Origin of the sequence: Ruminococcus sp. AM43-6, assembly GCF_003461785.1 — a bacterium.
GTDB classification, from domain to species: Bacteria; Bacillota; Clostridia; order Oscillospirales; family Ruminococcaceae; genus Hominimerdicola; species Hominimerdicola aceti.
This window is the reverse complement of the sequence record NZ_QTXU01000002.1, coordinates 1-115,343: the sequence shown is the minus strand read 5'-3', so window position 1 is coordinate 115,343 and position 115,343 is coordinate 1. Positions and strand designations below refer to the sequence as shown.

Genomic DNA, 115,343 nt, shown 5'->3' with positions numbered 1-115,343 from the left:
CATACAAGCTATACACTTTGTACCGTCAGCAGTAAAGAGTGCATATGGGCTTTCAAGGAAGCTTTCGGCTTTGATCTTGATAATAATAGCGTGCAGGCAATAGGCGTATCTCGTACCGACTTTTTCTTTAAAGAGGAAAATCGTGTGAAAGCCTTTGAAAATCTCTATAAAAATTGCCCGAACGCACAGTATAAAAAAGTCCTGCTCTATGCCCCGACCTATCGTGGGGACGCTGATAAGGCTTATATCCCCGAAAAGCTGGATATAAAAGCCCTTAAAGAGAATTTCGGCAGCGAGTGGGTGCTTCTTGTAAAAAGACACGGATTTGTTAAAAAGGAGTGGGATATCCCCGAGGATTGTCAGGACTTCGCCTTTGACATAACAGAACATATGCCTATCGAGGATCTTCTTTTTACTGCCGATATGTGCATAACCGATTATTCTTCGCTTATTTTTGAATATTCGCTCTTTGAAAGACCTATGATATTCTACGCTTTTGACCTTGACCAGTTCTATGACTATAGAGGCTTTTATTATCCCTATGACTATAGCTTTCTCCCGGGACCAATAGTTAAGACCAATGAGGAGCTTATAAACGCCATAAAGCAGGGAAAAGCCGACCCTACTGTCATTTCTGATTTCAGAGAAAGATTTATGGGCGCTTGCGATGGCCGTTCTACCGAAAGGATAGTCGATTATATTATGTCACAAAACAGCGAAAACTAATTTATGTAGGGGTGAACAGCGTTCGCCCGTTGACTGCCGAACTTTATCGGCGTATCACAATGATTTATTTGTCAGATACATTATTATAATATAAATATCAGTAAGGAGTTTGTTTATGATTTACGGTGCAATGCTCGCAGGGGGATCAGGTACAAGAGTTAAAAGCTCGAAAATACCAAAGCAGTTTATCGAGATCGGAGGTAAGCCGATCATAATCTATACCCTTGAAAATATGCTCAAGGTAAAGAGATTTGATTATATCTATATCGCCGTCCATAAGGACTATGAGGACTATATGAACGAGCAGGTGAAAAAGAATATTCCTGAAAGCGAAAAGGTAAGGATAATTCTCGGCGGCAAGGAAAGAATGGATACTATAAATAATGTCACCACCGCTATCACAAAAGATAATGGACTTCATGATGACGATGTTATCGTTATCCACGATGCCGTAAGACCTTTCGTTACAGAGAAGATACTCAACGATTCCATAGATTGTGCCGCAGAATACGGTGCTTGCGTCTGCGGACTTCCATGTGCAGATACTATCCTCCATTCAAAGGGAGGAGAGTATGTTGAAGACATCCCTGTCAGAAGCGAGCTTTACAGCGGACAAGCTCCCGACAGCTTCCGCCTTGCCCACTTTATCCAAATGCAGGATAACCTCACTGAGGAGCAGAAAAAAGTCATCACAGGCACTTCGCAGATATGCACAATGAATAACCAGCCTATCCACCTTATAGAGGGCGACGCTATTAATTTCAAGATAACAACAGACAGCGACCTGCTTATTGTCAGAACGCTGCTTGGCGGTAAATAGAAAGGACTTTTTTTATGAAAAGCTTAATAAACATACCCGAAAAGATGAAAGCACTTGTGCTTTATGGCGTGGGCGACCTGAGAGTAACTGAGGTAGACGTGCCAAAGCTTGAAAAAGGCACCGTATTGCTGAAAATAAAGGCGTGCGGAATTTGTTCAAGCGATATGCCAAGATGCTTTGTAACAGGAACCTACCACTTCCCGACCATACCTGGTCATGAGTTTTCAGGTCAGATAGTTGCAGTTGGCGATGACGTTGACGAAAGCCTTCTCGGCAAACGTTCCTGCGTGTTCCCAATGCTCCCTTGCAAGCATTGTAAAGCCTGCAAAATGGAGGAATATGCACAATGCTCAGGCTATAGCTATTTCGGTTCAAGACAGGACGGCGCATGGGCTGAGTACCTCGTTGTTCCGGTATGGAACTTAGTTCCGTTCGACGATACCCTCGATTATAAAACTGCAGCGCTCTGCGAGCCTGCCGCAGTTTCAATGCACGCTGTAAATATCGGCGACATCAAAGAGGGTCAGAACGTTGTTATCATAGGCACAGGTACAATAGGCTTTATGATAGCCCTCTTTGCAAAAGAGAGAACAAAGACCGGTAAGGTGGTTATCGCAGGCCGTTCAAAGAATAAGCTTGAGTATGCAAAGAAGCTGGGCTTTGACGTTGTTGATACAGGCGTTGACGATCTCCCTGCACAGGTAAAGAAAATAATAGGTATCGACGGAGCAGACGTAACATTTGAAGCTGTCGGCTCAAACGAAGCTATCGCTTCCGCTATCGAGTCAACAGGCGCTCTTGGCAGTATCGTTCTCGTTGGCAACCCATCAACAGACCTTATCCTGCCTAAGAATATCTATTGGTCAATACTGAGAAAGCAGATAACAGTCAAAGGCTCATGGAATTCCAGCTATAACAGCAGAGTGAACGATTGGAAGAAAGCCCTTGAAGTTTTCGAGCATAGCGACGTAAACTTTGCCGATCTTATCACACATACATTCACAATAGAGGAGAACGAAAAGGCATTCTCCGCTATAAGAAACACAGGCGAGTTCACATTAAAGGTAATGTTCACATTTGATGATTAAACAGTCTGCTGTTTGTATATTTGAGTAAAAATTTTGTAGTCGCTTTTCAAGACCTGAAATGAAAGTTGAGGGTGATAGATAAAAGCGGCGGAAAGTAAGGAATAGTTTTAAATGGATAATATGACTCCCGAATTTGAAGAGATATACGGGAACAGAAGAAAGACTATTGAGAGATTAAAAGAGAGAAACAAAAAATTCGCAGAGCTTACAAGAGTAGAGTTCAAGAGAGTTATCCTCCATATCGAGGGCGAGCTTGTGGGCTTTGAAAAAGACGAGCTTGAAAACTTGTCAGCAAGATTTGTCACACATGATAGAACTTGTATGTTCCCTGCCCAGCATTTTGAAGTAAGCGGAACTCATTTTCATCTGACAGTGAATATAATGTCTGCCAATAACGAGGCTCCTATCGCCACAGGCGAATATGCCCTTAAAATATTCACAAAGTATAAGGGCATGAATAAACCACAGATATCAACAGATACAGTGGATTATGTCCTCAGTGGCAGTACGCTTCTCAAGCTCACCTATGATAACGATGGCAGATGCCTGTCAAAACAGGTGCTTACGAACGAGTATCCTTGTATCATATCTGATAAAGTGGAAACTATAGAGGACGATACAAAGGCGAACCCTATGAACTTCAAGCTCAGACGAGGCGCAGAAAACCTTTTCTATGCCGAGTCTGCAAGCGATATGGATACACTCGAATATAAGCTTGCCGTCACCTATAAAGAGCCTAAGCCTTCACAGACCTTGCCAAAGCGTATTGCGAAAAAGCTTCAAAACCGTAAGAAGCTTATCATAAGAGATGTTTACGGCTTAAAGATATGGTGCTTTAAAAAGGCGTTCTCGTTCTTTAAGCATTTTGCTAAGAAAAACGGGGATATTATTCTCTTTGCCAGCGGTTCGAGAGCCGAGATAGGCGGAAACGAAAAGGTCATTTATGACCGCATGATAGAAAGAGGACTTGACAGCAAGTATAAGTTCAGATTTGACTTCAAAGCAAGTATCACTGTCAATAGGTCGATACCTGCCATGATAAGGTTCGTCTACTATCTTGCAACCTCCGATATCATTCTTATAGATGATTATTACCCTGACATCTACCTTGTGGATTATCCTAAGAACGTCAAGGTGCTTCAGGTTTGGCACGCCTGCGGAGCGTTCAAGTCATTGGGCTTTGAAAGACTGGGCAAGCCGGGCGCACCTCCGTTCAATACAAGGGTGCATAAGTGCTATACCCATGTTCCTGTAAGCTCCTATCATTCTGCGCTCCACCATGCAGAGGGCTTCGCTATCGACGAAAAGAAGTTCTATCCTGTGGGTATCCCAAGAACGGATATCTTCTTTGACGATGAATATAAAGCCAAAACAAGAGAGCAGATGCTGGAAGTTTTCCCTGAGTGCAAAACTGCAGAAACGGTGTATATGTATGCACCGACCTTCAGAGGAGATAATGCAAATAATGCTCATTTCCCATTTGATAAGCTTGACCTTACAGCATGGGGCAAATTCCTTGATGAAACGGATTCCGTTCTTATCGTAAAGCTCCACCCGTTTGTAAAAAGGCGTATCGAAATACCTGACGAGTATGCTCACAGAATACTTGATGCCTCCGACTACAGAGAGGTAAATGATATCCTCTTTATAGTTGACGTGCTTATCACAGACTACAGCTCTATCATATATGAGATGTCACTGCTTAAAAAGCCGATGCTTTTCTTTGCTTTCGACCAAAAGTATTATGAAGCAACAAGAGATTTCTATGAGCCGTATGAGGAGCTTGTTCCTGGTAAAATCGTCCACGATTTTGATGAGCTTATGACCGCTCTCAGAGATAAGGATTACGAGTTTGAAAAAATGGATGGCTTCATAAAGAAGAACTTCAAATATACAGACGGCAAGTCCACCGACAGAGTAATAGACCAGCTTATCATGGGCATAGAGCCTGAAGATAACAGCAGAAGATAAAAAAGATGAATAGAAACAGGAGGATCAGTATGGACAATGGTATGATATCAGTCTCAATGATGTGCGTCCATCTGGGACAGATAAAGGAATATCTTGACGCTTTTAAGCGCAACAATATCGAATATCTCCATATAGACGTAATGGACGGCTCATTTGTGCCGAATTTCACACTTTATCCTGATTATGTAAAACAGCTCCGTGATCTGACGGATATCCCATTTGATTTTCATTTCATGATAGAAAAGCCTGAGGAAAGGCTCCAGTGGTTTGATATCAGAGAGGGCGATTATGCGGCAGTGCATTATGAAAGCACGAAGCATATCGCAAAGTGCCTGCAATATCTCCGTTCTATCGGTGCAAAGCCTATCTTGGCTATCAATCCCGGCACACCTATCTGCGTGGTAGAGGAAGCCGTAGACTTCATAGACGGTGTGCTTGTCATGACAGTAAACCCTGGTTTTGCAGGACAGAAGCTCGTGCCTAACACGGTGGATAAGGCAAGACGTCTTAGAAAGTGGCTTGACGAAAACGGCCACGAGGACATCATCATAGAAACTGACGGCAATATGTCAAACGAGAACTGCCGCAAGCTTTACGAAGCAGGTGCAAGAATGTTTGTTGCAGGAACATCGAGCCTTGTTAAGCCGCAGGTAGAGGGTATAGACGAAAGGATAGCCGAAAACCGCAAAAATATTTGTCCTATGGGATAAAAAATTGAAAAATGCAGCCGCTCTGTATACATTGTGCAGGGCGGTTTTTATTTCACACCTGCGGTATCCGCACTTTGTTTATTTACTTCACAAACCATGTAGGGGAGCAGCGCAATTTCTGCTTTGCAGAAATCCGACGTCCCGCTTGCGTTTGCTCGACAAATTCCACGTTATCCGCACAACGTTTGGCAAGAAATTGTCCGCTTTTTTCATTCGTGACAAATTCAAGCCTAACCGCTTCGATATCGGGCTGTCGAGGGCGCCAGCCCCTACACCAAAGTTCTACCGCCACAAAATCGCTGTCGCTCTTTGCGGACTTTACCTTGTATAAGAGGACACAAAAAGCGGTGCAGAGTTTCCACTCCGACACCGCTTTGCTTATATCTTTGTTTTATTTTTCTCTATAAAGTCCACATTCCCTATCATGGGAATATATAACTCCCACCGCCTGCAAAAACGAATATATTATCACGCTTCCCACGAACTTCATTCCACGCTTTTTCAAGTCTGCAGAGATCCTATCGGACCATTCGTTGGTAGTTTTATCGCACTCATACAATATTTCTCCGTCAGTAAACTTGCAAAGATAATCATAAAAGCTCCCATGCTCCTTCACAATATCCCGAAATATTCTTGCATTAGAAATACTCGCCCTAATTTTCAGCTTATTTCGCACAATAGAACTGTCAGAGCAAAGCTCTGCTATCTTCTCTTCGTCATATCCACAGACCTTATCAATGTCAAAATCATCATAAGCCCTGCGGAAATTCTCACGCTTGTTCAGTATGCACTCCCACGAAAGCCCAGCCTGAAAAGACTCCAGCACAAGCATCTCAAACAAATAGCTGTCATCAGTCCTGAGAACGCCCCATTCCTTGTCATGATATTCCACATACTTTGGATTTTTCAGGTCGCACCATTTGCACCTGTTCATATAAGCTTCGTACCCTCGTTGTCAATGTGAAATTCCTTTACCTGCCAGCCCTTAAGCCCTGCATTGTCAAGAGAAAATTTCATCTTGCCTGCGAAATATTGATTGCTCTCATCTACAATAGCCATGATAGTTGGACCTGCACCGCTAATGTATGCCGCATATGCACCATGAGTGTACGCAATGTCAAAAACGTCCTTGCAGTGGGGTATAAGCGCCATTCTGTAAGGCTGGTGAAGCCTGTCGTCAACTGCCGTTTTCAGATTTTCAAACTTGCCCGTAAGAAGCGAAGCCGAGAAAAGCGCCGCACGGGAAAGGTTGTAAACTGCGTCCTTGTGTGAAACTTCCTTAGGCAGACAAGCCCTCGCTTCTTCAGTTTTCAGCTCAAAATCAGGTATTATCGCCACGAATTTCAGCTTTGTGAAAACCTCCTGCTTTACCCAGTGTACCTTTCTTCCGTCAAATACCGCCGTCACGATTCCGCCAAGAAGTGCAGGCGCAGTGTTGTCAGGGTGACCCTCTATCTGTGCCGCAAGGTCAACAAGATCGTCCTTTGTAAGTGGATCTCCAAGCATTTTGTTTGCCCCCACAAGCCCTGCGATTATGCAGGCAGAAGACGAGCCAAGTCCCCTCGCCATAGGAATGTTGCTTGTCTGTATAAGCCTAAGTCCCTCCAGCTTTTTTCCGCATACCGCAAAAAGGTCTTTGGCAGAAATGTAAATGAGGTTTCTCTCGTCCGTAGGAATGTCAAGCCCGTCCGCTGCTGTAATGTCTATCTTGTCGCACTCCTCCATTTCAATGTAGTTGTAGTAAGTGAGCGCAAGCCCCAGTGCGTCAAAACCGGCGCCAAGGTTAGCCGACGTGGCAGGTATCTGTATTTTTATCATGGTGAAAACTCCTTTATAAAAAAGGCGGACATCAAGTCCGCCCCATATTGCTTTTGTGTAATGGCAAACAGTGTCCGCCTGCCTTTTATCAGTATATCCTTATCTTGCTTGCGATCTCAGCGGAGTGTGAAAGGATAGTCAGGTTAGCGTCAATGTCAGCCTCTTTCATGTTCGGCGTGATAAACGCAAGCTCGTTCTCTGTCCTGCCCGAACGCTCTATATACATAAGCTTTCCGAACATCTCAGAAATAGAAGATTTGAGAGCCTCAGCATTTTCAGCCTTTATGCGAACATACATTGAAACGTCCATGTCCTTGTATGGCGCAACAAAGTTCTTGTCATCACAATCTTCCCATGTAAGAGCAAGCACTCTGTGATGATGCTTCAGACAATCGATAATGTCGCCTACTACCGCAGAAGCTGTAGGAAGCTTGCCTGCACCCTGTCCGTAGAACATAACGTCGCCAACGCCGTCGCCTGTTACGCTGATAGCATTGTATACATCGTCAACAGACGCAAGAAGATTTGACTTTGGCACAAGTCTAGGACAAACGATAGCGCTGACTCTGCCGTCATCAAGCTTCTTTACAGAACCTATAAGCTTTATAACATATCCTGCGTTTGCAGCATATTCAACATCATCGAGCGTTATCTTTGTTATGCCTGAGCAGTGTACCATTTCAGGATAAATGTGCTTGCCATATGCAAGTGAGCCAAGTATGCAGATCTTTCTGCAAGCGTCCTCGCCCTCAACGTCAGCCGTAGGGTCAGCCTCAGCATAACCAAGCTTCTGAGCCATTTTCAGCGCATCGTCAAATGACATCTGCTCTTTTATCATCTTTGTAAGAATGAAGTTTGTTGTGCCGTTGAGAATACCTGATATCTGAAGTATCTCGTTTCCTGCCAGACACTTGTTAAGCGGTCTGATGATAGGTATACCGCCGCCAACGCTTGCCTCGAACAGATAGTTGCAGTTGTGTTCCCTTGCTATTTTAAGAAGCTCTGCACCCTTTTCCGCAACTAGCGCCTTGTTTGATGTTACAACGCTCTTGCCGTGTTCAAGAAGCTTCTTTGTATAGTCATAAGCGAAAGTCGTTCCGCCTACTACCTCGGCTACTACTTCTACCTCGGCATCATTGAGAATGATGTTGAAGTCCTTTATCATTTTGTCTGCAAATGGAGAATCAGGGAAATCCCTCAGATCAAGAATGTACTTGATGTCACATTCCTTGCCGACCTTTTTTGAGATAGATTCGCGGTTTTTCATAAAAAGCTCCACCGTACCAGAGCCTACAACGCCATAACCGATAACTGCTACTTTACACATAAAAAATCCTCATTCCTAATAAATTATATATTGTTAAAATCTTATTTTACCCTTACTCTCCCGATATTATCTTGACTTCCACAACGCCGTGAACTTTAGAAAGCTCCTCCGTAAGCACGTTGGTGCTAAGTGCGTCATGCTCAAATCTTACCGAGAATGTCACCGTCGCCACCGAGTCGATAGGGATATTCTGGTTTATGGTCAGAATATTCGTGTTCAGCTCGTAAAGCCGTGATATAATGGAGGAAAGCACTCCCTTTTCATCTCTCAGTATGCAGTATACCGAAACGATGTTGTTTGTGAGCTGTTCTTCATAATTGAATACGGAGTCCTTGTATTTGTAGTATGCGCTCCTCGATATCCCCACCTTACGGCAGGCTTCCGATGAAGTGGAAACTTCGCCCCTTGCCCTCATGCGCTTTGCGGCAAGCACCTTTAGCACAATGTCAGGAAGCACCTCAGAACTTACGATAACAAGTTTGTTTTGCCCGTTCTCCAATTTTAGTCCACCTCCAAAGTACAGATGTGTGCGTGATAAATACAAGTTTACCACTTTTGTCCCCTTTTGTCAAGTGACTTGACCGCAGATATTCAACTAATTTTTCAAATTTAGGGTAAAATAAAATGTGTATTCTGACTAAAATCATTACACATAGAGCAATTTGTCCAAAGAAAAGTCATATAGATAGTGCAAAGTATATAAATAGTATGGCTTTGTACCCCTTCAAACTTGCTATTTAAGACAAAAAGGTGTACAATTAATGTTATGAAACTATCCTGCCTGAAAGGGGAGAATAATATGGATATGATAGCAGAAATACTGCAAACAGATAAAGCCGCTGCAGGCAAGCTTGAAAAAGCAGATATGGAAAGCGGCGAACTGCTGGAGCGAACAGTGAAAGAAGCGCAGGAGCTGAAGGAAAACGCCCTGAAAGAAGCCGAAGCCTATAAAACGCAGAAAGCCAAAGAGGTCACAGAGCGTATAAATACCGAAAGCGAAAAGATAACTTCCGCACAGAACGAGAAAACAACGGTTCTCGATAAGATATTTGAAGAAAAACATACTCAGTGGGAGAAGGAGATATTTGATAATATTATCTCTCCGAAGTAGAGCAAAAATTCTCCGTGAAAGGGGCTGAAAAAATATGCTTGACAGTTGGTCTGCCAACGGAACAGTGGCGAAAATAAAATATATCCACGGCAGAATGTTTACTAAAGAGAACTATCATGAAATGCTCATGCGAAGAACAGTCCCCGAAGCCGCAGACTATCTTGCACATTCAGCCAGATATAAAGACGCTTTCCGTGACGTTGACCCTAATACCGTCCATAGAGGTTTTGTGGAGGCGCTTCTCCAAAGAGAGAATTTCAATACCTATATGCGCCTGTGCAGATTTCAGGAGCTTGATAAACTGCCTTTTTATGACTTCCTTATAAAAAGCAAGGAGATAGAATGTATTCTGTCCATGATAAACAATATAAATTCAGGGCTTGATAATTCTTACCTTAACGACCTTCCCGGCTATGTCATAAAACATTCAAAGGTGAGCCTTCTTGAAATGAGCCGAGCCGAGAACTATGAACAGCTTCTTAAAATACTAAGAAATACACCGTATTATAAGATACTGGTGAAAATACCGCCTTTGGAGGACGGCTCAGCGGATTATACCGAGTGTGAGCTAAGGCTGAGAACAGCCTATTATACTGAGCTTTTAAATACCGCAAAGCATGATTTTTCCGAAATGCAAAGCAAACAGCTCTCAGAAATGATAAGCCGAGAGATAGATTGCCTTAACATAATAAACGCCTACCGTATGAAAGCCTTTTTTGGCTACTCCTCCGAGGAGATAAAAAAACGGCAGATAAGAATAAAAACAGGCACAGGCTCAGTTAAAAGACTTGATAAGTATTATGAGCTTGAAAGCCCCGAAGATATGCTCGAATGGGTGAAAAGATCAAAGTATTCAAAGGGTTGCAAACAGACCTCTGAATATATCGAAAGCATAGTCCGAAGTTCACAGTTTGCCTATCTTTCTCATATTCTCGCCCAAAGCACCGCCGCACCGGTTTCACTCTATGCCTTTATGAAACTGTGCAGTACGGAAGCCTTGAACATCGTGCATATAATCGAAGCGATAAGATATAATGCCGACCCTTCGGCAGTTGAAAAGGATCTTATCATCACCGCCTGAGCGGTAAATTCTCAGGAAAGGAGATAATGTGATTGGCTATAGAAAAAATGTCCCTTGTGAATATAGCAGGTCTTATGGACGAGCTTGACGCCACCTTGAAAAGGTGCTGTGAAAGCGGCTGTTTTCATATCGAGCCTGCGGGCAATTCTCCCGACAGCGCAATGAAGCCCCTCAGCGAGAAAAACGAGTATGACCGACCTCTGAAAGAGCTTGCCCAGCTTTCCGCACAGCTTGGTATAACTCTAAAGGAAACTGATTTTACCGACTGTGACCTGTCAGCTCCGCAGGATTTTAATTCCCTGTTTGAAAAGTATAATACCCCTTTCAGCGAGCTTAATACAAAGCGGCTGGAGCTTACTCAGCGTATCTCAGAGCTTGGAGGGGCGGTCAGACAAATAGACCACCTGAAAGGTATGCACAGCGACTTTCAGCAGCTTTTCTCAATGAAGTATGTTTCCGTCCGTATCGGAAAGCTGCCTGTGGATAACCTGCCGAAGCTTGACTATTATAACGAGAATTTCTTCTTTGTCCCCTTTGAAACAGGAAAAAGCTTCTGCTGGGGAATGTATTTCGTCCCTGAACGTGATAAACAGCGTGTTGATGATATCTTCCACTCAATGTATTTTGAAAGGATACGGATACCGTCCTATGTATCAGGCGACGCAGACGAAGCCTTGGAAAAGCTAAAACAAACTATAGACGCAGATACAGTTGAGAACGCAAAGATAAACGAGCAGATAAACGAGCTTGCCGCAAAAGCTGAGCCTGAACTGCAAAAAGCTTTCTCAAAACTGCGGTTTATCCACGATACCTTTGACCTGCGGCGAAATGCCGCTGCACTAAACGATAAGTTTTATCTTAAAGGCTTTATCCCCGAAAAGGAAAAAGACCGCTTTGATAAGCTTTTCGAGGATATGCGGTCAGTGTCAGTGGTCTATCTGCCTCCTGACGCAGACGCCTCATGTGAGCCGCCTACAGTGCTTAAAAACAACTTTTTGACCCGACCTTTCACAATGCTTGTGGAAATGTATGGTCTGCCTGAGTATAAAGGCTATAACCCCACAGTTTTTGTGGCAATAACCTATACTCTGCTTTTCGGCATAATGTTTGGCGACTTGGGACAAGGACTTCTTATCGTCCTAGGCGGACTTGCCTTAAAGAAAAAGCTGGGTGCTAAAATAAGCGGCTTGGTCACACGTCTTGGCATATCAAGTATGATATTCGGCACTCTCTATGGCTCGTTCTTCGGTTATGAAGAGCTTTTAGACCCCGTGTTTGAGAATATAGGACTTGACTTCCTGCCCCTAAAGGTTTTCAAGCAAACGAATTTTATCCTCATAACTGCCGTTGCCATAGGTGTGGCACTTATTGTTATCTCAATGATACTCAATATCTATATCGGCTTTAAAAATAAGGATTACGAAAAAGCCATTTTCGGCTGTAACGGCATTGCAGGACTTGTGTTCTACAGCTCCGTTGCGGCAGGACTTGTGGGAACGCTCATGTTCGATGTAAAAGTTATGTCCACTCCGTTCGTCATCTTCCTTATCGTCATACCGCTTGTGTGCATATTCTGCCGAACACCTTTCTCTATCGCCGTGAAGTATAAACAGTGGCGCTTGTACGAGGACGAGGAAAAAATGACCGTGGGCAACTTTATAGTTGAAAATTTCTTTGAGATGTTTGAGTTCCTGCTCAGCTATGTTTCAAATACTATGTCATTTCTCCGTGTGGGCGGATTTGTCCTCTCCCACGCAGGCATGATGCTAGTGGTAATGACCCTTATGGAAATGTGTTCCGCCGCCGCACAGCCATTCGTGCTTGTGCTTGGCAACCTGTTTGTAATGGTAATGGAGGGCATGATAGTTGCCATTCAGATAATCAGACTTGAGTTTTATGAGATATTCTCCCGCTTCTATGAGGGCGGTGGAAAACCATTCGAGCCTGTTGGTGTAAAATTTACTGCACAAACAGAATGATATCAAATTTGTGGTATTATTTTGTAGGGGCGAACATCGTTCGGTCACTCGCCGTGACGGGCATTTTACCCCGACCATTATCCATACCCGTACAATGTAATTCGTAAAATCTAAAGTAAAAATAATTTTTTTTGGAGGAATCAACTATGCTTATCTATTTCCTGCTCCCACTTATAGCAGTCGCACTTCTTTGTGTACCATTCATTTTCACCGCAAAGAAAATAAAGAACGGAAGATCGCCAAAGGGTGCTTTTATCGGTAATCTCTGTACATTTGCAGGCATAATGCTCTGCGCTCTTATCGTCCCTGTAGGTAATTTTGTTTCAGCCGCAAGCGAGGAGGGCGTTAAAGCCGCCCTTTCAACAGGCGCAGGCCTTGGCTACCTTGCAGCAGCCCTTGCCGTTGGACTTTCCTGCGTAGGTTCAGGCATAGCCGTTGCCGCAGGCGCTCCAGCCGCTATCGGTGCAACCTCAGAAGACCCTAAGAACTTTGTAAAGGCTCTTATCTTCGTTGTTCTTGGCGAAGGTATCGCCCTCTATGGACTTCTTATCGCTATCCTTATAATCTCAAACGTAGGCACTGCATTGGGCATTTAACATGAGATTTTATCTTATCAGCGATAATATAGATACCCAAATGGGCATGAGACTTTCAGGTATCGAGGGCGTTGTGGTGCATACCTCCGAGGAGGTGTCAAACGCACTTGATAAGGCTATGGAAATGAAAGACGTGGGCGTTGTGCTTATGACAGAGCTTGCAGTCAAGCAGTGCAGAGAAAAGGTCTATGACTATAAGCTCACAAGAGAAACGCCCCTCATAGTTGAAATACCAGACCGCCATGCCACGTCAAAGATATCTGATACCATTTCCCACTATCTCGCAGAAGCAGTGGGAATAAAGCTGTGATTTTGATAGGAGTTTAGTAATGGAAAATCAGACGATAAAACTTGAACGCTTCAAGCAGGCTGTCTTTGAGGACGCTGAAAAACAGGCAAAGCTCATAACCGAATCCGCTGATAAACAGCGTGAAAACGAGCTTGCTCAGGCGAAAATAGAAGCACAAAGCCTTGTAGATTCAAAAAAAGCCGCCGCAGATAAGACCGAGGAGGCAAGAGCCATAAGGGAAATATCTTCAAAACAGCTTGAAGCTAAAAGAAACGTGCTTTGCCATAGAGAAAAGCTTATAGACAGCGTTTTTGACAACGTAAAAAGCAGACTTGCGACTTTCAAAGCAAGCAGAGATTATAAGTCTTGGCTAAAAGAAAAAGCCGAAAAATGCAAACAGACCTATCCCGAGCATAAGGGCGTTATCTACCTCTCACCTGAGGATATGAAATACGCCTCTGACCTTGCAGACTTTGAAGTAAAAAGCCGAGATTCCATAGAGCTTGGCGGTATGCTCATGGTCTATGAGGATATGGGTATAGCCCTTGATTATACCTTTGATTCAGCATTTGAGGGGCAGCGTTCAGCCTTTACTGAAAAAGCCGAGCTTGTGCTTGGATAATAAGGAGTTTTTTATGGATAAAATATATTCGGTAAACGGACCTGTAGTAAAGGTTGCAGATACGAAAAGCTTTGCCATGCAGGAAATGGTCTATGTGGGCAAAAAGCGTCTTATCGGCGAGGTCATAAGAGTGCAGTCCGATTTTACCACCATTCAGGTCTATGAGGGAACAACAGGACTTATGCCTGGCGAGCCTGTTACCTCAACAGGCGCACCGATGTCTGCAACCCTCGGCCCCGGTATAATAAATAACATCTTCGACGGCATAGAAAGACCGCTTAAAAAGCTTGAAGAAGTCTCAGGTGCTTTTATCGCCGACGGTGCAGACGTAAGCTCGCTTGATACAGAGAAAAAGTATCCCGTTACAATGACAGTGAAAACAGGGGATAAGCTTTCCGCAGGGGATATTTATTGCACCTGCCCCGAAACACCACTTATCACACATAAGTGTATGCTTTCCCCTCTGTCAAAAGGCGGAGAGATCATATGGGCTGCCGAAAACGGCGACTATACAATAAATGACGTTGTGGCAAAAATAAAAGCCCCTAACGGAGCAGTAGAGGAGCTTACCCTCTGTCAGAAATGGCCTATCAGAACATCAAGACCATGCAAAAACCGCCTGCCTATTACAAAGCCGTTGGTAACAGGTCAGCGTATCGTTGATACTATTCTGCCGGTTGCAAAGGGCGGAACAGCCGCTATCCCCGGGGGTTTCGGCACAGGCAAGACCATGACCCAGCACCAGCTTGCAAAGTGGTGTGACGCAGATATAATCGTCTATATAGGCTGCGGCGAACGTGGAAACGAAATGACGCAGGTGCTTGAGGAGTTCTCAGAGCTTATCGACCCGAAAACACAAAGACCGCTTACCGACAGAACAGTGCTTATCGCAAATACCTCAAATATGCCTGTCGCCGCCCGTGAAGCCTCTATCTATACGGGCATAACCCTCGCTGAGTATTACCGTGATATGGGTTATCATATCGCAATTATGGCAGACTCTACTTCACGTTGGGCAGAAGCTCTCCGTGAGATATCAGGCAGACTTGAAGAAATGCCTGCCGAGGAAGGTTTCCCTGCCTATCTGCCGTCACGAATTTCTGAGTTCTATGAGCGTGCAGGCTATGTTGAAACTCTGGGCGGCAAGGAAGGCTCTGTTACTATAATCGGAGCAGTTTCGCCCCAAGGCTCTGACTTTTCCGAGCCTGTCACACAGAATACAAAGCGTTTTGTACGCTGCTTCTGGGCGCTGGATAAATCCCTCGCCTATGCAAGACATTATCCTGCAATAAACTGGAACACAAGCTATTCCGAGTATGCAGAAGACCTTGCAGATTATTATAATAAAAACGTCAATGAGAACTTCATGAAAGTCAGACAGGAGATATCAAATATCCTCGTTGAGGAAAATACTCTCATGGAGATAGTTAAGCTCATGGGTACTGACGTCCTCCCTGACGATCAGAAGCTTCTTATCGAAACCGCAAGAGCCGTAAGAGTAGGCTTTTTACAGCAAAACGCCTATCATAAGGATGATACCTACGTCCCCCTTGATAAGCAGTACCGCATGATGAAACTTATCACAGATTTCTATGCCCTTGCAAAGAAAGCACTTTCACAGGGCGTGAACGTTGATAAAATAATAGGCTGCGGCTGGATAGAAAAGCTTATCAAAGTCAAGTATGATATACCGAACGATAAAATAGAGCTTTTTGACGAATACGAAAAGAATATGAAAGCCGATATGGAGGCTTTGACAGGAGGTGCAGGAGCGTGAACGTAAAATATATCGGTCTTAGCGAAATAAACGGACCGCTCGTTGCACTTGACCATGTTAGCGGTATTTCCTATGACGAAATGGCAGAAATAAAGCTTGACGACGGCACACGACGCCTTGCAAGAGTTGTAGAGGTGGAAAAAGACAGAGCCGTTTTGCAGGTCTTCGAGGGAACAAAAGGACTTTCCCTTGTTAATACCACCACAAGCTTTCAGGGCAAGCCTATGGAGCTTGCTTTGTCTACCGAAATGCTGGGCAGGATATTCAGCGGTGCAGGCAAGCCTATCGACGGTCTGGGAGAGATCTTCCCCGAAAAGTATCGTGATATAAACGGTTCGCCCCTTAACCCTGTTTCAAGAACATATCCTCGAAACTATATAAACACAGGCATATCTTCCATAGACGCCCTTACTACCCTTATAAGAGGTCAGAAACTCCCTATCTTCTCAGGTTCGGGACTTTCTCATAACAAGCTTGCCGTGCAGATAGTAAGGCAAGCGAAAATCGCCGACGAAAACGGACAGGATTTCGCAATAGTTTTCGGAGCAATGGGCGTAAAAAACGACGTTGCAGATTATTTCAAACGCTGTTTCGAGGAAACAGGTGTTTTGCAGAGAGTTGCAATGTTTTTAAACCTCTCCAACGACCCTATCATAGAGCGTATCCTCACTCCAAGATGCGCCCTCACTTGTGCCGAATATCTTGCCTTTGAACATGATATGCACATTCTCGTTATCCTCACAGATATGACTTCCTATGCCGAAGCCTTGCGAGAGTTCTCCTCATCAAAGGGGGAGATACCGGGAAGAAAAGGCTATCCGGGCTATCTCTATTCCGACCTTGCCTCTATCTATGAAAGAGCAGGCATTGTAAAGGGAGCAAAAGGCTCTGTTACGCAGATACCGATACTCACCATGCCAAATGACGATATCACTCACCCTGTCCCTGACCTTACAGGCTATATAACCGAGGGGCAGATTGTTCTTGACAGAAACCTCGACCAAACAGGTGTTTATCCTGCTGTTTCTATCCTGCCGAGCCTTTCAAGACTTATGAAAGACGGCATAGGCGAGGGCTATACAAGGGAAGACCACCAAATGGTGTCGAACCAGCTTTTTGCAGCCTATGCAAAGGTGCAGGACGCAAGAAGCCTTGCTTCCGTTATCGGTGAGGAGGAGCTTTCCGATACCGATAAAGCCTATCTTAAATTCGGTACGCTCTTTGAGAAGCATTTTATCGACCAAGGCTTTGACGTGAACCGTTCCATAGATGAAACTCTCGACCTGGGCTGGAGCTTGCTCTCCACACTACCGAAATCAGAGCTTGACCGTGTTGACGAAGAACATCTGGAGCATTATTACAGTGCCGAAAAAGCTAAGGCACTTTTTGCAGAGGACTAAAATTATAATGGGACACATCTGTGCCACACAAATAATTATGTAGGGGCGGTCACTCGCCGTGACGGGCATTTTACGCTACAATTTTTGTTAATGCGACATATTTGCACCGCACAAAACAATTATGATAAAAAATCGGGTGAACGATGTTCGCCCCTGCTTGATTTTCAGACCATACTAGATTTTTTAATGATACAGTGATATAATAGAAAGAGGGTGTGACCAATGGCTGAACAGCAGGTCTTTGCCACAAAGGGAAATCTTATACTTTATAAAAAGGCTCTGAAGCTTGCCGCATTGGGCTATGAGCTTCTGGACAGAAAAAGAAATATCCTTATAAGAGAGCTTATGAGCCTTGTTGACAAAGCAGGGGAGCTTAGAGGAAGCATTGAGGACACCTACAAGGAAGCCTACAGCGCACTCCAGCTTGCAAATATCTCCATGGGTCTTGTTACACCTTATGCAAATTGTATCCCTGTTGAAACAGGCGTTGAGATAAGCACAAGAAGCGTCATGGGCGTTGAGCTGCCAAAGGTCACGCTTAAAGAACGCCCTCTGAAAGTCACATACGGCTTTTCTCAGACCGATTCTCAGCTTGACAGAGCCTATCTTGCCTTTGAAAAGGTAAAACAGACCACAGCAGTCCTCGCAGAAGTGGAAAACAGTATCTACAGACTGTCCGTAGCCATAAAAAAGACACAGCGCAGAGCAAACGCCCTGCAAAACATAATCATTCCAAGAAATGAACACATAGTGAAATTCATTACTGACTCTCTTGAAGAAAAGGACAGAGAGGAGTTCTCACGAATGAAAGTAATAAAGGCGGCAAAGCTAAAGTCGGCAAAATAATATTTGTAATGGCTGGCACCCTCGACAGCCCGCTTTTCAACGTTGTTTTGTTTATTGCAGGGGCGGTCACTCGCCGTGACGGGCATTTCACGCTGTGCATTTATTAATGCAACACCTTTGTACTGCACAAATAAATTGTAGGGGCGACCTGAGGTCGCACGTCCAGTCGCTAGCTTGCAGCATTATAAAAACATGAAAGGAAAGATAAAAATGGAATATATCAAAAAAGTATTCAGAAGCTATTGGGTATTGTCCATATTCTGCGTAGTGCTGGGCATCGCACTCATAATCGACCCTAATTTCTTTACCGACGCCATAGGCTATGTTATTGGTGGACTTTTCACCGCATTCGGTGCAGTGGAGCTTATAAGATACTTCGCCATGGGCAAAGACGACCAGAGCTATTCTTCAAGCCTTGTGAGAGGGATCATCCTCGCCGCCATAGGTATTTTCATTATCATAAGACCTGATTTTATCCCGAAAGTCATTGCCGTTGTCTGCGGACTTTATATGCTCATAAGCGGCATCGTGAACATTCAGGACTCCCTTAACCTTAGACGTGCAGGTGTAGAAAGCTGGAACGTAAGCTGTATCTCAGCTGCTGTTACCACTCTCGTTGGTATACTCCTCCTCTTTGACCCTCTTATTTTAGGCGAAACCGCAATGATAGTCCTTGGTATCGCTCTGCTCGTTTCAGGTGTGACGAATATCTTCGGCTGTTTTACCGCAGGCTCAAAGCTCAAAAAGGTAAAGAAGCTTATGAAAAAAGAGCTCAAAGACAGACCTGATAAGGATCATTATATAGATATTTAGGATATTATCGTAGGGGCGACCTAGGGTCGCCCACTTTTTTTCACTGTTTTAGCAGTTTGAAGTATTTCTTTACAAAAATATGTGCATTTTATTGAAATGAGATGTGATTTCACAAGTTTCAACAAATATTTTTGCGTCGATTTGTAAAAGTCTATAAAAATTAAAAAAAGCCTTGACAAATGAGGTCAAAAGGTATATACTCATAACTGTAAACAGCAAAGGCGCTGTGAACCACTTAGGTTCGCAGTGTCTTTTTTTATTTCTTTAGACTATAATTTATAATAGGAGGAATTCAATATGGCAAACGTTCCTGAATATTTCGGCTCAGACGTATTCAATGAATCAGTGATGAAAGAAAGACTTCCAAAGGCTACATACAAGGCTTTGAAGAAGACTATCGACAACGGCGATCCACTTGATATCGAGGTTGCAAACATCGTTGCTAATGCAATGAAGGACTGGGCAGTTGAAAAGGGCTGCACACATTACACTCACTGGTTTCAGCCAATGACAGGTCTTACAGCAGAAAAGCTCGACAGCTTTATCTCACCAACTGAGGACGGTCACGTTATCATGGAGTTCTCAGGCAAGGAGCTTGTTAAGGGCGAACCTGACGCTTCTTCTTTCCCTTCAGGCGGATTGAGAGCAACATTCGAGGCAAGAGGCTATACAGCTTGGGACCCAACTTCATACGCATTCATTAAGGAAAAAGCACTCTGTATTCCTACTGCTTTCTGTTCATACAATGGCGAAGCGCTTGATAAGAAAACTCCGCTTCTCCGTTCAATGGAAGCTATCAATAAGTCAGCTCTCAGAATTCTGAAGTTGTTCGGCTCAGACGCAACAAGAGTTACATCAAACGTTGGTCCTGAGCAGGAATACTTCCTTGTAGACAGAGAGATGTATGCAAAGAGAGAGGACCTTATCCTTGCAGGCAGATCACTTTACGGCGCACCTGCTCCAAAGGGTCAGGAACTTGAAGATCACTATTTCGGTACTATCAAGACAAGAGTTCAGGCTTACATGAAAGATCTTGACGAGCAGCTCTGGAGACTTGGTATCTACGCTAAAACAAAGCATAACGAGGTAGCGCCTGCTCAGCACGAGCTTGCTCCTATCTATGGCACAACAAATATCGCCACCGACCACAACCAGCTCACAATGGAGATCATGAAGAGAACAGCCAGAAAGCACGGCTTCAAGTGCCTGCTTCATGAGAAGCCATTCGCTGGCATCAACGGTTCCGGTAAGCATAACAACTGGTCTATCTCAACAAACACAGGTGTAAACCTCCTCGATCCTGGTAAAACACCTGCTGAGAACGCTCAGTTCCTCCTGTTCCTTACAGCAGTTATCAAGGCTGTAAATGATTATCAGGATATCCTGAGAGCTTCAGTTGCTTCTGCCGGTAACGACCACAGACTTGGCGCTAACGAAGCTCCTCCGGCTATTATTTCTATCTTCCTTGGCGACGAGCTTACAGGCGTTCTCGATGCTATCGTAAACGGCGTTAAGTATGAGGACAAGAGAGTTGAGATGGAGATCGGTGTTGACGTTCTGCCACACTTCCCTAAGGATACAACAGATCGTAACAGAACTTCACCATTTGCATTCACAGGCAATAAGTTTGAGTTCAGAATGCCTGGTTCAAAGCTTTCAGTAGCAGGTCCTAACACAGTTCTTAACACTATCGTTGCTGACGTTCTCGATCAGTTTGCTGACGAGCTTGAAAAGGCTGACAACTTCCAGGACGCTCTTGACGATCTTATCAAGAGAACTATCAAGGAAAATCAGAACATCATCTTCAACGGCAATGGTTATTCAGACGAGTGGCCTGTTGAAGCAGAAAAGAGAGGACTTCTTAACCTTAAGTCAACTCCTGAGGCTGTTCCTACATTCCTTGCACAAAAGAATGTTGACGTGTTCTCTAAGTACGGTGTTTATACAGAAGCTGAGCTTCAGTCAAGAGTTGAGATTCTCCTCGACGAGTATTGCAAGACGCTCAATATTGAGGCTCTTACAATGATCGACATGGCTAAGAAGGAGATCCTTCCTGCTGCCGCTAAGTATATCAAGGATATCGCAAAGACTGCTGAGCTTGCAAAGAGCTGCGGTGCTGAAACTGTATTCGAGGAAGAAACAGTTAAGGAAATTTCAGCTCTCGTAACTGAGATGTACAAGGCACTTGGCACACTGGAAGCTGATGTACAGAAAGTACACGCTATCGAGGACACACAGGAAATGGCAAACTTCTTCCACGATACTATCTTTGCAGATATGGGCGCTCTCAGAGTTCCGGCTGATAAGATCGAAACACTGGTAGGCAAGGAGTACTGGCCTTATCCAACATACAGCGACCTGCTGTTCTACGTTAAGTAAGGGACAATTCAAATTTTCAATATAACATAGACTTTATAACAAACTAACCACAGATCTACTACTTTGTTCCCCTACAGACACAATAATATACGGAATGCACAATGAAGTGTATGACAGACCGAGCCGAATGGCTTTGGTCGTCATACACTTTTTTGTATTTTAGGAGGAAAAAGATATGACAAACACTGTAACAGTATTGGCTGAAAGCACAGGATTCAGTGCCGTCAATACTATATGGGTACTGTTGGGAGCTGCACTTGTATTCTTTATGCAGGCAGGCTTCGCAATGGTTGAAACGGGCTTCACCCGTGCGAAAAACGCAGGTAACATAATCATGAAAAACCTGATGGACTTCTGTATCGGAACTCCGCTGTTCTGGCTCTTTGGTTTCGGTATAATGTTTGGCGACGGAAAGTTCATCGGAGCTTACAAGGGAATCGCAGATTCAACATATGCCTCAGCTGCTCCAGACGGAGTGCCTTTCTTTGCATTCCTTATCTTTCAGACAGTTTTCTGTGCAACAGCAGCAACTATCGTCTCCGGAGCTATGGCAGAAAGAACAAAGTTCATTTCTTATTGTATCTATTCAGCAATTATAAGCCTTCTGGTCTATCCTATTGAGGCTCACTGGATCTGGGGCGGCGGCTGGCTCGCAGACCTCGGCTTCCATGATTTCGCAGGTTCAACTTGCGTTCATATGGCAGGCGGCGTTGCAGCATTCGTTGGCGCAGCTATCCTTGGTCCTCGTATCGGTAAGTATGACAAGAACGGCAAGGCAAAGGCTATCCCAGGTCACTCGCTTACACTTGGCGCACTTGGCTGCTTTATCCTTTGGTTCTGCTGGTTTGGTTTCAACGGTGCGTCAACAACTTCAATGGAGGGCGACGCTATCCCGCTTGCAGGTAAAGTTTTCGTAACAACAAACCTTGCAGCAGCAGTTGCAACTATCACAACAATGATTTTTACTTGGATCAAGTATAAGAAGCCTGATGTTTCAATGACACTTAACGCTTCACTTGCAGGTCTTGTAGCTATCACAGCTCCATGCGACACAGTTTCACCGGTATCAGCAGCTATAATCGGTATCGTTGCAGGTATCCTCGTAGTTGTAGGTGTAGAGTTTATAGATCAGGTACTCAAGATAGATGACCCGGTTGGTGCTTGCGGAGTTCATATGCTCAACGGTATGTGGGGTACTATCGCAGTGGGTCTTTTCTCAGACGGTACTTGCGGTGAAAAGGGACTCTTCACAGGCGGTGGAGCACATCTTCTTGGTATCCAGCTTCTCGGTATGGTATCAGTTATCGCTTGGGTAGCTATCACAATGACTATCGTATTCCAGATCATCAAGCACACGATCGGTCTTAGAGCTTCCGAGCAGGAAGAGATCCTTGGTCTTGACGTTACAGAGCATGGTCTTGTATCTTCTTACGCTGACTTCGCACCGGCAATGTCACAGGCAATGCTCAGCTATACAAAGGACGACGCAAAGAGCGTTGTAAAGGTAGACAAGTCAACAGAGCCTGTAGTTCCTGTTGAGAAGGCCATCAAGGTAGAATCTTATGCAACAGACGCACCGTCTGCTGACGGCACACCTAAGATGACAAAGGTCGCTATCATCTGCAAGCAGCAGAAGCTCAACGATCTTATCACAGCTTTGGAGGACATCGACGTAACAGGTGTTACAGTAACGAACGTTCTTGGCTGCGGAATGCAGAAAGGGCAGCCTGAGTATTACCGTGGTGCAGTTGTTGAAACAAATCTGCTGCCAAAGGTAAAGGTCGAGGTCGTTATTTGCAAGGTACCAACAAGAGCAGTTATCGACGCTGCAAAGGCAGCCCTTTATACAGGTCATATCGGAGACGGAAAGATCTTTGTATACAACATTGAGAACGTAGTAAAGATCAGAACGAATGAAGAGGGTTATGACGCACTTCAGGACGATTAAGCCTTAAAGATGACGGGTGACTACCCAATAAAATTGCCCCCATCCCACTTATAAATTATAGCTTGGAACCCGTGGTCGAGTAATTCGGCTGCGGGTTTCAAGTTTTTATGAGGGGGAGTATAAGTGAGGAATGAGGAGTGAGGAATGGGCAAAGCCGACCAGAGTAAAGAACAAGCACAAAGTAAAAGTCAGCACCGAGCGGAGCGATTTTGCGGCGGAAGAACTTACACGAATAAGATGTAGGGGAGAGTTTTTGCGGTTATCGGACAATGTTGTCATCGTGGTGTTCGCCCCTACATATACATTGTGCGGTCATTAGAATTTGTGCAATAAAACAAAAACAGGACAGCCCTCATGAGCTATCCTGTTTGCGTTAATGCGAATTATTCTTCTATTTCTGTGGTCTTGATGTGAAGCTCTTCAAGCTGCTTCTCGTCTACTGTGGACGGACAAGCACTCATAAGCTCGCTGGCGTTCTGTACCTTTGGGAACGCTATTACATCTCTGAGGCTGTCGGCATTGCAGATTATCATGGAAAGTCTGTCAAGTCCTATGCCCATGCCGCCATGCGGTGGTGCGGCATAACGATAGGCGTCTACGAGGAAGCCGAACTTTGCTTCTATCTCTTCGTCTGTCATGCCCAGTGCTTCAAACATTTTCTGCTGAAGCTCAAAGTCTGTTATTCTCATTGAGCCTGATGAAAGCTCTGTGCCGTTGAGGACAAGATCCCACGCCTTTGCACGGACGTTTGCAGGGTCGGTGTCAAGATAGTCAAGACACTCTTCCATTGGCATTGTGAATGGGTGGTGTGCTGCTACCCATGCGTCGTTCTCGTCATCATACTCAAAGAATGGCATTTCTGTTATCCATACAAAATTGAACTTGCCCTCCGGGATAACGCCAAGACGCTTTCCGCAGATAAGTCTGAGTGCGCCCAAAGTTGGAAGAACTACCTTGTTCTTGTCTGCACAGATTAGGATAAGGTCGCCCTTTTCTGCTCCAACGGCTGCGTTTATCTTCTCAAGGTCGCCCTCGCCAAGAAACTTCTTGAATGAGCAATTCGGCTCGTCTGCCCAGCGGATATATGCAAGACCCTTTGCACCTATGCCCTTTGCGTGCTCAACAAGCTTGTCGATCTCTTTTCTTGTGTATGTTGCCGCACCGCCCTTGACGTTTATTGCACGAACTGAGCCGCCAGCTTCGATAGCTGACTTGAATACCACAAAGTCAATATCCTTAACAGTATCTGTGATATCCTGTATCTCCATGCCGAAACGTGTGTCAGGCTTGTCAGAGCCATAACGGCTCATAGCGTCTGCAAATGTAAGTCTTGGCAGTGGGAGCGTTACCTCTACGCCGAGTATCTCTTTGAAAAGCTTTTCGAGATAGCCCTCAATACAAGCCTGGATATCCTCCTGATCGACAAAGGACATCTCAAGGTCTATCTGTGTGAACTCAGGCTGTCTGTCGGCTCTGAGATCCTCGTCACGGAAACATCTTGCAAGCTGGATATATCTGTCATAACCTGATATCATAAGGAGCTGCTTGTATATCTGCGGTGACTGCGGCAGTGCATAGAACTTGCCTGCGTGAACTCTTGACGGAACGAGGTAATCTCTTGCACCCTCTGGGGTGGACTTCATCATCATAGGAGTTTCTATTTCAAGGAAGCCATTGTCATAGAAATACTCTCTTGTTATCTGAGCTATCTTATGACGGGTGATGATATTCTTCTGCAGCTTTGGATTTCTAAGGTCAAGGTAGCGGTATTTGAGCTTCAGCTCATCGTTTACCTTATCTGAGTTTGTTACCTCAAACGGTGTTGTTTCAGCCTTTGAGAGTATTCTCAGGTCTGTTACGGCAACTTCTATCTTGCCTGTTTTTAGCTTTTCGTTCACGCTCTCACGAGGACGTACCATACCCTTTGCCATGAGGACATACTCGCCTTTTACAAGCTGAGCCTTTTCAAAAACTGCTCTGTCTGTTTCGTCATTGAATGCAAGCTGTACAAGTCCAGTTCTGTCACGGAGATTGATGAAGATAAGGTTGCCCATATCTCTTACTCTGTCGGCAAAGCCGCATACAACTACTTCCTGCTCTGTTTCAGGCACTTCGCCGCAGTAATGGGTCCTGCGTAAGCCCTTCATTGTATCAAGTTTCATTTTACATTACTTCCTTTTCTTTGGGTTTATATTGATAAAAATTATTCGTCGCTTTCGTCTGTTTTGCTGACGGCAGGCGGGAAGCTGTCAAGATAGGCTCTGACGAACTTCTTCTTGTTGTCCCAGAACATGAGGAACAATCCCACAAGCCATATTGCGGCAAAGCATACTGCGCCTGTTTTCTCTTCCAGTGCCACAAGCATAAGGGTGAGGAAAAGCACAAGCACCGTCCATATGACGCCCACAACATAGGCATAGACAGGCTTTCTGAACTTGCCGTATATCCTAGAGCCGTTGGGGGTCTTTTCTACCTTGCCATAAAAGCCAGTTGAGCCTCCGTCACGCTTTTTAGCGGTATGGTGGAAGATCTGAAAGCTTTCGGCGTCTGTGCGGTAGCCATAAAAAATGGTATCGTCACGGTGGTTTTTCATGAACTTGCTTTGGGAGAGAATGTTTATGGTGGGTCTATGCTCGATAAGGTCACCGTCAAGCTTTCTCAGAACTCTTTTGGGCGAAAGTGAGGTCTCTACCTCATAGGTCATGGGTCTTATTGCAAGCATTATTTATCTTCCTTTTTATCGGGATAATCAGCAGGGTCAAAGACCTTGTCATTTATCTTTATCTGTCCGCCTGTGTGGGTGTTGCAGAGCATACCATAGATAGTGCCGCATTTTGTACACCTGAACTGGTGGAAAAGCTTTTCAGCATACCACTTGTTGTCGTTATCCATTATCTTATCAAGTGGGCAGGTCTGATAGGTCATTTCAACTTCCCCAGCCAGCAGCATTCTTGCAAGAGAACCTATGCAGAGCATATATTCCTGCGGAGTGTGTATTTCTACCAAAGGTATTTTCTCGCACTGTTCACATCTCATTGCTTAGTTCTCCTTTCCGATAAATTTCTCTATATCAGCGTCGATATCCTTGAACATATCCGCCATGAGGGCGTTTGAAAAGTTCTCGGCAATGGTGTTGTCAAGCCTGATATCTGTCTGTTCGCCTGTTGCCATGTTTTTGAGCTTTGCAACGCCTGATTCTATCTCGTTGTCGCCAAGCACCATAACGAACTTTGCACCTATTTTGTTTGCATACTTCATCTGAGCGTTAAGTCCTTTGCCTATAAGGTCATATTCTACGAAACAGCCCTCTTCTCTAAGCTCGGAGGCTATGCCCATTGCCTTTTTAAGGGCGTCCTCGCCCATTGGTACGATATAAAGGTCGCAGGTCTTTGGTTCCATATAGTCGCAGCCCTGAGCGTCCATTACCATGAGAAGTCTTTCAAGTCCCAGACCAAAGCCGAGGGCAGGGGTCGGCTTGCCGCCAAGCTGCTGGATAAGTCCGTCATAACGTCCGCCGCCGCAGACTGTACCCTGTGCGCCTATTTCATCGGTGATGAACTCGAAAACTGTTCTTGTATAGTAGTCAAGACCTCTTACTATCTTAGGGTTGATGTCAAAGTCGATGCCCATTACGGAGAGGTACTCCTGAAGCTTCTCGAAGTGTTCTTTGCAATCATCACAGAGATAATCGAGGATAACAGGGGCGTCCTTGCCAAGCTCCTGACAGTGTTTGACTTTACAATCAAGTATTCTCATTGGATTTTTGTCAAGTCTGTCCCGACAAGTCTCGCAAAGCTGGTCTTTTCTTGCGGCAAAATACTCTTTCAGAGCCTTGCGATACTCTGCACGGCAGGTTGGACAGCCTATAGAGTTGATGTTGAGCTTGATGTTTCTGAGTCCTGCTCTGTCAAGAACGCTTTTTGCAAGAGAAATGACTTCTGCGTCTGCTCTTGGGCTTTCTGAGCCGACCATTTCACAGCCGAACTGGTGGAACTCTCTGAGTCTGCCCTTTTGTGTGTTTTCGTGTCTGAAACATGAGAGGATATAATAGACCTTCTGTGGCAGACCCTCGTTCATAATGCCGTTTTCAAGGACAGCTCTCATTGTGCCGGATGTTCCCTCCGGACGGAGTGCAAACTTTGAGTCGCCTGCTGCGGAAACGGAATACATCTCTTTCTGAACAACGTCTGTTGTTTCGCCAACAGAACGCACGAACAGACCTGTTTCCTCAAAAGTTGGTACTCTTATTTCTTTGAAGCCGTATATTTCGGCAGCTTCGGAAACTATCTTCTCTACAGTGTGCCACTTATAGACCTTTGAGGGAACGATGTCCTCTGTGCCTTTTGGCTTTTTAACTATCAATGCCATATAATAACGATCCTTTCTGTATTTTGTCTTGAACTTTTGAATACCGATATCGTTTAAATAGCTGTGATATCGGGACGTTGTTAATAAACGGGCGAACACTGTTCACCGCTACATTAAAGAGCCTTGGTGCTGTAATTACAACGTTTCAAATTTCAAAATCGTCAATAAAACCTTTTTTTATATAATAACCGAATTTAAGACATTCGTCAAGTGCTGTTTTGCTGCCTTTTTCGGTCATTGACCAATTATTTCGCTGTGTACTGCCACGGCTGGCGGGGCAGGGAATAATTTTCTGTGTGAAAAAGTGCTGTGCAAGCATGGCGGCACGCCGCATATGATATGCGGTAGTGACTATAATAATGCTTTTGCAGTTTGGAAAATGCTTTTTTACAAGCTCGGCTGCGTTTTGCAGATTTTCAACGGTATCAAGAGAGTGTGTTTCCACAGTTATGGCGGAGGTCGGTATGCCGCATTTTTCGGCGGCGATGAGCATGGCTTTATATTCTGCCATGTCACCAAGGGAAGTCTTTTGCACCTTTCCTCCGCAGAATATGAGATGCGGGGCTTTTCTTTCCTGAAAAAGCTTTGCCGCAAGGGGAACACGATAGTCGCAGGCTTTGCGGCTTCCCAGAACTATTATAACGTCGGCAGTTTCGCCTTTATAGTCAAGACCCTCGAAAAGAAGCTTGTCTACTATTTCGGGGGTGATGTTTTCTTTTGTTAGCTGGCTGGCTTTCATTGTTATACCGCCTTTGCTTTTTTTGGTGTGCTGAGATAAGGTATTCGAGAGTAAGTGAGGAGCGAAAAAGCGGGACGTCGCATTTCTGTGAAGCAGAAATTGAGCCGCTCCCCTACGGGGGTGGATAAAAAATAAAGCCGTCCCCTAGTAAGGGACGACTTTTACCGTGATACCACCCTAATTATCCGAACATCTTCGTGCCGGATCACTCTAACGCTTTAACGCAGCTATACGTCCGTTCTTGAACAAACGGAAGCTCCAAGGTGTCCTTCTTCCTGCCCTTTGTGTGAGCCCTCTCACCAACGGCTCTCGCTGAAACATAAGAACGGAATACTCTCCCTTTCATCGCTTTTGTATATGAAATTTCAATTATATCTTTGTAGGATTAACAATATCTCTCCAGTCAAGATCGCCTCGCTCAAGTGCATGGATAAGCGCTTCGGCAGTGGCAATGTTTGTGGCTACCGGAATGTTGTGTACATCGCAAAGTCTGAGGAGATTCATATCATTAGGTTCGTGTGGCTTCACTGAGATAGGATCTCTGAAAAACAGAAGCAGGTCTATCTCGTTGCAGGATATTCTCGCTGCGATCTGCTGGTCGCCGCCCTGTGAGCCGCTGAGATAACGCTGAACGTTAAGGCCTGTTGCTTCGGCTACCATTTTTCCCGTAGTACCTGTGGCACAAAGATTGTGCTTGCTGAGTACACCGCAATAGGCGATACAGAACTGTACCATGAGTTCCTTTTTTGTGTCATGAGCAATAAGTGCAATATTCAATGGAAATCCCCCGTTTATATATTGGTATATTAATGAACAAATAAGTTTCGTTATATAAAACAGCCGCACTATGCGCAGATATCCTCACGCATACAGCTGATAATATACTCAGACCTTGATGGAGAGGGGTATATGCTCGCCCTTTATTCTTCTTGAAATAGCAGAGAATGCAAGGAAGCCCATAGAGCTTGATGAAAGCGGCGCTCCCTTTCCTGTTGCAAGAGGGATAGCACTGTCCTCAGGGATAACACCCAGAAGCTGAACGCCGACTGTGTCGATGATAGCGTCAAGGTCGTCCATTTCGTCAAACTCGAATATTCTCTTGTTTGCCTTGTTGATAACAAGTCTTTGCTTCTGATTTCCTCTCTTATAGAACTCATCTGACATCATTCTCGCATCTCTTACGCATACAGGGTCAGGAGTTGTAACTATAAGAATAAGGTCGGAATTAGTAACTATATCAAATACAGAACCGTTGATACCTGCAGAGGTGTCAATGATTATGTATTCAAAATACTTTCTCATTTCCTGTGTGATCTTTTCGATATCCTCAGCCTTGAGCTGAACGAACGGGTCAGACGGAGCACAGAGAACGCTCAGGTTTGAAGCAAGCTTAACAGTTGTTGTTGCCTTGTATACGTCGCAAGTACCCTCAAGAACGTCACCTAGATCGTATGTAATATTACCCTGCATACCAAGCATGATATCCATACATCTCAGACCAAAGTCAAGCTCAATTATAAGTGTACGGTTTCCCTGCTTGGCAAGGGCATAACCCAGACAGGCGCTTATAGAAGATTTGCCTGTTCCGCCTTTACCGGAAGTAACTGCAATAATTTTTGACATAAAACTCATTGCTCCTTTCATATATCAATCCTGCGGCTGACCGCAGAACGCATCAGCAATAATAGCTTGCCCCTTCACAGCCGTGAAAAGGCAGATTTAAGAAAACGTTTCAGTACCCTCCGCAGGCAATGCGGAGAAGCATAGCGTTACCTAATAATATTGTACCACATATTTTGAAATTGTCAAAGACATTTGTACAAAAAAATACAAAATCGTTAATTCACATTAATTTTCACTTTTATTTTTGTCAATTTTGCACAATGCCATATAAGTGCTGCAGAGTTTGTAATAATAAATCATAGCAAATCGATAAGTTTATTATACGATAATATTATTAATGCTATAAAAATTATTTTTGAAAATTATATAACAAAATAAAAAAATCGGACAGGTAGTTATAATTTTTGGGACAACACATATAAATGTACAAACTTTGAAAACAGAAAGCGAGGAAAAGGGTATGTTTATCAAGACAATAAAAGTAAAAAAGCCAACATTTGCGGTGATCGGGGCGGTTCTGGCGGCGTTGGCACTGTTGGCTGTGATAATAGTGACAGTGGTGAGGATATCGTCGCCTGCGGTGTACGAGATGAAAAGCGAAGCGCAAAGACAGGCGTTTTTGAAAGAAATGGGCTGGGAGGTGTCTGACGAATACGATGAATGCAAGGCGGTGACCATACCGAAAGAATTCAATGAGGTGTATGAAAAGTATAATAAGCTTCAGAAGCAGCAGGGCTTTGACTTGGAGGACTATAAAGGGAAAACCGCTGAGGTGTATACATATGCTGTGAAGAATTATGGGAATAAGAAGCAGGAGGTCAGGGCTAATCTTATCGTCTGTGAGGAACAGCTTGTGGGAGGAGATGTATGCTCAGCGGAGCTGGACGGATTTATGCAGGGGCTGAGGAAAAAGTAGGCGTCTGAGCGTGGAACGTCGGCATTATGAATAAGGGTAAACCAATGCTTCATAGGTCGAAAAAACCGATACAAATAGTAATAAAACGCCTGTGGAGCATATCTGCAGGCGTTTGCTTTTGGTCAAGTTTTTTCGCATATTTGACTTTTGGCGGTATCGTATGCTATAATCTTTATAAGAAAATTGTCAGAAAGGCTTTTGCTATGAGACTTGATAAATTTGTTTCTTCACAGCGTAATGATATTTCCCGAAGCATGGTGAGAGAGCTTTGCAGAAAAGGTCAGGTGACTGTAAACGGAAAGGTCGCCAAGGCGGCTGATGCTAAGGTCAGCGAAAACGATATTGTTGCTGTAAAGGGCGTGGAGATATGCTATAAAAAGTTTGTCTACGTAATGATGAACAAGCCGCAGGGTGTGGTTTGCTCCACTCGTGACGGAGAGTCGAAAACTGTCCTTGAGCTAGTACCTCCTGAGATGTTCAGGGAGGGGCTTTTTCCTGCGGGCAGGCTCGATAAGGATACTGAGGGCTTTGTGCTTCTCACTGATGACGGAGCTCTCGCCCACAGAATGTTGTCCCCTAAGACCCATGTTCCGAAAACCTATTTCGTCAGACTTCGTGACCCTTGGCAGGAAAATTATGCTCAGGCATTCGCTGAGGGCATGACTATCGACGGCGGAGAGAAATGTTTGCCTGCAGAATTTTCCGCAAGTGTGAACTGTCCCGATGAATGTACTGTTGTGCTTCATGAGGGTAAGTATCATCAGGTCAAGAGAATGTTTGAAAAGCTGGGAAATAAAGTTGTTTTTCTTAAGCGGATAAAGATCGGAGAACTGCCTTTAGATCCGGAGCTGCCCCTTGGAAGCTGTTTAGAAATAATGCACAAAGATGTTGAAAGATTATTGACAGCGAAATCGTTTAAATGTAAGTAATTACCTATTCTATGTGAATTTTCGTCAATATTCATAATGAGATATAATAAAGTTTAGTAAAAAAAACTCTTGCGGGTATGTTAAAAATTTGTTATGATAAAAGCATAGCTAATTAGGATATTAGTAAAATTCAAATAGGGAGGTCCTTTTTTAATGGCAAGTGTATCATTAAGGGAAATTTATAAGAAGTATGCAGGCGGCGTTATCGCTGTTTCAGACTTCAACATTGAGATCAAGGATAAGGAGTTTATCATCCTCGTAGGTCCTTCTGGTTGTGGTAAGTCTACAACACTTAGAATGATCGCAGGTCTTGAAGAGATCAGTGAAGGTGAGCTTTACATCGGCGACAGACTTGTAAACGACATCGCTCCTAAGGATAGAGATATCGCAATGGTATTCCAGAACTACGCTCTGTATCCTCACATGACAGTATTTGAGAACATGGCATTCGGTCTGAAGCTCAGAAAGGTACCAAAGGATGAGATCGCAAGAAAGGTAGAGGAAGCAGCAAGAATACTTGACATCGCTCACCTTCTTGACAGAAAGCCAAAGGCTCTCTCCGGTGGTCAGAGACAGCGTGTAGCCCTCGGTAGAGCTATCGTTCGTGAGCCACAGGTATTCCTTCTTGACGAGCCTCTTTCAAACCTCGATGCTAAACTGAGAGCACAGATGAGAACTGAGATCTCTAAGCTCCATAAGAAGCTCGGTACTACATTCATCTATGTAACTCATGACCAGACAGAGGCTATGACAATGGGTGATCGTATCGTAGTTATGAAGGATGGTTACATCCAGCAGATCGACACACCAACAAATCTTTACAACGATCCAGTAAACCAGTTCGTTGCAGGATTCATTGGTTCACCACAGATGAACTTCATCGACGCTAAGCTTCTCAAGGTAGACGGCAAGTATGTTGTTGAGTTCGGTTCTGAGGATACAAAGACAACAAGAGGCGTTAAGTATCAGGTAGCAGTTCCGGAGTCTAAGGTAGACCCTGAAGTTCTCGAGCCACTGGTTGATCAGGAAGTTGTTCTTGGTGTTCGTCCGGAGTGTATCCACGATGAGCCTGCATTCCTCGCTCAGGCTACAACAGGCGTTATCAACACAACTGTTGAAGTAACTGAAATGATGGGTGCTGAAACATATCTGTATCTCAACTGCGAGGGTATCCAGCTCACAGCTAGAGTTTCACCTCGTTCTGACGTTCGTCCACAGGATGAGCTTAAGGTCGCTATCGATCCTAACAGAATCCATATCTTCGATAAGGAAACTGAGAAGGCAGTTCTTAACTAATAAGAATTTTTATCATATTGATATAACCAAAAAGTACGGCTTTGTCCGTACTTTTTGTGTTATATGCGGTATGAAACCGATTTCGTTATCATAGATTAGAAAGGTACAAATAATGAATACAAAAAAATTGTTGGCAGTGCTTGTGAGTGTTGCTATGTGCGGAGCGGCTTTTGCAGGCTGCGGAAATAATGCGGACAGCTCAAAGGCTGAAAGCAAAGCGGAGTCTTCAAGCTCACAGGTCGAAAAAATGCCTGAAACTGACGAGGAGTGGACGCAGGCTATGTATGACAAGGCTATGGTGTCATATGGCAACACTTCTATGATGCAGAATGTTATAAAGAAAGCACAGTCAGGGGAAAAGGTCACTGTGGCGTATCTTGGCGGCTCTATCACTGAGGGTATTTCTGCCGGTGCAGACGGCTGTTATGCCAAGCTCACTTATGATTATTTTGCACAGAAATTCGGTACGGGGGATAACGTCCAGTATGTAAATGCAGGCCTTAGCGGTACGCCGTCTAAGCTTGGAATACTCAGGCTCGACAGAGATGTGCTGGCTTATGAGCCTGACATATGCTTTATCGAATTTGCAGTAAATGACGGCATGGAGGCTGACTATCAGAACGCTTACGAGTCAATAGTCAGAACGCTTTTGCAGAAGAATATCACTCCTGTTCTGCTGTTCTCGGTGACAGAAAACGACCATTCTGCTCAGGATTATATGAAGCAGATAGGCGAGTTTTATCACCTGCCGATGATATCATACTGTGACGCACTAAGATATCTTTTCGCAAACAATAGAATGACGTGGCAGGACTTTTCCGATGACCAGTCGCACCCTAACACTGAGGGTCACAAGCTTGTGGCTTCAATGGTAGACTACTATTTTGACACTGTTATGGACGTTGCGCCAGAGGGTGATTATGTCATGCCGACAGACACTGTTTTCTCTCCGCGAGAGGTGGACGCTCATATGTATGAGGGCGACAGCCTTACGCCAACAAGCCTTGGAAGTTGGAAGGAAGGCTCTACTATCGCAAGCTTCACAAATGGCTGGACTTACGACAACACCGGAGATAACAGCCCTATCGTATTCGAGTTCAAGGACAAAAAATTCTTGTACATGATATACAAAGAGGTGAAGCAGGGCGAGTTCGGCAAGCTTCATGTTAAGGTAACAGCAGACGGAGAGGTGTATGACGAAAGCGATTACGATACCATAAGTCCGTCAGGCTGGGGAAATGCTCAGATACAGAATATCGCCATGATGCCTGAAGCAACTAACTATACCGTTGAGATATCAATGGCGGCAGGTGATGAGGACAAGCATGGAGAAGTGCTTGCCTTTGGCTATACTGAATAGCTGTTTGAAATTTTAGCAAAAATAATAAGGCAGATGGTTTTTTAGCGGCTGTGGGAACGGCTTGCTCTGGAAAGCCGTCTGCCTGTTTTTTGTGTATTTATGTGGCGTTATGTACAAATAAGAAGTCTTTGATTTGTGAGTGTATACAAGAATTTGAATTAATACACAAATAAAGAAATTATCCCCTGTTCATTTTTAATTTATTTATATTTTGGTGCTATAATGACTTGTGTAAAGATACATAAGTGGAAGATGTCTTTGTATACTTGATATTATATGAAAATATAAACTTGTATGGCAGATAGCGGAAAGGTGATATCTATGATAAAAATGAAAAGAATATTTGCGGCGGCTTCTGCCGTTGTAATGGCGGCGGGAGTGTTTGCTTCCTGCGGAAATACAGACAGCTCTTCAAAGGCTGAAAATGTCGGAAGCTCCCTCGTTACGGAAAAAGGCGAGATGCGTGATATTTCTTCTATGGACCTTGTGAAAGAAATGAATTTGTGCTGGAATTTGGGAAACTCCCTTGACGTGTGTAATGCCGACCGTGACGGTGACGGTCAGGTGGACGAAAATTCAGAGAAAGTTGACGAAACCCTGTGGGGAAATGTGAAAACTACTCCCGAAATTTTCGACCAGCTCAAAAAGGACGGCTTCAACGCAGTGAGAATACCTATCACATGGCGTGACCACCTGTCTGACGATTGCACCATAGGCGAGGACTGGATGAACAGAGTTGAAGAAGTCGTTGATTATGCTTATGACAGAGATTTCTATGTTATCATAAACGTTCATCATGACGGTGGCGGTGACCCTGACTTCGGTGCATGGATAAGAACGGAAGCCGAGTCTGATTACGAAAACTTTTCAAAAAAGTATAACAAGATCTGGACGCAGATAGCAAAGAGGTTTGAGAACTATTCTGATAAGCTTATTTTCGAGTCCATGAATGAGGTGGGCTTTGACGATATGGGAACAAATCAGGCTTACGAACTGCTCAACAAGATAAATCAGGACTTTGTTGACCTTATAAGGAAACAGGGAGGAAACAATCCGAAAAGACATCTTTTGATAGCAGGCTATTGGACGGACGTGGAAAAGACTTGCTCAAAGCTTTTCAAAATGCCTGACGACCCTGAAAATAGGTGCATAGTTTCGGTGCATTATTATACGCCTTGGGAGTTCTGTGTTTGCACAAATCAGTATAACTGGGGAACTGAGCCTGAGATAAAAACAATGGTCAATAACGTGAATAAGCTTAAAACCACGTTTGTGGATAATGGCATACCGGTTATTGTGGGAGAGTATGGAAATTGTAAGGGCAATGACGAGGTGGACAGAGTGTTCTTTGACGAGTACTTTACGAAGCTCACACATGACATTGGGATACCGGCGTTCTTGTGGGACGACGGCGGAGTGTTTGATAGGGCTGATCTCACCTGGCAGGAAGAAGGGCTTCCTGACGCTTTGCATAGAGCAGTGAGCGGAGAGGAGTATATTGTAGAACGCATTAAGTGAGGAGTGAGGAATGAGGAATGGGCATAGCTGACCAGAGTAAAGACCAAGCATGAAGTAAAATTCAGAACTGAGCGTAGCGAGCAAAAGGTCCAGGGGCACGCCCCTGGTCAGGGTCAAGGGGTGAAACCCCTTGTGGGTACAGGGCAAAGCCCTGTCAGAGCTTGAGGCAGAGCCTCAATAGGCGTAAGCCTACAAGCGGTGCAGAAAAAAGTTAAAAAGCATATAAAAGTAAAGAACAAAACAAAGCGGTGTCGGAGCAAAAACTCTGCACCGCTTTGTTTCTATCCCATAGCGCAATTGTAGGGGACGGCGCCCTCGACGTCCCGCTTCGGGGAGTTGCGAGGTTTGAGTTTCCATAAACCATGTGGGTGAACTAAACGGGCGAACGCTGTTCGCCCCTACATTGTTCGTGCGTTGTTTTGCAAATTGTTGTCAACAATAAGATAACAAAAGTTGTGTCATTGTCACAGAAATTCGTGAAATCAGGGCGGATTAACTGCATTTTTGCGTATTGCAAAAATCAAAAATAAATGTTATAATTAATTATGTATCACTATTTTCAGAAAGGCAGGCGGATAATGTGGCAGAAAAGATAAGCGAAAAAATACAAAAGAAAAAACCGAAAAAACTTATAAATATGATATTCTCACAGAAAACCACTATTATCCTGCTTCTTGCATTGCAGCTTATTTTCATTTTTATCATCTTCCAAAGCTTCGCTGTGCATTATGCCTATCTGCATATCGTTTTTTCTACTGTGGCTATCGTGCTTGCTATCTATATCCTTAACAGCAGCGAGAACCCTGCCTATAAATTGGCGTGGATAGTACCCCTTGTTATCGTGCCTATCTTTACGGTGGTGCTTTATATATTACTCAAAAATCAGTTTTCAACAAGAAAGGTCAGAAACCTTTATGCTAAGAAATCCGCCAATACAAGACCTTTTCTTAAAACAAATAAACAGATAATGAGCTATCTCCATGAAAGTGAGCCTGATTTTTATAAGCTTGCAAACTATGTGGATAAGTCGGGGGGCTACCCTGTCTGCGGTAATACGGAGGTCACTTATTTTCCCCTTGGCGAAGATAAGTATAAGGCTATGCTTGAGGAGCTTCAGAAAGCTCAGGAGTTTATCTTTATGGAGTATTTTATTATCGACGACGGAGAAATGTGGCGTGAGATAGTTAAGATACTTCTTGAAAAAGCTAAGGCTGGCGTGGAGGTAAGACTTCTTTATGACGGCATGGGCTCTCAGTTCACTTTGCCTTTCAGATATAAGAAAAAGCTTACCGACCAAGGGGTAAAATGCCTTGTTTTCAATCCTTTCCGTCCTATGCTTTCTACTATACAGAATAATCGTGACCATAGAAAAATTCTTGTTGTAGACGGCAACGTGGCTTTCAACGGCGGTGTTAATATCGCCGACGAGTATATAAACCTCAAGGAGCGTTTCGGTCATTGGAAAGATACCGCCGTTATGCTAAAGGGCGACGGCGTTTGGAACTTCACTATGATGTTTCTGCAAATGTGGGAGGTGATTTCAGGGGATAAAACTGAGTATAATATGTACCGCCCAACTGTAAAAAACGTTGTGAACAACGGCTATGTTATCCCCTACGGCGACTCCCCTCTCGATGACGAGAATGTGGGCGAGCTTGTCTATATGGATATGATAAATAATGCCAAGGATTATATCTATATCTCTACCCCGTATCTTATTCCTGACAACGAAATGCTCACCGTCCTGGGCTATGCGGCAAAAAGCGGTGTTGATGTTAGGATAATCACTCCTGAGATACCTGATAAATGGTATGTGAGCGTTATAACAAGGTCTTTCTACAGAGATCTTGAAACGCTTGGCGTAAAAGTGTATGAGTATAAAGGCGGTTTCAACCACGCCAAAATGTTCCTGTCAGACGATAAGTCGGCCGTGGTGGGCACGATAAATCTCGATTACAGAAGCTTGTATCTCCATTTTGAGTGTGCAACTTATATGTACAAAACAAGTTGTATAAAGGATATAAAAGCGGACTTTGACGATATGTTTGAAAACCGCTGTCATAGGATAACACATGACGATATAAATAACCGCAGCTTCTGGTCAAGGTTCATGTCGGTCATTCTCAGAACTATTGCACCATTGCTCTGATGTATTTTACGAGGTATCAGGGGAAAAATAAGCCTATCTTTGCTTTTGCATAGCTTGGAGGGCTTTTATGATACTTCTGAATAAATTGTTTTCGACAAAAAAGTCCGCAAAGGGCAGAGTTGACTATCCTCTCTTGCTTCTCGGTGCGGTCATATATGGCGTGAGCGTGGGACTGGTTTTAAGCCCTAATGAGATAGCACCCGGAGGTGCTTCGGGGCTTGCTGTCATGTTGTCAAGATTTCTGCCTCTTGGTGTCGGCTCGCTTACAATGGCGATAAATCTTCCTTTGTTGGCGGTTAGCCTTTATGTGTTCGGCTGGCGTTTCCTTTTGGGAACTGTTGTAGCTATTGCAGTTTCGGGTCTGACTGCGGATATGTGTACGCTTTTTACACCACTCACAAATGATATTTTTCTCAGCGCAATAGCAGGCGGTATTCTGTTGGGCGCAGGCTGTGGGATAGTTTTTCGTTCAGGGGGAACAACAGGCGGAACTGATATCGCCGCAAAGCTTATCAAAAGGAAAAAGCCCTACATGGCGGCAGGGCAGATCTTTATGCTTGCAGACGGTGTGATATGTGTGCTCAGCGGTTTTGTTTTCGGCAGTATCGACAACGCACTGTATTCGTTCTTTACACTGTGGGTGTTCTCAAAAACACTGGATATGATACTCTACGGCGGCGACAGAGGAAAGCTTGCGCTGATAATAAGCCCAGCCGCAGATAAAATACTCCATAGGCTTCTTAATGAGGGCAACTTGGGGTGTACGGTCATAAAAGCCCGAACGGGATACACGGGCGAGGACAGAGATCTTATACTTTGCGCAGTGAGAAAACGCAGGATAACGGACGTCCGCAGGATAGCAGCGGAAACTGACGAAAAGGCTTTCGTGCTTGTGGGTGACGTGAGCGAGATAATAGGCGAGGGCTTCAGGCTCTCTGATGAATACTTCTGAAAGGACATTACAATGGACATAAAAGATTTTAAGGGACACATTTTCGACTTGGACGGCACTCTGACAAGATCAAATCACGTTTGGTCAAAGATAGATGAGGAATTTCTCGGCAAGCGTGGGATAAAAGTGCCTGAGGACTATTTCAAGCAGGTGTCTGCAATGAATTTCGAGCAGGCGGCTGTTTATACAAACGATAGATTTTCTCTGGGTGAGAACATTCAGGATATAATGAAAGAATGGTTCGATATGGCGGTGTATGAGTATACGAACGTTATCGAGCTTTGCGGAAACGCAGGGGAGTATGTGCGAAAGCTTAAGGAACAGGGCAGGAAGATAGCATTGGCGACCGCTTCAACTGAGGAGCTTTATAAGCCGGTGCTAAAGAGAAACGGCATTTTGGATCAATTTGATTGCTTCGTGTCTACAGAGCAGGTGGAGAGGGGAAAGGGCTTTCCTGACGTTTATGAACTGGCGGCTGAAAAACTGGGGCTTGAATCGAAGGCTTGCGTGGTTTATGAGGATATAGTCGAGGGCATAAAGGGAGCGAAAGCAGGAGGGTTCTTTGCTGTGGCTTGCTTGAATGACCATTACTCGCATGACTGGGACGAGATGAGAGAGATCGCTGATGCGACCGTTGAAAATGGGGAGTTTCCTGTTAAGTGAGGAGTGAGGAGTGAGGAATTGGCATAGCTGACCATAGTTGTGCACAAGTATTTTAATGAGGAATGAGGAATTAGGAATGAGGAATGGGCATCGCTGACCATAGTTGTGCCCCAGCACCGAGCAGAGCGATTTTGCCCGAAGAAGCTGTAGGGGCTGGCGCCCTCGACAGCCCGTTTCTGGGAGCGGCAAGGTTTGAATTTATACAAACCATGTGGGCGACCAAAGGTCGCTCCTACAAAAAAAATCATCGCCGACAGGCGATACCATAATTCCTCACTCCTCACTCCTCATTCCTCATTTCTCATTCCTCACTCGACAAACGAAAAAGTTTACAAAAAATTAATAAAATTCTTTGACAAATGATTGACAAAGAAGAACACAGATGTTATAATTGTAGTACCTCTTTATGAGGTCTATTTTTTTGCGCTCTTTTTTTTGAGCGTGAAAAAGCATAAGTTACCTCAGGGCTGATTTGACAGCTTGCGTGAAAACGTATGAGGGAGGCAGACGTACCCTGAATGTTCTTGCGGGGTATAAATTTCGTCAGGAGGTGCCGAAATGAGAGTAAAAATTACACTTGCTTGTACTGAGTGTAAGCAGAGAAACTACAACACTAAGAAGAACAAGAAGAATGACCCTGACAGACTTGAAATGAACAAGTATTGCAAGTTCTGTAAGAAACACACTCTTCACAAAGAGACTAAGTAATATTGAAAGGAGCTATTTCTAATGGCTAAAAAAACAGATGTTACTAAGTCTTCAAAAAAGGATACCGGCAAGGATCAGAAGAAGAAGGGCGGAATAAGAAAATATTTCAGAGAGCTTAAAGCTGAAATGAAAAAGGTCGTTTGGCCAACAAGACAGCAGGTGACTAAGAATACGGGAGTTGTTCTCACGGTAATGGTCGTTATGGCTCTGTTCCTTTTCGGCGTTGATTCAGGTCTGGGTGCAGCTATCAAGGCTATCCTTAAAATCGGCGGCTAAGCCGTCACAACGGTTTTGACAACATCAATATGGAGGTAAGAAACATGTCAGAAGAAGCAAAGTGGTATGTTGTTCACACTTATTCAGGTTATGAGAATAAGGTAAAAAGCAATATTGAAAAGGTTGTTGAAAACCGAAACCTTCAGGATCTCATCCCTGAGGTAATGATCCCAATGGAGGAAGTTACCGAAGTAAAGGGCAATAAGATCGACAAGGGCGACAGAAAGCTTTTTCCAAGCTATGTGCTTGTAAAAATGGTGCTTACAGACGATTCATGGTATATCGTTAGAAATACCAGAGGCGTTACGGGCTTCGTTGGTCCTGCGTCAAAGCCTGTTCCGCTGACCGATAAAGAGGTCGCAGCACTGGGTGTTGACACACAGAGAAGCGCTAACGTTCAGGTCGGCTTCAAGGAAGGCGACAACGTCGTTGTAACAGCAGGTTCATTCGAGGGCTTCACAGGAGTTGTGGAGAAATTCGATATGGAAGCACAGACGGCAGACGTCAGAGTATCTATGCTGGGCAGAGAAACAACTGTTACTATGCCGCTGACACAGATAAAGTCTGAGGAATAAGGAAAAAGGCGGTAAAACTCCGCAAACATTCGTGAAAATGGAAGCAAAGCCGTCAATGACGGTTCGGATATACGGCTTCCGGAAACGTGGGAGAGCGTATGACGCTCGCCTTACCACTTAATTATGGAGGTGCGAACAAATGGCACAGAAGGTAGTAGGCTATATTAAGCTTCAGATTCCAGCAGGAAAGGCAACTCCTGCACCACCGGTTGGTCCAGCTCTTGGTCAGCACGGTGTAAACATCATGGCGTTCACAAAGGATTTTAACGAGAGAACTAAGAACGATATCGGTCTTATCATCCCTGTTGTTATCACAGTTTACGCAGACAGATCATTCACATTCATCACCAAGACTCCTCCGGCAGCAGTTCTCATCAAGAAGGCTTGCAAGATCGAGTCAGGTTCCGGTGTTCCTAACAAGACTAAGGTCGCAACTATCACAAAAGAGCAGCTTCAGAAGATCGCTGAGCAGAAGATGCCTGACCTGAACGCAGCAAACCTCGAGAGTGCTATGAGCATGATCGCTGGTACATGCCGTTCAATGGGCGTTGTAGTTGAGGACTAATCAATCGTACTGTGCATTCATGCACGGCAATGGTGGGAGGAATTTTCCGCTAACCGACTAGATATCCACTGTCGGTATTACCACTTAATGAGGAGGAAATATTAATGAAACATGGCAAGAAGTATGTTGACAGCTTCAAGGCTATCGACAAGGCTAAGCAATATGACGCTCCTGAGGCTCTGGAACTTGCAGCTAAGGGTGCTAAGGCAAAGTTCGATGAAACTATCGAGCTTCACATTCGTCTGGGCGTTGACTCAAGACACGCTGATCAGCAGGTAAGAGGTGCTGTTGTACTTCCAAACGGAACTGGTAAGACTGTAAGAGTTTGCGTATTCTGTAAGGAAGACAAGTACGAGGCTGCTAAGGCAGCAGGCGCTGACTATGTTGGCGGCATGGATCTCGTTGAGAAGATCACAAAGGAAAACTGGATGGATTTCGACGTTGTAGTTGCTTCACCTGACATGATGGGTGTTGTAGGACGTCTTGGTAAGATCCTCGGACCTAGAGGACTTATGCCAAACCCAAAGGCAGGAACTGTTACTCCTGACGTAGCTAAGGCTGTTACAGAGGCTAAGGCTGGTAAGATCGAGTATCGTCTTGATAAGACAAACATCATTCACTGCCCTATCGGTAAGGCTTCATTCGGTGTTGAGAAGCTCGAGCAGAACTTCAACACACTTATCAACGCTGTTGTAAAGGCTAAGCCAGCCGCTGCTAAGGGTCAGTACCTTAAGAGCGTAGTTGTAGCTTCTACAATGGGCCCTGGTATCAAGATCAGCACTGCTAAATACGGCAACTAATCTGATAACAGATAAATATTGAATTTTTGAGGGACTTGTGCTAAATGCATAAGTCCCTTTTTTATATATTCCCACAATTTGAACCACCTGTGTTCAAATATTTGCATTATCAAGAAAAATTAACAAAATAATTTTCAAAGTAATCGTTTTACCCTGTTGCATTATTTTTTTTATGTGTTATAATATCAATTGAGCCGTAAGGTTCAGATTTTTGCAAGGAGTGATAATTATCAATATCTTTTATAACGAAAAAGATAAGGCTTTCAAGCTGAGAGCCAATAATACAGACTATATGATGAAGGTCTGCGAGGAGGGCTACCTCGCTCACGTTTACTATGGAAATAAAGTCCCTGACGAGGATCTGACTTATCTTCTACGTCTTGACGAAAGCCCTTTTACCCCTGCTACTAATGACCGTGACAGAGCAAGCTTTATGGATACACTGCCTTTTGAATATCCATGCTTCGGTCTTGGCGACTACAGAGAGTCTGCATTCAAGATAATGGACGCAAACGGTATGTCGACCTGTGACCTGAGATATGTTTCTCATAAAATGTATGAGGGCAAACCAAAGCTTGAGGGTCTGCCTGCTACTTTCGCTACTGAGGAAAGCGGTTGTTCAACTCTCGAGATAACAATGTATGATAAGTATGCCGATATCGAAGTCGTTCTTATATACACAGCTTTCGATAAGCTTGACGTTATCACACGTTCTGCGGTCATCACAAACAAGGGCGAGAAGCCTTTTAAGATAACAAGAGCCCTTTCAGCTTGCGTTGATTTTGATACAGACAAAATGGATATGATTACACTCAACGGCTCTTGGGCTAGAGAAAGAGCGGTTGAAAGATGCAGACTTCACCACGCTAAACAGCTTGTTGATTCCTGCAAGGGCGAATCATCACATCAGAACAATCCGTTCGTTGCCCTCTGCGACAATAACGCTGACGAGGATAAGGGCGAGGTGTTCGGCTTCAACTTTGTTTACTCTGGAAACTTCTATGCTCAGGCTGAAGTTACTCAGCATAAGAAAACTCGTTTCATTATGGGTATAAATCCTTTGGATTTCGAGTGGCTTTTGGAAAAGGGCGAAAGCTTTACCTGCCCTGAGGTAGTAATGGTGCACTCTGACGAGGGTATAGGCAAAATGTCAAGAACTTTCCATGACCTCTATAGAAACAACCTTATCAGAGGCGAGTATAAGGATAAAAGACGTCCGATACTCATCAACAACTGGGAAGCTACTTACTTTAATTTCGATACTGACAAGCTTATAGATATCGCTAAGGAAGCTTCAAAGCTTGGCATAGAAATGCTTGTTATGGACGACGGCTGGTTCGGTCATAGAGATTCTGATAACTCATCACTGGGCGATTGGTTCGTTTATGAGAAGAAGCTCAAGGGCGGTCTTAAATATCTCGTTGACGAGGTAAATAAGCTTGGCATGAAGTTCGGCATTTGGTTCGAGCCTGAAATGATATCCCCTGACTCTGAACTTTATAAGGCTCACCCAGACTGGGCTATCCAGATAAAGGGCAGACCTCTGACACTTTGCAGAGAGCAGTATGTTCTTGACTATTCAAGAAAAGAAGTCAGAGATCATGTTTACGGCATGATGAAGAAGATTCTCGACAGTGCGAATATCGAGTACATCAAGTGGGATATGAACAGACAGCTTACAGAGGTCGGCTCGGCTACCCTGCCTGCTGAAAGACAGAGAGAGCTTTGGCACAGATATGTTCTCGGTGTTTATGACCTTATGGACAGACTTACAACAGATTATCCTCATATCCTGCTGGAGAACTGCTCAGGCGGTGGAGCAAGATTTGACCCCGGTATGCTTTACTACAGCCCACAGATATGGTGTTCTGACGATACAGACGCTATCGAAAGACTGAAGATACAGCATGGCACTTCAATGTGCTATCCATGTTCGGCAATGGGTGCGCACGTTTCCGATTGCCCTAACCATACTGTTGGCAGAAACACTCCTTTTAAGACAAGAGGTCACGTTGCTATGGTGGGTACGTTCGGCTATGAGCTTGACGTAACAAGGATACCTCAGGAGGACAGGGACGCTATCCCTGCACAGATAGAGGAGTTCAACAAGTTCAACAAGCTTGTAAGAACAGGCGACCACTACAGAATAGGCAATATGTTTGAGGACAACACCTGGGACGCTTGGGAGTTCGTTGCAAAGGACAAGAGCGAAGCTCTCTTTGAATTCGTTCAGGTGCTTGGCAGACCAAACGAAAGATCAAGACGTATCAAGCTCAAAGGTCTTGAAGCTGACGCTTACTATTATGAGGAGAACGAGCCTGACAAGAAGATTTCAGGTGCGGCACTTATGAATGCAGGCATCAATATCGCAAAGATGTGGAACGGCGACGGACTTTACGGCGACTTCTGCTCAAAGATACTTCATTTTATAAAGGTGTAAGAGCAAAGCGTTTATCAAAGTTGTGGTAAGGTTAGATAAATACACAAAAGACTATTGACAATTTGAAGATATTGTAGTACAATAATTGTGAAATAAGTTCAAATTTTAAAGGCGGAGATCTTCCGCCTTTAAATAACACAGAGATGTAAACGAATACAACTTATAAGGAGAATTTTTATGAGGTTAAAAAAGCTAATGGCAGTGGCTTGCGCCGCCGCCCTTACAGTGACAGCTTTCGCAGGCTGCTCAAAAAAGAACGATTCCTCCAGCGGCTCTGACAGCAAGGGCGACGCTAAGAAGGAGTATTACAACGCTCAGCCTGTTGACACTGGCTGGGAGTGGGGAAATGTCGAGATAGTTGACGGTGGTTTTATCCCTGACGTCATCTATAACCCTACTGAGGAGGGGCTTATCTACGCCAGAACAGATATGGGCGGCGCTTATAAGTATAATAAGGATACTCAGCGCTGGGAGTGTATAACAGATTGCTTTGGCGGCGACGATTGGAACTATAACGGAACAGAGAGCCTTGCAACTGACCCTGTTGAGCCAAACAGAGTTTATCTGGCAGCTGGTACATACTCCACAAGTAATGGTGCAATATTTGCTTCTGACGATTACGGCAAGAACTGGACTATCTGCGAAATGCCTTTCGGCATGGGCGGTAACGAGGTCGGAAGAGGCTGCGGTGAAAGACTTCAGGTAGACCCTAACGATAACTCTATACTTTACTTCGGCTCAAGAGCTGACGGACTTTGGAAGTCTACAGACTACGGTGCAACATGGAACGAGGTCACTTCATTCCCTACAAAGGGCGGATATACTGAGGACGGATATTCTATCGGACTTACATTCGTGGCGTTCGATAAGTCAAGCTCTGAAAAGGGTCAGGCAACAAAGACAATAATCGTTGGCTCAGCAGGAACACAAGGGGATTACCTCTATCGTTCCGATGACGCAGGCGAAACCTGGACAGCTATCCCTAATCCAAAGTCTGAAGCTACAGGCGACAAGACCGAGAAGCTCAAGCCTTGTCAGGGAGAGATATCTTCTGACGGATATCTCTATTCAACATGGTCTTATAAGGTAGGACCAAACGGTGCTTCTGACGGAGCAGTTCAGAAGTATAACCTTAAAACAGGCGAGTGGACAGAGATAACTCCTGAGAGATCTTATACTTGCGGTTACAATGGTATCTCAGTAAACCCTAACGACCCTAACATGATAGTATGCACAACTCTTGACCTTTGGGCATATTTCGACAACCTTTTCGTTTCCTATGACGGAGGCGAAACTTGGAACGGCATTTGGAGCTGTGACGAGAATGGCAAGACGGTAAACAACTTTGATCTTGATATAAGCAATGCTCCTTGGCTGGATTGGCAGGGACAGCTCAAGCCGGGCTGGTGGATGACAGGCGTTGCTATCAACCCGTTCAACCCAGATGAGGTTCTTTACACAACAGGTGCAACTATCTTCGGCACATCAAATCTTTCAAAGATAAAGGACGAGCCTGTTGACATAAGCGTAAAGGCAATGGGCGTTGAAATGACGGCTATCTTTGACTTCGTTTCACCTCTCGATAATGGCGAGGGTACTCCTGAGCTTTATTCCACAATGGGCGACCTTTACGGCTTCCGCCATGATGATGTAACAAAAGCTCCGCAGGAGCATTATGGCGACTTCAAGGCGACATCTATCGACTGTGCGGCGCAGGATTATAAGATAGTGGTAAGAGCAACTAACGACGGCGACGGCTCAGTTTACTATTCAACAGACGCAGCCGAAACCTGGCAGGCAGTGGAAACTCTTCCTGAGGGTGTTGAGAAGAAAGCAGGCGGCACAGCTAAGCTTTCCGCTGACGGCAAGACCATTTTCTATCAGAGCGGCACAACAGGCGTTGCTGCGGCAGTAACAAGCGACTTTGGCAAAACATGGACAACCTGCGAGGGACTTCCTGCCGGTGCAGTTATTGAAACAGATAAGGTAAATCCTGATAAGTTCTACGGCTCATATGACGGAACGTTCTATATGAGTACAGACGGCGGCAAGACTTTCAGTCCTATCGCAAATATGCTGGTTTCAGCAACATCAATAAAAGCTTGTCCTGATACAGAGGGCGACCTTTGGATATCAGTTGGCGCAGGTGGCGTTTATTATCTGGATACTGCAACAGGCACGCTTGCATCTACATCTCAGGACGTTACACAGTGTGACGCTATCGGTCTTGGTAAGGCTGTAAAGGACGGCGACTACATGGCACTCTACATGATGGGCGAGGCAAACGGCGACGGCTACGGCATTTATATGTCAGCCGACAAGGGAGTAACATGGAAGCGTATCAATGATGACACACAGAAGTGGGGCAACGTTAGAAAGATAATCAGCGGCGACCCTAAGGTATACGGCAGAGTTTATGTAGGCACTGACGGACGTGGTATCATTATGGGAAACGTTAAGCAGTAATACATTATAATATAGCGAACAGAGCGGTGCAGATAGTACCGCTCTGTTTTTGTCTTTGCCCGAATGTCAGGCGTTTCCACATCTTGCATAAGTGAATAAAATCGGAAGTGCAAATTTGTGCATTGTTATGATAAATCTTAAAATCATCTTAGCAAAATTACAAATGCTTGCATTTGGTGCAGATTTTTGTTATTATATTACTGTAAGAAGAGATCAGAAGATACAGACAACAGAAAGGGGTGCTTAATATGAACGATGCAAATAAAGAAACAAACGCAGCTTATGAAGAACCGAAAAAGAAGGTGTATGTAAAGCTTATAATATTTCTTGCGTTGATAACGGCGCTGTTCATAGTTTTAGGGGCAAAGTTCGTGCTGTTTTATTACAGAACCCATGGAATTGGAGGACACTATATTTATAAGGGCTGTGATGCCAAGGTCGTTCACGCCCTACCCGAAGGGCTAACAGATGAGGCAATATCAGATGCTGTGATAAATGTTGAGTATGGTAAAGAGAAAAATGACTTCGATAAATATGACTGCTTAGCGGAAAGCCACTATCTCCTAGGCGTGCAGAATGTGGACGATACCCATTGCAAGGTGTATGTAATGAGTCTGTGCGAACGATACAGATATTCATACACCGAGAATGTCAGCGGCTCGTCAATGTGCAGAATGATAGATTTCCAAAAAGAGAATGGCGAGTGGGCAATGACAGACAGTTGGCAGCCGAGGGACGGTGCAGGTTATACGGCATCAATAAAGCAAACTGTTCCCAAGGAGATCTCAGACGAGGCGGTCGATACACAGATCCACATAAAAGAGCTAATGGCGGAAAATACTAATAAGGCTAAAGATTATTTTGAAAAGCTGAATGACAGCGGGTCAGTTCATAATGCTGCTCTTTAGGTGCATTTGGCTGAATAAAACTGCGTTTGCAGAGGATATGAATAAAATGTAGCGGCAAATGATACGTCAAATGAAAATTGTGCAATGTGTATAAAATGATAAATGAAAATAGATAAAAATTCTATATTGTAATTTGTCTGTAACCGCTTGCAAATGGCTTGAAAGTAGTGTATAATAATACTTGCGTGACTGCACAGTGTATTTAATGTACACGATGATGATATGCGATGAAGCGGAAGGTTGCTGACAGTTGGTCAGGTAATTTCCGTGGAGTATGTCCGATTTTAAACCGGGCGACTGTTAATACCGAACACAGTATGTGCTTATGCTTCTTGCGATGGCGGACAAGGTCTGCTTTAGCGTGAGTATGTGTGATGCTGTGTGCGCTGTTTTCTGAGTCCGAAAGCCTTGTGGGTTTCGGAATTTTTTATGAGAACGGCAGGGAACACACGGCAGAGTGTAAACGGGTATCAACAGAAAGCTTTTAAAGCTCGAACCTGTCAATTGCGTAAGCGATCGGCACGCCTCGATCATTTACGCAATTGACTGAGGCTTGAGTGAAAGAAAGCTGCCCCCTAAACTTTTTTAATTTGCACAAGGAGGCGATTTAAGTGGCAGTCAATGAAAAGATCAGAATCAAGATCAAGGGTTACGAGCATGCGGTTGTAGACGCAGCTGCAGCAAAGATCGTTGAGGCTGTTAAGCGTTCAGGCGCACAGGTTTCAGGTCCTATCCCACTTCCTACAGACAAAGAGGTAATCACGATCCTCAGAGCTGTACACAAGTACAAGGATAGCCGTGAGCAGTTCGAGATGAGAACTCACAAGAGACTTATCGACGTTCTGAGACCTACAAAGGAAACAACAGCAGCTCTTGAAAATCTTGAACTTCCTGCAGGCGTTAACATTGTTATGGAGATCAAGTAATCTCCAAATGAGATCGCGTGCGATCTCAAAAAACATTTAACACGCAGGTCACGTCGGACAAGTCCGACCAATAACCACATAGGAGGAAAACATAATGCAAAAGGGAATCATCGGTAAGAAAATCGGTATGACACAGATTTTCGATGAAGCAGGAAAAGTAATTCCTGTAACAGTTGTTGAAGCTGGTCCTTGCGTTGTCGTTCAGAAGAAGACAGTTGAGAATGACGGCTATGAGGCTGTTCAGCTTGGCTATGGCGACATCAGAGCGAAGAGAGTAAACAAGCCTCTTCAGGGTCACTTCAAGAAGGCTGACGTTGCAATGAAGAGAACTCTTAAGGAGTTCAGACTTGCTGACACATCAGCTCTTAATGTTGGAGATATCGTAAAGGCTGACACATTTGCTGCAGGCGACATCGTTGATGTCAGCGGTACAAGCAAGGGTCACGGATTCTCCGGTACGATCAAGCGTCACAACAACTCAAGACTTAAGGAAACTCACGGTACAGGTCCTGTACACAGACACGCAGGTTCTATGGGTGCTTGTTCATCACCTTCAAGAATCTTCAAGGGCAAGGGTATGCCTGGTCAGTACGGTAACGTAAAGGTAACTGTACAGAATCTTGAGATCGTCAAGGTAGACGCAGAAAACAATCTTATCGCAATCAAGGGCGCAATTCCTGGACCAAAGAACGGTACAGTTACAATTTGCGACTGCGTTAAGAAGGCTTAGTGGAAGGAGGAATCATAATGTCACAGATTTCAGTATTTGATATGACAGGCAAAAAGGTTGCCGACACTGAGCTTAACGATGCTATTTTCGGTATCGAGCCAAACAAGGCTATCATGCACGCTATGGTTGTAAATTATCTTGCAAACCAGAGACAGGGCACACAGTCAACTCTTACAAGAACAGAAGTAAGAGGCGGTGGTAGAAAGCCATGGAGACAGAAGGGAACAGGTCACGCAAGACAGGGTTCTATCAGAGCTCCACAGTGGGTACACGGTGGTGTTGCTCTCGGTCCTAAGCCAAGAGATTACAGCTATTCACTTAATAAAAAGGAAAGAAGACTCGGTATGAAGTCTGCACTTTCAACAAAGGTCGTTGACGAGAATCTCGTAGTTGTTGATTCAATCAAGCTCGAGAGCTACAAGACAAAGGCAGTTGTTGAGATGCTCAAGGCACTTGGTGCTGAGGGTAAGGCTCTCATCGTTACAGCAGAGTCTGACAAGACTGTTGTCAAGAGTGCAGCCAACATTCCTGGCGTTAAGACAGCTACTGTAAATACTCTCAGTGTTTACGACATTCTGAACTATGATAAGTTTATCGTTTCTTCAGAGGCTGTAAAGAAGATTGAGGAGGTTTACGCATAATGAGAACTGCTCAAGATATTATTTTAAAGCCAGTTATCACTGAAGACTCTATGGACAGACTTCAGGCTAACAGATACACTTTCAAGGTCGCTAAGGACGCTAACAAGATCGAGATCGCTAAGGCAGTTGAAGAGCTTTTCAACGTAAAGGTAGCTAAGGTAAACACGATCAGCGTTAAGGGTAAGCAGAAGAGAATGGGAAGAAGCGTAGGCTACAGACCAGACTGGAAAAAAGCGATCGTTACTCTTGAGGGTGACAAGACAATCGAATTCTTCGAGGGCTTGTTCTAAATCCTCTAAAAGAGGTGCAGCGTAAGGCTGCATTGCTCCGAAGAACTTCATGAATACCGAGAAGCCTTCGGAAAGGTCTTGCGAGGCGGCGAGGACCGCTCATCATTTCACCGCAGGACGTAAGTATGGAAGGGCGCTTGGCGTGAAAACGCTTTGACCTTTTCGCAAAACTCAGATAAGGAGTGAATTTCAAATGGCAATAAAGAGCTACAAGCCTACAACAGCCGGCAGAAGAGGTATGACAGTTACCGATTATTCCGAGCTTTCAAAGGTTGCTCCATGTAAGTCTCTGCTTGAGCCACTCAAGAAGAACTCAGGTAGAAACAGCTACGGTAGAATCACTGTTCGTCACAGAGGCGGCGGAGTAAGAAGAAAATACCGTGTAATTGATTTTAAGAGAAACAAACTCGATATGAACGCAACAGTTCTTACTATCGAGTACGATCCAAACCGTTCAGCATTCATTGCTCTTGTAGAGTATGAGGACGGCGAGAAGAGATACATCATCGCACCTTATGGTCTTAAGGTCGGTGACGTTATCAGAGCAGGCGCAGACGCAGACATCAAGCCTGGTAATGCACTTGCAATGATAAACATTCCTGTTGGTACTTTCATTCACAACATCGAGCTTTATCCTGGTAAGGGCGCACAGCTCGTTCGTTCAGCAGGAAACATGGCTCAGCTCATGGGTAAGGAAGACAACTACGCACTTGTAAGACTTCCTTCAGGCGAGATGAGAAAGGTCCCTGTAAACTGCATGGCTACAATCGGTCAGGTAGGAAACATCGACCATGAGAACGTAAATATCGGTAAGGCAGGTAGAAAGCGTCATATGGGCTGGAGACCTACCGTTAGAGGTTCTGTAATGAACCCATGCGATCACCCACACGGTGGTGGTGAGGGTCGTGCTCCAGTTGGTAGACCAACTCCAGTTACACCTTGGGGTAAGCCTACAATGGGATACAAGACCCGTGCTAAGCATCATCGCTCCGATAAGTTTATCGTAAAACGCAGAAACGGTAAGTAATGCTGAAAGGAGGCAGATGATCAATGGGTAGAAGTGTCAAGAAGGGACCATACGTACAGGAGGTCCTTTACAAGAGAGTTAAGGCAATGAACGATGCAGGCGAGAAGAAGGTGCTCAAGACATGGAGCAGAGCTTCTACAATATTCCCTGAATTCGTTGGTCACACATTCGCAGTTCACGACGGACGTAAGCACGTTCCTGTATATGTAACAGAGGACATGGTTGGTCACAAGCTGGGAGAGTTCGCTCCAACAAGAACATTCAAGGGTCATGCAGGTTCAAAGACCTCAAACAACGGTAAGTAGTGCGGAAGGAGGAATACAAATGGAAGCAAAAGCAATTCTGAGAAATGCTCGTATTGCTCCTCGTAAGGTACAGATCGTTCTCGATCTGATCAGAGGAAAAGACTATGATGTTGCAATGGCAACAGTAAAGCATACACCAAAGGCTGCAAGTGAATATCTTGAGAAGCTTCTGAAGTCCGCCGCTCACAACGCTGAGAACAACCATAACATGGATAAGAACAACCTTTACGTTGCAGAGTGCTATGTTTGTCCAGGACCGATAATGAAGAGAATCATGCCAAGAGCACAAGGCAGAGCATATAGAATCCTTAAGAGAACATCACACGTTACGATCGTTCTTAAGGAAAAGGAATAAGCTGAAAGAGGAGGTAAACTATGGGACAGAAAGTAAATCCACACGGACTTCGTGTCGGTGTGATTAAGAATTGGGACTCCCGCTGGTTTGCAGAAAAGGGTACTTTTGGCGATACACTGGTTGAGGATTACAACGTTCGTAACTTCATTCTTAAAGAGCTGAATACAAGATCAAAGAATCCAGCAGATAAGTGCGTATACGCCGGCGTTCCAAAAGTAGAGATCGAAAGATTTGCCGATAAGGACGGCGGTCAGAAGGTAAGAATCCACATCCACTGTGCAAAGCCTGGTATCGTAATAGGCAGAGGCGGCGCAGAGATCGAAAAGCTCCGTGCAAACGTTGAAAAGATGATCGGCAAGAGCGTTGCTATCAACATCGTTGAGGTAAAGCAGCCTGACATCAATGCACAGCTCGTTGCAGAAAAGATCGCACATGATCTTGAAGATAGAATCTCATTCAGAAGAGCAATGAAGCAGTCTATCGGCAGAGCAATGAAGCTCGGCGCTAAGGGTATCAAGGTTAGATGCGGCGGCCGTCTTGGCGGTGCAGAGATCGCTAGAGCAGAAACATACCACGAGGGTACAATTCCACTTCAGACGATCAGAGCTGACATCGACTATGGTACAGCTGAGGCACACACAACTTACGGTAGGATCGGCGTTAAGGTATGGATATACAGAGGCGAGGTTCTTAAGGGCGAAGTTGCTGCTTCAGACAAGAGAGAGTCAAACGACAGAAGACGCCAGAACAGAAATGGTAAGCGTGACTTCAATAAGGCTAAAAAAGAGGGAGGTAACAAGTAATGCTGCTTCCAAAGAGAGTTAAGTTCAGAAAACAGCACCGTGGCCGTATGACAGGAAAGGCTATGAGAGGTAACACAGTTTCTCACGGTGAGTATGGTCTTCAGGCTCTTCAGCCTGCTTGGATCACATCAAATCAGATCGAAGCTGCCCGTATCGCAATGACAAGATACATCAAGCGTGGCGGTCAGGTTTGGATCAAGATCTTCCCAGATAAGCCTGCAACAAGAAAGCCTCTTGGAACTCGAATGGGTAAAGGTAAGGGCGCACCTGAGTATTGGGTAGCCGTTGTTAAGCCAGGCAGAGTAATGTTCGAGATCGCAGGAGTACCTGAAGAGACAGCTAGAGAAGCAATGCGTCTTGCAATGCACAAGCTGCCTATCAAGTGTAAGTTCGTTAAAAGAGATACTCAAGAAACGGGTGGTGAGCAATAATGAAGGCTAATGAAATCAAGGATATGACAGTCGACGAGCTCAACAGCAAACTCGCTGAGCTCAAGCAGGAGCTTTTTAACCTTCGTTTCCAGCACGCTGTAAATCAGTTGGAGAATCCTAAGAGACTTCAGGCTGTGAAGAAGGATATTGCTTGTGTAAAGACATTCATTCGTAAGCAAGAGTCCAATGTTCAGTAATTTTCGAAGGGAGGATTAACTGTGAGCGAAGAGAGAAATTTGAGAAAAACCAGAGTTGGCGTTGTAGTTTCCAACAAGATGGATAAGACTATCGTAGTTGCTATCAAGGATAACGTACAGCACCCACTTTACAAGAAGATCATCAAGAGAACAGTTAAGCTTAAGGCACATGACGAAAACAATGTCTGCAATATAGGCGACAAGGTTGAAGTTATGGAAACAAGACCTCTGTCAAAGGACAAGAGATGGCGTCTTGTTAACGTTCTTGAGAAGGCTAAGTAATTAAAACGCAATAGTGCAGGTGGCAGATAACTTCTGCCGACCGCACGTTAAATTCTGAAAGGAGGAACGCACTGTGATACAAATGCAGACTTACCTGAAGGTAGCAGATAACTCCGGAGCAAAGGAGCTTATGTGCATCAGGGTACTCGGCGGAACACGCAGAAAGTATGCAAACATCGGTGACGTTGTAGTTTGTTCTGTTAAAAAGGCAACACCAGGCGGAGTTGTTAAAAAGGGCGACGTTGTTAAAGCAGTAATCGTTCGTTCAGCTAAGGGTCTTCGTCGTGCAGACGGCACATATATCCGTTTTGACGAAAACGCAGCTGTTATTATCAAAGAAGACAAGAACCCAAGAGGTACTCGTATATTTGGACCAGTAGCTAAGGAGCTCAGAGAGAAGGATTATATGAAGATCCTTTCACTTGCTCCAGAAGTTCTTTAATTGGAGGTGTCGTAACAATGAATAAGGTACACGTAAAAACAGGCGACACCGTCGTTATCCTCTCCGGTAAGGACAAGGGTAAGAAGGGCAAGGTCCTGGAAGTTTCCCCTAAGGAGGGAAAGGTAATCGTTGAGGGTCTTAACATTGCTACAAAGCACGTTAAGCCAAGACGTCAGGGCGAGCAGGGCGGCATAGTTGAGGCTGAGGCTGCAATGTACGCTTCAAAGGTACAGGCAGTTTGCCCTAAGTGCGGCAAGCCAACAAGAGTCGCTCATAAGTTCCTTGAGGACGGTACTAAAGTTAGAGTCTGCAAGAACGCAGACTGCGGCGAAGAATTTTAATTAGGAGGATATTACGATGGCTAGACTTAAAGAATATTATGTTAGCGACGTAGCTCCTGCTATGATGAAGAAATTCGAATACGCTAACGTTATGCAGATCCCAAAGCTTGATAAGGTAGTTATCAACGTGGGCTGCGGCGCAGATAAGGATAACAAGAAGGTTATCGATGCTATCATGACTGATCTGGCTGCTATCACAGGACAGAAGCCGATCGTTTGTAAGGCAAAGAAGTCCGTTGCTAACTTCAAGCTCAGAGACGGACAGATCATCGGTGTTAAGGTAACACTGAGAGCTGAGAAAATGTATGAATTCGTTGACAGACTTTTCAACGTAGCATTTCCTCGTGTAAGAGATTTCAGAGGTATCAACCCTAACTCTTTCGACGGCAGAGGCAACTACTCTACTGGTCTTAAGGAGCAGCTGATCTTCCCTGAGATCGAATACGACAAGATAGATAAGGTTCGTGGTATGGATATCAACTTTATCACAACTGCAAAAACTGATGAAGAGGCAAAGGAGCTGCTTTCACTTATGGGTGCTCCATTTGCTGATAAGTAAGAGGAGGATAAAAAATGGCTAAGAAGGCTATGATCAACAAACAGCAGGCTACGCCTAAATATTCCACTCGTGCTTACAACAGATGTAAGATCTGCGGAAGACCTCACGCTTATCTGAGAAAGTTCGGCGTTTGCCGTATCTGTTTCAGAGAGTTGGCTCACGAGGGTAAGATTCCGGGAGTTAAGAAGGCTAGTTGGTAAAAGGAGGTTAACACGCATGCAAATTACTGATACAATAGCGGATCTTCTTACAAGAATCCGTAACGCTAGTACTGCGAAGCACGCAACAGTTGACGTTCCTGCATCTAATATGAAGAAGTCTATTACACAGATCCTCGTAGACGAAGGATACGTTAAGGACTTCAAGATCATTGAAGACGGTAAGCAGGGTATCATTAGAATTACTCTTAAATATGACGAGAACAGAAATCCAGTCATCACAGGACTCAGAAGAGTATCAAAGCCTGGTCTGAGAATTTACGCAAGCTGCGAGGATATGCCAAAGGTTATAAAGGGTCTTGGCATTGCTATCGTATCTACTTCAAAGGGCGTTATCACAGACAAGAAGGCTAGAGAGCTGAATGTCGGCGGAGAAGTTCTCGCATTCATCTGGTAAGGAGGACTAAGTTATGTCAAGAATAGGTATTAAGCCAATTAGTGTTCCTGCAGGTGTAGAGGTTACTGTTGCAGACGGAAACGTAGTTACAGTAAAGGGTCCTAAGGGTTCACTCACAAAAGAGTTCCACAAGGATATGATAATAAAGTGTGCAGACGGCGTGATCACAGTAGAGCGTCCTTCAGAGGATAAGCTCCACAAGTCACTGCACGGTCTGACAAGAACACTCGTACACAACATGGTAGAGGGTGTTACAGAGGGTTTCGCAAAGAAGCTTGAGATCGTTGGTGTAGGTTACAGAGCACAGAAGCAGGGCAAAGACCTTGTTCTCAACCTTGGTTTTTCTCATCAGGTAATCGTACCTGAAACAGATACTATCAAGATCGACGTACCTGACGCAAACCACATCGTAATTTCAGGTTGCGACAAGCAGGAAGTAGGTCAGTTTGCTTGTGAGATCCGTGAGAAGCGTCCACCAGAGCCTTATAAGGGTAAGGGTATTCGTTACGAAGGCGAGTATGTTATCCGTAAGGAAGGTAAGGCTGGTAAGGGCAGCAAGAAGTAATAAAAGGAGAGAATTACTATGGTTAAAAAGCTTGACAAGGCTAAGGCAAGAGCAAAAAGACATCAGAGAGTCCGCAACAAGATCAACGGAACAGCTGATTGTCCTCGCCTCAACGTATTCCGCTCCTCTAAGCATATTTATGCACAGGTTATCGACGACGTAAACGGCGTAACACTTTGCAGCGCTTCCTCAATGTCCAAGGACTTTGAAGGCAACGGCGGCAACAAGGAAGGCGCTCGTAAGGTCGGCGAAATGATCGCTCAGGCGGCTAAGGCAAAGGGCATCGAGAATGTCGTATTCGACAGAGGCGGCTACCTTTACCACGGACGTGTTCAGGAGTTGGCAGACGGAGCCCGTGAAGGCGGACTTAAGTTCTAAAGAGGAGGGTAAACATTGGCTTTAATAGATGCTTCAAACATGGAACTTACTGAAAAGGTCGTTGCAATTAACAGAGTATCAAAGACTGTTAAGGGCGGCCGTATAATGAAGTTCTCAGTCCTCGTAGTAGTAGGCGACGGAAACGGAGTAGTAGGTTTCGGAATCGGTAAATCAGGAGAAGTTCCTGACGCAATCAGAAAGGCAATCCAGGACGCCAAGAAGAACCTTATCAGAATTTCACTTAAGGGAACAACGATCCCACACGAAATTATCGGTAAGTTCGGTGCAGGCGAGGTTCTTCTCAAGCCTGCAGCACCAGGTACTGGAGTTATCGCAGGCGGCACAGTAAGAGCCGTTGTAGAAGCTGCTGGAATTAAGGATATCAGAGCTAAGCAGCTCCGTTCAAACAATCCTTACAACGCAGTAAGAGCTACAATAAGCGGTCTTGCTAACATCAGAAGCGCTGAAACAGTAGCAGCTCTCAGAGGCAAGACAGTTAAAGAAATTACAGGCTAAGGAGGATAACAGTTATGGCAATTAACATCGAACTGATAAAGAGCCTTAACGGAAGAAGCGATAAGCAGGTCGCTACCGCTAATTCACTGGGTCTCAGAAAAATCGGGGATAAGACTTGTCAGCCTGACAATCCTCAGACAAAGGGAAAGGTAAAGGTTATCTCCCATCTTATTAAAGTAACTGAAGCATAAGGAGGTGCAATCTGAATGAAACTGCACGAATTATCACCTGTTGCAGGCTCCGTAAAGGAGAGCAAGCGCAAGGGCAGAGGTCACGGTTCTGGTAACGGAAAGACCGCAGGCAAGGGACATAAGGGTCAGAAGGCTCGTTCCGGCGGCGGAATAAGACCGGGCTTTGAAGGCGGACAGACAATGCTCGCAAGAAGAATCCCTAAGCGTGGATTCAACAATATTTTCGCAACAAAGTATGCTATCGTAAATGTATCTGATCTTGATAGATTTGTTGACGGCACAGTTGTTGATACTGAGCTTCTTAAAGCTTCAGGCATCATCAAGAAGGAACTTGACGGCGTCAAGATCCTCGGAAACGGCGAATTAACTAAAAACCTTACCGTTAAGGCTGCTAAGTTCTCAGCAGCTGCTAAGGAAAAGATTGAAAAGGCAGGCGGGAAGGTTGAGGTGATGTAATTGTGATAGAGACATTTCGTAATGCCTGGAGAGTTCCGGAATTAAGAAAAAAACTTCTATTTACTTTTTTCATCATCATCATCTACAGAGTCGGCGGTACAGTTCCTGTGCCTTACCTTGACTCAGTCGCATTGTCAGCATGGTTTGAACAGAGTGCTTCGTCAGGTGACTTTTTCAGCTATCTGAACGTTCTGTCAGGAGGTAACTTTTCAAAAGCTACTCTCTTGGCGCTCTCCGTTTCACCTTATATCAATGCACAAATTATCATTCAGCTTCTGACCTACGCTCTCCCACCGCTGGAAAGACTCCAGAAGGAAGGTCCTGAGGGTAGAAAGAAACTTAACAAGATAACAAAATATGCGTCACTTGCTATTGCTATCTTCCAGGCGTGGGCATATTACCTCACCATGAAGAAAGCGGGTGCTTGTGTTTACACAGATGGATTTAGCAAGATATTCGCAGAGATAGTTATTATCGCTTGCTTTACAGCAGGTGCGTCACTGACAATCTGGCTTGGTGATGAGATCAACGAGAAGGGTATCGGAAACGGTATCTCAATGCTCCTGTTCGCAGGTATCATTGCAAGAGGTCCTTCAGCAGTTATCGGTCTGTTCGATTACATGAAGACAGGCGAGGCTAAGAACATCATTCTCGTAATTGCTATCCTTGTTGTATTCATTCTGATGATAGGCTTTATCATCTTTATGAACGAGGCTGAAAGAAGAATACCGATACAGTACGCTAAGAGAGTAGTCGGCAGAAAACAGTACGGCGGTCAGAATACTTTTATTCCGATCAAGATCGCAATGAGCGGCGTTATGCCTATCATCTTTGCAATGGCTTTCATGTCACTGCCTTCAACACTCAAAATGTTCATTGAACCAAAGAGCGGAAGCTTCTACGATCACTTCCTTCACTGGTTCGAGTACACTCATCCGTTCTACGCTTGTCTGTACTTTGTGCTGATAATCGGCTTCAACTATTTCTATGTTTCGATGCAGTATAACCCACTTGAGATCGCAAACAACCTCAGACAGAACAACGGCGGTATCCCTGGTATCAGACCAGGTAGACCAACTTCCGATTATCTGAAGAAGGTTTTGTCAAAGATAACATTGGTAGGAGCTGTGTTCCTCGGAATAATCGCTATCTTCCCTATTATCTTCACTTCGATCACAAAGATGAATATTGCAATGGGCGGTACTTCGATACTCATCGTTGTATCAGTTGCTCTTGAAACTGCAAGAACTATGGAATCTCAAATGATGATGCGTCATCATAAGGGCTTCCTTGAATAAACCATAGGCTTTACGTTTGAGATAAAAAGGAGTTAAAAATGAATATTATTCTTTTAGGCGCTCCCGGTGCGGGAAAAGGAACTCAGGCTGAGGTTATCTGCAAGGCTCTGAACATTCCTACTATTTCTACAGGCAATATGCTCAGAGCTGCTGTTAAGGCTGGCACTGAGTACGGTCTCAAGGCTAAGGCTGCTATGGACGCAGGCGACCTTGTATCAGACGATATCGTAATTGGTATCCTTAAGGACAGGATCGCTGAGCCTGACGCTCAGAACGGTTTCATTCTGGACGGTTTCCCAAGAACAGTTCCTCAGGCTGAGGCTCTTGACGCTATGGGCGTTAAGATAGACAAGGTCATAGAGATATATGTTCCTGACGAGACTATTCAGCAGAGACTTTCAGGCAGAAGAGTTTGCCTCGACTGTGGCGCTACTTACCACACAGCTTTCAAGCCTTCAAAGGTAGAGGGCGTGTGCGATGTTTGCGGAAAGCCGATCGTTATCCGTAAGGACGACGAGCCTGCAACAGTTATCAGCAGACTTCAGACATATCACAAATCAACCGCTCCTCTTAAAGATTACTACGGCAAGCAGGGTAAGCTCGTTACTGTTGAGGGACAGGATAAGGTAGAGGACACTTCAAAGCTTGTTCTCGAAGCTGTTAAGGCATAGATCCGAGGCGTTTTTAATGATATGCGTTAAATCCAATAAAGAGATCGAGAAAATGCAGAAGGCGGGCGCAATAACCGCCGGAGCATTGATCGCTGCGGGCGAGGCTATCAGACCGGGTATGACTACCTACGAGCTTGATAAAGTCGTTCACAGATATATCACTTCTCATGGTGCAAAGCCAAGCTTCCTTGGCTACGGCGGATTTCCAGGCTCAGCCTGCATTTCCGTCAACGATGAGATAATCCATGGTATCCCCGGTCCACGCAAGCTTTGCGAGGGCGACATAGTTTCAGTAGACGTTGGTGCTTACATTGACGGCTATCACGGAGATTCCTGCAAGACCTTTGCTGTAGGCAAGATTTCCCCTGAAGCAGAGGCTCTGATGAAGTCCACCGAAGAAAGTCTGTATCTTGCAATAGATATGGTAAAGCCGGGCGTTAGACTTGGCGACTTGGGTGCGGCCATTCAGAAATACAATGAGGACAACGGCTACTCCGTTGTAAGACAGTTCGTAGGTCACGGTGTGGGCAAAAACCTGCACGAAGATCCGGAAGTTCCAAACTATGGCAAGGCTGGTCACGGCATCAGACTTGTGGCAGGTATGGTAATAGCCATAGAGCCTATGATAAACATGGGTACGGCTGATATCAAGACAATGCCTGACGGTTGGACTGTCAAGACAAAAGACGGAAAGTGGGCGGCTCATTTTGAGCATACAATCGCAGTTACTCCTGACGGGGCAGTTATCCTGACCAAAGTATGACGGAGAAAAGCGTTGTAGATATACCGATCGGTTCAGTGGTGCTTGCGAACGCAGGCCGTGATAAGGGCAGATATTTTGTTGCGGTAGCTGCCAGCGGCGGTTTTGTGTATATCGCAGACGGCAAGGAGCGTAAGCTTGAAAAGCCAAAGCGTAAAAACATAAAACACATTTCACCTGCGGGCGTCAACATCAGCACTGATGAGCTGACAAACAGGAAATTAAGACGGCTGATACAAGGTTTTGACCCAAACCGTGTTACAGCAGACCAAAACCTTTTAGATGGGGAGGTTTTTTAATGTCAAAGGAAGACGTTATCGAACTTGAGGGAACGGTAATTGAGGCTAAGCCAAATGCAACGTTTCTGGTAGAACTTTCAAACGGTCATAAAATCCTTGCTCATATTTCGGGTAAGCTGCGTATGAATTATATTCGTATCGTGCCCGGAGATAAGGTAACGGTCGAAATGTCACCGTATGACTTGACAAAGGGAAGAATCACATGGAGAGCTAAGTAAGCTTTCCCGTAAGTTTAAGAATTTTTAATTCTTGTCGCTAAATTCAAAGGAGGTATTTCAATGAAAGTAAGACCTTCAGTTAAGCCTATCTGCGAGAAGTGCAAGGTAATCAAGAGAAAAGGCAAGGTTATGGTAATCTGCCAGAATCCTAAGCACAAACAACGTCAGGGCTAACAAACCAATAATGGAGGTGCAGCTAAATAATGGCTCGTATTGCTGGTATCGACCTGCCAAAGGATAAGAGAATTGAAATTGCTCTTACTTATATCTATGGTATAGGTCAGAAAACTGCTACTAAGATTCTTAATGAAACAGGCGTAAATCCTGACACAAGAGTTAAGGATATGTCTGAGGACGATGTAGCTAAATTGCGTGAATATATTGACCATAACATCACTGTTGAGGGTGACCTCAGAAGAAATGTTGCGCTCAATATCAAGAGATTGACAGAAATCGGTTGTTATCGTGGTCTTCGTCACAGAAGAGGTCTCCCAGTTAGAGGTCAGAGAACAAAGACCAACGCAAGAACTCGTAAGGGTCCTGTAAAGACAATCGCTAATAAGAAGAAGTAAGGAGGGTGTGAACAATGGCTCAGGCTAAGAAGAAGACTACTATTCGTCGTCGTCGTGAAAGAAAGAACATTGAACAGGGACAGGTTCATATCCAGTCTACTTTTAACAACACTATCGTAACTATTACAGATATGCAGGGCAATGCTATTTCTTGGGCATCTGCCGGCGGACTCGGCTTCAGAGGTTCTAAGAAGTCTACTCCATTCGCTGCTCAGACAGCTGCTGAAACTGCTGCAAGAGCTGCTAAGGAGCATGGCCTTAAGACAGTTGAAGTTTTTGTAAAGGGACCTGGTGCTGGCCGTGAGGCTGCAATCAGAGCTTTGCAGTCTGAGGATCTTGAAGTTAGACTTATCAAGGATGTAACTCCGATCCCTCACAATGGATGCCGTCCTCCAAAGAGAAGACGTGTATAGTTTATAAGACAATTTGAGTTTGTAGTTTACTCAAAGTCGGGTAAGCAATTCGGCTAAGACCCGATAACATTTAGAAAACGGAGGTATTTACCATGGCAGTAAATAGAGAACCAATACTCAAGAGATGTAAATCTCTCGGAATCAGCCCAGCAGTTATGGGTATCGCTAAGGAAACAAAGCGTGATCCTAACGCTAACAAGAGAAAGAAAGTTTCAGAATACGGTATGCAGCTTAAGGAAAAGCAGAAGCTCAAGTTCATCTACGGCGTTCTTGAGAAGCAGTTCCGTCATCTGTTCGAGCTTGCTGAGAAAATGGAGGGTCAGGCCGGTGCTAACCTCATTACTCTTCTCGAGTCAAGACTTGACAATGTTGTATACAGAATGGGTCTTTCAATGACAAGAAGAGAGGCTCGTCAGCTCGTTGTTCACGGTCATTATCTTGTTAACGGCAAGAGAGTTGACATTCCTTCTTACAGAATCAAGGAAGGCGATGTTATCTCACTTAAGGAAAACAGCAAGAAGAGCGAGAAGTTCAAGCAGATCATTGAGGCTAACGCTTCAAAGGCAGCTCCTACATGGCTTGATGTAAACAAGGACAACCAGACAGCTAAGGTTCTTCGTATGCCTGTTAAGGAAGACCTTGACTATGACATCGAGGAGCACCTCATCGTCGAGTTGTATTCTAAATAATGTATTGATAGTGGTTCTTACGGTATGCACTCTTCAAGAGTGCGTATCGGAGAAATACTTGATATGTTTTTGGAAGTGTATGTGTTATTGATCATATAAAACAATCGAGTTTGAAAACAGGAGGGTCTTAAATGCTTGAAAAAATAGAAAAGCCTGAAATCGAAACAGCCGAGCTAAAGAGCAACGGAACATACGGCAAGTTTATTCTCGAGCCTCTGGAGCGTGGCTATGGTATTACGCTCGGAAATAGTCTGAGACGTGTACTGCTCTCCTCTTTGCCAGGCGTCGCCGTTACATCGGTAAAGATCGACGGTGTACACCACGAACTATCAACAATTCCCGGAGTTAAGGAAGATGTTACTGAGATCATTCTTAACCTCAAGGGTTTAACTGCAAAGCTTTACGGCGAGGGTCCTAAGACTATCTACATTGAGGCCGAGGGCGAGTGCGTTGTCACTGCCGGCGACATCAAGACAGATTCTGAGGTGGACATTCTTGTTCCTGATATGCACATTGCAACTTTGGGACCGGGCGCAAAGCTTTATATGGAAATTGTCATCGACAGAGGTCGTGGATATGTTTCTGCGGAAAAGAACAAGGCGCTTATGCCTAACGCCCCTATTGGTGTTATTGCAGTAGACAGTATTTATACGCCTGTATTAAAGGTGAACTTCACGGTTGACAACACCCGTGTTGGACAGATCACCGATTTTGATAAGCTGACATTGGAGGTTTGGACCGACGGTACTATCTCCGCTAAGGAAGCTGTATCAATGGCAGCCAAACTCCTCAACGAGCATCTGAATCTCTTTGTTGATCTCTCAGAAGAGACTAACGTTGTAGAGATGATGGTTGAAAAGGATGAAAAGGGCAAGGAAAAGATCCTTGAGATGACCATTGAGGAACTTGACTTATCTGTGCGTTCATTTAACTGTCTGAAGCGTGCAGGAATTAACACGGTTAACGATTTGATTGAAAAGTCTGCTGAAGAAATGATGAAGGTAAGAAACCTTGGTAAGAAGTCATTTGACGAGGTCAAGGAAAAGCTTCATTCATTGGGTTACGACCTTAATTCAGAGGACGATAATTAAAGTAAGGAGTGAAAATCTATGCCAGGCACAAGAAAGCTGGGAAGAACTAGCGACCAGAGAAAAGCAATGCTCAGAGCTATGGTTACTTATCTTCTCGAAAACGGTAAGATTGAAACCACTGTAACAAGAGCTAAGGAAGTTGCTGCTATGACTGAGAAAATGATTACTCTCGGCAAGGCAGGCGACCTTCACTCAAAGCGTCAGGTACTTTCTTATGTAACTAAGGAAGACGTAGCTAAGAAGCTGTTTGACAACATTGCACCTTCATATGAGGGCAGAAACGGCGGTTATACAAAGATCATCAAGATCGGACCACGTCGTGGCGACGCTGCTGAAATGGCTATCATTCAGTTGGTTTAATAAATTTTGCATAGCATTCAAGGCTGTATCCGTAAGGGTACAGCCTTTTTTATGTGCTAATATGGGGCTTTGTATTTGGGTATAGACGGGCAAACGCTGTTCGCCCCTATGTTTGTTGCGGTTGCTTGTGCTTATTTTAGAAGCTCGTTACCTAAAAGGTCAATGAATTTCTTGCCTGCTGTGCCGTTTTGTGAATAGCCGTGGTTTTTGAGTATATTGTTCACGGCTTTCTGAGTACCTGCACCGAAAATATCGTTTTTATCAAGGTTGATATTGTGCATACCCTTTTTCTTTGCAAGCATAAGAAGATATTTCAGTGCAAGGACACCATTGCCTTTATCGCCTTTTTTGTAGCCTGTGGTATCGAGATTTTTTGCGTTGGAAGGGTAAAGGTTAAGGCACTTTTTCTTCATTATGGCAGGGTAGTCTTTGTAGGCGTAGTTGCAATCACAGCGGTCGGAAACACCGTTTACAGTTCCTTTGCTTGTATACTGCCACATTCCATAGTTTGATATGGCAGGCTTTGCAACGTCAAAGTGTGCCACCCAAATGTCGTAGCGGTTTTTTACGGAGTCTGATACTTTGCGCTTGAAAAAGTTTGCGTAGCTGTAGACAGCCGCATAGTAGCCGTTGCTTTCGAGATAGTCGCAGAAGGCTTCTATAATTTTGTTTATGGCAGCGTTTGGAAGTTCACTTTGGGAAGCGTCCTCGATATCAAAGGCGAGGGGATATTCAAACTTCTTGCCTTTGACCGCTTCAAGAAAAGTTTTCGCTTCCGCAAGTGCATCGGCTTCTGTGAGGGCGTAGGAATACCAGTATGTGCCGATATTAAGACCAGCTTTTCTGGCGGCGGCATAGTTCTTCTCGAAATTTTCGTCTTTTTGACCGATGTACTTGCCGTAGCCTGCGTTTATCATCACAAAGCTGTAACCCTGTGACTTCACCTTGTCAAAATCTATTCTCCCCTGCCAATGGGAAACGTCTATGCCCTTAGCTTTTTCCATTGCCGTCACCTCCAGATTTTTTTGCTGTCTGTACTCCAAAGTAAAATGATATCACCACGGTGAAAACTGTGATGAACTGCTCTCCGCTGACTATCCCTTTCAGCGTGAGGAAACAGAACACGCTTGTCATAAGCAGTGTGACAAGCGATTTTACGTCAATGAGCTTTGCGAATTTTTCTTTCATGAATATCTCTCCCTTTCCATGTCTGTTATCTTTTGTTCCGCTGCCGCCATTCTGGATATGAGTGCGTTATGCTCGGAAACTGTTTGTTCCAGCCTATCTATTCTATATATAATAAGCCGTTCGGTGGCTTCCTGTGACTTTTTGTTTTCTTTAGCTCCCGAACGAGCTATTATAAGCTGGCAGGCTATGCTGGCGGCCGCCGCTATGAACGCCGCTATTACTGCTTCCATGTTTATCACCTCCTACTTATCCCGAAAAAGAGGTGTTTTGTTGCATAAAAAATGCAACAATTGCAGAATTGTTGCCAAATTAAAATATAAATCATTTGTTTGCACAGTTTTGGTGCGGCACTTTTGTGCATTGGTCACATACTTTCATGAACAGAAAAGATATTTGTTAAGACGTAAAAAAACCACGGCTGAGTTTACATTCAGCCGTGGTTTTTGTTTTTAGTATGGTCTTATCTCTCAGGCAGAAGCATTGCAGCCGCAATATATGCGATAACTCCTGCACCGCCTGCACAGCCTATAAGCACTGCACAGATACGGACTATGTTCACGTCGATGTTGAAATACTCCGCTAGTCCTGCGCAAACGCCTGAAATTATCCTGCCTTCTCTTAATTTGTAAAGTGGCTTTGCCATTTCTATCACTCCTTATCTGAAATTAAGCGAAATTTCGCCGATACCGTTGTCAATGTCAAGTTTTATTTTGTAGAGAAGCTCGTTCTCTTCTGTTGTGCTATTTATATTCACTTTGCTGTCTGATTTTATCTTGTAGTCGTTTTTGCAGCCGTCAATATCAAAATTTATACTTCCTATGCCGCCGTCTATATCAGCGTCGCCGAGAAGCTTTCCTGAAAAGTCTGTTTCGCCTACCCCACAGTCAAAGTCGGAATCGTTAAAAGTGCAGTCTTTGAAAACTGTTTTTCCTACTCCAAGGTCAAAGTCGGCTTCATTTTTGCAGGTGACGTTAATGACCTCTGAGCTTCCTGCACCGAAATCTATGTCGAGGTTTTCACATATCAGGTCTGAAAGCTTCATTTGTCCTGCGCCTGCGTCTATCTTTACAGTGTCAAACGCTTTTTCAGGAAGCTCTATAGTCAGCGTAGGCTGACTTCCGTCAAAGGAGATATATCCGCCTTTAAGGTGCAAAAGGCTGTCGGCGGTCTTGACCTGAAGCTTGCTGTTTGATGACGAAAAATTTATCTTCTCTGGGAGATTTTCTCCTGTGACGTGGATGTTTTCGTCACTGCTCTTTTTGATGTTGAGATCCCCTGCGGAGAAGTCGATCTCCATATTATCTATAGTGGCAACCTCAAAAGTTTCGTTGTAGGAATAACGCTTGCCAAGGCTTTTGGTGTTTGTGACCTTGATAAGCACCACGCCCACAATGAAAAGCACTATCCCGATAATAAATATCGTCAAAAAAAATGGGAAACGTCTGCGTTTTACGTCGCCAGTGTTATCATATTTTGCCATTACGCCACCGCCTTTGAGCTTACAAACCTATGGACAAAGTTTGTGAATTTGTTGAAAAGGCTTACACAGCCACGCCATATGCACCTTATAACAGGCATTACGATCATGCCTCCAAGTCCGATACAAATAAGTCCTGCACCGATAAGGGCAATGCCTGCGGGATAGACCGTGAAAAGTGTTACTATACCGCCTATTGTAAGGGAGAAGCCTGTTGCGAAAACTGCAATTATTATGCTTAAAAGTGCGCAAAGTATCGCCAAGGCTATTGCGGCAAAGGCACACATAAGGCTGAACCATATTGGGCTTGTGATGATGATAACAAGAAGCTTTGAGAGAGAATTGCCGTTCTGTGGCACATTATTGTCAGTATCACGAGCCTGTGAGGGGTCAGCGGCGGCTTCCATTTGAAATACCGAGTCGCCCTGTGGGTGTATGCCACTGTCCTGTAAAATTTTGTTGGCAAGCTCTTCGGGCGAGCCGAGGTTTGCGGCAGTTTCAGCTTCATGGGCTGCACCTGCATCAAGAAATATCTCCTCATAAAAACCCATTGCGTCATTTATTTCATCTTCGGCAAGTCCGCCGTCTTCAAGCGATCTGCGCAGTTGGGTAAGATACTCAAGTCTGTTCATGTGTTTTCTCCACCTTTTTCTAATAATATACGGTCTACCATATTCTTATGCTTCTTCCACTCTCTGCGGTATTCTTCAAGAGCTTTTTCTCCCTTTGGGGTAACGTGATAATAACGTCTGTTCCTGCCCATATATTCCTTATCGTAGGTTTCAAGCAGCTCGTTTTTTTGAAGCCGTTTCAGTACAGGATACAATGTGGATTCTGAAACGTCCACCGCACTGCGTATGAACTGCGTTATCTCATATCCATAGGTATCCTCTCTGTCTACCACTGACAGTACCATGGAATCAAGCAGTCCTGCACTTATTGGAAAGCCCATTTACTCTCTCCTCTCTTTAGTCAGCTCAGTTATTATATAGATCTATAATACTATATCGTTGAATATATTATACGTCATATAATATTATTTGTCAAGGGGTAAAATCAATTTTTTTGTTATCATCACTTTATGCGAGTTAGTTTAGAGTAATTGTTTGTTGAAAATTCCTAGACAGCCTTGAAGAAGCTTCTGCGCACATGGATATTTCCCATATGCCTGCGAGAGTAAAGTGTGCAATGCTTGGCTGGCGGACGCTTTCTGAGGCGCTGAAAGGTAAATAGGGTATAAAAATTCCGCTGAGAGAGTTCTCAGCGGTCTTTTTCTATTCTGCTTTAGAAGTATTTTCTTTCTCCGTCTTGCTGTCAGCCTTTGAACTATCATTCTTTTTGCTGTCAGCGGATTTTTCTTCCGTGTCCTTTATGGAGCTTGCAAGGTGGGTGAAGTCGGGGAGCTTATCCCTTGTTAGAGTGAGATTGTTGTTATACATCTTGATAAGCTCGGCGGCGGTGTTGTTTTCTTCAGCAAGCTTGCCGTCATCGGTCATAAGATAATTTCCGCCCCATTGACCTATGAATGCCCACATGGCTTTTTCGTCTGCAATGCTCTGTATGTCAGGGAAGCTTCCACATTCGCTCATTGCGATAGGCTTATTCTTTGATATGCTTTGCAGGAAAAGCATTATGTTCACCTGTGCGTCCTTATTGCCGTCGTCATAAACATCGCAGGAAAGCACGTCGCAGTATTCGTCGCCCACATACCAATCGGCATTCTGTGCTGACCATACCCATATGAGATTGTTCAGCTTGTGGTATTTCGTCTGACGCTCGTACATAAGCTTCCAAAGCCATTTGTAGGCTTCCTTGTCATTGCCCCACCAGAAATCGCCGTTGCTGGCTTCGTGGAGCGGTCGCCAAAGCACTGCTATTCCTTCATCACGGAGGGTGGAGAGTTTCTCAGATATGGTGTCGATATCCTCAACGACAGCAACACATTCTTTGCTTACCTTGCCGTCCTTTTGAAGCTTTTTGATATCCTCAAGGCTGAGTTGTGCAATATTTTCCTTTGTAACTGCCTTTTTGATGTCAAAATCCGTCTGGTCGGCATAATATTCACGCTTGTCGTCAGGGGCAGCCCAGTGCCACATATAGCCCACTATGCCGTCCTTTGAAGCCCAATCCATGGCGATGTTCATCTCGGTGTCGGTGGTAATGCTGTCCTTTTCAGTGGCAAGCATAAGGTCGCCAAAACGTATTGCAGGGTATTTTCCTGTGGTTTTGTATATCATGTCTGTTTCAGCAGATGTGCCGATGGTGTCATGCTGACCCAAAAGCACCTGCTTGCCGTAGCTTTCACAAAGATACTGATAAAGCGCTTTTGCGTTGTAGTCGGAGTCTTTGTTTGAAAGAGCAGGCTTTGATATAGTAAGGTCAAGCTTTGATATATCCTCGCTTGCGGTGAGGGTCAGGCAGTCAACGTCAAGTCCGCCGTCCACAGGGATAATGGATATTGCCGTCTTGCCTTTTTCTATGTAGATGTTCTTGAAAGTCACCTTTTCAAACTTGCCCGAGCCGCTGGCTGAGAAATGCTGAAGCTTTTTGCCGTTCACAGCTATGCCGTTCACGCATGGAACGTCGGAAGCCACTGTTATGGTAAGGTTATAATACTGTGAGTCGGTAAGCTCGATCTCTCTTGACCAATCTTCCTCAGTGGAAATGTTCGTCACATAACCCTTGCCCTTGTAGCCCTTGCGGTCGCTTTTTACTTTCGCCTTGCCTGAAACTGAGCCTGTTTCGGCTTCAACGCTTTTTGAAAACTTTACATAAGGTATGGCGTTTGCCACTATCTTTGTTTCTTCGTAGCTTTTTAATGCCTGCTCGTCAGCCTTGCTGTCATCGTTTGTCTGTTTCTTTGTTGTGGTTACAACAGATGTTTTTTCGGGGGCGGTCATGCTCTCGTTTCTGCCTATCTGCACTCCGCAGCCTGACAGCGTGCAAATTGCTGCAACAGCCGCTGCCATTATCCGATAATGTCTCATTTCAATATCCTCTCAAATTTTGTCTTTTGCTCAGAATGTGAGCGTGTATGTTTTACCTGTTTCCGTGTCAAACTCTGCTGCGCCGTCTGTGTACAAGGTCTGTACCTCGCTGCTTGCAGTGTGTACCTTTACACTGTCACACACTATCCTGCATTTATTTCCGCACCTTGAGTGAATGTGGCAGGCTGTTATCTTTGAGTCTTTCCACTCAAGGTCGATAACAAAGCCGCCTCTTGCACAAAGTCCTTTGAAGCTGCCCTCCGACCATTCTTTAGGCAGTGCAGGCAGGAGAATTATCTCGCCGTTCTCGCTTTGCAAAAGTGCCTCCGTGATACCAGCTGTGCCACCGAAGTTTCCGTCTATCTGGAAAGGAGGGTGCATATCGAACATATTCTCGCTTGTGGAGTTTGAAAGAAGTGCTATAACATTTTCGTACACTTTTTCACCGTCAAAAAGTCTTGCCCAGTGGTTTATTATCCATGCCCTTGACCAGCCTGTGTGTCCGCCACCGTGTGAAAGACGTCTTTCAAGGGTAGCCCTTGCGGCTTTGGCAAGCTCAGGGGTCTTTCGCATTGTTATGATGTCAGCAGGATAGAGTGCGAAAAGCTGTGAGATGTGCCTGTGACCAGGCTCTACCTCGTCATAGTCCTCTGCCCATTCCATTATCTGACCGTATTTGCCTATCTCAGGCGCAGGAAGTCTGTCTCTGGCTTCAAGGACTTTCTTTCTGAAACCTCCGTCAGTTTCAAGTATTTTTGAAGCTTCCGCAACGGCAGTGAAAAGCTCATAGATTATCTGGCTGTCCATAGACGGACCTATGCAGACAGAGCCTTTTGAGCCTGAAGCTGTGAGATAGGTATTCTCAGGGGAAACTGACGGGCAGGTAACAAGTCTGCCCTTTTTGTCTTCGATAAGGAAGTCAAGGAAAAATTCTGCCGCTTCTTTCAGGGTGTCATATTTCTCGCTGAGAAACTCTCTGTCCTGAACATAGAGATAATGCTCCCATATGTGCAGGCAGAGCCATGCCGCACCCATTGGCCATTGTGTTCCGGGTATCCACAAGTCCTGCGGTGCGGTGTCGCCCCATATGTCGGTGTTATGGTGACAGACAAAGCCACGGCAGCCATACATATTTCTTGCGGTCTTTCTGCCGTTTGGACGGAGCTTCTCGATATGGTCGATAAGAGGCATATGAAGCTCTGAGAGATTACAGTTCTCTGCACACCAATAGTTCATTTCGGTATTGATATTGATAGTGAATTTACAGCCCCAAGCAGGCCACATATCCTTGTTCCAAATGCCTTGGAGATTTGTAGGCAGGGTCTTTTCTCGGCTGCCTGCAATAAGAAGATACCTGCCGAAATTGTGATACATTTCAATAAGCTTGTTGTCGGGATCGCCCTCTTTCACAAGTGCAAGTCTTTCGTCTGTAGGCAGTGTGGAATTACCTGAGCTGTTGTCGCAAAGGGCGATATTCGCACGGTCATAGTATGACTTGTAGTCTGCGATATGGTCAGCTTTAAGCTGTGCGTAACTTTTCTCTTCGGCTCTTTCAACGTCAAAGACAGCCTGTCCCTTGTAATCCTCACAGCGGTAGCTTGTCTGTGCGCCAAGAAGGATAGTCACCTCGTCGCAGTCCTCACAGGTTATGAAGCTTCCGTACGGATAGACCTTTCCGCCCTTGTGGAGTACCTTTATATAAGCGGCAAAGTTTATGCCGTCCTCAGAACCGCAGCCACCGTAAAAGAGGATATCGTTGGCATGAACGGGCGAGTTATCATCAAAATAATCATCTCTGCCGTCAATGCGTACACGGACGCTTATCGCCTTTTTCTCGGAAGCTGTTATGTGCATAACAAGCACTTGATCGGGCTGTGAGATAAACATTTCTCTTGTGTAGTCAACGCCGTTTATGGCATATTCTGTGGTGCAGACAGCGGTGTTAAGGTCAAGGCTTCTGCTCTTGAAGTCACATTCGCTCTCTTTATAATGTATAACGTTCATGTCGCCCAGTGGCATATAGTGCCTTTGATTTACAGGCGTGCCGCAGAAAGCGTCATTGATTATTTTTTCAGCCTCGTTTATTTTCTCCTCAAAAAGCAGTTTTCTCACTTTTTCGAGATTAGGCAGTGCGGACTTATTATTTCTTTCACGGAAGCCGCCTGACCAGACGGAGTCCTCATTGAGCTGAATCCTCTCTTCAAGTGGCTGAGAGAACACCATTGCGCCTATCCTGCCGTTTCCAAGGGGCAGTGCTTTGTTCCAATCGTCTGCAGGGGTCTTATACCAAAGAAGTGCGGAAGTATCCATAGCTAATCCTTTCATTATCTGTATATATCTGTATTTTAATATGGTTGTAGGTTACAATCCCTTATATTATAGCATATTTTGTTTTGGTTGACAAGGGGGAGAGGGTGTGCTTGTGAGGCATTCAGAAAATGTTGACATGGAAGATAGTTTGTGATACAATAAAGGTATATAACAAAAGGGGGAGCGCATATGTCTATAGATAAGGCAGATTGGCACTGGGACGACGCTGAAAAGCTGTATAGGAAAACAAATAATGTGGAGGGCAAGCTTACCGAAGAACAGCAGGAAGAAATATGGCTGTTGGCTTCAAATCATATAGGATTATTTTTAAGGTGGCTTATTGACAGGGGTTTTAACGAGCTTATTGATGAAAGTGACGAGGAATCCTGTGTGCAGGTCCGTGAGGGCAAAATGAGCGGTGCGGAATATCTTATGCACATATTGGACGGTGCATTTTGTGAAAATGATATAAAACCCAATGTCCGTGACTTTGCGGTAAATTATTACGATAAGCAGTATTTTAATGATTATGGTAAAACTTGTCCTGCTAAAGATCTGTGTGTGCCGTGCTATAGCTTTATATCAGGTGACGATGACTACAACGCCCTGAGACCTCTTATAGACGAAGCATACGAAGAATATTGTCGTGAGAAATAACAAAACCAGTGTAAGCCCACAGCAGGCTTTCACTGGTTTTTTTATCATTTATAAAAAGTTTAACAATATTTTATACGCTGCTTTTTATGTGCGAATTTTTTCTGCAATGAGCTGAAAAGCGTCAAAAATCTCTTCTCCCGAACGTCCCAAGGCTCTTATGGCTATGCCACGTTCCGTGTGGGTGGCGCAAAGCTGTGTGCCGTCAGGGTCGCCTGTGTAGTCGGTTTGGTAAATGCTTTCCAGCATTGTCTTGTCAGGGGTGTAGATATACATAAATCCCGTGTGGGTGAAGCCCTCGAAAAAGCCTTTTTGCCGTATGGGCAGTGCGGCGGGGTCGATAAGAGTGTTGTCGATAAAATCCGCCCTGCCGTCAATTGCTATCTCGTTGCGTGAGCGAAAGCGCTTCAAGCCGAACGCCTCTCCCATTGCAGTTCTGCCACAGCAGTATATCTCAGAAAAAATAAGCTCAGAGCTTTCTGTGATGTTCACCTTGCCCATAGAGATATGCTCACAGCCTGTGAAAGTCATAATAGGGTGCGGCATATAGCAAAGCCTTGCATTTTTACGCACAACAAGCTTTATGCTCTGTTTTGATACGCTGCCGTTTGTGTTGAAAAGCTTTTGATAGCCCTGATCTGTGAAAATGACTTTGCAGTTTTCGCCCACAAAAAGCCGTATCTCGTTTTCGTCACCTGCCAATACTCCTGCTGAGCCGCACATTGAGATATATTTCGCCCAGCCTTTATGGTCATAAAATGGTGAATACACCTTGAAAGGGGGAGCGAAATATAAGTCCTCAGTAACGGTTTTTTGTCCGTCAAAGGCTGTTGACAGGCTTAGTCTGCCGTTCATTTCAGATCCTCAAAAAGCACTGATTTTTTTATCCAGTCTATGACCTGAGAAACGCCCTCACGGCTCATGAGATTTGTGAAAAGAAACGGTCTGTCGCCCCTCATGCGCTTTGAGTCGGAAGCCATTACTTCAAGGGAAGCTCCAACAAGTGGCGCAAGGTCTGTCTTGTTGATAACAAGCAGATCGGAACGTGTCACGCCGGGGCCGCCTTTTCTCGGTATCTTTTCACCCTGTGCAACGTCGATAACATAGATAGAAGCGTCTGCAAGGTCAGGGGAGAATGTGGCGGAAAGATTGTCGCCGCCGCTTTCAATGAAAACGATCTGCGTGTCAGGGTGCTTTTTCACCATTTCGTCAACGGCTTCCAGGTTCATTGAGCAGTCTTCTCTTATGGCAGTGTGAGGACAGCCGCCTGTTTCAACACCAACTATCCTGTCAGCAGGCAGGCATGAGTTTTTTGTAAGAAATTCTGCGTCCTCTTTGGTGTAGATATCGTTTGTTACAACGCATATGGAATATTCTTTTGACATTTCTCTTGTAAGGCGTTCGATAAGTGCGGTTTTTCCCGATCCCACAGGTCCGCCTACGCCTATTTTTACATAGCTCATTTTTGGTACTCCTTATTATATTATATAAATCATAGCTTATGACATATACTGTCTTGAATACAGCCGTTCGTGCTGCATTGCACGCAGGTCAAAGCCTGCACCGCTTATGCCGATATCGTTTATATCAGTGAAAAGGGCTTTTTCTGAAGCGGAGGATATAAGCTCAAAACTCTCTCCGAGAATTTTCTGCCCTGCAAGCTGACTAAGAGGTACAAGCTTCACGCAGTTTGTGACTATGGCGGAGCATATGGAATAGCCGTATACCGCAAGCCCCTCTGAAAGCTCGATGCCATTGTCACGCATATAAAGTCCATAGGCGATGCACTGATGACCCTTGCATATGCCCTGCTCCGTCAGGCTTTTATAAAGCCCTGTGAAGCTTTCCCGACCATTGTTGCATATTTTGAAAAAACGCCTTGTGACCTTTTCTGAGCCGCTTCGTATCTCAAATGGTGTTTTCACCGCAGAGTATATCTCATCAAGACGGCAAAGCTCCTTTTCGTCAGCATTGTATGCCGCTGCCGCCGCACCAAGCTCATTGTAGGGCAGCACTGAGATGTAAGAATGGAGATATTCTTCAAGCCCTTTTGGCGAAGTGATGATATCATGCTGAACGTAGGTTTCAAGCCCGTTTGAAAGCGTGAACGCACCCACTGGGAAAAGGCTGTCGCATATTTGCAGAATGTGCATAAGTCCTGCGGTATCGGTCATTTTTTATCAGCTCCGTTTAGTGTGAATGTTCGTGGTGATGATGTTCCCCATGCTCGTGGGAGTGGATGTGTGAGTGCCCGTGAGCTTTGCAGACGATAAAATCGTCAAATCTGCCTATGATGTTCTCGCACTCAAAGCCGAGGTTTTTCAGGTGCTTTTCTGTAGGCTCGTCATGTGGGATAAGCACGTTGTCGTCAGATATTTTAAGTGACAAATGCCTGTTGCCTATCTCAAAGCAAAGCCTGCCCATTTCCTGCATAGTGTGAACGTTTATCTTGATAAGGGGACAGCTTGTGAGCTTCACTGCTACGCAAAGCTTATCGTCAAGATAGATGATATCCCCGTCCTTTAGGTTTTCGTCAATGGCAATGCCTATGTCACGTCCTTCTGCGGTGGTTTTTCTTATGCGCTTTTTCTCGGCTTCAAACCAATCAAGCTCAACTGTGTCTACTTCTACAGAGGGGGTGCTTTCAGAGAGATTGCCTAATATTTTTTCTGCTATCATTTTTGTTTCCTCGCTTTAGAACATAAAGTAACGCTGTGCCAATGCAAGCTCGTCAAAAGGCTCGCAGGTAATAACTTCGCCGTCAACTGTGACAGTGTAGGTCTCAGGGTCTACTCTTATATCACCGCAGACGTTGTTGTATACCATATCAGCCTTTGAGATGTTTCGGCAGTTCTTCACAGGAAGCACCTGTCTTTTAAGACCAAGCTTCTCTTTTATGCCGTCCTCGTAGGCGTATTTTGATACGAACGTGATACAGGTGCTTGAAAGGGCAAGTCCGTGACCACCGAACATTTCTGTGTAACACACAGGCTGAGGGGTAGGGATAGAAGCGTTTGCGTCGCCCATTTTTGATGCAAAAATAAATCCGCCCTTTATTATCATGTCAGGCTTTGCACCGAAAAATGCAGGATTCCAAAGAACAAGGTCTGCCACCTTGCCAACTTCCACTGAGCCTACATATTCTGATACACCGTGGGTTATAGCAGGGTTGATAGTGTATTTTGAAATGTAGCGTTTTATTCTGAAATTGTCGTTTCGCTGGCTGTCCTCAGGGAGTGCGCCACGTTGTTTCTTCATTTTGTCAGCGGTCTGCCATGTTCGTGTGATAACTTCGCCTACACGTCCCATTGCCTGAGAGTCGGAACTCATCATTGAGAATATTCCCATATCGTGCAAAACGTCCTCTGCGGCGATAGTTTCAGGACGTATCCTTGAATCCGCAAAAGCAATGTCCTCAGGGACGTTCTTGTCAAGGTGATGACACACCATGAGCATATCCAGATGTTCGTCAAGAGTGTTTGCGGTGTAAGGCATTGTAGGGTTCGTTGAGGAAGGGAGAACATTCGGGAACGCTGCTGCTCTGATAATGTCAGGAGCGTGTCCGCCGCCTGCACCCTCTGTGTGATAAGTGTGGATAGTCCTGCCCTTGAAAGCATTGACGGTATCTTCAACAAATCCGCCCTCGTTAAGAGTGTCGGTGTGGATAGCCGCCTGAACGTCATACATATCCGCAACAGTAAGTGCGTGGTCGATAACGTCAGGGGTAGAGCCCCAGTCCTCGTGTATCTTCAAGCCTATACAGCCTGCCTTTATCTGCTCTTCAAGTGTGGTGATGTCGCTTGAATTTCCCTTGCAGAGATAGCCGAAATTCATTGGCAGGTCTTCGGAGGCTTCCAACATTCTGTGGATATTGAACTCGCCGGGTGTACAGGTGGTGGCATTGGTGCCGTCGGCAGGACCTGTACCACCGCCTATCATGGTGGTGATTCCGCTGTAAAGGGCTGTTTTCACCTGAGTTGGAGAGATAAAATGAATGTGCGTGTCAAGTCCGCCGGCGGTGAGGATAAGTCCCTCGCCTGCGATAGCTTCCGTGGAAGCGCCTATTATCATGTTTTTGTCAACGCCATTCATGATGTCGGGGTTGCCTGCTTTGCCTATTCCTGCTATCCTGCCGTCCTTTATGCCAACGTCAGCCTTTATGATGCCTGTGCTGTCGATGATAAGAGCGTTTGTGATAACAGTGTCAAGGCACTCCTTGTCTGTGGCTTTGCAGGATTGCCCCATGCCGTCACGGAGAGATTTTCCTCCGCCGAACTTTGCTTCATCACCATGAACTGTCAAATCTTTTTCCACTTCTGCAATAAGAGAAGTGTCGCCAAAGCGCACTCTGTCGCCAACTGTCGGACCATACATATCGCAGTAAGCTTTTCTCGATATCTCGATCATTTCCTACACCCCCTTGAAGCCGAGCTTTTTAGCCTTTTCAAAGGCTGCCTGCCTGATGTTTTCATCATCCATTTTTCCGTTTACAAGACCATTCAGACCATAGCCTATGCGGTTACCGCCGATAGGTATAAGACGGACGATCTTTTTCTCTCCCGGCTCAAATCTTACCGCTGTGCCTGCGGGGATATCAAGCCGCATACCATAAGCCGCCTTGCGGTCAAACTCCAAAGCCTTGTTTACCTCAAAAAAGTGGAAGTGGGAGCCTGTCTGGATAGGTCTGTCCCCTGTGTTTGAAACTGTAAGCTCAATGCTTTCTGTTCCCTCGTTGAGCTTGACAGTGCCTTCCTCAACGATAAATTCCCCTGGGTGAAGCTTGCTTGCACCATTGATAGGGTTGTGTACTGTCACAAGCTTTGTGCCGTCGGGCATTGTGGATTCTATTTGTATTTCGTGTATCATTTCAGGAACGCCGTCCATGACGTCATCAGCAGTAAGAAGCTTTGTGCCGTATTGCATAAGCTCAGCGGCTGACGCTCCTGCTCTTGCTTTTTCCATTACTTCCATGCTTATGTATGCCACAGCTTCAGGGTAGTTGAGCTTTAATCCCTGTGCCTTTCGGTCACGGGCAAGCATGCCCGCATAATGGAGCATAAGCTTATCCTGCTCTCTTGGAACAAGTCGCATTATTATTCCTCCTATTTATATAGTATAGTGTATCTACTGCTTTTTCTCTGTAAGGGCTTTTCTTACTACTCCCTCAGGGTCGCTTATGAGCATAGTGCCGAGCCATACGACAGTGCCGAGTGCAACAACGCAGATCCCTAAAAAGCTGTCATTTATCATGTCTGCGGCGCCAGGGGTGAAATATCCTGAGCCCTGCTCTTTGTATTCAAAAAGTGCGTCCACGAGCCACATTATAGATGCGCCCCAGTACATATAGCACATCAGTCCCACTTTAAGCTTTCTGGCTTTTGGTGATGTGTACCATACTATAGTAACGATAACGGCTGCTATGAGAGTGATAAGAAGTGTCATACGGCGTCACCGCCCAGCTTTGCAGTCTCTTTTGGCTTACGTTTCAGTATCTTGTCAGACACCACAGTCAGCACAGCCCATACCGCTGTCACAAGAACAGCCATTGATGTTCCGACAGTCGCCATTTCGTGGAATGCTACTGCCATTTCCGAAGGGTCGTTAGCCGCTGTCAGGAATGGGAAGAACGGAGATATCTCACCATGCCACAGATGCTCAAACGCCAAAAGACCTGAGCCGCCCCACAGAAAGCCTGAGAGCCTTGTTATCTTTTTAGAAAGAGGAAGCTTGTCCTCCGAAAGAGCTTTGACCTTTGTCTGATCCTCTGCCTTTGACTCGTGAGACTTTACTGCCTTTGCCACAATAGTTGTAACGATCGCTTCTGTTGCTGGTACTAAAAAACAAGCCATAATAAAACTTCCTTTCAAAATTGTTTTCTGAGTTTAACATAGTGATAATAAAAAAACAACGCCCTTATAAACCGACAGGCATTGCCGTATCGGTTATAAGAGCGTCATTGCTTTGATTATCAGTATAGCACAGAGCTTTTTATTTGGCAATAGTGTTAATGAAAAATTCTTATTTTATTCAGCTTTGAATAAAAAATAGATGTGAACAAAATGAAAGTCTTATATCTGAATGTTGCATTATTGTCATTTGTAGATTTGCACAAAGAAACTATTCAAAAATGAATAGTTTCGACTTTGACATGGACGAAATGACGTAAATACGCTGTATAAGTGATGGCAAAGCTTATTCCAAAGTGAATAATTTTCAGAAAAATTGAAAATTAGCTCTTGACAACTTGCAGGAATGGTGATATAATTCTGCACATAGAGCAATTCAGAAATGACTTGAACGGTCATGCGGATATGTTTCTCAGTGATTTTGAAAGGAAAGTGACCTCAAATGATCAACAACAATTGTCAGCCACCGAGCGCCTCAGGCTCTCCTCGTTTTTGTAATATGGGTAATTTCATGAGGCTTCCTCACGCGACCTCAGCAGAGGGATTGGATTTCGCTATCGTTGGTATCCCGTTCGATACCGCCGCTTCTTTCAGAGCAGGCGCAAGATTTGGTCCTAACGGTGTAAGAAACATTTCGGCAATGATAAAGCCTAACAATGTTGCAATGGGCGTCAATATTATGGATTCACTCAAGGGTGCAGACCTTGGCGACGTTCCTGTGATCCCTGACTATATCCACGAAACATATGCAGCTATCGAGCAGACCTTGGACGGTGTTCTTGAATGCGGTGCAGTTCCAATAAGCATTGGCGGCGACCACGCTATCACCCTTGGCGAACTTAGAGCTATCGCAAAGAAGCATGGAAAGGTAAGCCTTGTGCATTTCGATTCACACCTTGACCTGTGCGATACGGTTTTCGGTCAGAAATACAATCACGGCACACCATTCAGAAGAGCAATGGAGGAAGGGCTTATTGATCCTGAGAAGTCGGTTCAGATAGGCATGAGAGGTTCTCTTTACGATCCTGACGATTTCAAGATCGCCGCAGACCTTGGCTTCACGGTTATCCCAGGCGACAAGCTCCACACATATTCTCCTGAAGATCTTCTCAAGGTCATAAAGGAAAAGGTTGGCGACAACAAGGTGTTCCTTACGTTCGATATCGACTTTGTTGACCCGGCTTATGCACCAGGTACAGGTACTCCTGAGGTGGGCGGATTTACTTCCTTTGAAACACTTCAATATATAAGAGCGCTGAAAGATCTGAACTTCACAGGCTTTGATGTAGTAGAAGTTGCTCCTCCATATGACCACTCAGAGATAACAGCTTATATGGGCGCAAATATCATTTTTGAGTTCATGTCTATCCTTGCTTATCAGAAGAAGATCGGCAAGAGAAAATAAAGATAGAAAAATAATTCACTCTCCAATAAATATAATATCAAACGCAACGGAGCGTTGACGGCGGCACTAGGGTGTCTGGCTTGTCAGCGCTCCGAATTATTTAGAAAAGTAAGTGAAAGGTTGGAATCAGTTATGAAAAGCGGAAGAAGATTTGGAATGTTAAGAAAAGTTTGTGCAGTGGCAGTGGCTTCAGTACTTGCGGCAGGATGTCTTACAGCCTGCGGAAGCAGCAAGAACACAGGTCCGCTCACACTGGATCAGATCAAGAAAAACGGTAAGCTCACAGTTGCGACAGAAGCCGCTTATGAGCCTTTTGAATACATGGACGGCGATAAGATCATAGGCTACAACGCAGATCTGTTCGCAAAAATTTGCGACGATCTGGGGGTAGAGCTTGATTATATCGACCTGCCGTTCCAAGGAATACTTGCAGGACTTGAAGCAAAGAAATATGACGTTGTTGGAGCAACACTTGGCGTAACTGCTGAACGTGCAGACAAGTACACGATGACTTATCCTATCCAGAACGGAACTACAGTTTTCGTAAAGAGAAAGGGCGATGACAGCATCAAGTCTATCGAAGATATGTCGGGCAAAAAGGTCGGCACACAGACTTCTTGCTACAATGAGGACGACACAAAGAAATTCAACGAGAAGCTAAAGTCAGAGGGCAAGGACGGCTATGCTGAATTGCTCAAATACGACTCATTCCCTGAGGCTTTTGCAGAGCTTAAGAACGGCAAGATAGACCTTGTTGCTCAGAACTATGCAAGCTGCGCCGCAGTTGTAATGAAGAACCCTGACGATTATGAGATAGTGGCTGACGATTCAGGCAAGGCTGAAATGGTCGGCACAGACACTTGGGTATCATGGGCTGTTCGTAAGGAAGACACAGAGCTTTCTGACTATATCAACTCTGAGATACACAAGTTCAAAGAGGACGGAACTCTTGCAGAGCTCCAGAAGAAATGGTTTGGTGAAGCCGTTGACCTGCCTGAGAGCAATTATATCCCTGCCGAGTAAAAAGCACCTTTGAAAGGAGGAAATGCTCCGTCGCAAACGGCGGAGCATTATATATCAATGGAGAATTTCAACATAGTATGGCATTATAAAGACCTGCTGCTGAAAGGTCTTGGCTATACAGTATTCGTATCCGTTGCAGCGATACTTATAGCGCTTTGCGTTGGTATGCTGCTTTCGGTGATGAGAATGGGCGGCGACTCGCTTCCTTCAAGGATACTGAAAAAGATAGTCGCAGTTTATATAAGCTTTGTCCGTGGCACGCCTGTGCTGGTGCAGATATACATTATATATCAGGCGCTTGCAGTAATGGGTCTAAACCTTTCAAACCTGGCGTCAGGCATAATCGCTCTTAGCCTTAACAGCGGCGGATTTATTGCAGAAATAATCCGTGGCGGGCTTACGGCTGTGCCAAAGGGTCAGACGGAGGCGGCCAGAGCCTTGGGCATGAGCGAGCCAAAGATACTAATGAGGATAGTTTTCCCACAGGTATTCAAGGTAGCTTTGCCGCAGCTAACAAGCGAGTTCATAAACGTTATAAAGGTGTCGCCGATGCTTTCTGTGTTGGCAATCGTAGAGCTTACAAGAACGGCTCAGCGTCTTGTAACGCAGACATACATAAACCTGCCTTTCTATATTGCTATCGCAGTTATGTATTTTGTTATCTGCGCAGGACTTGAAGAGCTTGTAAAGCTTCAGAAGAAAAGACTTGAAAGAAGATAAGGAGGCGCAGATATATGGACGAATTTATGCACGTTGCGGAAATAGCGCTTCCGCTGCTTTTGCAGGGTCTTGGAACAACGGCGGCAATATCGGTGCTGTCTATCCTTATTGCAATGGTGTTAGGCTCGGCGGTAGGCTATATGTGCCTTTCAAAAAACAAGGCTGTTGAGCTTATCGCAAGGGCGTTTATAAAGATATTCAGATGCACCCCTTTTATGGTGCAGGTATATCTCGCATATTACGGACTCCCTGCTCTTGGTCTGAACGTTTCAGCGTTCTCAACAGGCGTTATAATTCTTGGAATGTACACAGCGGCTTATACCGCAGTTATCCTTGAAAGCGGCGTCAGCGCTATCCCAAAGGGACAGTTTGAAGCTTCATATGCAATGGGAATGTCAAGATTTAAAACAATGGTGAGAATAATTTTCCCGCAGACTTTGAAAATAATCGTTCCGTCACTGACAGGACAGTTTGTTCAGACTGTTAAGGACTCATCTATCCTTTCTATCATCACAGTTGCAGAAATGACAATGATGACAAAAGAGGCTATCGGTATAACTTTCAGCCCTCTGATAGTTTATATCTGTGCAGGCGTTCTTTACTGGGCGCTGAACCTTGTTATCGAGTTCGCATCAAGATGTATAGAAAAGCACAACAACCGTGTTGCTATCTGACGAAAAAGGAGTGTAAAATACAATGGCTGAAAGCAGAAAGCCTGTTATATCGGTTCACGATCTGGCAAAGAATTATGGGGAGCTTAAGGTCCTCAGAAAAATAGATATGGATATTTACAAGGGCGAGGTGGTAAGCGTTATCGGCCCTAGCGGCTCGGGAAAAAGCACTTTTCTCAGATGCCTGAACTATCTCGAGGAGCTGACATCCGGCGAGATAGATATAGGCGGAGTTTCCCTAAAGGGCATCGACGAGGACAAGCACAACAAAAAGCTCAACGAAAAGGCTGCAAAGGTCATAAGAAAGAACGTTGGAATGGTGTTCCAGCAGTTCAACCTTTGGCCGCACAAAACAGTGCTTGAAAACGTCATGGAGTGTCCTGTCCAGGTTAAAAAGGCTAACAAGGAAGAAACGAAGAAGAAAGCCATGGAGCTTCTTGCGAGAGTTGGAATGGACGGCAAGGCGGACGCTTATCCCACTCAGCTTTCAGGCGGTCAGCAGCAGCGTGTGGCTATTGCGAGGACCCTTGCAATGGAGCCTGAGGTCATACTCTTTGACGAGCCGACTTCCGCCCTTGACCCTGAGTTCGTTGGCGAAGTTCTGAACGTTATGAAAGACCTGGCTCAGGCAGGAATGACAATGATAGTTGTCACACACGAAATGGGCTTTGCGGCAGAGGTAGCAAACAGAGTCTGCTTTATGGACGGCGGCTATGTTATCGAGGACGGCACCCCTGAGGAAGTGTTCAAGCACCCTAAGAGCGACCGTGCAAAGCAGTTCTTCTCAAAGATACTTAATGTGTAAACTATAAAGCCGCAGAAAGGAGTGCAGACGAATGGATTATGAGCAGCTAGGGCACATTCTCGAAAGTATCCACCCGGGAGTGACTATTGCCGACAGTAGTGGAGTGTTCAGATTTGTTTCAGACTCCTATCTCAGCGGCAGAAGCGTAAAAGGCTCTGACATAATAGGTAAATTCGCAGGCTCGAAGGAAATGATGAAGATGTTTTCCCCTTGCGTGACGCAAATGGTTTTTGAAAGCCACAAGCGTGTCACAACAGTGCAAAAAGGCGTTGACAATGACGAAACTTTTGTCACGGGAATACCGGTATTCAAGGACGGAGAGCTTGAAATGATAATAAGCTATTCCTCTTGGGAGATAACGGGATTTGACGACCTGCGGGAGCGTTACAATGTTTTGCAGTATCAGAACAAAAAGCTTCTTGATGAAATAGAGCTTATGACGGGACGTGACGGCGGACAGCGTTATATCGCCCAAAGCAGCCGTTCAAGAGACGCAAGGCGGCTTGCAGGAGTTTTCTGTGACGCAGGCTGTCCGTGTTACATCTATGGTCCCACAGGAAGCGGCAAAAGTTATCTTGCTTCCACTATATACGGCAAAAAAGGAACGCTTTACACCTATGACTGCGCACCTGTCGGGGAAGAAGTCATAGAAAAGGAGCTTCTTGGAGAGGGGTCGATGATATCGCCGCTTTCGGGCATTTACGCTGTGATAATAAAGCATATAGACAGGCTGTCGCCTAGGCTTCAAAGGGCAGTCCTTGAAAAATGCGCAAAAGCAGGCATTGTGCCTGTGGGACTTTCTGAACATTCAGTGGAGGAGCTTAAGGGTGCTGACAAGCTGTCGGAGGAGTTTATAAGCGAGTTCGAGCCTTATCAGGTACAGATGTATTCTCTTGGCGAGCGTGCGGAGGATCTTAAAAGCTTTATCGACTATTATCTCGGCTCGGCAAACAAGAAATACTCACGGAGCGTTGAGTTCACGCCTCGTGCCATGGGCTGTTTGTTGGGATATGATTGGAAAGAAAATATCGACGAGGTGCATAGGACTATCGAGCGTATCGTCCTTACTACCGAGAAGAAAAAGGTGGACGTTTTCGACTTGCCTGACAGGATAACAGGCGGTTCGTCTGAGGTATTTGCACAGAATGCTTCCCTAAAGGATATGCTTGAATTTTACGAAAGCGGACTTGTGATGAGAGCCTATGAAAAATACAGAACATCTGTGGCTGTGGCACAGAAGCTTGGCATAAGTCAGGCGACGGCGGTGCGGAAGATACACAAATATGCAGGCAGGGACGTTGAATGAATGAGCGTTTTGATGTTATCGTTACGATACTTGAACTTATCGGAACTGCAGCGTTTGCGGCAAGCGGTGCGCTGACAGCGATAAAAAGGCGTTTTGACCTTTTCGGCGTTATAATAATAGGAGTGACAACGGCTGTGGGCGGTGGGATAATGCGTGATATCGTCATCGGAAGTCACCCTGTGGCGGCGTTTCGTGACCCCCTTGCAATGAGTGCGGCGGCTTTGATATCGGTGCTTGTGTTTGCTGCCTTGGCTGTAAAAGGCGACCTGGGGGGCAAGGCGTTGAAGCTTTATGATACTGCAATGCTCATGCTCGATACTATAGGGCTTGGCATTTTCACTGTTACAGGTATAACAGCGGCAATGAGGAGCGGCGTGTCAGACAACACTTTTTTGCTTGTGTTTTCGGGAGTTATAACAGGCGTTGGGGGCGGAGTTCTCAGGGATATTTTCGTGAACAAGAAGCCTGAGATATTTGTGGGCAACATTTATGCCTGCGCTTCTGCCACAGGTGCAGTGGCTTTTATACTTTGCTATGGCATGATGTCGTTCATGCCTGCCTGCATGGTGAGCCTTGCGGTGACGTTTTCCCTAAGGCTCATGTCGGTGAAATTCGGTTGGAATTTGCCGAAGATCCAGATAAAAGCCAGACAGGAGCGGAGGATAGCCGCCACGAAAGAAAATCTCATAAATAAAAAAGGAGCATAGACTATGAAAAAGTTTATTATTACCATAAGCCGTGAGTTCGGCTGCAACGCAAGAGAGGTCGCAAGAAAGGCGGCGGCTGAGCTTGGCGTGGAGTTTTATGACAAGGACCTTGTAGATATGGCGGCAGAGCGTGCAGGCATAAGCCGTGACTCGTTTCTTGACAGTGAGGAAATGCTTGACAAGAACGCTGACCGTCTGCTGAAGTCATTCGGCTACGGCTCATCAACGCAGTTTTATTCCGACAAGGCTGTAAAAGCGCAGGTGGATATCATCAGAGATCTTGCAAACAAGCGTGTATCCGCCATATTCTTCGGCAGATGTGCAGACTATGTTCTCAGAGAATATCCAAACCACATGAACGTTTTTCTCTATGCACCGCTGGAGGCAAGGATAAAGCATATGTGTGAAACTTATGACCTTTCATGGCCGGAGGCTGACAAGCTTATAAAGCGTGTTGACCGCCAGCGCCACAACTATTATAAATACGTCACAGGCAAAAATCGTGGTGACCGTGACAACAAACATCTTATGATCGACGTAAGCGAATACGGCACTGATCTCACTGCCGAAATGATATGCTTCGCTGCAAGAAAGATGTTCGAGGACTAAGCTTTCTACTGATTACCAAATCTTCATTTGTGGGGTGCTTCTGCTTTGGAGCACCCCGCTTTTCTCATATTTGTGAATATGAACAAAATGCAGGATATAAAATTCCTTTATTCATACAACATTTTCTGTAAGTTTAAAAGACAGCTTGCGTTAATAAAAAGTTTATATATAAAATATAAAATGACTGATTTTTAGTATTGCAGTTGTAGTTGCTACAGGATATATCATAGGTATATCGAAAGAAAAGTTTCGTGGAGTAAATTATTTTTGAAAAGCAAAATGAAAGTTCAAAAAGAAAATCCTGCAAAGTGCAGCTGTAAATATAGGAGGAATGTAAAGTGAAAAGGTTCAGATTTATAATCAAACGGCTGCTTTCAATGATAGTCATAATGTTTTTGGTATCCTTTCTGGTGTTCGTTGTTCTGAGAATGTCAGACGCAGACCCTCTCACAGTAATGATAGGAAACAATCAATCCACTCCTGAGCTTAGGCAGGCTCTTACAGAAAAATATCACCTTGACGACCCTGTGCATATACAGTATCTCAGGTGGATAAAGGGAGTTCTTTCAGGCGACTTCGGCACAGACTATGTTGACGGTCAGGACGTAAAAGGTCTTATAATGTCAAGGCTTCCAATAACATTCGGACTTGTGATAATGAGTTCCGTCATAGGCTCAGTGATAGCCGTTATAATGGGAGTTGCAGCGGCGCTGAGAAAAGGCAGACCCTCAGACGCAACAATTTCAGGACTTATGCTTGTGCTTTCAGGTGCGCCGTCATTTTTGGTAAGCATACTGATACTTATTTTCATGACAAAGTACGTTCCCGGATATTCGTTTATCGGAACATATACAAATTTTGGAGAGTTCTTACAGCGTATAATGATACCGAGCCTGATAATGGCGCTGACGTTCGTTGCGATGCTTGGACGTATCACACGAAGCAACATGATAAATCAGCTCCAGTCCCCTTATATCGCAACAGCGGCTGCAAAGGGATTAAAGCAAAGCAACATAACCTACAAGCACGCTTTTCACAACGCCGTTATTCCTGTTATAACAGTTGCAGGATATATGATAGCAGGCTCTATAGGCTCGACAGTAATAGTTGAGCAGGTCTTTTCTCTTCCCGGTATAGGCGGTCTGCTCATATCGGCGATAGAGGAAAACAATTTTCCTATAGTTCAGATACTTGTGCTTTTCATGCTTGGAGCTTATCTTGTAATGAGTTTTGTTATCGACATACTTTATACCGTTCTTGATCCGAGAGTTGATCTTAAATAAGGTGGGATTTTTAATGAAGAAGAAAAATAAAGCAGGAACGTTTTTCACACCTGTTGTGGCGGTGACGGGAATATTCCTTGCGGTCATAGTTTTCGTATCGCTCTTTGCAAGCGTTATCGCACCGTATGACCCTCTTGCCACAGACGTGAATGCCATATATGCTCCAGCCTTTTCTGAGGGACACATTTTCGGAACTGACGGACTTGGCAGAGATCTTTTTTCAAGGCTCATATGCAGTGCAAGAACTTCCATTCTGAATGCCTTTCTTATAGTTGCCATAGAGGTAGTAATAGGTGTTCCTCTTGGACTTATCTGCGGATACTACAGAGGTCCTCTTGACAGTATCGTAATGAGGGTGTGGGACGTTATAAGCGCAATACCGCCGCTTCTTCTTTCCTTTATCCTTATTGCGGTAATGGGAAAGGGCATGATGACAGGTATCATCGCCATAGGCATTTCTTATATCCCTCTTACAACAAAGACCGCAAGATCAATGATAATGACAGAGAAAAAGGCGGTGTATGTTGAAGCCTGCAAATCAATGGGCTTTTCAGACGCAAGGATAATTTTCGTGCATATCCTGCCGAACATCATCACACCTATGATATCGCAGTTCACACTTGATATCGGTACGGCTATCACATCAATGGCTACTCTGAGCTTTCTGGGACTTGGTGTTCAGGCTCCGAATGCCGACTGGGGAACGCTTCTCCGTGACGGCATGGGCAACCTTTACAACAGCTCCGCACTGCTTTTTATACCTGCAATATGCGTAATACTTGTAACAGTATCCATAAACCTTTTCAGCGACGGTGTTCAGAACTATCTCGACCCGTCATCAAGAAAGCTTCCGTCATTCAAGAAATACGAAAAGAAACACGGCATAAAGAAGCTTTCAGCAGTTAAGGCAAACGGGGAGGCGTAAAAGATGAAAAAAGGAAACGTTCTTGAAATAAAAGACCTTTCTGTAGACTTTATGACAGTTAGAGGTATCGTATACGCCGTTCAGGGCGTCGACCTTGAAGTGAAGCAAGGGGAGATACATGGTATCGTAGGAGAGAGCGGCTGCGGAAAAAGCGTAACATCAAAGTCGGTCATAAGGCTCCATAACGAGGAGACCACCAGATATGCAGGGGATATCTATATAAGAGATGACAGCGGTGAGAAAGACGTTCTTGCAATGAGCAAAAAGCAGCTCCGTGATTTCAGGGGCAGCACAGCCGCAATGATATTCCAAGACCCTATGACTTCCCTTGACCCTATCATGAAAGCAGGCGAGCAGATAGCAGAAATGCTCAGGGCAAAGAAAAAGCTTAGCCGCCATGAATCAAAGGAAAAGGTCATCGAGATGTTTGAAAAGATAGGCATAACACCTGCGGAGAAAAGATACGAGCAGTATCCGTTTGAAATGAGCGGAGGAATGTTACAGAGAATAATGATAGCAATGGCGCTTATATGCGAGCCGAAGCTTCTTATTGCAGACGAACCTACCACGGCGCTCGATGTTACTATCCAGGCGCAGATACTAAAGCTTATAAAAAAGCTCCAGCAGGAAAGCGGAACGTCGGTAATATTCATCACTCACAACCTTGGTGTTGTGGCTGAGATTTGCGACAGCGTAACTGTAATGTATGCAGGAAAGGCTGTTGAGACCGCAAGCGTTGTGGATATTTTCGACCACCCTGCTCACCCATACACAAAGGCGCTCCTTGAAAGCAATCCAAAAGAGAGCGATACAGAAAAAAGAATGAAAAGCATACCTGGCAGTCCTCCGCTTCTGTATGAAAAGTTCAAGGGCTGTGCCTTTGCACCGAGATGTAAGTATGCTGACGATAAATGCAGAAGCTGCGTGCCTGTTACAGAAAATGTGTCTGAGGGACACAGCACAGCTTGCTTCAAGTGGCGGGAGGTGACATCACAATGAGCAAAGAAAAAGACAGACAGCCTTTTATAAGCGTCAGAGATCTGAAAAAGTATTTCTGCCTTGACAATTACAAGCTTGCAAAGGCAAAGACGAGATATATCCACGCCGTTGATGATGTTAGCTTTGATATCTACAAAGGCGAGATATTCGGCATAATAGGCGAGAGCGGCTCGGGCAAATCAACTATAGGAAGATGCGTTCTGAAGCTTATCGACGTTGATTCAGGCGAGATATATTTTGACGGCAAAAACATAACACATGTGAGCCGCAAGGAACATCAGGAACTGCGTTCAAGAATGCAAATGGTCTTTCAAAACCCTCTTGCTTCCTTTGATCCGAAAAAGACTATACGCTTTAGCCTTGAAGAATCTGCAAAGGTGCATAAGATAAAGCCTGAGGTCTACAAGGCGAGGATAAAACAGCTTATGGAGTATATAGCGCTTCCGGAGGACTTGCTCACAAGATATCCTAAAGACCTTTCGGGCGGTCAGCTCCAAAGGCTTGCAATAGCAAGGGCGCTTATGCTGGAGTCTGATTTCATTCTTGCAGACGAGCCTGTTTCGGCGCTTGACGTTTCTGTGCAGGCGCAGATATTGAATCTTATGCTCGACCTGAAAGAGGATAAAGGGCAGACGATACTTTTTATCTCCCATGATCTGAACGTTGTCCGTCACGTTTGCGACAGGATAGCGGTGGTATATCTGGGAGCGGTAATGGAAATGGGTACGGTAGAGCAGATCTATAACAGCGTTGCTCACCCTTACACTCAGGCACTTATTTCAGCAAAGCCAAAGGAACACCCTCTTGAAGATAAGAAGCATATCCTGCTGGAGGGAGATATACCGAACGCAGTGGATATCCCCGAGGGCTGTCGCTTTGCAGGCAGGTGCAGATATTTCAAAGAGGGCTTGTGCGACAACCGCACGCCGAAGCTCAAAGACATTGGAAACGGGCATTACGTTGCCTGTCATTTCCCACTAGGCATTGACCGCAGCAAGACTGCTTCGGATATGTAATAAATCTTTTGAAGAAAGGAAAGTTATCATGAAAAAATTCTCACGCAAGATCGCGGCCGCTGCTGCATTGGCAATAACAGTTTCAAGCTGTATGACAGGCTGCTTCAACAACACAGGTTCCGGTTCAGGCTCAGGTTCTTCAGGAGGAAATTCAGAGACAGTTCTCAGGGTAGGCTATACTCAGGAGCCGTCATCATTTGACCCTGCCGACTTCACTATCGTGGCAGCAACTCTCACAGGTTATGACTGCTATGACACGCTTCTTAACTTCTCACATGACGGCACAACAGTTGAACCTGCCCTTGCAGAATCTTGGGAGCAGGTTGACGATACTACATACACATACAAGATAAGACAGGGAGTAAAGTTTTCAGACGGCAATGAAATGACAATGGACGATGTGCTTTATTCTCTTAACAGAGTAACAGAAGACAACTATTATATGAGCTATCTTTTTGCAAATGTTGACAGCTTTGAAGCCGACAACGATACTTGGACGCTTACAGTTCATCTTAAGCAGCCTGACTCATCATGGCAGTATGTTCCTGCAACATCAGCCTGCACTATAGTCGAGAAGTCTGTAACAGAGGAGCAAGGCGACAAGTACGGCACTGCTGACGGAAAGACTGTCGGCACAGGTCCTTACAAGCTTTCTTCATGGTCATCAGGAAGCGAGATAGTTCTTGAAAAGAACGAAAACTGGTGGGGCGACCCTGATACTCTCGATATCGACAAGGTAGAATATTACGTTATCGAGGACGAAAGCGCATTAGCACTTGCAGCAAAGGGCGGACAGATAGACTTTGTCGAGGGTATGTCAAACAGCGTTATGTCTGTATATCAGAGCTGTCAGAACTTCAATATCCTCTCATGCGAGGGAACGACTTCAAACTATATCGCATTCAACACAGCTTCAAAGCCGTTTGATGACGAGTGGGCAAGAAAGGCTGTTGCATATTGTATCGACCGTTCCCAGATAACAACAACTATCGGCGGCGATTATGCAAAGCAGTCGGCTGTTGTTCCAATGAGTGAATCCATGATGTATATGGATAAGGATAAGTGGGATTCAACTATCGCCGAAAGCGATGTTTATACTCAGGATTATGACAAGGTAAAGGAATGTCTTGCAAAGTCAAAGTATCCTGACGGCTTTGAGTTTGATTTCTATACGACTTCACAGACGCAGAAGCAGGCTGAGCTTCTCAAGTCAATGGTAGACGCAAGCGGCTCTATCACAATGAATCTTGTAGAAGTACCTGACAGCGATATCTTCAGCTATATGTTCGGCTACAAGACAAAGGACAACGGCGAGAGATATTACAACGCAGTCGGCACATACATGATGTCAGACTTCCTTGATCCTATGGGAATGTTAAAGACATTATATGCAGGCTCTAACGCTTGCGAGGGCGGAACGAATGAAACACTTTGGTCAAGCACAGAAGCAGACGGACTTCTTGACAAAGCGGCTCAGACAACAGACGACGCTGAGAAAATGGGTTACTATACTGACGCATATAAGATATTTGCTGACCAGTGCCCTTACCTTGGACTTTACACATCATCTGATGTTTACGCAGTAAGCGACAAGTTCACATATGACCCAAGCCCGATGTTCTGGTATAACTTCAGTTACGCAGACGTTCATGTGGCAAAATAAGAAATAATATGAAAAAGGAAGTGCGATAATGTATTCATCTCTGGATACCGTGTGGGTTCTTCTCTGCACAGCTTTGATATTCTTTATGCAGGCAGGCTTTGCAATGCTGGAAACAGGCTTCACCAGAGCAAAAAATGCAGGCAACATAATAATGAAAAACCTTATGGATTACTGCATAGGCTCTGTTCTTTTCTGGGTTATCGGCTTCAGCTTTTTGTATGGCGACTCCATAGGAGGATTTATCGGAACGCCAAGCCTGTTCGCAGCAGGAAAGTTTGCAGCCGCAGGAGATCTGCCTAAGCGAGTGTTCCTTATGTTCGCAACGGTCTTTTGCTCAACTGCCACGACTATAGTTTCAGGAGCAATGGCAGGCAGAACAAAGTTCAAGGCTTATCTTACATATTCGGCTGTTATGAGCGGAATAGTTTATCCGATAACAGGTCACTGGATATGGAACAGTGCAGGCTGGCTCAAAAGTATAGGCTTCCACGATTTCGCAGGCGGAACTGCCGTTCACGTTGTTGGCGGAACTACCGCACTTATAGGTGCGCTGCTTGTGGGAGCAAGGATAGGCAAGTTTGATAAAAACGGCAAGGCGAGAGCCATACCGGGACATAATCTCACTATCGGAGCATTGGGCATATTCATTCTGTGGATAGGCTGGTTCGGATTTAACGGTGGCTCGCTTCTCACCGCTCAGGGCGGCAATGCGGCGGCAAAGCTTGGGAATATCTTCTTTAACACAAACATATCTGCGGCGGCTTGCGCAATAGCTGCAATGTTCATCACTTGGGTGCGCTACGGCAAGCCTGACGTGACAATGACTCTTAACGGAGCACTTGCAGGACTCGTGGCTTCCACCGCAGGCTGTGACACAGTTTCGGCAGGAGGAGCATTCTTTATCGGCATAACAGCAGGCTTTGTAATGGTGTTTGGTGTTGAGCTTATAACAAAGCTAAAGGCTGACGACCCTGTGGGTGCGGTAAGTGTTCACGGTCTGTGCGGAGCATGGGGAACGCTTATGACGGGCGTTTTCGCAAAGAAAAGCGGTCTTATATATTCAGGCAGCCCGAAGGATCTGCTTATACAGCTTGCAGGTGTGCTTTCAGTGGCGGCATGGACAGCGCTTATTATGGTGATAGTGTTCACAGTGATAAAGAAAACGATGGGTCTGAGAGTTAGCGAGAACACAGAGATAGTTGGTCTTGACAAGTGTGAGCATGGACTTTCAAGCAGCTATGCGGATCTTCTCAACACTGCTCAGTTCATCACCGCTGCCGCTGACGAGCCTTCAAAGGTGAGGGCTATAGACGAAGCCTCAGAGCTTAACGCTTCTGACTACAAGGCGGACGGAAAGATGCACAAGGTGGTCGTTCTTATGAACGTCGCAAAGTTCGAGATGCTGAAAAATGCTTTGGATAAGCTTGATATAACAGGTATGACAGTTACGCAGGTGAGCGGCTGTGGAATACAAAAAGGAAGCACTGAGCTTTACAGAGGCTCTGAGCTTGAATCAAGGCTTCTGCCTAAGATAAAGGTGGAGATAGTTATAAGCACTGTTCCTCTTGGACTTCTTATGGACACTATCAGAAAGGTGCTTTATACGGGCAAGATAGGCGACGGAAAGATATTTGTTTATGACGTTGCAAACGTTGTGAAGATAAGAACAGGGGCAGAGGACGAGCAGGCTCTTGAATAAGCTGCCATAATAATTGGAATGGGGGACAAGATATGACTGATGATATGAAATACACTGTGTTTTATACAGACGAAAACGGACAGCTTGTCCCGAATGGGGAAAAGCTTCTGAGCATAACCGAGATAGCAAAGTATCGAAACATACCTACCGAACGGCTTAGATATTACGATAAGATAGGGCTTTTAAGACCTGACTATGTTGACAAGCTCACAGGGCGGAGGTTTTATTCGGCACAGCAGTGTGAAAAGCTTGGCACTATAAAAGAGCTTCGCAGGCTGAACTTATCACTGAAAGAAATAGAGGACTATTTCAGCGACAGAAACCTTGAAAAGTCCGAGCGTGTTCTCAGACAGCGTTATGAGCTTTTACAGCAGGAGATAGCGGATAAGCTTGAAATAAGCCGTGTGCTGAAAGAAAAGCTTAAATTTATCAGAGAACTTAACAACACAGATTTCAAGCTTGATGACCCTGTGATAAAGGAGCTTCCTGAACGATATGCCCTCAAAGGGGAGAGCAACAAGTTCAGAACAAATCTCACCGGTATAGAGTTTATGAAGCTTGAGGAGGCTATAGGCGGAACTTCACCTGTGCTTGCCACTGATAAGGTGGCAATGACCATAAAAAACTCAGTTGACCCTGACGATATGGATTCCGAGGTCTGCCCTATGGTGTTCTGCTCGGCAGATCAGGCTGACAAGGAAAGCTTCACAACAGTGGCAGGAGGAAAATACGTTTGCGCTTTTCACAGGAATTGCTACAGCTATTTCGGTGAGCTTATAATGAAAATGCGTTGTCTTGCACAGGAGCATGGCTACACCCTTGGAAGCGTCGGGGTGATGATATACCGTATAGACATAACCCTTACGGACAACAGTGATGAAACTATTGCGGAGCTTCAGTTTCCGCTTATAAAAGAAAGCAGGGAGAAATAATCATGATAGACAGAAATGAACTGCACGCCATGAAAACGGCGGCAAGATTTGATGAATTTGGCAACACAAGATTTCCTACAATGGCAAAGAGAGCCGTTGAGCTTGGATTAGAGCCTGTGGACAGCATTAAAAGCGAGGGCATGAGCTGTTTTGCAAGAACAAATCTCGGCCCTACATACACAAGCCACGAAACTTTTCTCAGAAGTCCTTTCTGCGAGGATATCCATAAGGTGTCGGAATATGACGTTGCAGTGGTGGGTATCCCATATGACAGCGGAGCGTCAAACCGTTCAGGCACAAGACTTGGCCCTGCCGGCATAAGACACGCTTCTTCGCAGATATCCCCTTTCAACCCTGACTATGGCGTTGACCTATACGAAAACATAAAGCTTTGCGACGCAGGAGATATTTACACACTTCCTGCAAATGCCGAAAAGACTTTCGACCAGATAACAAAGGGCATAGGATATATATTCTCTCAGGGGGTAACGCCTATCGTTCTTGGAGGCGACCACTCTACTACTTTCCCTACGCTCAGGGGCATTTCAAAGTATATCGACGGCAATATCGGCGTTATCCATATCGACCGCCACAGCGATTGCGACGCTATCCAAATGGACGAAAAAATGCACGGCACAGAATGGTATCATTCCACTCACCTGCCTAACCTCAGCGCAAAAAATCTTGTGCAGATAGGCATAGGCGGAAACTGCTGCAAGTCATGGTCGAAATTCACCCGTGACAGCGGCTGTACTGCGATCTCAATGGAGGATATAGACAAGTATGGTATCGACAAGGTGGCAGAGCTTGCCCTCGATATCGCATGGAAGGGCTGTAAGGCAGTGTATGTGAGCCTTGATATAGACGTTCTGGAAGCTGCTTTCTGCCCGGGTACTGGCACACCTGATTTTGGCGGTATGCTCCCGAGAGAGCTTTTAAGGCTTCTCAAGCTCGTGACAGCTCCCGGTATCTGTGGAATGGACGTTGTGGAGGTATCTCCTCCGTTTGATGTGAGCGAGATAACTTCACTTGCGGCGTCAAGATGTATAATCAATGTGCTTTGCAATCTTGCGCTGAACAAGTCGCTATATAAACACTGATAATATTTGTATCTGAAAGAGGCAGCTTATGAATGATCGGCAGCTAAAGGAACTTATACTGGCGGCTAAGGGTAAGCTGCCTTTTGATATTTATTTTTACAACGCAAGGATAGTTGACGTTTACAGAGAACGGATAATAGACAGCGGCTCGGTGGGGATAAAAAACGGCATTATCGCCGCAGTTTGCCCTGACTTTGAGCCTAGAGCAACAGAGTTTATTGATTGCAGAGGAATGTATCTTGCGCCTTCTTTTATCGACGCTCATATGCACATAGAGTCCTCAAAGCTCACTTCTTTTGCATACTGCGAGGGCGCAGTGCCACACGGAACGGGCTGTGTATTCTTTGACCCTATGCAGATGTCCAATACTCTTGGTCTTAAGGGCATAAAAGCTATATGCGAAATGCTTGGGGAAATGCCCGTAGAGAGCTTTTTGCAGCTTTCTTCGCAGTATCTTTCCACTCTGAAAACGCAAGACGATATCACCAATGTTATCAAAGAGTGCAGGGCGAAAACTGTGGGTGAGATAAGCGGTGCTGTGGTCGGGAATGAGGAGATAATAAAGCTTCTGGGTGCGGCAAAAAGGGCAGGTGTAAAGGTGAACGGTCACTGTCCGTCAATGGGATTTCGTGACGTTCAGCAGGCGGCTTGCGCCGGGCTTTGTGACGACCATGAGTGCGAAAGCATAAGCGACCTTGAGCAGCGGCTAGCCTGCGGAATGGCGGTGTTGGTAAGAGAGGGAACTATAGAGCCGAACTGCCGAACTCTTTGCGAGGGGATAGTAAAAAATCATATCCCTACGGACGATATAATGTTCTGCACTGATGACAAGTCTGCGGAGGATATAAAGGAAAACGGCTGTATAGATAATGCTCTGCGCATTGCAGTGAAATGCGGTATTTCCCCTGTGTCAGCGATAAAAATGGCAACTCTCAATGCCGCACGGCATTATGGTGTTGACGATATCATAGGCTCGGTGGCTCCCTCAAGAAAGGCGAATTTTCTGCTTATGGATAGCCTTGAAAATATGACAGTGAAAAAGGTCTATCACCAGGGCAGGCTTGTGGCTGAAAACGGCGAGTTTCTTTGCAGGCATGAGTTTGACATAACTTGCTATCCTGAGCTTAAAAACACTGTGATATTGCCCAGAGGGCTTGACAGCCATTCTTTTGAGATAAAAGCAGGCTTTGAGAGGGGCTATGTTACTGCAAATGCAATTGAAATGCCCGAGGGTGGCATAGTCACAAGGCTTGTAAAAGGCAGGCTTGAAGTCAGCAACGGCATTGTATGCGGTGATACAAAAGCCGATATTCTGCCCATATTCGTTGTGGAGCGTTTCGGCAGGAGTGGTGAGATAGGCAGTGGTTTTATAAAAGGTCTTGGCATTAAAAGGGGAGCTGTTGCCGCAAGCTTTGCTCAGGAGAGCAATAATGTCGTTGTATCGGGCGTTGACCCTGCGGATATGCTTTGCGCTGTGAAAGCTGTTGAAGCGAACGGCGGCGGTGCGGCTATGGCTATTGACGGCAAGGTGGCAGGGCTTTACTCCCTTCCTGTGGCAGGCATACTAAGCGGTGAAAACATCACAGACGAGATAAAGGCACAGAAAGCTTTCAGAGAAGCCCTTGCCCTCACAGGCGGAAACATACAGCGTATGACGGTGGTGCTTACAGTGTCGCTGTGTCAGACTATCCCAGAGGTGGGGCTGACGGAAAAAGGGCTTTTTGACGTAAACCAGCAAAGATACATACCCACATTCACAGGCGGTGAAGAATTTGAAGAATAAGCCGGAAAATGTAATAATGACAGAGGGCGACCCTAAGAAAATAATATTCCGATTTGCACAGCCTCTTATATTTGCAAATCTTTTTCAACAGCTTTACAACACCATGGACACCATAATAGTAGGCAAGATAAATGGTGACGAAGCTCTTGCGGCGGTGGGAGTTTCCTTTGCAGTGACAATGGTCATGATAGCCGTTGCAACTGGTACGGGCATAGGAACATCGGTGCTTATAGCGAAATACTGCGGTGCCGGGAACAAGTCAAAGGTCAAGACGGGCATTTCCACTGTGCTGATATTTTCACTTATGGTCGCAGCGTTGATAGCGGTGCTTGGGGTGGTGCTTAGTATGCCGCTTTTAAGACTTCTGAAAACGCCGCAGAATATCATAAATGACGCTGCAAACTATCTGCGGATATATTCCTTAGGTATGCCGTTTATGTTTCTTTACAATGTGCAAGCGTCGGTATTTAGTGCCCTTGGCAACTCAAAGACGCCTTTTCATCTGCTTGTGATGTCCTCTTTGCTGAACATAGGGCTTGACCTTTTGTTTGTAGGTGGATTTTCCATGGGTGTATCAGGTGCGGCATGGGCGACTTTCATTGCTCAGGGAGTATCGGCAGTGATATCGTTTCTGCTTCTTACTGACAAGGTATACATAAAAGACCATGAAAGAGCAGAGTTCAGCTTCTTTTCGGGGGCGGTGTTAAAAGAGATGTCGTCCTATGCGGCAGTATCGGTGATACAGCAGTCAGTGGTGTCGGTGGGAATGTTAATAGTGCAGTCTGCCGTCAATCCCTTTGGCTCGGACGTGCTTGCAGGGTACACGGCGGCTTCAAAGATAGACTCCTTTGCCATAATGCCGTTCATAGCTTGCGGAAATGCGGTATCCACCTACACAGCACAAAATCTTGGGGCAGGCAAAAAAGAGCGTATCAGAGAGGGCTACAAGGCGAGCGTGCTGTTATGCGCAGGCATAGCGGTGATAGAATTTGCAGTGATAATGCTTCTCAGGCGGCGATTCTTGGGCTTTTTTATGGACTTGTCAAGCTCCTCAGCTTCCGCCATAGAAACAGGCATGGGTTACATGACAGACCTTGCGTTTTGTTATATAATAATGGGAATAAATTCAAGCTTCAACGGAATGTTAAGGGGGTTTGGGTGTTTGAAGCTGTTTTTATCCGGAAGCATAATAAATCTCACGTTCCGAATTATTTTCACCTACGCTCTGGTATCGGTCATAGGCGTATCGGCGGTATGGCTGTCGATGCCGGCAGGCTGGGTTCTGAGTTTTATTTACGGGAGAGTGGGGTATAGGATCATGTGCAAGAAGAAAGATAGTGCAGGGATAAGCGATATATGATAGGTAAAGCATTAGCTTCCGAGCAGTTGTCAGCGGCTGTTCGGAAGCTGTTTTTATTGTAAAACAAAAAACTCGCAAACCCTCATAGATAAAGGATTTGCAAGCTTTCTAACTTGGTTCTGTGAATACTAAACCTCTCCTAATAATAATTTCTCATCAATTCTATCTCCCTCCGCATATCCTCCACCAGCGGTTTTGGCTCAAGGACTTTCACCCACGAGCCTTGTGACAGCAGGTACATTATTATCCCCCTGCCGTAGTTGACCTCGGCAGTGATAACGCTCTTTGTGCCGTTCTGCTCAATGACTTTTGCGGTGGGCAATCTGTCAAGAACTGCCTGCAAAGGCAGCCCCGAAAACTCAAAGGTTATCCGCACATTGTTGCCCGGGAACATAAACTGATTTTTCTCACGCAGGTCGCCCTCGTCAAAGCTGCGTTCACGGTAAAGCTCAAACTTCTCTCTGTGCTCAACTATCCCCTTTATCCTGTCAATGCGGAAGTACCTCGCCTTGTATTGCGTGTCATCAGCCGCATATGCGATAAGATAGAAATAATATTCGCTGAACATTATCGCCGCAGGCTTCAGCTTTCTGACGACCTCACTTCTGTCCATTTTCAGATACGTCACCGAAATGACCTTTTTGCCGTCAATGCACTGCACAAGCCGCCAAAGATTGTCTATCACGCTGTCGCAGTCAGACCTGACCTCGTGATAATGATATATCTCCCTGCGGATCACCTCGTCAAGAAGCTTGCGGTCATTGGCAGTAGTGAATTTTTTCAGCTTTGAAACTACGGATAGCATGTCTTCTTTGCTGAAACAACGTGCCCCAAGTATCACTTTTACTAAGGCAAAAAGCTCCTGATTTTTCAGAAATTCGTCGCTTTTAAGTATGTATGCCCTGTCCTTGTGGGAGTATGTGACCTCGGCATTTTGCATAAGATCCCTGTGTTCCGCTAGAAAATCGTTTATCCTGCCAATGTCACGGCTTACGCTCTTTGACGATATCCCATACTCCTCCGCAATAAGCCTGTTAGGTACGACCTCGCCGTGCAAAAGCCGATAAAATATTTCAAGGACTCTGTCCAAACACTCATTTTCCATTTTATTACCCCTCTTTCTTACAATTATACCACATTTGATTTTGAATTTGTTAAGCTGGCAGCTTAGTATAACGTTTTCGAAGAATATTTTTTTATTTTAACCAAAAATGTCAAATTATCGGTGCGGCAGGTCATTGTATTTTGTCATTTTATCTTGCTTTCAGTATAGCATAATTGCCAGACAAAGGTATGTCCGTTTAAAATTAGTTTACTTTAGGCTGACTATTGAAAATAAAATTGCAAAACAAAAAAAGTGCCTTAATGCAAGTCATAAGGTACTTTTGCTATGTTGATATACAAAAAAAAAGGCGCTGTAAAAAAAAGCGCAACAAAGCCCGTGGATTTCCTCGATATGGAAGCCCACGGGCTTTAATATATCACACAGCAAAAAAGAACTATCTAATCTTGAAAAAAGGGTACAGCAAACACACCGGCAGAAAATACAGCGCTTTTTGCCGATTATTAAAATGTTGAAAAATATTTTTTTATGCCGCTTTTTCGATAGCGATCTTCTTCAAGTGAAATTTATGCAGATTAAAACCACAGCAAATCATCGCAATTTCTAAATTCATGGCATTTAAGCCACGTCTTCTGGCTCTTGTGTATGACCGATTCCACTTGATGATACCATTTGCACCCTCAGATTGAATGCTTCTGTTCATTCTGAGAAGCGCTCCATGAATACAATTAAGATTGTCCAAAACTTCTTTGTGAAATGCAGTCAATTCTTCATTTATGCGAACTATGCGATTTCCCTTGCATTTGCAGCACTTTTCTTTATGAGAACAGTTTGCACATTCTTCACACTGATAGAATTCTTCTGTTCTCCCATATTTGTTTCCCTTTATGGGTCGACTGTAAACGTAGTGGAATTTTTTGTTGTTAGGACACAGCAGATCACCGTTTTCATCTATGCGGAAATTCACTGCTCTGTATGGATCATTATGGTATTTAATATTCTTGCTTTCTTTTTCATACATGGTAAATTTCATGTATTTTCCCATTCCGTGTTCTTCACAGTACAGATAGTTGTTGAAGCTTCCATAGCCTGCGTCGGTAACTGGATATTCAGGATATTTTCCATATATTCTGTGGAATTTTTCCATAAGCGGCTTGAAGCAATCCATATCCGAGGCATACTGCTTTACGTCATATACGGCGATATACTCATCGCAAACGCCAAATTGTATGTTGTAACCTGGGAGCAGTTGATCGTTTCCCATATAGTCTTTTTTCATACGCATAAATGTTGCATCATGGTCTGTTTTGGAATAACTGTTTCGTTCATTGCCGCATATTTTTATGTGCTCTGCATACTTTTTTAGTCTCGCAATGTAACTTGTAAGCTTATCATAATATCGCTGTTCTGGAGTTTTATGATGTCCACGTCCCCTGACAGCAGAAGCAGGATCAAAACCGCAAAGCTGTATATATTGCTTCAATATCTGTTCGAGATATTCGATGGCATATTCTTCGCGAACTCCAAATTTCACACCAAATGCGGCTATTCTTTTATTTATCTCACTTAACAGTTCTGTTATCTTTGCAAATACTTTCACGCGATTTTTCTCACAGCTCTTTTTCCATACCCAGCTGTATTTGTTTGCGTTGGCTTCTATCTTTGTTCCGTCTATGTACACATGATCCATATCTACGTTTTCTTGTTCAAATATGTAAGCATTGATGTCAGCGAATATCTCTTCTATTTTTCCGTTAAGCACATTGTTCATAAAATTGTCTATCGTCATATGGCTTGGCGGCGGTTCGTCCTGTAATAACCACATAAAGCGGATATCTGTTTTGCACAGCTTTTCTATTTTTCTTAATGATTCATAGCCATTTTCCATGAATGCGAACAGTATTACTTTTAGCAAAGTTTTTTCATCATATCTTGGTCTGCCTGTCCTGCGTTCCTCAGTCGTCAGGTATTTATTTAGGTCAATATGATCAATAACTTCACAAAATGTATATACCGGATCTGTTGTTTCAATAATTTTTTCAATTTCTATAGGAAATTTTAATTGATATGGTGTATTATATTCTTGTTGGTATTTTTCATCAAATTTATTATACCACAAAAAAGACTGCTTTCCTACCCTTTTAAGGGTGGTTGCAGTCTTTTTTTATTGCGCGTTTTTTTACAGCGCCTATATTTCACGGTAATTTGCAGATCTTCTGTGTAGCCTCATTCCATGGCAGCAGTTCCTCAATGATATCCGGATTGGTCAGGAACTCCATGCTCGGGAGAAATGTCAGCAACAATTCAAAGTATTTAAAAACATCAAGTCCGTTTGCATTTGCTGTCTCCACAATGCTATAGATCGCTGCACTTGCTTTGGCACCCTTTGGAGTGTCACTGAACAGCCAGTTTTTTCTGCCTACAGTAAATGGCCTGATCGCATTCTCGGCTGCATTGTTTGAGATAACACAATCTCCATTTTGGAAATAGCTGCCAAGATATTCTCTTCTCTTAAACGCATATTCAAATGGCTTGCCAAATTTTGATTTTGCAAGAACAGTCGGCGCTGCTTTTTCAGCCCATGACCAGAACGTCTAAAATTTCGGTACATCTAGTTTAGCTTATTTGTTGTTCAGTGGGTAGAGTGTGATGTTATCCATATAAATTATGAATCCAAGCTGCCATATAGTTCCAATGAGTACCTGCTTTTATATTGTTTAAACAATGTTCTCTGATAAGTTCTATATGTCAACTGTTTGCTGGCATTAAAATTATAATAACCCCAATAAAAAAACAGGTTGGATTTATTTGTCTTTATAAATTCAAATATTAAATTATTTGCCTTATCGCACGGAGAAGTTCCAGTACAGTGAATTTCGTTGACTTTATTTTGCAATTGTGCTTTTAATCCTGTTGATATATATGGACAATTGCAAAATATTAACACATACCAGAACTCGCGCTGCAATAAAGGCTCATAAGGAATCATATTAGAAATATTATTATCAATAATTGCTTCCGCTTCCTGTAATATAGTTGAATTATAGGATTTATCATACTGACTATATATCAAGTAATTAGCTAAAATTATAGGGCTGTTTTCTGCGATTACATTCTCAAGTATTACATCTTCACTATGCGGTAGTAAAGATATTTTATATTCGTAAAAGAATACAAACCAATTACATATATCATTAAGATTTGACTTTTCATATATGAATGAATATCTTCTGATAAGATCGAGTAATTTTTTATGATTCTTTTCATCTTCTATGAATTTTAATTCGTCATCAAAATACACTATCATCGAAATTACTTTTTGAGAATGCTCAAAGCATGGGCAAAATGAATAAACAAAAAAAGCTAACTCAAGAAGAATAAAAGCTTTGCTTGCCTTACCGTCATCAAAAAGTTTATAACCGTCTTTTTTATTACTTATATTGTTCAACAATGTGCTTAAAATATACGAAACTATAAATCGTCGGTTCTTTGGAAATTCGTTCATTAACAAAGAAAATTCATTTTTCATCCTATCTAAAGATATATATGTGTTTTTTACCAAATGGTCTATCTCTTTTGATTCATGTAATTCCATCTTTCTGTAAAATAACTCTGAAACTTTATCGGCAAATACTCTTGTTTTGTCTATCCAATCGTTTAATATAACGGGTGTCTCTGCAGTGTAATATTTCAGTTCATTTAAATGTAACAGATATTTTTGCGCAGTAGATTCTATCGTTTTTACAATAGTATCTGTAATAATGGGTGCATTTGCAAAGATATAAATATCGTCCACATATCTAAAAACTCTAAAATCTTTTGTCATTGAAAGTCCTTTAGTTTGAAGATTTTGGAGAATTTCTTTATCAATATGTTGAAGTAATATTTCAGCAATCATTCTTGAGAATTCTGGCCCTACAATAACGCCATTAGAAGATTTACCATTAATATTTTGTAAGATCCTATCAATAACAATAAATAGGTTGCTGTTTTTAGCTTCTTTTGAATCAATGGTATTTCGTTCTATGATCCATTTATATGTATGCGTATAGATACTGCTAAAACATGATTTGTAATCAACTTTTGCAAAATATTTATATTTGAAATTACAATGTTGCCATAATCTTGAGTTAACAAAAGAAGAAACTGAATTAAATTTGTGAATTTTAAAATATGCACCTGTTTGTTGTAAAACACTTTTATCTATTTTCTTTGAAGTTTTTGCAAAATACTCTGTTAGTCGTTTACTTTTTCTTTTATAAAACAAATCATTATTTTTTCTATGATATCGTAGTGAAAAACAATTGTTATTTTCTAAGAAGCCTAAAATTTCCTTTTGATAGCATTCAATGAAGAGATAAATATTTAATGCAGATATAGGTTGTGTTAAATTGATTTCCCTTGCACCATCTACGCCTTTTAGAATGTTGTATTTTAAAGGAGTAGAAGCCCATTTTCCTCCATTAAATAGATATTCTTTCCCAGATGCTTTAAGTTTCATAAGTTCTTTAACAATACCATCCAATTCCTTTCGATGTTCCAAAAGAAATTCGTAGAATTTACCGTATGAAAACAATTCGGAAATTTCAACAGGCATAATATCGGTTAGAAGGTAGTCAATTTTGTTGCGTTCAATGTTATTTTTATTTCCCATTGCTTTTTAATCTCCTTTATGTTATAATACTAATGTTAGAGTAGTACTGTTCTAACTGCGATTGTATAATCGCACACATCAGCGGCATAACCGTTTTAAAGGGAAACCTAACGATTATGTTAAGAGTCTATATGATTTTTTAGATTCGGTTAAAGGGTGTCGGGGCAACCCGATGCCCTTTGATTTTTAATGCCCAACTTTAACTTTAATTAAATAGTCGCGAACTAATCCATCGTAACTTTTTGTCATATCCCAAATTCCTATTTGCTTACAAATTTTATCCAAAGTATCTTTGCTAATTCCTATAGATTCTACAAACAAAAGAGTTCTGTATTTCTTCATATTATTATATAAATTATATATAGATTCTTCTTTCTTCACCTTCAAAAAATATGGTACGTTGATTTTGTTTTTTGCAAATGCCTTAACAATGGCATTTTCTAAAAAATCTTTTGTGTCAACAGTAAGATAATCTAGTCTATATCTTAGTTCTTGATAATTTGAAATAAAACCTTTTGTTTTCCAAATTAAAGATTTATATTTTGGCAGTTGATATACTGTCCTGTAAGTAAATGCTTTTATTCGATGTCGTAACAATTCCATATTACCATCGATTTGGTACGCCTTTACAAGGTCGTCAATCCGTTTTGAATATTTATCAATTTTCTTTTGTGTTATGCCATACTTGAAAGTAGTTTTAGTTTTATTATGTGCATCAAAATTGGGCGATAATTCAAATTGATATCCTAAAAAATCAAAATCATCTGATTTTTTAGATGTAGCCAAATCTCGAGCGGAAATATATTTCGTTTTTGTGTTGTTCAATCGTGTTTTGCAACAATATTTCACAGCTATGCTTTTATCAAAAAACACTTCTTGTATAGCTTCGTTGATGATCGATATACATAAGGTTTCTTCCACACGCTTGTTAAATACCAGTATTCCATCATCGATATAGCGACGATAGAAAATAAGCCCATGATTTTTTAACTTCAATGACAGAACATCATCAAAATCTTTTGCAATTATTTCGCATAGTATATTCGATGTATTTAATCCAGCGTAAGCGTATTTGGTATTTGTGACAAATTTCTCAAATAACGTAATTTGAAACCTTTCTAAAGAAATTTTTGAAATATATTTGTTAAAAACATATTCACTTGAAACTGTATTAAAAAAGTCTTCAAAATCGAATCTCAATATTGAATAATCATTCATATTGTGCAATGCACTTATCACATTAAATAATGAATGCATATACTCGTTTCGATTAGGATATCTAACATGAAACTTTCTATCTAAGGTTCTTTTTAAATAAATACACAATGTTTTTTCACAGGAGAAGGTTTCATATGATTTGGTGCGCCTAATTTTACCAATTTGTTTTTTATTTACTTCTTTAAATCTTGTAAAATCATAATTGCCATTTTCATAATCATCAATAGCTTGCTGAATTAAAGCGTTAATAGTAGTTTTATTTTCTTTATCTTTTAATAGCAATGTTGAATTTTGATATTCTATTATTTTTGTGATTTCCTTAGTTATACTCATAGATGATACCTACTTATATTTTTAGTATTCTTTTAATAAGCGGAACAACCACAGTTTGGATGCCATGCGTAATATGTGGATTGTTTTAATCTTATAAATGATACTTGTCTAATATTGAATATTAGCGTAGCAGTCTTCTAAACTGCTACGCTATAAAATTCTACTTTTTGAACCACATTACAAGACCCTGCCTTTTTATATTCTGTCTGTTGTTTCAACTATTCTTTTCAGACTATCATATGGCAGATATTTTAAATGAGCTAGATTATTTCTACATTCTTTAAAAAAATTAAGATCGTTGTAATCTCCACTGTTCATGTATAGATCATGGTTATTGCATAACCATTTTAACGTCGCAAGTTCTATATCATATTCGGATCTTATCTCTTCACCTTTCAAATTTGTTACGCTGCTATCCAAATGGATATTATATTTGTATTTTTCTATCAGATAAAGCCTGAATCGTTCGATCAGTGGAAAGAATACTTTAAGCTGAGCTTCCCAGATCTTCCTGTCTAGATCGTCTGTGAACGTAAAAGATTCCATATTGCTCCTTATAGAATTAGAAATAATTTTGTTGATCAATGAATTTGTGTCTTTGATAAGCATATCACTGCTTGTTATCAGTTCAGCGGCGAACTCAGGATCATTATTGGAACAAAGCGTTGCTAGCTCGGTCGCATAATTTCTGAAAATATTGTGTATTTTGTTGGAGGATATTGTCATCATGCACAGAATCGTGATGTCATAGTTATGCAAATAATCGCCTCTTTTAAATAGTCTTATCCCGCTGTATTTACTTTTCAAATTTGTTTTAGTTTCGATGATAAATCTGCATTTCTCTATTTTAGATTTATGCAGTTTGTTATAGTTTTCAATGAAAGTTACCCAATCATGTGTTTGTTCATCATTCAGGTCAACGAGATAGATAAAACTGTGGAGTAGACTTGTTTCATCTTCTTTATCGGTCAAAAATTTTTCATAGCCGATTGATGTTCTATATTTAGAGCGAAGCTCTTTTTTTACAAACGATTCCATTAAGTATTCTCCGGGAGTGCGATCTCCAATCGATCTTCCCGATATTTCATGCGTCTTGTCAACGCCGGAAAAGATTTTTGCCTTGATTATATCACGAAGCGTATCTTTCCATTCGCAATTTTCAGATATGGAATATATGACGCTGCTTCCGCCTTTAAGGACGGCAGCAATGTCATCTATAAATCTTACAGAGTTTGGGACAACAGTCCACCAGCGTTCGTTTGTTTTCATGGTTTATCACTCCCCAAGATACTGTATCAGTTTATCATCAATCTCGCTTTTATCCTTGCCGAGCATCTGAATAAAGTTGTGACGGGCAAACAGGTAGCGATTTTCATTGTTCTTTCTGAGAATATTGAGTTCGCAAAGCTCGTCCATAAGGGCTGCAAGCTTATCAACGCCTTGTGATACTATCTTTTTGATCTCAAAATCTTCGGCAACTTCCATGATCTCACTGACAGTGAAGCCATTAGAAGAATCAATATTGTAGCTGCAATAGGCAACCAGAGTTGCAATGATATCATAGTAATTATCAGTATCAAGCTTTAGGGTGATATCGAATTTACGTTTAATATCTTTGTTGAAATTCTCGTCTGAAAGTATTTTCTTTATCTGTGTTTCAGTGAGTTCATATGGCGGTGTCTTGTCAACTGTATAGTCTGCATAATCTTTTTCCTGCATTGACTTTATAAGAGAAGCGCAGTATTGATGTATAAGGCCAGGAAAATAATTGGTTGATGCAAGTATCAATGAGATGAGATACTCCTGATCTTTTGGAAAACGCACGCCCAGATAATGCAGAGGTGTTTCAAGAAGTTCTCGTGCTTCCTGATTGTTAAATGGTCTTATGGTCTTAACTGTAATATGTGGAAGCGTGGAATTATCATCATTGGCAAGTTCTCTTTCAAACTTAACAAGATTTCTTAATCCTGCAAAAACAAACTTAAAGCTTTCATTTTCTTCTGCCTGAAGTGATTCCAAGGCTCTGATCGGGTTATAGTCTATATTCTTACTGCTTTCAAACAAACTGTCTGCTTCATCTATCAAAAGAAGAAAATATGGTATTTTTTTCTTTTTCTTGTCGTTCAGGCGAAGTTCGATGAATCTTGCAAGTTCATCCCAATTGTTTGTCTTGTTAACATCTTCAAGAATATTCTCGTCAATAAGCTTTTGGGAAACCTTGAGTGCAGCCTCTCTATGGTCAAGATTTTTGATCTCAACATATACGGCTCTGTTTCCTATATCGTCTTCGTTGATATCTGTTTTTGCCATTCTCAACAATGCGGACTTACCAAGCTGTCTTCCGCCGCAGATAACGTTTGCACCCTTAGGGCTTTCAATATCTCTGAGCAGTTTTGCTCTTCCCATAAACATTTCGCTTGGTATGGCTTTTGATGCGTCTTCCATATATGGCTGGAAAGAAGCAAACGGAGCTGTTATCTGCATCAGTATTCGGTTGATAGAACTCTTGCTCTCCTCGTTTTTATCAGCAAGATAATACATAACGACTCTGTCTATCACTATGAATATCTTATCATCTGGCATATTTGCTTTGATCTTTCGTGCAAGCTCTCTTCTGTCATGCAGTTCAAGCGCCCAGTTTACTATCATTATTGTATTTTTAGTTGTTCCTATCTCATTGATAGCGTCCAAAATATTATTATAATCGGTCTTGCCGAAAAGACACATGACCCTGAAGCCTTTTTCGACAGCATAAGAACCGAATGGATATATAGGGTGCAGGTAATTATCTCTTTTTCCGTTAAGTGGTTTCTTGATAGACACATTGTAACAAGCCTTCTTGCCCTGATAAGGTTCAACAGAGTCTACATTGAAACCTATCGCATCGAGGAAGCTTTGTACCTTTTGGATATTATCTGCAGTAGGGAAGTTGTTTATCAGACTTGAAGCGAAATTACTGTGCTTGTTGCCATAGCCACTACTGAATCTGTTAAGGCTAGTGATAAGGGAAGCATTACTGATTTTGCTGTTATATACGATCTTGAATATCTTTTCGTATTCCCTGATAAAGTCTTCAAGGTAGTCTTTTGAATCCAATGCGGTTTTGTTAGTAAAGTCCTTTTGCTGGATCCTATTAATGATATCTTCTACTACAGTATAATTTTGAATATCCATCATGGACTCAGCAGACTTTATCAATTCCTGTGCCTCTGGTGTATCAGCATATTCTTTTTTTGCATTTTCAAGATGAGTGCTTAATGTTATCTTTCTTGCACTTGCATTTTCGTCAACAGTATGCTTGCAATAGTCAAGCATTCTATTAAAAAAGCCGAAGTTATGTGTATTCATGGCTTTTTCATACTGCTTATCAACAAGCAAAAGCAGGCGTTCTTTGCGGTCTGTGTCTATTTTTCCGTAGCTCTGGTCAAGCTCAAGGGTGCCGATAAAATTGCTCTTTATCAAGTGCATCTGCTTTAAAGCGTCAAGTGCATTTGCCTCGATATCATTTTTATCATCGTCCCACTCAGTGTTTTTTGCCAACCTAAGATATTCTTTGATCAATTTTGCGCAGCCATAATCATCACTTAGGTGAAGATCACTGTCGGGAGTTCTGTTAAAGATCTCGTCTATCCTTTCTTTGATATCTCTTGCAGGCATATCTGCATGACGGAGTATCCTGCTGATAGGAGAAAAGGCATTTATAGCAGATAATTCGTTTTCGATCACAGGAATAAAATTATCATCAAGCATGACCTCTGCATAATACAGAAAGTCCGAATAATAGTATTTATTGGAGTTATCAATAAATATGCCATTTAATTTTGATTGGAATTCCAATAACACTGTTTTTATGCAGGCGTTGCCGGCGATAGTATATCTATCTCTGTCACCAGATACGGCGATCTCATTGCATACCTGTACTGCATTATTTATTACTTCAACAATGTCATGCTTTTCGTGCTCATAGGTGTTATGATTATCATTTTCTGTGTACAACGATACATAGTAATACCAGTCAGCTATTTCTGTCAGCATTTTTGAAAGCATTGAGAAAAGATTATTTCTTAGTTCTTTTACAAGTTTGCTTGACTTGTGCTTTTCACGCTGAACTTTGCCTGCTTGTTCCCAGTTGAAGTCGATAAATTCATCGATCTTATCATTACTGATGTTAGAACCGCGAATTTCAAAGCCATTATTAATGAAATCCGGAGAAAGAAAATCATGGACATATTCAAGTATTTCATTGGCTCTATCATCTTCAGAAGCGGCTCTTAAACAATCATACAGAGGATTGTCCTTTTTCAATATCATTTTTACTGTTTCTATATATCTTGGAAGAGCTTTTTTCTCTTTGATAGGATTATTATAATATTGCTCAAAATATGTCTTAGCGTTCTTGACGTGTTCATCGATCATTTTCGATGTATTGACATTTTCTTTTATACGATAATCGGCATAAGCGTCTATGCCCTGACCATTTGTGGAATCCTTGAACTCAGACAGTTTAAGAAGCAGTGCCATAACATATTTGTTAACGTTAAGGTAACTGTATCCTTGAATAGTCGCGCTAAGACTCTTATATTGGTAATCGTGCTGATTGCCTTGGAATAAAGTACGGAGCACAGCACATATCCTGAAAAATTCTGTCAGGTCAGAATAATCAGAAGCTTCATTGTCAAATATTCCAGAAATAACGCTTGATGTATAATTGCAGGACAAAGCAGGGTCATTCATTGCATAACCCAAAGTGGTGTATAAATGATTATAACTTTTATTCTGCATTGAAATGGCTTTTAAATAGGCTGACGCACAGGCATACTTTTCTTTTTCAAGCAAGCCGCAAACAGTGTCCAAAAGTTCTTCATCATCAATAAAGAAAGAGTTTGTAACACTTTCACTATTTTCTTCATCACTGTTATTTGATGTTTCAGCGACAGGTGTTTCATTCATTACTTCGGTCAAAGGCTCGTTCCGAATTATCTCAGTCGATTTAGTATCTGTATCTACAGCATCAGTGTTCTCTTGCTCTATAGAATTTTCGACAACATCAGAGCTTTCATCTATTTCAGATTCTGATACGGAAACAGGCTCATCTACTGTAGCTGACATTTTGGATTTAAGTTTTGAATGATAGAGATTTTCTATATATTCCTGTATATCATTACTTGTTATATCACTTTCTGTTTCCAAGTCGATAAAACGATCTTCATTAATAACATACAAGACGAGCTTTGCTTCATTGAAGCATTGATAGTTGTTATGATAGTAATTGTATAGAGAATCACATTCTTCTTTTGAAAAACCTGCAACAATAAAAATATCAATATTATTGGAATACTCTGAAAAAGTATCCTTTGATTTATCTATCAGTTTTGAAAGTTCCTTTACATTTGGAATACAAGCAGATATGATATAAGTATTCACATTTATAGAACTTGGAAAATTAAGTTCGATTCCATTAAATCTAAAGAAATTGCTAGAATTGAATGACGTGGCATTTGATTTCCAAGACTTAACAGAATAAACAGGTGATGCTGCATTCAGATGACCAATTGCGTTCAAAAGTATATTGTTGAAAACCGGAGAACTTGGTGGTGTTCTATCACTTGGTGAAGTAACAGAATGTGGCTTGAAAGAAAAACGGCTGTTATTTTTTAGCCACAAAACATTTGCCCTATTTAGATTTCTTTCAAGCGCATTGCTTGAAGTATAAACAGGTTCAAAATCACCTAGCGTGATCTTATTAGCATAACCAAGCTCAAACATTTTTTCTGCAATGGATATGTTAGCTAGCAAAGGTGTCATTGCCCATATATTGCTTCTTAAAAATCTTTCGTTCAAATTATCATATTCTGAAAAAAGTGAAGTTGCAGCCTTATGAATCGGGATCTTCATATCTTTCTTAAAATCCTTTGTTAAAACGTTTATGCTGTCTTTGTATTCGACATTGGCTACTCCAATATCAGAATGGTTGCAAACAATTATTCCAGTTTCTTTATACTTGTTTTCAAGCATCTCATCAGTTATAAAGCTTACGCCGAATGTTTCAGATATGCTGGACTACATTGCATTTACAAGCTGCTCGATACTTACAGTTTCGTTATCAAGGCGATATTCGTCAGTTAGTACAGAGTGTAACACCACATGATTTTTACCTGATTGATCAGATGTTTTATTGATAATATCACGGCATATTACACATTCATTTATAGTATCAGACGATATAAACAGATAGTCATATCCCTCGTTTGCTTCTTCTACAAAATCATTAAGGGCAGTAACAAAGTGTTCCGCATCATCGCTGCCATTAAGGCAAAACGAAACATACAGAAAATTTAGTCCTTTTTTGCCTAATATTTTACAATGCCCTGCTGATATATAGTATGTATTTCCTTTTGATTCTTTTGAGTCGATAAATTCTGCGTTTTCATCTATTTCTTTTTGTACTGAGTCAAACATTTTGATCCTAATAAACGATTCTGCACAAGTGCCTAAGGTCATAAGATAATTATTGATACTATGCTCAGGGACGCAAGATTCATCTTCAGTAATCAAAAATGAACTAGATCTATTTTGGTTATATTTCTTGACTGCTTTATATCCTCTTGCGCTGATATGAAATACATATGGCAGATCGGCGATGTGTGCGGATTCAAGGTAACCGGCTTTGACGAGTTCATCAGCCGAAAGCCTAAGGCTTTCATCTGTTATATCTTCTAAAGGTATATAAAGGAATGGTATGGAGCAGCCTTTTTCAGATAACGCCAATATTGTTTTAGCTAAGTTGTTCTTCATAAGATTTTTAAATTCCTTATGGTCAACAGGAACTGAAACCTTATTTGATACAAATTCAAAATTACCGACGTTACTTCTCAATGATGTGTTGAACAGTGTGACAACTTCATTTGATGATGTATCGTTATCTTCCTTATCTTCAACAACTTTCTCGGCAATAGGTGCCATGACTGGTACTGCTGAAATTTCGGTCATCACTGATTCTTTATCAGGTGATGTGGTTTTGGCTATTGTTTCAGGAACATTCTCAGCCACAGTATCTTGCAGTTTGCTATCGTCAATGTAAAAATTGCCAAACAGCAGGTTTGCTATTATATCTCCGTCAAATTGACCATATATAGTTTGTGCCTGCATAGTTCTTTCATTGTTATCGTCAAGCTTAACAGCATCATAAAAAACATCATATGGTTTAGTTGAGGTCTTATAATCCTCTATAGACATACTTTCAGCGTCGATAGCCTGAAGTTTGTCCAAATATTTTTTCAGCATCGCCTTACATTTGTCAATATCTGATGTGATACTGCTAAACCTAGATATAACCGCTTTGGCTTCATCAAGTTCCTTTTGTTTAGCCAATGACTCGTCGAGCAGACGGATCTTCTCTTCAATGTCATCAATCAGTTGGGGTACTGGCTCATCTGGAAACAGTTTCGTATATTCTGTTCTTAATGAATCCTGCAACTGCGAAAAATCAACTGCTTCAGAAATGATTTGCTGAATGCTGTCATTTTCCATGAGCATTTTATCATTAACTGCTTCTTGAACATGGTTTACCTGTTCTTTGATGATGTCCAATCGTTCCAAAAACTTATTGGTCAGCATCTTCAATTTTTGAGTATCTGCCATAAACGCGTCCTTCTTCCAAATAATAATACGATATGATTTTTTATAGGATTACATACTAATATTGGTTAATATTATAGCACATTCTACATAATTTGTCAATATAAGCTGCGTGATTTGTTATAAAATAAACAATAACTGATATCAAACTGACTAAATACTTTGAATGCAAATATTATAACATATTCAGACAAAATTATTTTTAATTTTGTCTGAATATGTATTGACATCAAAACAATTTGGTAGTATTATATTGGTATAAACTTGATTTTTTTAGGGGGTATTCTTATGAAGAAACGAATAGCAAGCTTGTTTACCAGTTTGCTTATGATCGTTAGTTTAATGGTCGTTATGCCAACTATGTCGGTGAGTGCAACGCAAAGTAAAATAAACAATTTTAACAAATCATATACTTTAACAGGAAATGCACAAAATGATATGGTTGCTATTGCTAAGGCACAAATTGGAATGACACAGTCACAACTTGGTTATACGGAACAATGGTGTGCAGATTTTGTTAGTGATTGTGCAAGACTAGCTAATCAGAGCATTGCAATACCGGCAAATGGCTCCTGCTATAGCTTGATGAATGCGGTAAAAAATGCAGGAGGTCATACTGTTAGTAAAAGTGAAGCACTTCCGGGAGATTTAGTTTTCTTTAGCTCGTCATCAAATCCTAATGGTGGTGCACATGTTGAATTGGTGTATGGATATTCCAATGGTGTTTTAAAGTCAATAGGTGGAAATTGTCATATAGATGGCGTTTCTAAAGTTTATGATCGCTCAAATGGTAAAAGTTCATCTGTTTCATACTATTGTGTAATTAGACCAAATTATACGTCTTTACTTCCTGGAAAATCAACAATAAACGTTAAGCCTGGAACATCATATAAATGCACGACGTTCAACTGGACTGCTTCAAGTAATACAAAAGTA

General features: G+C 43.6%; 122 protein-coding genes, 1 pseudogene and 1 other annotated feature (1 of these 124 running past the window's edge). Of the genes and pseudogenes, 86 read left to right on the top strand and 37 right to left on the bottom strand.

Annotated elements, in window-relative coordinates; all coding sequences use genetic code 11:
• The 5 genes from DW938_RS02285 to DW938_RS02265 form a co-directional block, all read left to right on the top strand.
• A protein-coding gene (locus tag DW938_RS02285) for a CDP-glycerol glycerophosphotransferase family protein (RefSeq protein WP_118123764.1) crosses the window boundary here: on the top strand, positions 1 to 726 show its 3' portion. Its footprint begins 453 nt before the window's first position; the window shows 726 of its 1,179 coding nt (coding positions 454-1,179); the start codon falls outside the window, past its left edge; the stop codon is at positions 724 to 726.
• 115 nt (positions 727 to 841) lie between these two features.
• Positions 842 to 1,546, top strand: a complete 705-nt coding sequence (locus DW938_RS02280) for an IspD/TarI family cytidylyltransferase (protein WP_117897759.1) — start codon at positions 842 to 844, stop codon at positions 1,544 to 1,546.
• Positions 1,547 to 1,560: 14 nt separating this feature from the next.
• Positions 1,561 to 2,634: a galactitol-1-phosphate 5-dehydrogenase gene (locus DW938_RS02275; protein ID WP_117857103.1), complete on the top strand. Its 1,074-nt coding sequence runs from the start codon at positions 1,561 to 1,563 to the stop codon at positions 2,632 to 2,634.
• Between the two features lie 111 nt (positions 2,635 to 2,745).
• The gene (locus DW938_RS02270) at positions 2,746 to 4,605 is read left to right on the top strand and encodes a CDP-glycerol glycerophosphotransferase family protein (RefSeq protein WP_118123763.1); all 1,860 of its coding nucleotides are present in this window, start codon (positions 2,746 to 2,748) and stop codon (positions 4,603 to 4,605) included.
• Between the two features lie 29 nt (positions 4,606 to 4,634).
• The gene (locus tag DW938_RS02265) at positions 4,635 to 5,315 is read left to right on the top strand and encodes a ribulose-phosphate 3-epimerase (protein ID WP_118123762.1); all 681 of its coding nucleotides are present in this window, start codon (positions 4,635 to 4,637) and stop codon (positions 5,313 to 5,315) included.
• A gap of 391 nt (positions 5,316 to 5,706) precedes the next feature.
• Here the strand turns inward: DW938_RS02265 and DW938_RS02260 are convergent, their stop codons facing one another.
• From DW938_RS02260 to DW938_RS02245, 4 genes are all read right to left on the bottom strand, one after another.
• Entirely contained in the window at positions 5,707 to 6,249 is a 543-nt protein-coding gene (locus DW938_RS02260) for a DNA-3-methyladenine glycosylase I (protein WP_118123761.1), read from the bottom strand.
• Positions 6,246 to 7,133, bottom strand: a complete 888-nt coding sequence (thrB, locus tag DW938_RS02255; protein WP_038672687.1) for a homoserine kinase — start codon at positions 7,131 to 7,133, stop codon at positions 6,246 to 6,248. The genes DW938_RS02260 and thrB overlap by 4 nt, the downstream gene beginning before the upstream one ends.
• Before the next feature lie 88 nt (positions 7,134 to 7,221).
• The gene (locus tag DW938_RS02250; protein WP_022287035.1) at positions 7,222 to 8,460 is read right to left on the bottom strand and encodes a homoserine dehydrogenase; all 1,239 of its coding nucleotides are present in this window, start codon (positions 8,458 to 8,460) and stop codon (positions 7,222 to 7,224) included.
• A 52-nt stretch (positions 8,461 to 8,512) separates the two neighbouring features.
• A complete protein-coding gene (locus tag DW938_RS02245) occupies positions 8,513 to 8,959 on the bottom strand; it encodes an ACT domain-containing protein (protein ID WP_022287034.1) in 447 nt (148 codons plus the stop codon).
• Between the two features lie 300 nt (positions 8,960 to 9,259).
• Here DW938_RS02245 and DW938_RS02240 point away from each other — a divergent pair, with 300 nt between their 5' ends.
• From DW938_RS02240 to DW938_RS14635, 13 genes are all read left to right on the top strand, one after another.
• Entirely contained in the window at positions 9,260 to 9,571 is a 312-nt protein-coding gene (locus DW938_RS02240) for a hypothetical protein (protein ID WP_038672679.1), read from the top strand.
• Positions 9,572 to 9,605: 34 nt separating this feature from the next.
• Positions 9,606 to 10,652 (top strand): V-type ATPase subunit, encoded by a 1,047-nt coding sequence (locus tag DW938_RS02235; RefSeq protein ID WP_117857115.1) that lies wholly within the window; start codon positions 9,606 to 9,608, stop codon positions 10,650 to 10,652.
• Positions 10,653 to 10,684: 32 nt separating this feature from the next.
• Positions 10,685 to 12,631 carry a V-type ATPase 116kDa subunit family protein gene (locus tag DW938_RS02230; RefSeq protein WP_118123760.1) on the top strand — a complete coding sequence of 649 codons (1,947 nt, stop codon included), beginning with the start codon at positions 10,685 to 10,687 and terminating at the stop codon, positions 12,629 to 12,631.
• A 146-nt stretch (positions 12,632 to 12,777) separates the two neighbouring features.
• Positions 12,778 to 13,227, top strand: coding sequence for an ATP synthase subunit C (locus DW938_RS02225; RefSeq protein ID WP_022287030.1), 450 nt, complete (start codon positions 12,778 to 12,780; stop codon positions 13,225 to 13,227).
• Position 13,228: 1 nt separating this feature from the next.
• Entirely contained in the window at positions 13,229 to 13,537 is a 309-nt protein-coding gene (locus DW938_RS02220) for a V-type ATP synthase subunit F (protein WP_022287029.1), read from the top strand.
• 19 nt (positions 13,538 to 13,556) lie between these two features.
• Positions 13,557 to 14,138: a V-type ATP synthase subunit E gene (locus tag DW938_RS02215; protein WP_118123759.1), complete on the top strand. Its 582-nt coding sequence runs from the start codon at positions 13,557 to 13,559 to the stop codon at positions 14,136 to 14,138.
• A 13-nt stretch (positions 14,139 to 14,151) separates the two neighbouring features.
• On the top strand, positions 14,152 to 15,915 hold the full coding sequence (locus DW938_RS02210; protein ID WP_118123758.1) for a V-type ATP synthase subunit A: 1,764 nt from the start codon (positions 14,152 to 14,154) through the stop codon (positions 15,913 to 15,915).
• The gene (locus tag DW938_RS02205; protein WP_038672666.1) at positions 15,912 to 17,315 is read left to right on the top strand and encodes a V-type ATP synthase subunit B; all 1,404 of its coding nucleotides are present in this window, start codon (positions 15,912 to 15,914) and stop codon (positions 17,313 to 17,315) included. Before DW938_RS02210 ends, DW938_RS02205 begins: the two co-directional genes overlap by 4 nt.
• A 222-nt stretch (positions 17,316 to 17,537) precedes the next feature.
• Positions 17,538 to 18,161, top strand: coding sequence for a V-type ATP synthase subunit D (locus DW938_RS02200; RefSeq protein ID WP_038672664.1), 624 nt, complete (start codon positions 17,538 to 17,540; stop codon positions 18,159 to 18,161).
• A gap of 210 nt (positions 18,162 to 18,371) precedes the next feature.
• On the top strand, positions 18,372 to 18,974 hold the full coding sequence (locus tag DW938_RS02195; RefSeq protein WP_181979879.1) for a DUF308 domain-containing protein: 603 nt from the start codon (positions 18,372 to 18,374) through the stop codon (positions 18,972 to 18,974).
• Between the two features lie 297 nt (positions 18,975 to 19,271).
• A complete protein-coding gene (locus tag DW938_RS02190) occupies positions 19,272 to 21,353 on the top strand; it encodes a glutamine synthetase III (RefSeq protein ID WP_118123757.1) in 2,082 nt (693 codons plus the stop codon).
• A gap of 175 nt (positions 21,354 to 21,528) precedes the next feature.
• Positions 21,529 to 23,301, top strand: a complete 1,773-nt coding sequence (locus tag DW938_RS02185; RefSeq protein WP_117857132.1) for an ammonium transporter — start codon at positions 21,529 to 21,531, stop codon at positions 23,299 to 23,301.
• Positions 23,302 to 23,431: 130 nt separating this feature from the next.
• The gene (locus DW938_RS14635; protein WP_147342353.1) at positions 23,432 to 23,620 is read left to right on the top strand and encodes a hypothetical protein; all 189 of its coding nucleotides are present in this window, start codon (positions 23,432 to 23,434) and stop codon (positions 23,618 to 23,620) included.
• Positions 23,621 to 23,684: 64 nt separating this feature from the next.
• Here DW938_RS14635 and aspS read toward each other — a convergent pair whose 3' ends face one another.
• The 7 genes from aspS to DW938_RS02150 all read right to left on the bottom strand — a co-directional run bounded on the left by aspS (position 23,685) and on the right by DW938_RS02150 (position 30,031).
• Positions 23,685 to 25,463, bottom strand: a complete 1,779-nt coding sequence (gene aspS / locus DW938_RS02180; protein ID WP_242992333.1) for an aspartate--tRNA ligase — start codon at positions 25,461 to 25,463, stop codon at positions 23,685 to 23,687.
• A 41-nt stretch (positions 25,464 to 25,504) separates the two neighbouring features.
• Positions 25,505 to 26,023 (bottom strand): hypothetical protein, encoded by a 519-nt coding sequence (locus DW938_RS02175; RefSeq protein WP_118123756.1) that lies wholly within the window; start codon positions 26,021 to 26,023, stop codon positions 25,505 to 25,507.
• Complete coding sequence (locus DW938_RS02170; protein WP_022287018.1) at positions 26,023 to 26,337, bottom strand: hypothetical protein; 315 nt, start codon at positions 26,335 to 26,337, stop codon at positions 26,023 to 26,025. Before DW938_RS02170 ends, DW938_RS02175 begins: the two co-directional genes overlap by 1 nt.
• A 3-nt stretch (positions 26,338 to 26,340) precedes the next feature.
• Positions 26,341 to 27,669: a histidine--tRNA ligase gene (gene hisS, locus DW938_RS02165; protein WP_118123755.1), complete on the bottom strand. Its 1,329-nt coding sequence runs from the start codon at positions 27,667 to 27,669 to the stop codon at positions 26,341 to 26,343.
• A gap of 145 nt (positions 27,670 to 27,814) precedes the next feature.
• Positions 27,815 to 28,408 (bottom strand): YdcF family protein, encoded by a 594-nt coding sequence (locus tag DW938_RS02160; RefSeq protein WP_118123754.1) that lies wholly within the window; start codon positions 28,406 to 28,408, stop codon positions 27,815 to 27,817.
• A gap of 147 nt (positions 28,409 to 28,555) precedes the next feature.
• Positions 28,556 to 28,763: a binding site (T-box leader), on the bottom strand.
• Between the two features lie 14 nt (positions 28,764 to 28,777).
• Complete coding sequence (gene mgsA / locus DW938_RS02155; RefSeq protein WP_022287015.1) at positions 28,778 to 29,185, bottom strand: methylglyoxal synthase; 408 nt, start codon at positions 29,183 to 29,185, stop codon at positions 28,778 to 28,780.
• A gap of 108 nt (positions 29,186 to 29,293) precedes the next feature.
• Positions 29,294 to 30,031, bottom strand: coding sequence for a P-loop NTPase (locus tag DW938_RS02150; RefSeq protein WP_022287014.1), 738 nt, complete (start codon positions 30,029 to 30,031; stop codon positions 29,294 to 29,296).
• Between the two features lie 460 nt (positions 30,032 to 30,491).
• Between DW938_RS02150 and DW938_RS02145 the strand changes: the two genes are divergently transcribed.
• The 48 genes from DW938_RS02145 to rplQ all read left to right on the top strand — a co-directional run bounded on the left by DW938_RS02145 (position 30,492) and on the right by rplQ (position 64,973).
• On the top strand, positions 30,492 to 30,947 hold the full coding sequence (locus DW938_RS02145) for a DUF4830 domain-containing protein (protein WP_118123753.1): 456 nt from the start codon (positions 30,492 to 30,494) through the stop codon (positions 30,945 to 30,947).
• Positions 30,948 to 31,150: 203 nt separating this feature from the next.
• The gene (locus tag DW938_RS02140) at positions 31,151 to 31,876 is read left to right on the top strand and encodes a pseudouridine synthase (RefSeq protein WP_118123869.1); all 726 of its coding nucleotides are present in this window, start codon (positions 31,151 to 31,153) and stop codon (positions 31,874 to 31,876) included.
• Positions 31,877 to 32,029: 153 nt separating this feature from the next.
• Positions 32,030 to 33,172: a sn-glycerol-3-phosphate ABC transporter ATP-binding protein UgpC gene (gene ugpC / locus DW938_RS02135; protein WP_117877715.1), complete on the top strand. Its 1,143-nt coding sequence runs from the start codon at positions 32,030 to 32,032 to the stop codon at positions 33,170 to 33,172.
• Between the two features lie 112 nt (positions 33,173 to 33,284).
• A complete protein-coding gene (locus tag DW938_RS02130; protein ID WP_118123752.1) occupies positions 33,285 to 34,532 on the top strand; it encodes an SGNH/GDSL hydrolase family protein in 1,248 nt (415 codons plus the stop codon).
• 321 nt (positions 34,533 to 34,853) lie between these two features.
• The gene (locus DW938_RS02125) at positions 34,854 to 36,050 is read left to right on the top strand and encodes a glycoside hydrolase family 5 protein (protein WP_181984348.1); all 1,197 of its coding nucleotides are present in this window, start codon (positions 34,854 to 34,856) and stop codon (positions 36,048 to 36,050) included.
• A gap of 580 nt (positions 36,051 to 36,630) precedes the next feature.
• Positions 36,631 to 38,199, top strand: a complete 1,569-nt coding sequence (gene cls / locus DW938_RS02120; RefSeq protein WP_242989163.1) for a cardiolipin synthase — start codon at positions 36,631 to 36,633, stop codon at positions 38,197 to 38,199.
• Between the two features lie 67 nt (positions 38,200 to 38,266).
• Positions 38,267 to 39,151, top strand: a complete 885-nt coding sequence (locus DW938_RS02115) for a YitT family protein (protein ID WP_117938219.1) — start codon at positions 38,267 to 38,269, stop codon at positions 39,149 to 39,151.
• A gap of 12 nt (positions 39,152 to 39,163) precedes the next feature.
• Positions 39,164 to 39,814, top strand: coding sequence for an HAD family phosphatase (locus tag DW938_RS02110; protein WP_118123750.1), 651 nt, complete (start codon positions 39,164 to 39,166; stop codon positions 39,812 to 39,814).
• A 558-nt stretch (positions 39,815 to 40,372) separates the two neighbouring features.
• Positions 40,373 to 40,522 carry a 50S ribosomal protein L33 gene (rpmG, locus tag DW938_RS02100; protein WP_002848320.1) on the top strand — a complete coding sequence of 50 codons (150 nt, stop codon included), beginning with the start codon at positions 40,373 to 40,375 and terminating at the stop codon, positions 40,520 to 40,522.
• Between the two features lie 21 nt (positions 40,523 to 40,543).
• A complete protein-coding gene (gene secE, locus DW938_RS02095; RefSeq protein WP_117877710.1) occupies positions 40,544 to 40,798 on the top strand; it encodes a preprotein translocase subunit SecE in 255 nt (84 codons plus the stop codon).
• A gap of 44 nt (positions 40,799 to 40,842) precedes the next feature.
• Positions 40,843 to 41,373: a transcription termination/antitermination protein NusG gene (gene nusG / locus DW938_RS02090; protein ID WP_038672647.1), complete on the top strand. Its 531-nt coding sequence runs from the start codon at positions 40,843 to 40,845 to the stop codon at positions 41,371 to 41,373.
• Between the two features lie 139 nt (positions 41,374 to 41,512).
• On the top strand, positions 41,513 to 41,938 hold the full coding sequence (rplK, locus tag DW938_RS02085) for a 50S ribosomal protein L11 (protein WP_117877709.1): 426 nt from the start codon (positions 41,513 to 41,515) through the stop codon (positions 41,936 to 41,938).
• Positions 41,939 to 42,042: 104 nt separating this feature from the next.
• Positions 42,043 to 42,738 carry a 50S ribosomal protein L1 gene (gene rplA / locus DW938_RS02080; RefSeq protein WP_022287003.1) on the top strand — a complete coding sequence of 232 codons (696 nt, stop codon included), beginning with the start codon at positions 42,043 to 42,045 and terminating at the stop codon, positions 42,736 to 42,738.
• 229 nt (positions 42,739 to 42,967) lie between these two features.
• Positions 42,968 to 45,178, top strand: coding sequence for an alpha-galactosidase (locus DW938_RS02075; protein WP_118123868.1), 2,211 nt, complete (start codon positions 42,968 to 42,970; stop codon positions 45,176 to 45,178).
• Positions 45,179 to 45,355: 177 nt separating this feature from the next.
• Positions 45,356 to 47,644, top strand: a complete 2,289-nt coding sequence (locus tag DW938_RS02070) for a cellulose-binding protein (protein ID WP_118123748.1) — start codon at positions 45,356 to 45,358, stop codon at positions 47,642 to 47,644.
• A gap of 248 nt (positions 47,645 to 47,892) precedes the next feature.
• A complete protein-coding gene (locus DW938_RS02065) occupies positions 47,893 to 48,552 on the top strand; it encodes a hypothetical protein (RefSeq protein WP_118123747.1) in 660 nt (219 codons plus the stop codon).
• Between the two features lie 611 nt (positions 48,553 to 49,163).
• Positions 49,164 to 49,478: a 30S ribosomal protein S10 gene (gene rpsJ / locus DW938_RS02060; RefSeq protein WP_022286999.1), complete on the top strand. Its 315-nt coding sequence runs from the start codon at positions 49,164 to 49,166 to the stop codon at positions 49,476 to 49,478.
• A 94-nt stretch (positions 49,479 to 49,572) separates the two neighbouring features.
• Complete coding sequence (gene rplC / locus DW938_RS02055) at positions 49,573 to 50,208, top strand: 50S ribosomal protein L3 (protein ID WP_022286998.1); 636 nt, start codon at positions 49,573 to 49,575, stop codon at positions 50,206 to 50,208.
• Positions 50,209 to 50,225: 17 nt separating this feature from the next.
• Positions 50,226 to 50,849, top strand: coding sequence for a 50S ribosomal protein L4 (gene rplD, locus DW938_RS02050; protein ID WP_038672642.1), 624 nt, complete (start codon positions 50,226 to 50,228; stop codon positions 50,847 to 50,849).
• Positions 50,849 to 51,139 (top strand): 50S ribosomal protein L23, encoded by a 291-nt coding sequence (gene rplW, locus DW938_RS02045; RefSeq protein WP_038672640.1) that lies wholly within the window; start codon positions 50,849 to 50,851, stop codon positions 51,137 to 51,139. Before rplD ends, rplW begins: the two co-directional genes overlap by 1 nt.
• Before the next feature lie 193 nt (positions 51,140 to 51,332).
• Positions 51,333 to 52,166, top strand: coding sequence for a 50S ribosomal protein L2 (gene rplB, locus DW938_RS02040; protein ID WP_022286995.1), 834 nt, complete (start codon positions 51,333 to 51,335; stop codon positions 52,164 to 52,166).
• A gap of 23 nt (positions 52,167 to 52,189) precedes the next feature.
• A complete protein-coding gene (gene rpsS / locus DW938_RS02035; protein WP_022286994.1) occupies positions 52,190 to 52,471 on the top strand; it encodes a 30S ribosomal protein S19 in 282 nt (93 codons plus the stop codon).
• A 19-nt stretch (positions 52,472 to 52,490) separates the two neighbouring features.
• On the top strand, positions 52,491 to 52,826 hold the full coding sequence (gene rplV, locus DW938_RS02030; protein ID WP_022286993.1) for a 50S ribosomal protein L22: 336 nt from the start codon (positions 52,491 to 52,493) through the stop codon (positions 52,824 to 52,826).
• A gap of 20 nt (positions 52,827 to 52,846) precedes the next feature.
• Entirely contained in the window at positions 52,847 to 53,629 is a 783-nt protein-coding gene (gene rpsC / locus DW938_RS02025; RefSeq protein WP_022286992.1) for a 30S ribosomal protein S3, read from the top strand.
• Complete coding sequence (gene rplP, locus DW938_RS02020) at positions 53,629 to 54,060, top strand: 50S ribosomal protein L16 (RefSeq protein ID WP_022286991.1); 432 nt, start codon at positions 53,629 to 53,631, stop codon at positions 54,058 to 54,060. Before rpsC ends, rplP begins: the two co-directional genes overlap by 1 nt.
• On the top strand, positions 54,060 to 54,257 hold the full coding sequence (rpmC, locus tag DW938_RS02015) for a 50S ribosomal protein L29 (protein ID WP_118123746.1): 198 nt from the start codon (positions 54,060 to 54,062) through the stop codon (positions 54,255 to 54,257). Before rplP ends, rpmC begins: the two co-directional genes overlap by 1 nt.
• A gap of 21 nt (positions 54,258 to 54,278) precedes the next feature.
• On the top strand, positions 54,279 to 54,539 hold the full coding sequence (gene rpsQ, locus DW938_RS02010; RefSeq protein ID WP_022286989.1) for a 30S ribosomal protein S17: 261 nt from the start codon (positions 54,279 to 54,281) through the stop codon (positions 54,537 to 54,539).
• A 73-nt stretch (positions 54,540 to 54,612) separates the two neighbouring features.
• Positions 54,613 to 54,981 (top strand): 50S ribosomal protein L14, encoded by a 369-nt coding sequence (gene rplN / locus DW938_RS02005; protein ID WP_022286988.1) that lies wholly within the window; start codon positions 54,613 to 54,615, stop codon positions 54,979 to 54,981.
• A 17-nt stretch (positions 54,982 to 54,998) separates the two neighbouring features.
• Positions 54,999 to 55,322: a 50S ribosomal protein L24 gene (rplX, locus tag DW938_RS02000; RefSeq protein WP_022286987.1), complete on the top strand. Its 324-nt coding sequence runs from the start codon at positions 54,999 to 55,001 to the stop codon at positions 55,320 to 55,322.
• A gap of 16 nt (positions 55,323 to 55,338) precedes the next feature.
• Positions 55,339 to 55,881, top strand: a complete 543-nt coding sequence (rplE, locus tag DW938_RS01995; protein WP_022286986.1) for a 50S ribosomal protein L5 — start codon at positions 55,339 to 55,341, stop codon at positions 55,879 to 55,881.
• A gap of 14 nt (positions 55,882 to 55,895) precedes the next feature.
• Positions 55,896 to 56,081, top strand: a complete 186-nt coding sequence (locus DW938_RS01990) for a type Z 30S ribosomal protein S14 (RefSeq protein ID WP_022286985.1) — start codon at positions 55,896 to 55,898, stop codon at positions 56,079 to 56,081.
• A gap of 16 nt (positions 56,082 to 56,097) precedes the next feature.
• A complete protein-coding gene (rpsH, locus tag DW938_RS01985) occupies positions 56,098 to 56,496 on the top strand; it encodes a 30S ribosomal protein S8 (protein WP_022286984.1) in 399 nt (132 codons plus the stop codon).
• 13 nt (positions 56,497 to 56,509) lie between these two features.
• A complete protein-coding gene (gene rplF, locus DW938_RS01980; protein ID WP_117877704.1) occupies positions 56,510 to 57,061 on the top strand; it encodes a 50S ribosomal protein L6 in 552 nt (183 codons plus the stop codon).
• A gap of 18 nt (positions 57,062 to 57,079) precedes the next feature.
• A complete protein-coding gene (rplR, locus tag DW938_RS01975; protein ID WP_022286982.1) occupies positions 57,080 to 57,439 on the top strand; it encodes a 50S ribosomal protein L18 in 360 nt (119 codons plus the stop codon).
• 15 nt (positions 57,440 to 57,454) lie between these two features.
• Complete coding sequence (gene rpsE, locus DW938_RS01970; protein ID WP_022286981.1) at positions 57,455 to 57,955, top strand: 30S ribosomal protein S5; 501 nt, start codon at positions 57,455 to 57,457, stop codon at positions 57,953 to 57,955.
• 14 nt (positions 57,956 to 57,969) lie between these two features.
• On the top strand, positions 57,970 to 58,146 hold the full coding sequence (gene rpmD, locus DW938_RS01965) for a 50S ribosomal protein L30 (protein ID WP_022286980.1): 177 nt from the start codon (positions 57,970 to 57,972) through the stop codon (positions 58,144 to 58,146).
• Positions 58,147 to 58,161: 15 nt separating this feature from the next.
• Positions 58,162 to 58,602: a 50S ribosomal protein L15 gene (gene rplO, locus DW938_RS01960; RefSeq protein WP_022286979.1), complete on the top strand. Its 441-nt coding sequence runs from the start codon at positions 58,162 to 58,164 to the stop codon at positions 58,600 to 58,602.
• Positions 58,603 to 58,604: 2 nt separating this feature from the next.
• Positions 58,605 to 59,900 carry a preprotein translocase subunit SecY gene (gene secY / locus DW938_RS01955; RefSeq protein WP_118123745.1) on the top strand — a complete coding sequence of 432 codons (1,296 nt, stop codon included), beginning with the start codon at positions 58,605 to 58,607 and terminating at the stop codon, positions 59,898 to 59,900.
• A 38-nt stretch (positions 59,901 to 59,938) separates the two neighbouring features.
• Positions 59,939 to 60,571 carry an adenylate kinase gene (locus DW938_RS01950; protein ID WP_022286977.1) on the top strand — a complete coding sequence of 211 codons (633 nt, stop codon included), beginning with the start codon at positions 59,939 to 59,941 and terminating at the stop codon, positions 60,569 to 60,571.
• 16 nt (positions 60,572 to 60,587) lie between these two features.
• On the top strand, positions 60,588 to 61,334 hold the full coding sequence (gene map, locus DW938_RS01945) for a type I methionyl aminopeptidase (protein WP_022286976.1): 747 nt from the start codon (positions 60,588 to 60,590) through the stop codon (positions 61,332 to 61,334).
• The gene (locus DW938_RS01940) at positions 61,331 to 61,630 is read left to right on the top strand and encodes a KOW domain-containing RNA-binding protein (protein ID WP_022286975.1); all 300 of its coding nucleotides are present in this window, start codon (positions 61,331 to 61,333) and stop codon (positions 61,628 to 61,630) included. The genes map and DW938_RS01940 overlap by 4 nt, the downstream gene beginning before the upstream one ends.
• Positions 61,630 to 61,848, top strand: a complete 219-nt coding sequence (gene infA / locus DW938_RS01935; RefSeq protein ID WP_022286974.1) for a translation initiation factor IF-1 — start codon at positions 61,630 to 61,632, stop codon at positions 61,846 to 61,848. The genes DW938_RS01940 and infA overlap by 1 nt, the downstream gene beginning before the upstream one ends.
• Positions 61,849 to 61,908: 60 nt before the next feature.
• Entirely contained in the window at positions 61,909 to 62,022 is a 114-nt protein-coding gene (rpmJ, locus tag DW938_RS01930) for a 50S ribosomal protein L36 (RefSeq protein WP_022286973.1), read from the top strand.
• A 29-nt stretch (positions 62,023 to 62,051) separates the two neighbouring features.
• Entirely contained in the window at positions 62,052 to 62,420 is a 369-nt protein-coding gene (rpsM, locus tag DW938_RS01925; RefSeq protein ID WP_022286972.1) for a 30S ribosomal protein S13, read from the top strand.
• A gap of 14 nt (positions 62,421 to 62,434) precedes the next feature.
• Entirely contained in the window at positions 62,435 to 62,833 is a 399-nt protein-coding gene (rpsK, locus tag DW938_RS01920) for a 30S ribosomal protein S11 (RefSeq protein WP_022286971.1), read from the top strand.
• A 92-nt stretch (positions 62,834 to 62,925) separates the two neighbouring features.
• On the top strand, positions 62,926 to 63,522 hold the full coding sequence (rpsD, locus tag DW938_RS01915) for a 30S ribosomal protein S4 (protein WP_022286970.1): 597 nt from the start codon (positions 62,926 to 62,928) through the stop codon (positions 63,520 to 63,522).
• Positions 63,523 to 63,653: 131 nt separating this feature from the next.
• Complete coding sequence (locus tag DW938_RS01910; protein ID WP_022286969.1) at positions 63,654 to 64,613, top strand: DNA-directed RNA polymerase subunit alpha; 960 nt, start codon at positions 63,654 to 63,656, stop codon at positions 64,611 to 64,613.
• Positions 64,614 to 64,631: 18 nt separating this feature from the next.
• Positions 64,632 to 64,973: a 50S ribosomal protein L17 gene (rplQ, locus tag DW938_RS01905; RefSeq protein ID WP_022286968.1), complete on the top strand. Its 342-nt coding sequence runs from the start codon at positions 64,632 to 64,634 to the stop codon at positions 64,971 to 64,973.
• Positions 64,974 to 65,104: 131 nt separating this feature from the next.
• Here the strand turns inward: rplQ and DW938_RS01900 are convergent, their stop codons facing one another.
• From DW938_RS01900 to DW938_RS01855, 9 genes are all read right to left on the bottom strand, one after another.
• Positions 65,105 to 65,977 (bottom strand): glycoside hydrolase family 25 protein, encoded by an 873-nt coding sequence (locus DW938_RS01900; protein WP_118123744.1) that lies wholly within the window; start codon positions 65,975 to 65,977, stop codon positions 65,105 to 65,107.
• Positions 65,964 to 66,161, bottom strand: a complete 198-nt coding sequence (locus tag DW938_RS01895) for a hypothetical protein (protein ID WP_117877701.1) — start codon at positions 66,159 to 66,161, stop codon at positions 65,964 to 65,966. The genes DW938_RS01900 and DW938_RS01895 overlap by 14 nt, the downstream gene beginning before the upstream one ends.
• Positions 66,158 to 66,391: a hypothetical protein gene (locus DW938_RS01890; protein WP_038672626.1), complete on the bottom strand. Its 234-nt coding sequence runs from the start codon at positions 66,389 to 66,391 to the stop codon at positions 66,158 to 66,160. Before DW938_RS01890 ends, DW938_RS01895 begins: the two co-directional genes overlap by 4 nt.
• Positions 66,392 to 66,621: 230 nt before the next feature.
• Positions 66,622 to 66,804, bottom strand: coding sequence for a PspC domain-containing protein (locus DW938_RS01885; protein WP_038672624.1), 183 nt, complete (start codon positions 66,802 to 66,804; stop codon positions 66,622 to 66,624).
• A 12-nt stretch (positions 66,805 to 66,816) separates the two neighbouring features.
• Positions 66,817 to 67,641: a DUF4097 family beta strand repeat-containing protein gene (locus DW938_RS01880; RefSeq protein WP_118123743.1), complete on the bottom strand. Its 825-nt coding sequence runs from the start codon at positions 67,639 to 67,641 to the stop codon at positions 66,817 to 66,819.
• On the bottom strand, positions 67,641 to 68,270 hold the full coding sequence (locus DW938_RS01875; protein ID WP_046441737.1) for a DUF1700 domain-containing protein: 630 nt from the start codon (positions 68,268 to 68,270) through the stop codon (positions 67,641 to 67,643). The genes DW938_RS01880 and DW938_RS01875 overlap by 1 nt, the downstream gene beginning before the upstream one ends.
• Positions 68,267 to 68,590, bottom strand: coding sequence for a PadR family transcriptional regulator (locus DW938_RS01870; protein WP_002851767.1), 324 nt, complete (start codon positions 68,588 to 68,590; stop codon positions 68,267 to 68,269). The genes DW938_RS01875 and DW938_RS01870 overlap by 4 nt, the downstream gene beginning before the upstream one ends.
• Positions 68,591 to 68,912: 322 nt before the next feature.
• On the bottom strand, positions 68,913 to 70,625 hold the full coding sequence (locus DW938_RS01860; protein WP_118123742.1) for a glycosyl hydrolase: 1,713 nt from the start codon (positions 70,623 to 70,625) through the stop codon (positions 68,913 to 68,915).
• Positions 70,626 to 70,655: 30 nt separating this feature from the next.
• Positions 70,656 to 72,935, bottom strand: coding sequence for a glycoside hydrolase family 95 protein (locus DW938_RS01855; protein ID WP_118123741.1), 2,280 nt, complete (start codon positions 72,933 to 72,935; stop codon positions 70,656 to 70,658).
• A 189-nt stretch (positions 72,936 to 73,124) separates the two neighbouring features.
• Here DW938_RS01855 and DW938_RS01850 point away from each other — a divergent pair, with 189 nt between their 5' ends.
• Complete coding sequence (locus tag DW938_RS01850; protein ID WP_117877696.1) at positions 73,125 to 73,592, top strand: hypothetical protein; 468 nt, start codon at positions 73,125 to 73,127, stop codon at positions 73,590 to 73,592.
• Positions 73,593 to 73,676: 84 nt separating this feature from the next.
• Here DW938_RS01850 and DW938_RS01845 read toward each other — a convergent pair whose 3' ends face one another.
• Genes DW938_RS01845 through DW938_RS01810 form a run of 8 tightly spaced genes read right to left on the bottom strand, consistent with a single transcriptional unit; the run spans position 73,677 to position 79,438 of the window.
• Positions 73,677 to 74,444, bottom strand: a complete 768-nt coding sequence (locus DW938_RS01845; protein WP_118123740.1) for an urease accessory protein UreD — start codon at positions 74,442 to 74,444, stop codon at positions 73,677 to 73,679.
• The gene (ureG, locus tag DW938_RS01840) at positions 74,441 to 75,052 is read right to left on the bottom strand and encodes an urease accessory protein UreG (protein WP_002851818.1); all 612 of its coding nucleotides are present in this window, start codon (positions 75,050 to 75,052) and stop codon (positions 74,441 to 74,443) included. The genes DW938_RS01845 and ureG overlap by 4 nt, the downstream gene beginning before the upstream one ends.
• A gap of 36 nt (positions 75,053 to 75,088) precedes the next feature.
• A complete protein-coding gene (locus DW938_RS01835; RefSeq protein ID WP_117858858.1) occupies positions 75,089 to 75,763 on the bottom strand; it encodes an urease accessory UreF family protein in 675 nt (224 codons plus the stop codon).
• Between the two features lie 16 nt (positions 75,764 to 75,779).
• Positions 75,780 to 76,268, bottom strand: a complete 489-nt coding sequence (locus DW938_RS01830) for an urease accessory protein UreE (protein ID WP_118123739.1) — start codon at positions 76,266 to 76,268, stop codon at positions 75,780 to 75,782.
• A gap of 15 nt (positions 76,269 to 76,283) precedes the next feature.
• On the bottom strand, positions 76,284 to 77,996 hold the full coding sequence (ureC, locus tag DW938_RS01825; protein ID WP_118123738.1) for an urease subunit alpha: 1,713 nt from the start codon (positions 77,994 to 77,996) through the stop codon (positions 76,284 to 76,286).
• A gap of 3 nt (positions 77,997 to 77,999) precedes the next feature.
• Complete coding sequence (gene ureA, locus DW938_RS01820; RefSeq protein WP_118123737.1) at positions 78,000 to 78,680, bottom strand: urease subunit gamma; 681 nt, start codon at positions 78,678 to 78,680, stop codon at positions 78,000 to 78,002.
• Positions 78,681 to 78,713: 33 nt separating this feature from the next.
• Positions 78,714 to 79,031 (bottom strand): hypothetical protein, encoded by a 318-nt coding sequence (locus DW938_RS01815; RefSeq protein ID WP_118123736.1) that lies wholly within the window; start codon positions 79,029 to 79,031, stop codon positions 78,714 to 78,716.
• Positions 79,028 to 79,438, bottom strand: coding sequence for a hypothetical protein (locus DW938_RS01810; RefSeq protein WP_118123735.1), 411 nt, complete (start codon positions 79,436 to 79,438; stop codon positions 79,028 to 79,030). Before DW938_RS01810 ends, DW938_RS01815 begins: the two co-directional genes overlap by 4 nt.
• Positions 79,439 to 79,937: 499 nt before the next feature.
• Here DW938_RS01810 and speB (DW938_RS01805) point away from each other — a divergent pair, with 499 nt between their 5' ends.
• From speB (DW938_RS01805) to DW938_RS01720, 18 genes are all read left to right on the top strand, one after another.
• On the top strand, positions 79,938 to 80,900 hold the full coding sequence (speB, locus tag DW938_RS01805; RefSeq protein ID WP_022286952.1) for an agmatinase: 963 nt from the start codon (positions 79,938 to 79,940) through the stop codon (positions 80,898 to 80,900).
• Between the two features lie 156 nt (positions 80,901 to 81,056).
• Positions 81,057 to 81,923, top strand: a complete 867-nt coding sequence (locus tag DW938_RS01800; protein WP_181984347.1) for a transporter substrate-binding domain-containing protein — start codon at positions 81,057 to 81,059, stop codon at positions 81,921 to 81,923.
• Between the two features lie 57 nt (positions 81,924 to 81,980).
• Positions 81,981 to 82,643 carry an amino acid ABC transporter permease gene (locus tag DW938_RS01795; RefSeq protein ID WP_022286950.1) on the top strand — a complete coding sequence of 221 codons (663 nt, stop codon included), beginning with the start codon at positions 81,981 to 81,983 and terminating at the stop codon, positions 82,641 to 82,643.
• Between the two features lie 14 nt (positions 82,644 to 82,657).
• On the top strand, positions 82,658 to 83,317 hold the full coding sequence (locus DW938_RS01790) for an amino acid ABC transporter permease (RefSeq protein ID WP_117858878.1): 660 nt from the start codon (positions 82,658 to 82,660) through the stop codon (positions 83,315 to 83,317).
• A gap of 22 nt (positions 83,318 to 83,339) precedes the next feature.
• Positions 83,340 to 84,119: an amino acid ABC transporter ATP-binding protein gene (locus DW938_RS01785; RefSeq protein ID WP_022286948.1), complete on the top strand. Its 780-nt coding sequence runs from the start codon at positions 83,340 to 83,342 to the stop codon at positions 84,117 to 84,119.
• Between the two features lie 31 nt (positions 84,120 to 84,150).
• The gene (locus DW938_RS01780; RefSeq protein WP_118123733.1) at positions 84,151 to 85,425 is read left to right on the top strand and encodes a sigma 54-interacting transcriptional regulator; all 1,275 of its coding nucleotides are present in this window, start codon (positions 84,151 to 84,153) and stop codon (positions 85,423 to 85,425) included.
• A complete protein-coding gene (locus DW938_RS01775; RefSeq protein WP_118123732.1) occupies positions 85,422 to 86,132 on the top strand; it encodes a trimeric intracellular cation channel family protein in 711 nt (236 codons plus the stop codon). The genes DW938_RS01780 and DW938_RS01775 overlap by 4 nt, the downstream gene beginning before the upstream one ends.
• Positions 86,133 to 86,135: 3 nt before the next feature.
• A complete protein-coding gene (locus tag DW938_RS01770) occupies positions 86,136 to 86,741 on the top strand; it encodes a cytidylate kinase-like family protein (RefSeq protein ID WP_046441110.1) in 606 nt (201 codons plus the stop codon).
• 338 nt (positions 86,742 to 87,079) lie between these two features.
• Entirely contained in the window at positions 87,080 to 88,024 is a 945-nt protein-coding gene (locus DW938_RS01765) for an ABC transporter permease (RefSeq protein ID WP_118123731.1), read from the top strand.
• A gap of 13 nt (positions 88,025 to 88,037) precedes the next feature.
• Positions 88,038 to 88,949: an ABC transporter permease gene (locus DW938_RS01760; RefSeq protein WP_117864141.1), complete on the top strand. Its 912-nt coding sequence runs from the start codon at positions 88,038 to 88,040 to the stop codon at positions 88,947 to 88,949.
• 3 nt (positions 88,950 to 88,952) lie between these two features.
• On the top strand, positions 88,953 to 89,948 hold the full coding sequence (locus DW938_RS01755) for an ABC transporter ATP-binding protein (protein WP_118123730.1): 996 nt from the start codon (positions 88,953 to 88,955) through the stop codon (positions 89,946 to 89,948).
• Positions 89,945 to 90,964, top strand: coding sequence for an ABC transporter ATP-binding protein (locus DW938_RS01750; protein WP_117891339.1), 1,020 nt, complete (start codon positions 89,945 to 89,947; stop codon positions 90,962 to 90,964). Before DW938_RS01755 ends, DW938_RS01750 begins: the two co-directional genes overlap by 4 nt.
• 28 nt (positions 90,965 to 90,992) lie before the next feature.
• A complete protein-coding gene (locus DW938_RS01745) occupies positions 90,993 to 92,627 on the top strand; it encodes an ABC transporter substrate-binding protein (RefSeq protein WP_118123729.1) in 1,635 nt (544 codons plus the stop codon).
• 28 nt (positions 92,628 to 92,655) lie between these two features.
• Positions 92,656 to 94,326 (top strand): ammonium transporter, encoded by a 1,671-nt coding sequence (locus DW938_RS01740; RefSeq protein ID WP_118123728.1) that lies wholly within the window; start codon positions 92,656 to 92,658, stop codon positions 94,324 to 94,326.
• A gap of 32 nt (positions 94,327 to 94,358) precedes the next feature.
• Positions 94,359 to 95,258 carry a MerR family transcriptional regulator gene (locus DW938_RS01735; RefSeq protein WP_038672593.1) on the top strand — a complete coding sequence of 300 codons (900 nt, stop codon included), beginning with the start codon at positions 94,359 to 94,361 and terminating at the stop codon, positions 95,256 to 95,258.
• A 2-nt stretch (positions 95,259 to 95,260) separates the two neighbouring features.
• On the top strand, positions 95,261 to 96,358 hold the full coding sequence (gene speB, locus DW938_RS01730) for an agmatinase (protein ID WP_117858905.1): 1,098 nt from the start codon (positions 95,261 to 95,263) through the stop codon (positions 96,356 to 96,358).
• Positions 96,359 to 96,386: 28 nt separating this feature from the next.
• Positions 96,387 to 98,141, top strand: coding sequence for an adenine deaminase C-terminal domain-containing protein (locus tag DW938_RS01725; RefSeq protein WP_118123727.1), 1,755 nt, complete (start codon positions 96,387 to 96,389; stop codon positions 98,139 to 98,141).
• On the top strand, positions 98,131 to 99,501 hold the full coding sequence (locus DW938_RS01720; protein WP_118123726.1) for an MATE family efflux transporter: 1,371 nt from the start codon (positions 98,131 to 98,133) through the stop codon (positions 99,499 to 99,501). Before DW938_RS01725 ends, DW938_RS01720 begins: the two co-directional genes overlap by 11 nt.
• A gap of 139 nt (positions 99,502 to 99,640) precedes the next feature.
• Here DW938_RS01720 and DW938_RS01715 read toward each other — a convergent pair whose 3' ends face one another.
• The 9 genes and pseudogenes from DW938_RS01715 to DW938_RS01680 form a co-directional block, all read right to left on the bottom strand.
• Positions 99,641 to 100,606, bottom strand: a complete 966-nt coding sequence (locus tag DW938_RS01715; protein ID WP_117877678.1) for a WYL domain-containing protein — start codon at positions 100,604 to 100,606, stop codon at positions 99,641 to 99,643.
• 484 nt (positions 100,607 to 101,090) lie between these two features.
• The gene (locus DW938_RS01710; protein ID WP_118123725.1) at positions 101,091 to 102,683 is read right to left on the bottom strand and encodes an IS1182 family transposase; all 1,593 of its coding nucleotides are present in this window, start codon (positions 102,681 to 102,683) and stop codon (positions 101,091 to 101,093) included.
• A 76-nt stretch (positions 102,684 to 102,759) separates the two neighbouring features.
• The gene (locus tag DW938_RS15070; protein ID WP_242992330.1) at positions 102,760 to 102,915 is read right to left on the bottom strand and encodes a transposase domain-containing protein; all 156 of its coding nucleotides are present in this window, start codon (positions 102,913 to 102,915) and stop codon (positions 102,760 to 102,762) included.
• A gap of 36 nt (positions 102,916 to 102,951) precedes the next feature.
• Positions 102,952 to 103,143 (bottom strand): annotated as a pseudogene (locus tag DW938_RS15235) (transposase); the annotation flags it as partial.
• Positions 103,144 to 103,229: 86 nt separating this feature from the next.
• On the bottom strand, positions 103,230 to 105,218 hold the full coding sequence (locus tag DW938_RS01700) for an RNA-directed DNA polymerase (RefSeq protein ID WP_118123724.1): 1,989 nt from the start codon (positions 105,216 to 105,218) through the stop codon (positions 103,230 to 103,232).
• A 186-nt stretch (positions 105,219 to 105,404) separates the two neighbouring features.
• The gene (locus DW938_RS01695; protein WP_117878517.1) at positions 105,405 to 106,769 is read right to left on the bottom strand and encodes a reverse transcriptase domain-containing protein; all 1,365 of its coding nucleotides are present in this window, start codon (positions 106,767 to 106,769) and stop codon (positions 105,405 to 105,407) included.
• Between the two features lie 195 nt (positions 106,770 to 106,964).
• Entirely contained in the window at positions 106,965 to 108,038 is a 1,074-nt protein-coding gene (locus DW938_RS01690) for a hypothetical protein (RefSeq protein ID WP_118123723.1), read from the bottom strand.
• A 6-nt stretch (positions 108,039 to 108,044) separates the two neighbouring features.
• Entirely contained in the window at positions 108,045 to 112,664 is a 4,620-nt protein-coding gene (locus DW938_RS01685; protein WP_147342352.1) for a hypothetical protein, read from the bottom strand.
• A 165-nt stretch (positions 112,665 to 112,829) separates the two neighbouring features.
• Positions 112,830 to 114,410: a hypothetical protein gene (locus DW938_RS01680; protein WP_118123721.1), complete on the bottom strand. Its 1,581-nt coding sequence runs from the start codon at positions 114,408 to 114,410 to the stop codon at positions 112,830 to 112,832.
• Positions 114,411 to 114,695: 285 nt separating this feature from the next.
• Between DW938_RS01680 and DW938_RS01675 the strand changes: the two genes are divergently transcribed.
• A partial coding sequence (locus tag DW938_RS01675) for an NlpC/P60 family protein (protein ID WP_147342351.1) occupies positions 114,696 to 115,343 on the top strand: 648 nt, incomplete at its 3' end.

What these genes read in the sequence shown, in the direction of transcription:
- DW938_RS02200 (WP_038672664.1), top strand. Translation starts at nt 17,538, where the DNA reads ATGGCTGAACAGCAGGTCTTTGCCACAAAGGGAAATCTTATACTTTAT.
- DW938_RS02070 (WP_118123748.1), top strand. Translation starts at nt 45,356, where the DNA reads ATGAGGTTAAAAAAGCTAATGGCAGTGGCTTGCGCCGCCGCCCTTACA.
- infA (WP_022286974.1), top strand. Translation starts at nt 61,630, where the DNA reads ATGTCAAAGGAAGACGTTATCGAACTTGAGGGAACGGTAATTGAGGCT.
- rpmD (WP_022286980.1), top strand. Translation starts at nt 57,970, where the DNA reads ATGGCAATTAACATCGAACTGATAAAGAGCCTTAACGGAAGAAGCGAT.
- DW938_RS02145 (WP_118123753.1), top strand. Translation starts at nt 30,492, where the DNA reads ATGTTTATCAAGACAATAAAAGTAAAAAAGCCAACATTTGCGGTGATC.
- rpsK (WP_022286971.1), top strand. Translation starts at nt 62,435, where the DNA reads ATGGCTCAGGCTAAGAAGAAGACTACTATTCGTCGTCGTCGTGAAAGA.
- DW938_RS02240 (WP_038672679.1), top strand. Translation starts at nt 9,260, where the DNA reads ATGGATATGATAGCAGAAATACTGCAAACAGATAAAGCCGCTGCAGGC.
- rplD (WP_038672642.1), top strand. Translation starts at nt 50,226, where the DNA reads ATGTCACAGATTTCAGTATTTGATATGACAGGCAAAAAGGTTGCCGAC.
- nusG (WP_038672647.1), top strand. Translation starts at nt 40,843, where the DNA reads ATGTCAGAAGAAGCAAAGTGGTATGTTGTTCACACTTATTCAGGTTAT.
- map (WP_022286976.1), top strand. Translation starts at nt 60,588, where the DNA reads ATGATATGCGTTAAATCCAATAAAGAGATCGAGAAAATGCAGAAGGCG.
- DW938_RS01695 (WP_117878517.1), bottom strand. Translation starts at nt 106,769, where the DNA reads ATGAGTATAACTAAGGAAATCACAAAAATAATAGAATATCAAAATTCA.
- DW938_RS02190 (WP_118123757.1), top strand. Translation starts at nt 19,272, where the DNA reads ATGGCAAACGTTCCTGAATATTTCGGCTCAGACGTATTCAATGAATCA.
- rpsS (WP_022286994.1), top strand. Translation starts at nt 52,190, where the DNA reads ATGGGTAGAAGTGTCAAGAAGGGACCATACGTACAGGAGGTCCTTTAC.
- ureC (WP_118123738.1), bottom strand. Translation starts at nt 77,996, where the DNA reads ATGATCGAGATATCGAGAAAAGCTTACTGCGATATGTATGGTCCGACA.
- rplX (WP_022286987.1), top strand. Translation starts at nt 54,999, where the DNA reads ATGAATAAGGTACACGTAAAAACAGGCGACACCGTCGTTATCCTCTCC.
- DW938_RS14635 (WP_147342353.1), top strand. Translation starts at nt 23,432, where the DNA reads ATGAGGAGTGAGGAATGGGCAAAGCCGACCAGAGTAAAGAACAAGCAC.
- ureG (WP_002851818.1), bottom strand. Translation starts at nt 75,052, where the DNA reads ATGAGCTATGTAAAAATAGGCGTAGGCGGACCTGTGGGATCGGGAAAA.
- DW938_RS01690 (WP_118123723.1), bottom strand. Translation starts at nt 108,038, where the DNA reads ATGAAAACAAACGAACGCTGGTGGACTGTTGTCCCAAACTCTGTAAGA.
- rplF (WP_117877704.1), top strand. Translation starts at nt 56,510, where the DNA reads ATGTCAAGAATAGGTATTAAGCCAATTAGTGTTCCTGCAGGTGTAGAG.
- DW938_RS02125 (WP_181984348.1), top strand. Translation starts at nt 34,854, where the DNA reads ATGATAAAAATGAAAAGAATATTTGCGGCGGCTTCTGCCGTTGTAATG.
- thrB (WP_038672687.1), bottom strand. Translation starts at nt 7,133, where the DNA reads ATGATAAAAATACAGATACCTGCCACGTCGGCTAACCTTGGCGCCGGT.
- DW938_RS02130 (WP_118123752.1), top strand. Translation starts at nt 33,285, where the DNA reads ATGAATACAAAAAAATTGTTGGCAGTGCTTGTGAGTGTTGCTATGTGC.
- DW938_RS02160 (WP_118123754.1), bottom strand. Translation starts at nt 28,408, where the DNA reads ATGAAAGCCAGCCAGCTAACAAAAGAAAACATCACCCCCGAAATAGTA.
- DW938_RS02275 (WP_117857103.1), top strand. Translation starts at nt 1,561, where the DNA reads ATGAAAAGCTTAATAAACATACCCGAAAAGATGAAAGCACTTGTGCTT.
- DW938_RS02225 (WP_022287030.1), top strand. Translation starts at nt 12,778, where the DNA reads ATGCTTATCTATTTCCTGCTCCCACTTATAGCAGTCGCACTTCTTTGT.
- DW938_RS02110 (WP_118123750.1), top strand. Translation starts at nt 39,164, where the DNA reads ATGGACATAAAAGATTTTAAGGGACACATTTTCGACTTGGACGGCACT.
- DW938_RS01830 (WP_118123739.1), bottom strand. Translation starts at nt 76,268, where the DNA reads ATGATAGCAGAAAAAATATTAGGCAATCTCTCTGAAAGCACCCCCTCT.
- DW938_RS02260 (WP_118123761.1), bottom strand. Translation starts at nt 6,249, where the DNA reads ATGAACAGGTGCAAATGGTGCGACCTGAAAAATCCAAAGTATGTGGAA.
- DW938_RS02280 (WP_117897759.1), top strand. Translation starts at nt 842, where the DNA reads ATGATTTACGGTGCAATGCTCGCAGGGGGATCAGGTACAAGAGTTAAA.
- DW938_RS01775 (WP_118123732.1), top strand. Translation starts at nt 85,422, where the DNA reads ATGAATGAGCGTTTTGATGTTATCGTTACGATACTTGAACTTATCGGA.
- rplE (WP_022286986.1), top strand. Translation starts at nt 55,339, where the DNA reads ATGGCTAGACTTAAAGAATATTATGTTAGCGACGTAGCTCCTGCTATG.
- DW938_RS01700 (WP_118123724.1), bottom strand. Translation starts at nt 105,218, where the DNA reads ATGGGAAATAAAAATAACATTGAACGCAACAAAATTGACTACCTTCTA.
- hisS (WP_118123755.1), bottom strand. Translation starts at nt 27,669, where the DNA reads ATGGCATTGATAGTTAAAAAGCCAAAAGGCACAGAGGACATCGTTCCC.
- DW938_RS01800 (WP_181984347.1), top strand. Translation starts at nt 81,057, where the DNA reads ATGTTAAGAAAAGTTTGTGCAGTGGCAGTGGCTTCAGTACTTGCGGCA.
- rplP (WP_022286991.1), top strand. Translation starts at nt 53,629, where the DNA reads ATGCTGCTTCCAAAGAGAGTTAAGTTCAGAAAACAGCACCGTGGCCGT.
- DW938_RS02150 (WP_022287014.1), bottom strand. Translation starts at nt 30,031, where the DNA reads ATGTCAAAAATTATTGCAGTTACTTCCGGTAAAGGCGGAACAGGCAAA.
- DW938_RS01990 (WP_022286985.1), top strand. Translation starts at nt 55,896, where the DNA reads ATGGCTAAGAAGGCTATGATCAACAAACAGCAGGCTACGCCTAAATAT.
- aspS (WP_242992333.1), bottom strand. Translation starts at nt 25,463, where the DNA reads ATGAAACTTGATACAATGAAGGGCTTACGCAGGACCCATTACTGCGGC.
- secE (WP_117877710.1), top strand. Translation starts at nt 40,544, where the DNA reads ATGGCTAAAAAAACAGATGTTACTAAGTCTTCAAAAAAGGATACCGGC.
- DW938_RS01835 (WP_117858858.1), bottom strand. Translation starts at nt 75,763, where the DNA reads ATGACCGATACCGCAGGACTTATGCACATTCTGCAAATATGCGACAGC.
- rpsM (WP_022286972.1), top strand. Translation starts at nt 62,052, where the DNA reads ATGGCTCGTATTGCTGGTATCGACCTGCCAAAGGATAAGAGAATTGAA.
- DW938_RS01910 (WP_022286969.1), top strand. Translation starts at nt 63,654, where the DNA reads ATGCTTGAAAAAATAGAAAAGCCTGAAATCGAAACAGCCGAGCTAAAG.
- DW938_RS01725 (WP_118123727.1), top strand. Translation starts at nt 96,387, where the DNA reads ATGAATGATCGGCAGCTAAAGGAACTTATACTGGCGGCTAAGGGTAAG.
- ugpC (WP_117877715.1), top strand. Translation starts at nt 32,030, where the DNA reads ATGGCAAGTGTATCATTAAGGGAAATTTATAAGAAGTATGCAGGCGGC.
- DW938_RS01895 (WP_117877701.1), bottom strand. Translation starts at nt 66,161, where the DNA reads ATGAAAGAAAAATTCGCAAAGCTCATTGACGTAAAATCGCTTGTCACA.
- DW938_RS01755 (WP_118123730.1), top strand. Translation starts at nt 88,953, where the DNA reads ATGAAAAAAGGAAACGTTCTTGAAATAAAAGACCTTTCTGTAGACTTT.
- speB (WP_022286952.1), top strand. Translation starts at nt 79,938, where the DNA reads ATGATCAACAACAATTGTCAGCCACCGAGCGCCTCAGGCTCTCCTCGT.
- speB (WP_117858905.1), top strand. Translation starts at nt 95,261, where the DNA reads ATGATAGACAGAAATGAACTGCACGCCATGAAAACGGCGGCAAGATTT.
- rpmJ (WP_022286973.1), top strand. Translation starts at nt 61,909, where the DNA reads ATGAAAGTAAGACCTTCAGTTAAGCCTATCTGCGAGAAGTGCAAGGTA.
- DW938_RS01735 (WP_038672593.1), top strand. Translation starts at nt 94,359, where the DNA reads ATGACTGATGATATGAAATACACTGTGTTTTATACAGACGAAAACGGA.
- DW938_RS01770 (WP_046441110.1), top strand. Translation starts at nt 86,136, where the DNA reads ATGAAAAAGTTTATTATTACCATAAGCCGTGAGTTCGGCTGCAACGCA.
- rplV (WP_022286993.1), top strand. Translation starts at nt 52,491, where the DNA reads ATGGAAGCAAAAGCAATTCTGAGAAATGCTCGTATTGCTCCTCGTAAG.
- DW938_RS01950 (WP_022286977.1), top strand. Translation starts at nt 59,939, where the DNA reads ATGAATATTATTCTTTTAGGCGCTCCCGGTGCGGGAAAAGGAACTCAG.
- DW938_RS01750 (WP_117891339.1), top strand. Translation starts at nt 89,945, where the DNA reads ATGAGCAAAGAAAAAGACAGACAGCCTTTTATAAGCGTCAGAGATCTG.
- rpmC (WP_118123746.1), top strand. Translation starts at nt 54,060, where the DNA reads ATGAAGGCTAATGAAATCAAGGATATGACAGTCGACGAGCTCAACAGC.
- DW938_RS01685 (WP_147342352.1), bottom strand. Translation starts at nt 112,664, where the DNA reads ATGAAGATCCCGATTCATAAGGCTGCAACTTCACTTTTTTCAGAATAT.
- DW938_RS01885 (WP_038672624.1), bottom strand. Translation starts at nt 66,804, where the DNA reads ATGGCAAAGCCACTTTACAAATTAAGAGAAGGCAGGATAATTTCAGGC.
- DW938_RS02215 (WP_118123759.1), top strand. Translation starts at nt 13,557, where the DNA reads ATGGAAAATCAGACGATAAAACTTGAACGCTTCAAGCAGGCTGTCTTT.
- DW938_RS01845 (WP_118123740.1), bottom strand. Translation starts at nt 74,444, where the DNA reads ATGAACGGCAGACTAAGCCTGTCAACAGCCTTTGACGGACAAAAAACC.
- DW938_RS01890 (WP_038672626.1), bottom strand. Translation starts at nt 66,391, where the DNA reads ATGGAAGCAGTAATAGCGGCGTTCATAGCGGCGGCCGCCAGCATAGCC.
- DW938_RS01715 (WP_117877678.1), bottom strand. Translation starts at nt 100,606, where the DNA reads ATGGAAAATGAGTGTTTGGACAGAGTCCTTGAAATATTTTATCGGCTT.
- DW938_RS01780 (WP_118123733.1), top strand. Translation starts at nt 84,151, where the DNA reads ATGGATTATGAGCAGCTAGGGCACATTCTCGAAAGTATCCACCCGGGA.
- DW938_RS01875 (WP_046441737.1), bottom strand. Translation starts at nt 68,270, where the DNA reads ATGAACAGACTTGAGTATCTTACCCAACTGCGCAGATCGCTTGAAGAC.
- DW938_RS01740 (WP_118123728.1), top strand. Translation starts at nt 92,656, where the DNA reads ATGTATTCATCTCTGGATACCGTGTGGGTTCTTCTCTGCACAGCTTTG.
- DW938_RS01785 (WP_022286948.1), top strand. Translation starts at nt 83,340, where the DNA reads ATGGCTGAAAGCAGAAAGCCTGTTATATCGGTTCACGATCTGGCAAAG.
- rpmG (WP_002848320.1), top strand. Translation starts at nt 40,373, where the DNA reads ATGAGAGTAAAAATTACACTTGCTTGTACTGAGTGTAAGCAGAGAAAC.
- rplO (WP_022286979.1), top strand. Translation starts at nt 58,162, where the DNA reads ATGAAACTGCACGAATTATCACCTGTTGCAGGCTCCGTAAAGGAGAGC.
- DW938_RS01810 (WP_118123735.1), bottom strand. Translation starts at nt 79,438, where the DNA reads ATGGCTTGTTTTTTAGTACCAGCAACAGAAGCGATCGTTACAACTATT.
- DW938_RS02265 (WP_118123762.1), top strand. Translation starts at nt 4,635, where the DNA reads ATGGACAATGGTATGATATCAGTCTCAATGATGTGCGTCCATCTGGGA.
- DW938_RS01940 (WP_022286975.1), top strand. Translation starts at nt 61,331, where the DNA reads ATGACGGAGAAAAGCGTTGTAGATATACCGATCGGTTCAGTGGTGCTT.
- DW938_RS01760 (WP_117864141.1), top strand. Translation starts at nt 88,038, where the DNA reads ATGAAGAAGAAAAATAAAGCAGGAACGTTTTTCACACCTGTTGTGGCG.
- rpsD (WP_022286970.1), top strand. Translation starts at nt 62,926, where the DNA reads ATGGCAGTAAATAGAGAACCAATACTCAAGAGATGTAAATCTCTCGGA.
- rpsC (WP_022286992.1), top strand. Translation starts at nt 52,847, where the DNA reads ATGGGACAGAAAGTAAATCCACACGGACTTCGTGTCGGTGTGATTAAG.
- rplC (WP_022286998.1), top strand. Translation starts at nt 49,573, where the DNA reads ATGCAAAAGGGAATCATCGGTAAGAAAATCGGTATGACACAGATTTTC.
- DW938_RS01850 (WP_117877696.1), top strand. Translation starts at nt 73,125, where the DNA reads ATGTCTATAGATAAGGCAGATTGGCACTGGGACGACGCTGAAAAGCTG.
- DW938_RS02210 (WP_118123758.1), top strand. Translation starts at nt 14,152, where the DNA reads ATGGATAAAATATATTCGGTAAACGGACCTGTAGTAAAGGTTGCAGAT.
- DW938_RS02250 (WP_022287035.1), bottom strand. Translation starts at nt 8,460, where the DNA reads ATGTGTAAAGTAGCAGTTATCGGTTATGGCGTTGTAGGCTCTGGTACG.
- rplR (WP_022286982.1), top strand. Translation starts at nt 57,080, where the DNA reads ATGGTTAAAAAGCTTGACAAGGCTAAGGCAAGAGCAAAAAGACATCAG.
- DW938_RS01880 (WP_118123743.1), bottom strand. Translation starts at nt 67,641, where the DNA reads ATGGCAAAATATGATAACACTGGCGACGTAAAACGCAGACGTTTCCCA.
- rplQ (WP_022286968.1), top strand. Translation starts at nt 64,632, where the DNA reads ATGCCAGGCACAAGAAAGCTGGGAAGAACTAGCGACCAGAGAAAAGCA.
- rplA (WP_022287003.1), top strand. Translation starts at nt 42,043, where the DNA reads ATGAAACATGGCAAGAAGTATGTTGACAGCTTCAAGGCTATCGACAAG.
- DW938_RS02140 (WP_118123869.1), top strand. Translation starts at nt 31,151, where the DNA reads ATGAGACTTGATAAATTTGTTTCTTCACAGCGTAATGATATTTCCCGA.
- rplK (WP_117877709.1), top strand. Translation starts at nt 41,513, where the DNA reads ATGGCACAGAAGGTAGTAGGCTATATTAAGCTTCAGATTCCAGCAGGA.
- DW938_RS02270 (WP_118123763.1), top strand. Translation starts at nt 2,746, where the DNA reads ATGGATAATATGACTCCCGAATTTGAAGAGATATACGGGAACAGAAGA.
- rpsH (WP_022286984.1), top strand. Translation starts at nt 56,098, where the DNA reads ATGCAAATTACTGATACAATAGCGGATCTTCTTACAAGAATCCGTAAC.
- DW938_RS02065 (WP_118123747.1), top strand. Translation starts at nt 47,893, where the DNA reads ATGAACGATGCAAATAAAGAAACAAACGCAGCTTATGAAGAACCGAAA.
- DW938_RS01855 (WP_118123741.1), bottom strand. Translation starts at nt 72,935, where the DNA reads ATGGATACTTCCGCACTTCTTTGGTATAAGACCCCTGCAGACGATTGG.
- DW938_RS01860 (WP_118123742.1), bottom strand. Translation starts at nt 70,625, where the DNA reads ATGAGACATTATCGGATAATGGCAGCGGCTGTTGCAGCAATTTGCACG.
- DW938_RS02185 (WP_117857132.1), top strand. Translation starts at nt 21,529, where the DNA reads ATGACAAACACTGTAACAGTATTGGCTGAAAGCACAGGATTCAGTGCC.
- DW938_RS01795 (WP_022286950.1), top strand. Translation starts at nt 81,981, where the DNA reads ATGGAGAATTTCAACATAGTATGGCATTATAAAGACCTGCTGCTGAAA.
- DW938_RS02115 (WP_117938219.1), top strand. Translation starts at nt 38,267, where the DNA reads ATGATACTTCTGAATAAATTGTTTTCGACAAAAAAGTCCGCAAAGGGC.
- DW938_RS02175 (WP_118123756.1), bottom strand. Translation starts at nt 26,023, where the DNA reads ATGCTTGCAATAAGACCCATGACCTATGAGGTAGAGACCTCACTTTCG.
- DW938_RS01900 (WP_118123744.1), bottom strand. Translation starts at nt 65,977, where the DNA reads ATGGAAAAAGCTAAGGGCATAGACGTTTCCCATTGGCAGGGGAGAATA.
- DW938_RS01870 (WP_002851767.1), bottom strand. Translation starts at nt 68,590, where the DNA reads ATGGGCTTTCCAATAAGTGCAGGACTGCTTGATTCCATGGTACTGTCA.
- DW938_RS01745 (WP_118123729.1), top strand. Translation starts at nt 90,993, where the DNA reads ATGAAAAAATTCTCACGCAAGATCGCGGCCGCTGCTGCATTGGCAATA.
- DW938_RS02195 (WP_181979879.1), top strand. Translation starts at nt 18,372, where the DNA reads ATGGAATATATCAAAAAAGTATTCAGAAGCTATTGGGTATTGTCCATA.
- DW938_RS02220 (WP_022287029.1), top strand. Translation starts at nt 13,229, where the DNA reads ATGAGATTTTATCTTATCAGCGATAATATAGATACCCAAATGGGCATG.
- DW938_RS02170 (WP_022287018.1), bottom strand. Translation starts at nt 26,337, where the DNA reads ATGAGATGTGAACAGTGCGAGAAAATACCTTTGGTAGAAATACACACT.
- DW938_RS01815 (WP_118123736.1), bottom strand. Translation starts at nt 79,031, where the DNA reads ATGACACTTCTTATCACTCTCATAGCAGCCGTTATCGTTACTATAGTA.
- rplB (WP_022286995.1), top strand. Translation starts at nt 51,333, where the DNA reads ATGGCAATAAAGAGCTACAAGCCTACAACAGCCGGCAGAAGAGGTATG.
- ureA (WP_118123737.1), bottom strand. Translation starts at nt 78,680, where the DNA reads ATGCGACTTGTTCCAAGAGAGCAGGATAAGCTTATGCTCCATTATGCG.
- DW938_RS02235 (WP_117857115.1), top strand. Translation starts at nt 9,606, where the DNA reads ATGCTTGACAGTTGGTCTGCCAACGGAACAGTGGCGAAAATAAAATAT.
- DW938_RS01790 (WP_117858878.1), top strand. Translation starts at nt 82,658, where the DNA reads ATGGACGAATTTATGCACGTTGCGGAAATAGCGCTTCCGCTGCTTTTG.
- rplW (WP_038672640.1), top strand. Translation starts at nt 50,849, where the DNA reads ATGAGAACTGCTCAAGATATTATTTTAAAGCCAGTTATCACTGAAGAC.
- DW938_RS01680 (WP_118123721.1), bottom strand. Translation starts at nt 114,410, where the DNA reads ATGGCAGATACTCAAAAATTGAAGATGCTGACCAATAAGTTTTTGGAA.